General features: G+C 42.1%; 93 protein-coding genes and 1 other annotated feature (2 of these 94 running past the window's edge). Of the genes, 77 read left to right on the plus strand and 16 right to left on the minus strand.

Annotation, left to right across the window (positions count from 1 at the left end):
- Positions 1-1,145: the 3' portion of an ABC transporter ATP-binding protein gene (locus tag ACTVAI_RS02835; RefSeq protein ID WP_443472538.1), read on the plus strand. It extends 628 nt beyond the left edge of the window; 1,145 of the gene's 1,773 nt are visible here — the last part of the coding sequence; its start codon lies beyond the left edge, outside the window; its stop codon occupies positions 1,143-1,145.
- A gap of 151 nt (positions 1,146-1,296) precedes the next feature.
- Here ACTVAI_RS02835 and ACTVAI_RS02840 read toward each other — a convergent pair whose 3' ends face one another.
- Positions 1,297-2,298, minus strand: a complete 1,002-nt coding sequence (locus ACTVAI_RS02840; RefSeq protein WP_443472537.1) for a nucleoid-associated protein — start codon at positions 2,296-2,298, stop codon at positions 1,297-1,299.
- A 129-nt stretch (positions 2,299-2,427) separates the two neighbouring features.
- Between ACTVAI_RS02840 and ACTVAI_RS02845 the strand changes: the two genes are divergently transcribed.
- The 4 genes from ACTVAI_RS02845 (at position 2,428) to ACTVAI_RS02860 (ending at position 5,727) form a co-directional block, all read left to right on the plus strand.
- Complete coding sequence (locus tag ACTVAI_RS02845; protein ID WP_443472536.1) at positions 2,428-3,207, plus strand: IclR family transcriptional regulator; 780 nt, start codon at positions 2,428-2,430, stop codon at positions 3,205-3,207.
- Between the two features lie 152 nt (positions 3,208-3,359).
- Positions 3,360-4,364, plus strand: a complete 1,005-nt coding sequence (locus ACTVAI_RS02850) for a PfkB family carbohydrate kinase (protein WP_443472535.1) — start codon at positions 3,360-3,362, stop codon at positions 4,362-4,364.
- A 233-nt stretch (positions 4,365-4,597) separates the two neighbouring features.
- Positions 4,598-5,116 (plus strand): hypothetical protein, encoded by a 519-nt coding sequence (locus ACTVAI_RS02855; protein WP_443485832.1) that lies wholly within the window; start codon positions 4,598-4,600, stop codon positions 5,114-5,116.
- Complete coding sequence (locus ACTVAI_RS02860; protein ID WP_443485833.1) at positions 5,113-5,727, plus strand: CadD family cadmium resistance transporter; 615 nt, start codon at positions 5,113-5,115, stop codon at positions 5,725-5,727. Before ACTVAI_RS02855 ends, ACTVAI_RS02860 begins: the two co-directional genes overlap by 4 nt.
- A 42-nt stretch (positions 5,728-5,769) precedes the next feature.
- Here ACTVAI_RS02860 and ACTVAI_RS02865 read toward each other — a convergent pair whose 3' ends face one another.
- The 5 genes from ACTVAI_RS02865 to ACTVAI_RS02885 all read right to left on the minus strand — a co-directional run bounded on the left by ACTVAI_RS02865 (position 5,770) and on the right by ACTVAI_RS02885 (position 10,783).
- Positions 5,770-6,660, minus strand: coding sequence for a serine hydrolase (locus ACTVAI_RS02865; RefSeq protein ID WP_443485834.1), 891 nt, complete (start codon positions 6,658-6,660; stop codon positions 5,770-5,772).
- A gap of 98 nt (positions 6,661-6,758) precedes the next feature.
- Positions 6,759-7,073, minus strand: coding sequence for a hypothetical protein (locus ACTVAI_RS02870; RefSeq protein ID WP_443485835.1), 315 nt, complete (start codon positions 7,071-7,073; stop codon positions 6,759-6,761).
- A 77-nt stretch (positions 7,074-7,150) separates the two neighbouring features.
- Complete coding sequence (locus ACTVAI_RS02875) at positions 7,151-7,738, minus strand: acetate uptake transporter (protein ID WP_443472530.1); 588 nt, start codon at positions 7,736-7,738, stop codon at positions 7,151-7,153.
- Positions 7,739-7,853: 115 nt separating this feature from the next.
- Positions 7,854-9,821, minus strand: a complete 1,968-nt coding sequence (locus ACTVAI_RS02880; protein WP_443485836.1) for a S9 family peptidase — start codon at positions 9,819-9,821, stop codon at positions 7,854-7,856.
- Positions 9,822-9,883: 62 nt separating this feature from the next.
- Positions 9,884-10,783, minus strand: coding sequence for an Rgg family transcriptional regulator (locus ACTVAI_RS02885; RefSeq protein WP_443485837.1), 900 nt, complete (start codon positions 10,781-10,783; stop codon positions 9,884-9,886).
- Positions 10,784-10,884: 101 nt separating this feature from the next.
- Here ACTVAI_RS02885 and ACTVAI_RS02890 point away from each other — a divergent pair, with 101 nt between their 5' ends.
- The 18 genes from ACTVAI_RS02890 (at position 10,885) to ACTVAI_RS02975 (ending at position 33,864) form a co-directional block, all read left to right on the plus strand.
- Positions 10,885-12,483, plus strand: coding sequence for an ABC transporter ATP-binding protein (locus tag ACTVAI_RS02890; protein WP_443485838.1), 1,599 nt, complete (start codon positions 10,885-10,887; stop codon positions 12,481-12,483).
- A 204-nt stretch (positions 12,484-12,687) separates the two neighbouring features.
- On the plus strand, positions 12,688-14,490 hold the full coding sequence (locus ACTVAI_RS02895; protein WP_443485839.1) for a heme NO-binding domain-containing protein: 1,803 nt from the start codon (positions 12,688-12,690) through the stop codon (positions 14,488-14,490).
- Positions 14,491-14,561: 71 nt separating this feature from the next.
- Complete coding sequence (locus ACTVAI_RS02900; protein ID WP_443472525.1) at positions 14,562-14,993, plus strand: DUF1801 domain-containing protein; 432 nt, start codon at positions 14,562-14,564, stop codon at positions 14,991-14,993.
- Positions 14,994-15,122: 129 nt separating this feature from the next.
- Positions 15,123-15,395, plus strand: coding sequence for a hypothetical protein (locus tag ACTVAI_RS02905; RefSeq protein WP_443472524.1), 273 nt, complete (start codon positions 15,123-15,125; stop codon positions 15,393-15,395).
- Between the two features lie 177 nt (positions 15,396-15,572).
- Positions 15,573-16,802: an ABC transporter substrate-binding protein gene (locus tag ACTVAI_RS02910; RefSeq protein ID WP_443472523.1), complete on the plus strand. Its 1,230-nt coding sequence runs from the start codon at positions 15,573-15,575 to the stop codon at positions 16,800-16,802.
- A gap of 70 nt (positions 16,803-16,872) precedes the next feature.
- On the plus strand, positions 16,873-17,805 hold the full coding sequence (locus tag ACTVAI_RS02915) for a carbohydrate ABC transporter permease (protein WP_443472522.1): 933 nt from the start codon (positions 16,873-16,875) through the stop codon (positions 17,803-17,805).
- A 1-nt stretch (position 17,806) separates the two neighbouring features.
- Positions 17,807-18,637 (plus strand): carbohydrate ABC transporter permease, encoded by an 831-nt coding sequence (locus ACTVAI_RS02920; protein WP_443472521.1) that lies wholly within the window; start codon positions 17,807-17,809, stop codon positions 18,635-18,637.
- A 16-nt stretch (positions 18,638-18,653) separates the two neighbouring features.
- Positions 18,654-21,569 (plus strand): glycoside hydrolase family 2 TIM barrel-domain containing protein, encoded by a 2,916-nt coding sequence (locus ACTVAI_RS02925; protein WP_443472520.1) that lies wholly within the window; start codon positions 18,654-18,656, stop codon positions 21,567-21,569.
- A 13-nt stretch (positions 21,570-21,582) separates the two neighbouring features.
- Complete coding sequence (locus ACTVAI_RS02930; RefSeq protein ID WP_443485840.1) at positions 21,583-23,238, plus strand: amylo-alpha-1,6-glucosidase; 1,656 nt, start codon at positions 21,583-21,585, stop codon at positions 23,236-23,238.
- Positions 23,239-23,242: 4 nt separating this feature from the next.
- The gene (locus ACTVAI_RS02935; RefSeq protein WP_443472518.1) at positions 23,243-24,148 is read left to right on the plus strand and encodes a DMT family transporter; all 906 of its coding nucleotides are present in this window, start codon (positions 23,243-23,245) and stop codon (positions 24,146-24,148) included.
- A complete protein-coding gene (locus ACTVAI_RS02940) occupies positions 24,123-25,136 on the plus strand; it encodes a LacI family DNA-binding transcriptional regulator (protein WP_443485841.1) in 1,014 nt (337 codons plus the stop codon). Before ACTVAI_RS02935 ends, ACTVAI_RS02940 begins: the two co-directional genes overlap by 26 nt.
- Positions 25,137-25,765: 629 nt before the next feature.
- Complete coding sequence (locus ACTVAI_RS02945) at positions 25,766-27,430, plus strand: peptide ABC transporter substrate-binding protein (RefSeq protein ID WP_443485842.1); 1,665 nt, start codon at positions 25,766-25,768, stop codon at positions 27,428-27,430.
- Positions 27,431-27,542: 112 nt separating this feature from the next.
- Entirely contained in the window at positions 27,543-28,484 is a 942-nt protein-coding gene (locus ACTVAI_RS02950) for an ABC transporter permease (RefSeq protein WP_443485843.1), read from the plus strand.
- Positions 28,477-29,523, plus strand: a complete 1,047-nt coding sequence (locus tag ACTVAI_RS02955) for an ABC transporter permease (protein WP_443485844.1) — start codon at positions 28,477-28,479, stop codon at positions 29,521-29,523. Before ACTVAI_RS02950 ends, ACTVAI_RS02955 begins: the two co-directional genes overlap by 8 nt.
- 3 nt (positions 29,524-29,526) lie before the next feature.
- Positions 29,527-30,612 (plus strand): ABC transporter ATP-binding protein, encoded by a 1,086-nt coding sequence (locus ACTVAI_RS02960; protein WP_443472513.1) that lies wholly within the window; start codon positions 29,527-29,529, stop codon positions 30,610-30,612.
- Positions 30,596-31,531 (plus strand): ABC transporter ATP-binding protein, encoded by a 936-nt coding sequence (locus ACTVAI_RS02965; RefSeq protein WP_443485845.1) that lies wholly within the window; start codon positions 30,596-30,598, stop codon positions 31,529-31,531. The genes ACTVAI_RS02960 and ACTVAI_RS02965 overlap by 17 nt, the downstream gene beginning before the upstream one ends.
- 483 nt (positions 31,532-32,014) lie before the next feature.
- Positions 32,015-33,082: an ureidoglycolate dehydrogenase gene (gene allD, locus ACTVAI_RS02970; RefSeq protein WP_443485846.1), complete on the plus strand. Its 1,068-nt coding sequence runs from the start codon at positions 32,015-32,017 to the stop codon at positions 33,080-33,082.
- Between the two features lie 23 nt (positions 33,083-33,105).
- Complete coding sequence (locus tag ACTVAI_RS02975) at positions 33,106-33,864, plus strand: SDR family NAD(P)-dependent oxidoreductase (protein ID WP_443472510.1); 759 nt, start codon at positions 33,106-33,108, stop codon at positions 33,862-33,864.
- Between the two features lie 324 nt (positions 33,865-34,188).
- Here the strand turns inward: ACTVAI_RS02975 and lexA are convergent, their stop codons facing one another.
- Positions 34,189-36,621 (minus strand): transcriptional repressor LexA, encoded by a 2,433-nt coding sequence (gene lexA / locus ACTVAI_RS02980; RefSeq protein ID WP_443485847.1) that lies wholly within the window; start codon positions 36,619-36,621, stop codon positions 34,189-34,191.
- Between the two features lie 250 nt (positions 36,622-36,871).
- Here lexA and ACTVAI_RS02985 point away from each other — a divergent pair, with 250 nt between their 5' ends.
- The 5 genes from ACTVAI_RS02985 to ACTVAI_RS03005 all read left to right on the plus strand — a co-directional run bounded on the left by ACTVAI_RS02985 (position 36,872) and on the right by ACTVAI_RS03005 (position 42,585).
- Positions 36,872-37,270 carry a (deoxy)nucleoside triphosphate pyrophosphohydrolase gene (locus ACTVAI_RS02985; protein WP_443485848.1) on the plus strand — a complete coding sequence of 133 codons (399 nt, stop codon included), beginning with the start codon at positions 36,872-36,874 and terminating at the stop codon, positions 37,268-37,270.
- An 18-nt stretch (positions 37,271-37,288) separates the two neighbouring features.
- Complete coding sequence (locus ACTVAI_RS02990; protein WP_443485849.1) at positions 37,289-40,156, plus strand: DEAD/DEAH box helicase; 2,868 nt, start codon at positions 37,289-37,291, stop codon at positions 40,154-40,156.
- A gap of 18 nt (positions 40,157-40,174) precedes the next feature.
- A complete protein-coding gene (locus tag ACTVAI_RS02995) occupies positions 40,175-41,344 on the plus strand; it encodes a GNAT family N-acetyltransferase (RefSeq protein WP_443485850.1) in 1,170 nt (389 codons plus the stop codon).
- 18 nt (positions 41,345-41,362) lie between these two features.
- Complete coding sequence (locus ACTVAI_RS03000) at positions 41,363-42,253, plus strand: diacylglycerol/lipid kinase family protein (protein WP_443485851.1); 891 nt, start codon at positions 41,363-41,365, stop codon at positions 42,251-42,253.
- 209 nt (positions 42,254-42,462) lie between these two features.
- Positions 42,463-42,585, plus strand: coding sequence for a hypothetical protein (locus tag ACTVAI_RS03005; protein ID WP_443472497.1), 123 nt, complete (start codon positions 42,463-42,465; stop codon positions 42,583-42,585).
- A 142-nt stretch (positions 42,586-42,727) separates the two neighbouring features.
- On the opposite strand, the gene ACTVAI_RS03010 is transcribed toward ACTVAI_RS03005, so the two are convergent.
- The gene (locus tag ACTVAI_RS03010) at positions 42,728-43,978 is read right to left on the minus strand and encodes a dicarboxylate/amino acid:cation symporter (RefSeq protein WP_443485852.1); all 1,251 of its coding nucleotides are present in this window, start codon (positions 43,976-43,978) and stop codon (positions 42,728-42,730) included.
- A 520-nt stretch (positions 43,979-44,498) separates the two neighbouring features.
- Between ACTVAI_RS03010 and ACTVAI_RS03015 the strand changes: the two genes are divergently transcribed.
- The 9 genes from ACTVAI_RS03015 (at position 44,499) to ACTVAI_RS03055 (ending at position 53,922) form a co-directional block, all read left to right on the plus strand.
- Positions 44,499-45,512 carry a LacI family DNA-binding transcriptional regulator gene (locus tag ACTVAI_RS03015; RefSeq protein WP_443485853.1) on the plus strand — a complete coding sequence of 338 codons (1,014 nt, stop codon included), beginning with the start codon at positions 44,499-44,501 and terminating at the stop codon, positions 45,510-45,512.
- Positions 45,513-45,756: 244 nt separating this feature from the next.
- Positions 45,757-47,049, plus strand: coding sequence for a gluconate:proton symporter (locus ACTVAI_RS03020; RefSeq protein ID WP_443485854.1), 1,293 nt, complete (start codon positions 45,757-45,759; stop codon positions 47,047-47,049).
- 18 nt (positions 47,050-47,067) lie between these two features.
- Positions 47,068-49,203, plus strand: a complete 2,136-nt coding sequence (locus ACTVAI_RS03025; RefSeq protein WP_443485855.1) for a hydantoinase/oxoprolinase family protein — start codon at positions 47,068-47,070, stop codon at positions 49,201-49,203.
- Positions 49,200-49,856, plus strand: coding sequence for a hypothetical protein (locus tag ACTVAI_RS03030; RefSeq protein WP_443485856.1), 657 nt, complete (start codon positions 49,200-49,202; stop codon positions 49,854-49,856). Before ACTVAI_RS03025 ends, ACTVAI_RS03030 begins: the two co-directional genes overlap by 4 nt.
- A 10-nt stretch (positions 49,857-49,866) precedes the next feature.
- On the plus strand, positions 49,867-50,481 hold the full coding sequence (locus ACTVAI_RS03035; RefSeq protein WP_443485857.1) for an orotidine 5'-phosphate decarboxylase / HUMPS family protein: 615 nt from the start codon (positions 49,867-49,869) through the stop codon (positions 50,479-50,481).
- Positions 50,478-51,017, plus strand: a complete 540-nt coding sequence (gene hxlB, locus ACTVAI_RS03040; protein ID WP_443485858.1) for a 6-phospho-3-hexuloisomerase — start codon at positions 50,478-50,480, stop codon at positions 51,015-51,017. The genes ACTVAI_RS03035 and hxlB overlap by 4 nt, the downstream gene beginning before the upstream one ends.
- Positions 51,018-51,042: 25 nt before the next feature.
- Positions 51,043-52,002, plus strand: coding sequence for a sugar kinase (locus ACTVAI_RS03045; RefSeq protein ID WP_443485859.1), 960 nt, complete (start codon positions 51,043-51,045; stop codon positions 52,000-52,002).
- Positions 52,003-52,155: 153 nt separating this feature from the next.
- Complete coding sequence (locus ACTVAI_RS03050; RefSeq protein WP_443485860.1) at positions 52,156-53,241, plus strand: ABC transporter permease; 1,086 nt, start codon at positions 52,156-52,158, stop codon at positions 53,239-53,241.
- 9 nt (positions 53,242-53,250) lie between these two features.
- Positions 53,251-53,922 carry an ABC transporter ATP-binding protein gene (locus ACTVAI_RS03055; protein WP_443485861.1) on the plus strand — a complete coding sequence of 224 codons (672 nt, stop codon included), beginning with the start codon at positions 53,251-53,253 and terminating at the stop codon, positions 53,920-53,922.
- Positions 53,923-53,985: 63 nt separating this feature from the next.
- On the opposite strand, the gene ACTVAI_RS03060 is transcribed toward ACTVAI_RS03055, so the two are convergent.
- Positions 53,986-54,771 (minus strand): IclR family transcriptional regulator, encoded by a 786-nt coding sequence (locus ACTVAI_RS03060; protein ID WP_443472493.1) that lies wholly within the window; start codon positions 54,769-54,771, stop codon positions 53,986-53,988.
- 209 nt (positions 54,772-54,980) lie between these two features.
- Between ACTVAI_RS03060 and ACTVAI_RS03065 the strand changes: the two genes are divergently transcribed.
- The 9 genes from ACTVAI_RS03065 to allD (ACTVAI_RS03105) all read left to right on the plus strand — a co-directional run bounded on the left by ACTVAI_RS03065 (position 54,981) and on the right by allD (ACTVAI_RS03105) (position 64,254).
- Positions 54,981-55,757 (plus strand): 2-keto-4-pentenoate hydratase, encoded by a 777-nt coding sequence (locus ACTVAI_RS03065; RefSeq protein WP_443472492.1) that lies wholly within the window; start codon positions 54,981-54,983, stop codon positions 55,755-55,757.
- Positions 55,758-55,778: 21 nt separating this feature from the next.
- A complete protein-coding gene (locus tag ACTVAI_RS03070; protein ID WP_443472491.1) occupies positions 55,779-56,657 on the plus strand; it encodes an acetaldehyde dehydrogenase (acetylating) in 879 nt (292 codons plus the stop codon).
- A 13-nt stretch (positions 56,658-56,670) separates the two neighbouring features.
- Complete coding sequence (gene dmpG / locus ACTVAI_RS03075; protein ID WP_443472490.1) at positions 56,671-57,696, plus strand: 4-hydroxy-2-oxovalerate aldolase; 1,026 nt, start codon at positions 56,671-56,673, stop codon at positions 57,694-57,696.
- Positions 57,697-57,705: 9 nt separating this feature from the next.
- Positions 57,706-58,491 (plus strand): 2-keto-4-pentenoate hydratase, encoded by a 786-nt coding sequence (locus tag ACTVAI_RS03080; RefSeq protein ID WP_443485862.1) that lies wholly within the window; start codon positions 57,706-57,708, stop codon positions 58,489-58,491.
- 160 nt (positions 58,492-58,651) lie between these two features.
- On the plus strand, positions 58,652-59,764 hold the full coding sequence (locus tag ACTVAI_RS03085) for a VOC family protein (protein ID WP_443472488.1): 1,113 nt from the start codon (positions 58,652-58,654) through the stop codon (positions 59,762-59,764).
- A 65-nt stretch (positions 59,765-59,829) separates the two neighbouring features.
- Positions 59,830-60,663, plus strand: coding sequence for an alpha/beta fold hydrolase (locus ACTVAI_RS03090; RefSeq protein ID WP_443472487.1), 834 nt, complete (start codon positions 59,830-59,832; stop codon positions 60,661-60,663).
- Positions 60,664-61,114: 451 nt separating this feature from the next.
- Positions 61,115-62,341, plus strand: a complete 1,227-nt coding sequence (gene allC / locus ACTVAI_RS03095) for an allantoate deiminase (RefSeq protein ID WP_443472486.1) — start codon at positions 61,115-61,117, stop codon at positions 62,339-62,341.
- 30 nt (positions 62,342-62,371) lie between these two features.
- Positions 62,372-63,160, plus strand: coding sequence for a (S)-ureidoglycine aminohydrolase (allE, locus tag ACTVAI_RS03100; protein ID WP_443472485.1), 789 nt, complete (start codon positions 62,372-62,374; stop codon positions 63,158-63,160).
- Positions 63,161-63,180: 20 nt separating this feature from the next.
- Positions 63,181-64,254: an ureidoglycolate dehydrogenase gene (allD, locus tag ACTVAI_RS03105; RefSeq protein ID WP_443472484.1), complete on the plus strand. Its 1,074-nt coding sequence runs from the start codon at positions 63,181-63,183 to the stop codon at positions 64,252-64,254.
- Between the two features lie 43 nt (positions 64,255-64,297).
- On the opposite strand, the gene ACTVAI_RS03110 is transcribed toward allD (ACTVAI_RS03105), so the two are convergent.
- Positions 64,298-65,926, minus strand: coding sequence for a PucR family transcriptional regulator (locus tag ACTVAI_RS03110; RefSeq protein ID WP_443472483.1), 1,629 nt, complete (start codon positions 65,924-65,926; stop codon positions 64,298-64,300).
- 169 nt (positions 65,927-66,095) lie between these two features.
- On the opposite strand from ACTVAI_RS03110, the gene ACTVAI_RS03115 reads away from it, so the two are divergent.
- The 6 genes from ACTVAI_RS03115 (at position 66,096) to ACTVAI_RS03140 (ending at position 74,829) form a co-directional block, all read left to right on the plus strand.
- Positions 66,096-67,307, plus strand: coding sequence for a pyridoxal-phosphate-dependent aminotransferase family protein (locus ACTVAI_RS03115; RefSeq protein ID WP_443485863.1), 1,212 nt, complete (start codon positions 66,096-66,098; stop codon positions 67,305-67,307).
- Positions 67,308-67,694: 387 nt separating this feature from the next.
- Positions 67,695-69,179: an allantoin permease gene (gene allW / locus ACTVAI_RS03120; protein WP_443485864.1), complete on the plus strand. Its 1,485-nt coding sequence runs from the start codon at positions 67,695-67,697 to the stop codon at positions 69,177-69,179.
- 56 nt (positions 69,180-69,235) lie between these two features.
- The gene (allB, locus tag ACTVAI_RS03125) at positions 69,236-70,609 is read left to right on the plus strand and encodes an allantoinase AllB (RefSeq protein ID WP_443472480.1); all 1,374 of its coding nucleotides are present in this window, start codon (positions 69,236-69,238) and stop codon (positions 70,607-70,609) included.
- Positions 70,610-70,783: 174 nt separating this feature from the next.
- Positions 70,784-72,034: an MFS transporter gene (locus ACTVAI_RS03130; RefSeq protein ID WP_443472479.1), complete on the plus strand. Its 1,251-nt coding sequence runs from the start codon at positions 70,784-70,786 to the stop codon at positions 72,032-72,034.
- 191 nt (positions 72,035-72,225) lie between these two features.
- On the plus strand, positions 72,226-73,584 hold the full coding sequence (locus tag ACTVAI_RS03135; protein WP_443485865.1) for a citrate transporter: 1,359 nt from the start codon (positions 72,226-72,228) through the stop codon (positions 73,582-73,584).
- Positions 73,585-73,599: 15 nt separating this feature from the next.
- Complete coding sequence (locus ACTVAI_RS03140; RefSeq protein ID WP_443472477.1) at positions 73,600-74,829, plus strand: amidohydrolase family protein; 1,230 nt, start codon at positions 73,600-73,602, stop codon at positions 74,827-74,829.
- A gap of 51 nt (positions 74,830-74,880) precedes the next feature.
- Here the strand turns inward: ACTVAI_RS03140 and ACTVAI_RS03145 are convergent, their stop codons facing one another.
- Complete coding sequence (locus tag ACTVAI_RS03145; protein WP_443485866.1) at positions 74,881-75,735, minus strand: alpha/beta hydrolase; 855 nt, start codon at positions 75,733-75,735, stop codon at positions 74,881-74,883.
- Complete coding sequence (locus ACTVAI_RS03150; RefSeq protein ID WP_443485867.1) at positions 75,704-77,353, minus strand: PucR family transcriptional regulator; 1,650 nt, start codon at positions 77,351-77,353, stop codon at positions 75,704-75,706. The genes ACTVAI_RS03145 and ACTVAI_RS03150 overlap by 32 nt, the downstream gene beginning before the upstream one ends.
- 157 nt (positions 77,354-77,510) lie before the next feature.
- On the opposite strand from ACTVAI_RS03150, the gene fdrA reads away from it, so the two are divergent.
- The 3 genes from fdrA to arcC are packed head-to-tail and all read left to right on the plus strand — an operon-like array spanning position 77,511 to position 82,286.
- Positions 77,511-80,513 (plus strand): acyl-CoA synthetase FdrA, encoded by a 3,003-nt coding sequence (fdrA, locus tag ACTVAI_RS03155; protein WP_443472474.1) that lies wholly within the window; start codon positions 77,511-77,513, stop codon positions 80,511-80,513.
- Position 80,514: 1 nt separating this feature from the next.
- Positions 80,515-81,345, plus strand: coding sequence for a DUF2877 domain-containing protein (locus ACTVAI_RS03160; RefSeq protein WP_443472473.1), 831 nt, complete (start codon positions 80,515-80,517; stop codon positions 81,343-81,345).
- The gene (gene arcC / locus ACTVAI_RS03165; RefSeq protein ID WP_443472472.1) at positions 81,345-82,286 is read left to right on the plus strand and encodes a carbamate kinase; all 942 of its coding nucleotides are present in this window, start codon (positions 81,345-81,347) and stop codon (positions 82,284-82,286) included. Before ACTVAI_RS03160 ends, arcC begins: the two co-directional genes overlap by 1 nt.
- 89 nt (positions 82,287-82,375) lie before the next feature.
- On the opposite strand, the gene ACTVAI_RS03170 is transcribed toward arcC, so the two are convergent.
- Positions 82,376-83,653, minus strand: coding sequence for an O-acetylhomoserine aminocarboxypropyltransferase/cysteine synthase family protein (locus ACTVAI_RS03170; RefSeq protein WP_443485868.1), 1,278 nt, complete (start codon positions 83,651-83,653; stop codon positions 82,376-82,378).
- 74 nt (positions 83,654-83,727) lie between these two features.
- Positions 83,728-83,957, minus strand: a binding site (T-box leader).
- A gap of 285 nt (positions 83,958-84,242) precedes the next feature.
- Between ACTVAI_RS03170 and ACTVAI_RS03175 the strand changes: the two genes are divergently transcribed.
- The 9 genes from ACTVAI_RS03175 (at position 84,243) to ACTVAI_RS03215 (ending at position 97,346) form a co-directional block, all read left to right on the plus strand.
- Positions 84,243-86,003 (plus strand): glycoside hydrolase family 3 protein, encoded by a 1,761-nt coding sequence (locus ACTVAI_RS03175; RefSeq protein WP_443485869.1) that lies wholly within the window; start codon positions 84,243-84,245, stop codon positions 86,001-86,003.
- 301 nt (positions 86,004-86,304) lie between these two features.
- Positions 86,305-89,265, plus strand: coding sequence for a sugar-binding domain-containing protein (locus tag ACTVAI_RS03180; protein WP_443485870.1), 2,961 nt, complete (start codon positions 86,305-86,307; stop codon positions 89,263-89,265).
- Positions 89,266-89,453: 188 nt separating this feature from the next.
- Positions 89,454-90,893: an MFS transporter gene (locus tag ACTVAI_RS03185; protein WP_443472468.1), complete on the plus strand. Its 1,440-nt coding sequence runs from the start codon at positions 89,454-89,456 to the stop codon at positions 90,891-90,893.
- Between the two features lie 16 nt (positions 90,894-90,909).
- A complete protein-coding gene (locus tag ACTVAI_RS03190; RefSeq protein WP_443485871.1) occupies positions 90,910-91,779 on the plus strand; it encodes an AraC family transcriptional regulator in 870 nt (289 codons plus the stop codon).
- Between the two features lie 310 nt (positions 91,780-92,089).
- Positions 92,090-92,584 carry an Lrp/AsnC family transcriptional regulator gene (locus ACTVAI_RS03195; protein WP_443472466.1) on the plus strand — a complete coding sequence of 165 codons (495 nt, stop codon included), beginning with the start codon at positions 92,090-92,092 and terminating at the stop codon, positions 92,582-92,584.
- Complete coding sequence (locus ACTVAI_RS03200) at positions 92,581-93,747, plus strand: aminotransferase class I/II-fold pyridoxal phosphate-dependent enzyme (RefSeq protein WP_443485872.1); 1,167 nt, start codon at positions 92,581-92,583, stop codon at positions 93,745-93,747. The genes ACTVAI_RS03195 and ACTVAI_RS03200 overlap by 4 nt, the downstream gene beginning before the upstream one ends.
- Before the next feature lie 132 nt (positions 93,748-93,879).
- Positions 93,880-95,574 (plus strand): Na/Pi cotransporter family protein, encoded by a 1,695-nt coding sequence (locus ACTVAI_RS03205; RefSeq protein WP_443485873.1) that lies wholly within the window; start codon positions 93,880-93,882, stop codon positions 95,572-95,574.
- Between the two features lie 71 nt (positions 95,575-95,645).
- Positions 95,646-95,957 carry a membrane protein insertion efficiency factor YidD gene (yidD, locus tag ACTVAI_RS03210; protein WP_443472463.1) on the plus strand — a complete coding sequence of 104 codons (312 nt, stop codon included), beginning with the start codon at positions 95,646-95,648 and terminating at the stop codon, positions 95,955-95,957.
- A gap of 150 nt (positions 95,958-96,107) precedes the next feature.
- Positions 96,108-97,346, plus strand: a complete 1,239-nt coding sequence (locus ACTVAI_RS03215) for a dicarboxylate/amino acid:cation symporter (RefSeq protein WP_443472462.1) — start codon at positions 96,108-96,110, stop codon at positions 97,344-97,346.
- 65 nt (positions 97,347-97,411) lie between these two features.
- Here the strand turns inward: ACTVAI_RS03215 and ACTVAI_RS03220 are convergent, their stop codons facing one another.
- On the minus strand, positions 97,412-98,671 hold the full coding sequence (locus ACTVAI_RS03220; RefSeq protein ID WP_443472461.1) for an ABC transporter permease: 1,260 nt from the start codon (positions 98,669-98,671) through the stop codon (positions 97,412-97,414).
- The gene (locus ACTVAI_RS03225) at positions 98,664-99,563 is read right to left on the minus strand and encodes an ABC transporter ATP-binding protein (RefSeq protein WP_443472460.1); all 900 of its coding nucleotides are present in this window, start codon (positions 99,561-99,563) and stop codon (positions 98,664-98,666) included. The genes ACTVAI_RS03220 and ACTVAI_RS03225 overlap by 8 nt, the downstream gene beginning before the upstream one ends.
- A 171-nt stretch (positions 99,564-99,734) precedes the next feature.
- Here ACTVAI_RS03225 and pgsA point away from each other — a divergent pair, with 171 nt between their 5' ends.
- Positions 99,735-100,265, plus strand: coding sequence for a CDP-diacylglycerol--glycerol-3-phosphate 3-phosphatidyltransferase (gene pgsA / locus ACTVAI_RS03230; RefSeq protein ID WP_443472459.1), 531 nt, complete (start codon positions 99,735-99,737; stop codon positions 100,263-100,265).
- A 403-nt stretch (positions 100,266-100,668) separates the two neighbouring features.
- Here pgsA and ACTVAI_RS03235 read toward each other — a convergent pair whose 3' ends face one another.
- Complete coding sequence (locus tag ACTVAI_RS03235) at positions 100,669-101,841, minus strand: pyridoxal phosphate-dependent aminotransferase (protein WP_443472458.1); 1,173 nt, start codon at positions 101,839-101,841, stop codon at positions 100,669-100,671.
- A 343-nt stretch (positions 101,842-102,184) separates the two neighbouring features.
- Between ACTVAI_RS03235 and ACTVAI_RS03240 the strand changes: the two genes are divergently transcribed.
- The 12 genes from ACTVAI_RS03240 to ACTVAI_RS03295 all read left to right on the plus strand — a co-directional run.
- Positions 102,185-103,927 carry an ABC transporter ATP-binding protein gene (locus ACTVAI_RS03240; protein ID WP_443485874.1) on the plus strand — a complete coding sequence of 581 codons (1,743 nt, stop codon included), beginning with the start codon at positions 102,185-102,187 and terminating at the stop codon, positions 103,925-103,927.
- On the plus strand, positions 103,924-105,681 hold the full coding sequence (locus ACTVAI_RS03245) for an ABC transporter ATP-binding protein (RefSeq protein WP_443485875.1): 1,758 nt from the start codon (positions 103,924-103,926) through the stop codon (positions 105,679-105,681). The genes ACTVAI_RS03240 and ACTVAI_RS03245 overlap by 4 nt, the downstream gene beginning before the upstream one ends.
- 267 nt (positions 105,682-105,948) lie before the next feature.
- Complete coding sequence (locus tag ACTVAI_RS03250; protein WP_443472455.1) at positions 105,949-106,743, plus strand: AraC family transcriptional regulator; 795 nt, start codon at positions 105,949-105,951, stop codon at positions 106,741-106,743.
- 34 nt (positions 106,744-106,777) lie between these two features.
- The gene (locus ACTVAI_RS03255; RefSeq protein ID WP_443472811.1) at positions 106,778-107,827 is read left to right on the plus strand and encodes a Gfo/Idh/MocA family protein; all 1,050 of its coding nucleotides are present in this window, start codon (positions 106,778-106,780) and stop codon (positions 107,825-107,827) included.
- 29 nt (positions 107,828-107,856) lie between these two features.
- Positions 107,857-108,933, plus strand: coding sequence for a Gfo/Idh/MocA family protein (locus ACTVAI_RS03260; RefSeq protein ID WP_443472454.1), 1,077 nt, complete (start codon positions 107,857-107,859; stop codon positions 108,931-108,933).
- A gap of 274 nt (positions 108,934-109,207) precedes the next feature.
- Positions 109,208-109,978: an IclR family transcriptional regulator gene (locus ACTVAI_RS03265; RefSeq protein ID WP_443472453.1), complete on the plus strand. Its 771-nt coding sequence runs from the start codon at positions 109,208-109,210 to the stop codon at positions 109,976-109,978.
- Between the two features lie 116 nt (positions 109,979-110,094).
- Entirely contained in the window at positions 110,095-110,742 is a 648-nt protein-coding gene (locus tag ACTVAI_RS03270) for a bifunctional 2-keto-4-hydroxyglutarate aldolase/2-keto-3-deoxy-6-phosphogluconate aldolase (protein ID WP_443472452.1), read from the plus strand.
- A 30-nt stretch (positions 110,743-110,772) separates the two neighbouring features.
- Complete coding sequence (uxaC, locus tag ACTVAI_RS03275; RefSeq protein ID WP_443472451.1) at positions 110,773-112,185, plus strand: glucuronate isomerase; 1,413 nt, start codon at positions 110,773-110,775, stop codon at positions 112,183-112,185.
- Positions 112,186-112,213: 28 nt separating this feature from the next.
- Complete coding sequence (uxuA, locus tag ACTVAI_RS03280) at positions 112,214-113,263, plus strand: mannonate dehydratase (RefSeq protein ID WP_443472450.1); 1,050 nt, start codon at positions 112,214-112,216, stop codon at positions 113,261-113,263.
- 21 nt (positions 113,264-113,284) lie between these two features.
- Entirely contained in the window at positions 113,285-114,133 is an 849-nt protein-coding gene (locus tag ACTVAI_RS03285; protein ID WP_443472449.1) for an SDR family oxidoreductase, read from the plus strand.
- Positions 114,134-114,227: 94 nt separating this feature from the next.
- On the plus strand, positions 114,228-115,064 hold the full coding sequence (locus ACTVAI_RS03290; RefSeq protein ID WP_443472448.1) for an HAD family hydrolase: 837 nt from the start codon (positions 114,228-114,230) through the stop codon (positions 115,062-115,064).
- 25 nt (positions 115,065-115,089) lie between these two features.
- Positions 115,090-115,343, plus strand: the 5' portion of a protein-coding gene (locus tag ACTVAI_RS03295) for a glycoside hydrolase family 3 protein (protein WP_443472447.1). The gene runs 1,468 nt beyond the window's last position; 254 of the gene's 1,722 nt are visible here — the first part of the coding sequence; the start codon lies at positions 115,090-115,092; the stop codon falls past the right edge of the window.

A 115,343-nucleotide genomic window follows, 5' to 3' on the forward strand; every position in this document is an offset into this window, starting at 1 on the left:
CTTACATTCATGAGTCGATTGAAGGGATAAAGACAACGCAATCTTACACCCGTGAGGGCATGAACTTTGATATCTTTGCGGATGTCAGTAATCAACAAAGTGTGGCCTGGATGAGGGCTGTCAAAGTTCAGTTTATCTTGGGGCCGATGGTACAAATTATTTCTAGTGTGACCATTGCCTTCATTTATTTCGCCGGTATTCGTGGACTGGGTGTGGAAGTTTCCACCGGGGTATTGATTGCTTTTGTTGCCTATGTGACGAACTTCTGGAACCCAATCATCAACCTGGGTAACTTCTATAATTCCCTGGTTTCCGGTACGGTTTATCTGGAGCGTGTGTTCGAGATGATGGATTTGGAGCCGTTGATAAAAGACGCACCGGACGCATTCGATATGCCGCCGGTCAAAGGGGAAGTTGTTTTCGAAAATGTGACTTTCGGCTACAAAGAAGGTCAAAATATTTTTGAGGATCTTTCTTTCAAAGTAAATCCCGGTGAAACGATTGCCTTGGTTGGTCCAACGGGGGCCGGTAAATCTACCATCACCAACTTGATCCCGCGTTTCTATGATGTTCAAAAGGGGAAAGTGATGGTGGATGGCATTGATATCCGCGATGTGACGATGAAATCCCTGCGGAGCGAAGTGGGTGTCATGTTGCAAGATACGTTTATTTTTTCCGGAACGATTATGGATAATATTCGTTATGGGAAGCTGGATGCCACCGAAGAAGAAATCATTGCCGCAGCTAAAGTCGTGCGTGCACATGATTTCATCAAAGATCTGAAAGGTGGGTACAACACCTATGTTCAGGAGCGGGGAAGTACGTTGTCAGCAGGTCAGCGCCAACTGATTTCCTTTGCCCGGACCTTGTTGTCGGATCCGAAAGTATTGATTTTGGATGAAGCGACGTCCAGTATCGATACGCAAACGGAAGTGTTGTTGCAAGAGGGACTCGACCGGTTGCTGGAGGGGCGGACCGCATTCGTTGTGGCCCACCGTCTGTCCACAATCCGCAACAGTGATCGCATCTTCTTCATTGGTGACCGCAGGATTCTCGAATCCGGTACCCATCAAGAGTTGTTGCAACAACGCGGTCGTTACTACCACTTGTACAAGACACAATCTGAATTGTTGAAGAGACTATAGTAAGGAAAAAACGGACATAACTTTGGGAACCCCCATGAGTTATGTCCGTTTATATTTTTTTTGGACATAACTTTGGGACCACCTATAAGTTATGTCCGTTTATTTTTATTTTCGGACATAACTTTCCGTGGCAGATAGCGTTATGTCCTGTTTAAAATAAATTCTTTATTTTTTCAATATTTTTAAGCATGACCGAAATCGTCCCATCCGGATTATTGATGAACTCCACAACCTCAGCGTCCTGGTATAAGTCCATCGGGATGCTGATTTCAATGCCATTATTCAAACGCAACTTCTGCTTGGAAAACTTCGGTCCCGCCACCGCAACTTCAGCCGGTGCCCGGTCCACATACCCCAGCTCCTCGACTTCCTGGAAGAACTTCTCTTTCTTCGCGTAATTGTCACCAAACAACTGATCTGCAATCACATGATTATCAATCACATTTTCTTCTTCCATACTATGTACAATCGCCTGTTTCGTTTCCGCCAGCGCCACAAACTCCTCATCATTAAACGCCTTGCTCGTCTTCTGAACCGCCTTTTTAATCATCGAAATATTTTCCTTCAGACTCGGTTTCGGCTGATCCTCGAGAAACATTTCCGTGAAATAAAACTTCTTCTCCGCCAATTCCGTAATCATATGCTTCTTCTCGAGTACATGGTATTGCATCGTCTCCAGATTCAAAACCATACCCTCCTGAATCGCCTGCCGCGCACTCGGCAAAATCGCGCGATTCACCACCAACTGATTCGTCAGCGTGTCCGCCTCTTGCGATACGTGGTGTGTAATACTATCCGAGTAGTTTAGTTTAAATAACCCCAAACAGGCAACTTCGTCCAAGGTAAATTTAGCAAACAGCAAGTCTGCAGCCGGAATTTCGTAATTCACTTTGGTGATATTATAGAATTTGTCCGTCAATGCACGCGTTGCCCCGATGAAATCATCGGCTACATTTTCCAATAACCCCACAGTCGGATTGTCCGCCAGCAATGTGCCTTCTTTCATATTATCGGAATCTTCTACTTTTTCGATCATGGCATGGATATAGTCAATTGTGAACTTTTCCGAAATATCCAATCCAGCTAATGAATAAATCGGTTCATTTGTATTTAAGTCAAGTATATGCAAAACTGCTTCTTGAATATAGATCATTATGTCCCTCCATTTTGAAATCACAAGTACCAGTATCTCACAAAATATGACCCCGCAAAAGAACAAACCTTTACTTAATTTCGAAAATCACTTATATTTTAAACAACAGTAAGAGAATGGAGAAGGAAAATGACGCAACCACAACCGTACGGCACGGTACTGATAAAAGCTGATAAAATACTGAATTTCTTGGCATCGGTCAACGTTTCGCAACCCCTGCATGCCATCGCCAAAGCGACGGATATGACCAATCCGACTGCTTTGAAAATCCTGGGAACGCTGGAATTGATCGGGTATGTCAGAAAAAATGATGGCGACAAAACATATGGTTTGGGAAGCGGCTTAGTCCGTTATGCCAATCAATATTTGGCGGATCTGGACATTTCAAAAATAGCCTATCCCTATTTAAAAGAACTCCATGAAAAATTGGACGAAACCGTTCATCTTTCCATCCGCGAAGGCGACGAGATTCTGTACGTAAACAAACTGGAATCAATGCGCCCGATTGTCGTGACGACATCCCGAATTGGCTTCTCAAAACCGATGTATGCATCCGCCATGGGAAAAGCCATGCTCGCGGAATTATTGGAGGAAGAATTGGATGCTTATTTATCCCGAGTGGAGTTGAAGCCTTTTACCCAACATACATTGGTCACTGAGGCGGCCATCAAAAATGAACTCACTGAGATTCGTGAACAGGGAATTGCGTTCGACAACAGCGAGGAGCAGATTGAAGTGTTTTGCATGGGTACGACCTTGTCCGTTAACGGCAAAAATTACGGCGCGTTTAGTGTCAGTATGCCGACATACCGCCGGACACCAGAAAAAGAGGCGACAGTTGCCGCTGCAATCAAGGCTGCCCGCAATGGTATTTTAAAAGAACTGGAAAATGTTTACATGTATATCTAAGAGAGGAAAATCTTTTTCTATGAATTCATAGAAAACGGTTGCTCTCTTTTTTTTTCTGTCATATAATGAGTAAGAAGTTTCTTATATGAATATCTAATTTCCTATTTGGAAATGTAATCGTAATCATAAACCATGAAAAAGAGGGATGTTTGATGAAACAAAATATTTTATGTGTAGGGGAAACGTTGATGCGTTTTTCAACTCAGGTCGGAACGCATTTTTATGATACAACGCAATTGAGTTTACATTACGGTGGAGCAGAGGCGAATGTTGCCATCAACTTGAGCTCGCTTGGCCATAGAACGACGTATTTTACCAAAGTACCTGATAACCAATTGGGTCAATCCGCAATCCGTCATACGCAAAAGTACGGCGTAGATGCGAGTGAAGTGATCTACGGCGGCGACCGTTTAGGTGCTTACTATCTGGAGTCTGGGGCAGGCCCGCGTGCGTCCAAAGTCATTTACGATCGCGCTCATTCTGCGATTGCGGAAATGAAAATTTCTGAAGTGGATGTGGATGAACTTTTAAAAGGAAAAACCATGCTTCACATCACGGGTGTAACAGCAGCACTTTCTGAAGATAGCCGTAAAGTAACGAAAGAGTTGATGAAGAAAGCTCACAAAAAAGGCGTGACTGTCAACTTTGATGTGAACTACCGTTCCAAACTATGGTCCATTGAAGAGTGTACAGCATTCTTGAAAGAAGTCCTGCCATATGTGGATTACCTATCCGCTGGCAAACGTGACGCCATCACATTCTTTGGCGTTCCGGAAATTTCCGAGCAAGAATTTGAATTGGATTATTACTATGGAAAAATGAATGAATTGTATCCGAATATCAAAATTTTCTACTCAACTTTACGTAACGTCATTTCTGCAACGCATAACACTTTGCAAGGAACATTTTGGAAAGACGGCGTAACTTACTACTCAACCGTACAGAATATGGACCATATTATCGATCGCGTTGGGGGCGGGGATGCATTCGCTGCCGGTGTTCTTCATGGCATTCTAGAAGAAAAAGACCCAGAGTATATCATCAACTTTGCGACAGCATTCTCTTCCTTGAAACATACCGTAAACGGAGACGTGAGTCCATTCTCTGTTGAGGAAACTGAAAAAACAATGACCGCTGACGCTTCAGTAGAGCGTTAATATAATTTAAAGTGACTTAGTCCCGAAATTTGGAGACTAAGTCACTTTATTTTTATTTAAAATGATTTAGTGGCGCGAAAATGGCAGTAAGTCATTTTGTTTTTATTTAAAATGACTTAGTCCTCCAAAACTGTCGGTAAGTCACTTTAAATAGCCTAACTTGTTGATTGTATAGGCTTGAAGTAAAATATAGATTCTTGGTAAAAGCGAAATCACAGCAAGGAGGAAAGCACTTGGGATTAATAAAGGGGTCCGTCGAAATTGGTGGGTTTACACCAACACAACTCATGAGTAGGTTAGAACAAAAAGGTATTATGATGAATGAGTACGCAGAACAGCTATTGATGGATGAACGATTTACCACTGCAAAAAAGAAGAATACCGTCCACACGGTTGAACTTACAGTTAAAGACTTGGGTTTCCCAGAGGGTGCAACGATGCCACTTATTTTAAAACAAATTAGCACGATAGGATTGACGTTGTGCCCGATTGAACTAGGGCCGCATTTGCGGTTAGCTTATTTCAATCAGCCGGAAGGGGTTAAGGACAACCCCGTTCAAAAACGTCAAGCACCATCAGGATCCATCACTGTAGCATCAGAACGGATCAGCCTCGATGATGAATTCCCGAAAGGTTTCTATTTGAGAAATATAGAAGGTAATTTATGGCTGCGTGGTTATGTGGCTGATGACTTACATGTTTGGAATCCAAACGACCATTTTATATTCATGATTGCGGAGGATTTTACATGATGCAAAGTATCTTATCAGCACTGGCAGTTTTTATTTCCACAAATATCGATAACTTATTCATTCTGATGATTATTTTTTCTCAAGCCGATAGCAAAAAGAGCGTTTCTCACGTTTACCTAGGCCAATACCTCGGGACAGGTATATTAGTAGCAGTCAGCCTGTTCACCGCCGATGTCCTTCACTACATTCCCCAGGACTGGATGATTGGTCTGCTGGGATTTATTCCAATCTATTTGGGAATCCGGATGGCGATGCAAGGGGAAGATGAGACTGAAGAAGAGGAGGTAATTGAAAAATTGGAATCGCGTGGAGGCAGCCATCTTGTTCGCACGGTTGCCTTGATTACCGTTGCTGCCGGTGGTGATAATTTAGGAATCTACATTCCTTTTTTCACTTCTATCAACATAACTGCAATCTTCATGACTCTCATCGTTTTCGCAATAGCTATTCCTGTTCTTTGCTATACGAGTCACCATCTAGCCAAGCTATCCTTTATTTCGGAAACCTTGGAAAAATATGAGCGCATCATTGTTCCGATAGTTTTTATAGGGCTCGGGATTTATATTTTATTTGAGAATAGCACCATCCAAGCTTTTTTTGATTTAATTTGATAAGAAACAAAAACAGCACCCGGACAATATTCCAGGTGCTGCTTACATTTTATGCAAATAAAAATTCAAAATGCCCATAAATTCATCGGCTTCCAGAACATCCTCCGTCATAACCACGATGGCGTAAATCGGAACACCATCCTCATAGTAAATTCCCATATCATGATTCCACTGCTCACTACTGCCATATTTCGCAGCCATACCAACAGAAACAAGTTCTTTCAAACGAAAGCCCTCTTGCGCCTCCATCATTGTTTCAATAATAAATGTGTAAGCATCATTATTTGCAACATGAATCAACGTTTGTTCCAACATCCGAGCAGTTGCATAGTTTTCCGTATAAACAATATCGGGAAGGTATTCCAGTCCGCTCAGTCCCGCAATCGCTTGACGGTATTTTTCAAAATCACCACTGAAATTTTCAATGTAATAAAAAGCCAGCACATTCGTAGCCGTATTGTCAGAATGGACCAACATCTCCAGCATCAACTCGTCAACTGGATAAGCATCTACCTTTTCTGCGTTCGTAACAGCACCCTCGCCGGATTCATAATAAGAATCGTAATAGGGCAATTTTGAATCCCAATCCATTATTCTATTCTCAATCAAGTCCGCATACAGTGCCGCAATCGCTACTTTCGTTGTACTCGCCGCGTACATCGCTTGATCCGCATTTAAATAGTAATGCTCGCCATCCACAAAATCATAATAAGCAATCGCAATCTGATTCTCATCCACATCAAAATACACCATAACATCATTTATTGTTTCCGCAACCGTCGCACCCAGTTCGATATCGTATTCATTTTCCATCGAGATTGCGATACTCTCCACAACTGAATGTTCATCGTCCTTAAAAAGAGTAACCCAGCCCAAAATCACCAAAAATGTTACCAACAGCAAAATTAGTGAAATTTGAATTTTTTTATTCATAATCCGCCTCGATTATCTTTTTAACAACATATTAACATGTTGCAAGCAAAATAACTATACAAAAAAGACCATTTCGTTCGAAATAGCCTTTCCACTCATTAATAATCCAACTGCCTTAAATACAATATCAAATTATTATCGGCATCCACTTTGGCATTATACTGACGAATAGCCGCTTCCAAATCTTTTTGCATCACCGAATCCTTGCTAAACCGGCTGATTACCCAGTACACAATCTCGGCCACGATACCACCCGTGCCAGCAGACCCCAATTCGAAACCCATCAACTCTTCATCCGATAACTTCGTCTTCAGCAAATCACGTACCTTTTGCCGCAACTCACCCTTAACCACCAAAGTCTCCTCACGTCGTTCCAAACCTGCCAGCAACTCTTTCTCGTTTTGAACTTCCACTCGCGTCATCTCCATTCTTTCCTTTATTATACGAAAAAAGGGAGCCCGGTACAAAAGATACCAGACTCCCTGTTTAATTATTTTACTTCGCCAATCGGTAATACAGTTTTGCCGTATAATTCATTCAACACTTGTGCCATTGCCGCATAAATTGCCGTGAATCCACAAATGATTCCTTCATAACCAGCAATTGTCAGAATCAATTCTGAACCAGTAAAGTTAGCCAATGCCAACAAGAAGAATAGAATTGTTAAGGAACCAAATACAACTTGAAGTGATTTTGTGATGCGCAATGTTCCGATGAACATGAAGAATGTGAACAATCCCCACATAAACAAGTAAGCGGCCATCGACAATGAATCCGCAGCCTCACCATAACCCATCAACGGTAAAATATTTAATGCAACCAATGATAACCAAAAGAAACCGTATGATGTAAAAGCTGTTGTTCCGAATGTGTTGTTCTTTTTGAATTCCATGATTCCAGCGATTACTTGTGCCATGCCACCATAGAAAATACCCATAGCCAAAATCATTGCGTTCAATGAGAAGAAACCTGCATTATGAATGTTCAACAAAATCGTTGTCATCCCAAAGCCCATCAAACCTAACGGTGCCGGATTTGCCGTCACTTCTTTATATAAAACTGTCTTTTCCTTTTCCAATTCTGATAACTCCTTAAGATATACTTGTGCTCCACACACTAAATTGAATTATAGCTAGTATGAGTGCACAAAGTCAATATCCCGAAAGAATTTAAAGTGTTCTTTCAACAGTATGCTAGTGTTTCTCCAGCCAATCAAATATCGCATCCGCACGCTTCACCCGCAAATTAGGCAATCCATTCCGCGACAAGCCATGATTCGATTCCGGGAACGTAATCAATTTCGTCTCCACTCCATGTTTCTTCATCGCTACATAGAACTGCTCCGCCTGTTCCATCGGGCAACGTAAATCCTGCTCACTGTGCATCAACAAAATCGGTGTCTTCGCATTCGCCGCATGCGCCAACGGGGACATCCGCCACAACCCATCCACATCCCACAAATCGCGTTGCAATTGAAATTCCACAAAGAACGCACCAATGTCACTCGTTCCATAGAAACTGATCCAGTTCGAAATCGACCGTTGCGAAATCGCCGCCCGGAATCGATCCGTATGACCCACAATCCAGTTCGTCATGAAGCCGCCGTAGCTGCCCCCCATCACATAAACACGGTCTTTATCAATTTCCGGATGCTGTTCTAACACATAGTCGGTTCCCAACATCAAATCCTCAAAATCCTTATGACCATAATCGCCCAAAATGGATGCCACGAACTCCTGACCGTAGCCATTACCACCACGCGGATTTAACATGATCACACCGTACCCACGCGCAGCCAACACTTGCATCTCATGGAAGTACGATTCCCCATAACACACCTGTGGTCCACCATGAATATACAAAATCGCCGGGTGATTCACTTTTTCCCCAACCGGCGCCAAGTACCAACCCTGGATGTCCCAACCATCCGCACCCTTGAACCAGAACATTTCCGGTTCTACAACGGCATGCTTTTGGAAAAAGGCAGCATTTGGCTGATACAATACTTCCAACTCGCCACTCACCAAGTCGAGAACTGCCAGCTCCGACGTTTTTGTCAAAGCGGAATACGTTACCGCAATTTCTTCGCTTCCAGCAATGATGTGTCCATCCGTCACATGCATCCGTTGATCAAATACCAGCGTTGCTTCTCCGGCGCGATTGCCTTTATACAACTGGGTTTTACCATGCTTGGTAGCAGGGAAGAGGAACTCATTTTCATTCAACCATTCCACGGGCATCCCATAGACATTTTGCTGGAAATCCGCGACCATCACGTCACTGATTTCCACATCCAAATCTTCTGTTAAACACACCAATTCATGGGTCTTCATGTCGTAACCGTAAATGCGGCTCAATGTCACAAAAGCATATTCAAAATCATTTCCGTTCAATAATAAATAATCTTCGTTTTCCGACATCGCCGCAAATGAGAAACTGCCTTTGGGAACGGAAGTCGTCAACGAGCGTTTTTCTTTCGTCGCCACATCATAATAATAAACTGTGCCGCCATAATTCCACTCATCAGCGCTGTCCAATTCACCGGCCACCAATAAATAGCTCTCATCATTGGCAACGTAGTTCAGGCCAACGCGTTCCTGATCTTCAAGGATCGTCGCCACATCACGCGATGCCACACCGATTTTCTTGATTTGATACGTCAAATCTTTCGGCAAGACACCGGCACCGTCCAACTTGTAAGTCAACTTGTCGATTTCAGTTGTATTGGGCATTTTCTTTTCTTTTGGTTCGTCAGCTTTTTCATCCGTATTTTTTTTGGTTGTTTGGTAATAAACGGAAGCACCATTTTTTGTCCAATGATAATTTGAGACGCCTTCTTTTTCTTCCGTTAAAGCAAAGGCGCTCCCACCGTCAAGCGGCATAACCATGACTTGCGGTTTTTTGTCTTTGGTCGCATTTCCGATATATGATAAATATTTTCCGTTCGGTGAAATTTCCAATTGGGATTGGCTCGTACCTGCATCTCCCCAACGGCGACGTTCCTTTGTTGTGCGATCAATACTGTAAATATAAGAATGATAGCCATTCTCATCTTTATTTGGTGTTGTTTCGCTATAAAAAATACGATTGCCAAAAGCAATCGGCTGGCCCAGACTCTTTAGTTCGAACAAACTATCTATTGTTAGTGCTTCTTTACCCAAAATATCGCCTCCATTTTATACTTCTTTCATTTTAAACAAACGCTTGAATAATTGTAAAGCCTTTACTCAATTACCCCAATGTTGATTGCCAATTCGCGGAATTCCGGATCCTTGTAGCCATGGCGCCAGTTTTGATAGCGCCAGTTGTAGCGCTTTTCACGCCAATGTTGTCGGAACAACTGACACAATTCAACCACGCGCTCGCAATCCCTGATGCCATCTGCTTCTCTTCCTTGGCAAAACGCAAGGATTCCTTGATTAAACAGAAAATCGAGATGCGGTTCGAGCAATTCGACCCGTTCGGTTAATTGCTCTTCGAAAATCGCTAAAGTTGCTTGAGCATAATCATAGCGTTTATGGAAAACGAATGTCGAAAAATTATTCGACAAAATCGAAAATAGCAACTTGGCATCCTGGGGAAGGGCCATGTATTTTTGACTTTTTTTGACAGCGGTCTTCATCAAAAGGTAAGTTGTTTCGACATCAAACACAAACCCGAACAACGCATAAATCCGGAGTTCCATTTCGCCCCAGTCCGCAACTTGCATCAAGTAAGTCAAGACTTCCGGTTGGTTCTGTGGTTCCCCTCCGTCAGTCAAGACCAACAAGCTCTCAATGAACAAAAAGACAAATCGTTTCCAGCTATAGGGGGCAGGGTTTTGTTTCCTCAAAATGTCACGTAATTCCCTCACCTTGTCATACTGATGTTCTGCCATAAAGGATTCGATATTTTCAAAAATTTTCTGCATCTCCTTATGGTCATCATCACCAAAAAGGAATAAAAACTCCTGTGGGGTGGTATTGATGTTTTTCAACGTCTCAAGAAAAGAGTCAACGGGAATTATTGAGCGGCCGTTCTCAAAACGGGAAAGTTGTGAGGTAGAGAGGGTATCACTTGCCGCTTCCTTGAGCTTCATCCCTTTACTGGTCCTGATCTGCCGGAGTAGTTCACCATAATCCATGTTTTCACACCCTTATTTTTTGCAGATATGCAATTATAATCTTCCTTTTAGTATAACCGAGATAAAATTTAGTTACAAATAACAGCAAAGGTGTGAAGAATATGAAAACTTATATCAAACGATTCTGGAAGGAAAATACGTTGGTTTTCTTTTTATTGACAGTAACGAATGTCATCCAAACCATTGTCAGCGTGCGGATGGCGGTTACCTTGGATACGTTGGTGAACCTGGACTTTGAGAGTTTTTTCAAGGTGTTGGCGGAAGTGATGGGGCTATTCTTGGTATTCCTTTTTGTCCTGAATGTTCAAATCAACAAGACAAGTGAAACAAAACAAAAAATGGCGACCGCCATCCGGACCGACATTACCAAACGAATGGAGCAGTCCAGCTATACCAGCTTCCATAAGAAACAAGTCGGGACCTATACATCATGGCTGAGCAATGACTTGAATACGATTGAAACGAATGGATTTGACCTATTTTATCAAATTTGGGGCGGCATCATTGCCACAGTATCATCGGTCGTAGCTCTGTTCGCTTTCCATTGGAGCATTGTGGTCATGACGGTTGCGCTCACTGCCTTGACACTGGGTTTGCCGAAATTGTACGAAAAGAAATTGAAGGCGGCTTCCTTGTTCACGACTGAAGAAAACGAACGCTTCATCAGCAAAGTTACCGACACATTGAACGGATTTGATACCTTCTTTTCCTTCAATTTACTGCAAAAAATATCGAAGAATACGCAAGAAGCATCGCTCGCGTTGGCGGATGCTAAAAATAACCAAACCAGAGTGACCGCGAAAGTTGCCATACTGGGTGCCTTCGGGAATATTTTAGGGCAGTTGTCTGTCACCGGTCTGACCGGCTATCTTGTATTCCGTTCATTGGTTCCAATTGGAGCCATGATGGCGACCAGTGGCTTGGCAGCGGTGATTTTCAATACGGTCGGTAACTTGAGTCAACAATTGGCAGCAATGCGAGCAGTGGATCCGATTTTTACTAAATTCGAGGCACTCGAGACTTCTTTTGAAAGACCTGGCGGAAAAATTCAAAATGTCGTTTCCGGCATCCAACTGCAACAGGTCAGTTATGCCTATGGGAACAAACAGGTCTTAAAGGAACTGGATGCCTCTTTCAACCTGGGTAAAAAATACGCCATAGTCGGTGCGAGTGGAAGCGGGAAAACCACACTACTCAATATCCTGAACGGTAAGTTGACGGATTACAGTGGCTCGGTGCGTTTTTCCGGGAATGAATTAAATCAATTATCCGGACAGGAGCTGCGTCATCACATTTTATACATGGATCAGATTCCTTATTTGTTCCAAGGAACAGTGCGAGAAAACATTACATTGGGAGAAACATACTCTGATGAAGAATTGGCTAAAGCACTGAAGGCGAGTAGTTTGGAAGGTGTGGTGGCAAGTTTGCCGCTCGGCCTGGACACAGACATCGGGGAGGCGGGTCGTTTACTTTCAGGTGGGCAACGTCAAAGAGTCGCATTGGCTCGTGGTTTCTTGCGCGGCAAGAAAATCATTTTGCTGGATGAAGGCACTTCAAGTTTGGATGAGGAGAGTGCACTGGAGATTGAACAGCAGTTATTGGAAAATGAAGAACTGACCGTACTCATGATTACGCATCAACTGCGTGATTCTATCCGGGATAAATTGGACCGGGTTGTAGTGCTTGGCAATGCCTAAATAAAAAAGCTCACTCAACTTTGCGAGTGAGCTTTTTTTCCGGATTTAGCTCACTCAGATTAAAAATTCCAGTTGAGTGAGCTTTTTTCGGGTTATACCATGAAATGCACAATTAATGTGCCAATTTATTACATGAAAACCCGCTTTATTTTTCAAAAGTGTGTCCGATAGATAGAGTAAATTCGAATATCTAGGGGGAAATGTATGAAAGGCACGATTGTATCTGCATGGATGAATACTTGTAAGGAATTGTATGGAAAAGAAATAGTCAGTGAAGTCATGACAAGCTATGGGCTCAAAGCCAACAAGATATTCACGCCAACTGAAGAGGTGGCTGATCGTATTGCTTTAGGGATGGTTGAAGCAATCGGAAAAAGGGTCGACAAATCACCCGATGTTATGTGGCGGACAATGGCACATCAAAATGTGAAAACTTACTCCAAAATTTATCCGGCCTTCTTTAAATATGATAATCTCTATTCTTTTTTGCAAGCCATGTATGATATTCATGTGATTGTGACGCAAAAGTTTAGAGGAGCTAAACCGCCAATCCTTCATATCGAAGCAGTGGACACCTATAACGCGCATATGACCTATAAATCGCCGCGCGGCATGTTTTCCTATTTCCTTGGCATGCTGGAAGGCGCGAGTTTTCATTTTAAGGAGAATGTAACTGTGGAAACACTGGAAAGGACAGATGACTTTCTGAAAATTGCCATACGATTTCAACAGCCCATTACGCTTCAGAAGAATTTTCACTTCAATAAATTACTTACATTTGGAATCGTCAAAAAATTAGAAGCGAAACTGGCGCTTGCGACACTATTTCTCGTAGGGATTCCTGCGGCGCTGTTGGCGAGTTACTCACCAAACAACATTGCCGTCCCTGGTATCCTTGCTTTATCGCTAATTATGCCATTTTTTACAGGTAAGCAATTATTTAAACCAATCATTTATATCAACCGTTATTTGGATAAACTGAAGGAAAAAGATTTTTCGATCGCCCATCAAATTTCAACGGATGATATTTTTGAGGAATTGAATGATAAACTGGTAGCTTTGATTGCAGGAATCAAGACTGATTTTGTCGGATACAAAAGTACAACGGATGAATTGAATGTCTTTGCTGATAGTTTTTCCGATATCTCAAACAATATCCGCGAAACTTCGCGGGATATTGCGACCATTGTCGATCAAGTGGCTGAAGGAGCCGTCAGCCAAACTTTTGAAACGCACCAGGTATCTTCCCAACTTCACGATTCTATCGCTTCACTAAATGGCGTCGTTGAAAAAGAGAACCAAGGGAAAGTCGCTCTAGAGAAATCTGTTGAAGTAATCAGGGGCGGGTTCGAGGAAATGAAATTGACTTCCCATAATCTGAATAATATTTTAGAGCAGTTCACAACGTTTAAGCGAAAAGGGGAAGCGTTACAGCGAAATGTTCAAGAAGTTCGAAAAATTGTGGAAGTGGTGGAAGGCATTGCCAGTCAGACGAACCTCCTGGCGTTGAATGCTGCGATCGAGGCTGAGCGCGTTGGTGAACAAGGTAAGGGCTTTGCAGTGGTAGCTACTGAAATCAGGAAACTTTCTCAAGGATCTCGGACTGCTGTTCTTTCCATTAATAGTCAATTAGAACATTTTATCGCTAATATCGAGATATTCATGAACGGATTAGCCTCCCAATTTTCAGTGATAGAAACAGAAAATAATAAATTGAATGCCATCACGATGGAGAATGCAGACTCCATTGAATCGGTGGTGGCTGTTTCAAACCTCATTGTGGAATTGATTGATAACTTGATTACAGAAACAAAACACTTCAATGCTATATCGGAAACAATCACCTCACTGGCCGCCATAGCCGAGGAGAATTCTGCTTCCACTGAAGAAGTTTCGGCGAGTGTCTTGACCTATACAGAAGAAATTGCGTCCATGAGCACCCATATCCACGAATTTAAACGAGTCAGTACAGCGTTCAGTGAGGATTTGGAGAAATATAAAATATAGTAGTAAAACTTTGGTGACCCACTCACTTCACGTATAATAAAGAAAAAGCATTATTTTGAGGAGGAACCGACTTGGCCAATGAAGCAAAGCTGAAACCAACCGAAAAAAGTGTCATTGCATTCATCGAGGAAATTGCGTCAAAAAACAAAAAAGCCGATGCCTATCGTTTATTGGAAATGTACAACGAAGTGACAGGTATGAATCCCGTGATGTGGGGACCATCTATTATTGGTTATGGAAAATACGCATACAAATACGCGTCTGGCCATTCAGGAGAAGCGAACTGGGTCGGATTTTCACCACGGAAATCGGCGCATACCATTTATTTTGCATTGGAAGAAGACCGTAAAGAAGAACTGTTGGCGAAATTAGGTAAACATCGTGCCAGTAAAGCCTGTCTCTATATAAACAAGCTTGCCGATATCAATGAAGAAGTTTTGAAACAAATCATCAAAGAATCGCTGGATTACGTGGAAAAACGCTACCTGACCACAAGGACATAAAGATGATGATAAACCTTTCTTTTGAGCGTTGGTGGTATAATAAAGTCAAAAGATAGAAGTGCGGGACTCAGGTATTTGGCGACTTATGAACCAGTCATTCAAGCGCAGAAGTAAGGGGAGGCAATCATTATGAATGTGCATTTTTTATCCAAGTCAACCGTTGGGAAATGGGCAACAGGCTTAATGGCGGCTTTTGTCGTGTTATTGGCCCTTAAAATGACAAGTATAGGGAGACTTCCGCTACCGACACTAGTCATCGCTGTAATCGGAATAATAGGCTTCATCTTAGGTGTGGTTGCTTTTTTGAAATATAAAGACAGAGCAATCATGACTATTATCACCCTTGTACTCGGCTTGTTGTTAACAATATGGGTACTCGCTGAAATTATGTTTCCGCATTGAATAACCAAATGTTTGGAAAGACCAAGCCCCATAAAACAGGGTTTGGTCTTTTTTAGTTTAAAACACGATAATTTTTATTGACACACCGTCTAATATTACTAAATTTTAATAAAACCGTTTACATTTACTAAATAATAGACTATACTCGTGTCATCAAATGAAGCGGAGGATTATCGAATGAAGAAACTATATTTGGGCTTGGCATCTGTTTTAGTTTTATCAGCATGTGGAAATGGTGGGACAGCTGAATCCGGAGATACAGCGGACTCTGGAGAAAAAGTTCAGATCAGATTTTCTACTTGGGATAGTGAAGCAAGTCTAGATGCCCAACAAACATTGGTAGACAAGTTTAATGAATCGCAAGATGGCGTTGAAGTTCTATTGGAAGGTTATGGCGGGGAGTATGATACGAAAATCACTGCCGGAATGGGAGCAGGGGATGCTCCGGATGTTATGTACATGTGGAATTATCCTGCTTACTCTGGTGGATTGGAGCCGCTAGATTCATATATTGAGTCGGAAGGAGCAGAGTACAAGGAAAATTTCTATGAGACAACTTGGAACTATAACTCTATCGATGACACGGTTTACGGAATCCCAGTTGGTTTCACGACACATGCTTTGTACTATAATAAAGATCTTTTTGATGCAGCGGGTGTTGACTACCCAACAGATGATTGGACTTGGGACGATGTAAGAGCAGCTTCAGAGAAAATCTCCGACCCAGAAAAAAATGTCTTTGGTTATATTATGCCTGGAAAACCAGATCCGTACGATTTTGAAATGTACCTTTGGAGCAATGGCACAGCTTATGCAAGTGAAGATGGTTCTGTAACGGATGGCTATGTGAATTCACCAGAAGCTGTTGAAGTTTTGCAAACATTCCAAGATTTGATGAATGATGATTTAGCAGTAGCTTCAGAAGGATGGGGAACAGATGAGTTCGCATCTCAAACAGCTGCTATGGTTGTTTCGGGAGCATGGGATATCGGAAGTTTTACTGATGCAGGGGTAAACTTCGGTACTGCACCTATTCCGAGCTTTGAAGGGCAAGAAAGTAAATCTGTCTTGAGTTCTTCCGGTTTGGCAATCTCTGCTGACTCTGAACACAAAGATGCAGCGTGGGAATTCGTTAAATTCTGGACAAACGAAGAAGCCAATATTGAACGGATTGATTATGAATTATCCGTACTGAAAAGTGTCGTAGAATCAGAAGGTTTGGAAGATGATGAGTATAAGAGCGTCTTCTATGAAATGTTGGAGCGCAGTACTGAATATGGACCAAGTTCATTCAAAATTGAAAATTGGAGCGATTTTGCAGACCAATTGGAAATGGCGTTCGAGCAAGTGTTCAATCCTACAACAAGATTGGCACCACAAGAAGCTTTGGATTCGGTCGTAAAATAATAAAAAGCGAGCTTTTCTTTTATTGTTAAAGAAAAGCTCCATTTTATTCCCAGAAAGGACTGGAAAATGGATGGCAGCACCGTTAAGTAAAAAAAGTAAAGTTATTGAAAAAATAACGCCCTATTTATTTATATCACCCTGGTTAATTGGCTTTTTGGCATTTACCGCAGGACCACTTGTTCTATCTCTTGTCATGAGTTTCTATGACTGGCCGGTTATTGGAGAAAGTAGCTTTATCGGTTTAGGAAATTATATCCGTATGTTTACCGAAGACCCACAGTTTTGGGACTCATTAGGATTAACACTCAAATTTGCTTTGATATTTGTTCCATTAAATATGATTATCGCACTCGTTTTAGCGATGTTGATTGCAACGAACGTAAAAGGAGTCAATTTGTTCAGAGTTATTTTCTATATCCCTTCAGTTGTTTCGGGGGTAGCAGTAGCAATCATTTGGGGATGGATTCTTGATTCTAATAACGGAATTTTGAACTACATCCTTAGCTTAATCGGGATTGATGGCCCTTTGTGGTTGCAGGATCCAAAATGGGCAATTGTAGCCATTGTTGTTGCCAGTGCTTGGGGTGTGGGGAATATGATGCTTATTTTCTATACCGACATTAAGAGTATCCCGAGCAGTTATTATGAAGCAGCAGTAATCGATGGTGCAACACCCATCCAACAGTTTTTCAAGATAACGATTCCGATCATAACACCGACTATTTTGTTCAACTTGGTAACATCTACCATCTCCGCCCTGCAACAGTTAACATTGGTTATCCTTTTGACTGGTGGAGGACCAATGAAGTCCACTTATTTCTATGGTTTGTTTGTTTATGAGAATGCATTTAAGCATCACCGACTCGGCTATGCAAGTGCGAACGCATGGGTCATGTTCTTCATTATTATGGCAATGACCGCTGTTATCTTCAAGTCTTCATCAGCATGGGTGTTCTATGAAAATGAAGTAAAGAAAACAAAAAAAGTAAAGAGAGGAAAATAAAATGGGTAATATAGGGCAGTTAAAACGTACAAAAGTTGTGATATATGCTGGATTAATTTTATTCTCTCTTTATTTTATCGGTCCCTTTCTTTGGGTTATTTTGACCGCTTTTAAAACACAAGCAGAGGTCAACATGTATCCGCCGCAGGTTCTGCCATCCGAATGGCGTTGGTCGAATTTCAGTGATGCCTGGAATTCCCAGCCGTTTACGACGTATTTACTTAACTCTGTTTTGATTACAGTATTTACGACGATTGGGCAGGTCATCTCGAGTTCCTTGGTTGCGTATGGTTTTGCACGGTACGATTTTAAATTCAAGAATATTTTATTCATGATGCTTTTGAGCTCCATGATGTTGCCTTGGGACGTAACCATGATTCCACAATATATGTTGTTTAATGAAATTGGCTGGATCAATACACTTAAACCACTTATCATTCCTGGGATGTTGGGATCGGCGTATTATGTCTTCTTGCTACGCCAATTCTTGATGAACTTCCCGGATGATATTGCGAATGCTGCCAAAATTGACGGGGCAAATGATTTCCAGATTTATTCAAAAATCTTTTTGCCGATCATGAGAGCACCACTTATCTTGATTGCGATTTTGAATATTTTAACAGTATGGAATGACTACTTGGGTCCATTAATTTTCTTGCAGGACCGTTCGAAATATACTTTGGCACTTGGTCTGGCATCATTCCAAGGGGTCCATGGAAATAACACAATCGGAATAATGGCTATTACGATTCTGATGATGATTCCACCCATTCTGATATTCTTGTTTGCACAGAAATATATTATTGAAGGGTTGGAAGGTTCGATAAAATAACAAAGGGTGATTGTTTGTGAATTTATGGGAAAATAATAAAGAAATCGGGTTAAACCGCTTAAAGCCACGCGCTTCTTTTCATCGTTATCAAACGTTGAAGGATGCGTTGGATAAAAACGACAATATCAATGGTTTTCAGACTTTGAATGGGGAGTGGCAGTTCGACTTGTTCTCCTCTCCGTTTGAAGCAGAGGAATATATTTCAAAACGTCATTTCGAAAAATTCAAACCAACGGAAGTACCTTCTTGCTGGCAGATGAATGGGTATGATGCCATGCATTATGCGGATTTACTCTATCCATTCCCGATCAATCCGCCGTATGTTCCGACAGAGAACCCAACTGGCGTCTATATCAGAACGTTTGAAGCGAAGCACAATGCAGATGAAAAAATCATTCTGCGTTTCCATGGCGTCTCTTCCTTCTTCCGGGTATGGATCAATCAAACGGAGATAGGGTGGAGTAAAGGAAGTCGTCTTGAATCCGAATTTGATATTACGGACGCACTGCAGGACGGTGAGAACGAAATAATCGTGGAGGTTGTTAAATGGTCGGATGGCATTTATTTAGAAGACCAAGACATGTGGTGGTTATCAGGAATCATCCGTGATGTCGAAATCTATACCGAGCACAAAGACTCACCAACTGACATTAAAGTTCAAACGTTGCCGGATGAGGAACGAAAAGACTTTAGACTCGTCGTTGAAGTAGAAGGCCAAGCAGATACAGCGGCTCTTTATTATGAAGGTGCGTTACTAAAAGAATTCGAAATTAAAAATGGAAAAGTGGACGAATGGATTGCGGCTCCGAAAACATGGACGGCAGAAACACCGCATTTATATGATTTGATTGTTACGTCCAAGGCGTCGTTTGTTCCAATCAGGGTAGGCTTCCGTCATGTCGAAATCAAAGACGGCCTGATTCTTCTGAATGGAAAGAATATTTTCTTCAATGGCGTCAACCGCCATGACTTCAATCCAAAGACGGGTGTTACTGTCACGAAAGAACAAATGGAAGCAGATATTATTTTGATGAAACAAAACAATATCAACGCAGTCCGTACGGCGCATTATCCAAACCATCCCTATCTCTATGACTTGTGTGATGAATACGGATTATATGTCATCGACGAAACGGATTTGGAATGTCATGGTTTCGAAAACACGGGAGATTATAATTGGATCAGTGACAACCGAGATTGGTCCGCTGCGTATGTTGACCGCATGGTACGGATGGTGGAGCGTGACAAAAACCACCCATCTGTTTTGCTTTGGTCTTTAGGGAACGAATCCGGAGCAGGTCAAAACTTCATGGATATGTACAATGCAGCAAAAGCGATTGATCCAACGCGCTTGGTTCATTACGAAGGAGATCGTAACGCTGCTTACTCCGATGTTTATACGACGATGTACTCATACCTTGAGCGGTTGGAAAATATTGGAAAAGATACGAATGGTAAAAAGCCGCATATCCACTGTGAGTATGGCCATGCGATGGGGAATGGACCGGGAGCGCTTGAAGAGCACCAGGAAGTAATGCGGAAATATCCGCGTCTCCACGGTGGCTTCTTGTGGGAATGGTACGATCATGGAATCGCAGTTGAACGTAATGGCGAAACAACGTATTTCTACGGCGGTGATTTTGGCGATACGCCGAACAACAGCAACTTCTGTATTGATGGACTGTTAAAACCAAACCGGGAACCTTCCACATCATTGTTGGAATACAAACAAGTTATCGCGCCGGTTAGGTTTAGCTATCAAGACGGCGCTTTGACGGTCGAGAACCGTTATGACTTCCGTAACTTGGAAGGATTGACCATTCGTTATTCGCTTCATCAACAAGATCAAAAGGTTGAAAGCAATGAAATTGTTTTACCTTGCATACCAGCACGTTCCAACAAAGAGATAGCATTGCCACTTGAATTCGATGCAAACAAACGTTACTTCCTGGATGCCGAATTGATTGATGGGCCAAAACCATACTTAAATGAAAGTCATGTTATTTACTTTACACAATTCACACTCGGCAAGGAAAATGAATTATATCGTCCAGAAAAAGAAACAGGGACAGCTGTAGCACACGTTTCTTCTGAGCAAAACGATTACCGCACGGTGACGATTTCCAATGCGTCTACTGCAATGGTGTTTGACATTGTAACCGGAAGTTTGAAAACTGTTTCCAGAAATGGAAAAGACATCATTTCCCAAGGACCGGTTGTGACGCTGTGGCGTGCACCGATTGACAATGACATGTATCAATTGAAGGACTGGCAAGAAACATATTTCCTGCATCAAGGTTCGGAAACCATGTACGACTGGAAGGTCGAAGATGGTAAAATGACGTTCCATAAATACTTTGGAACAACGAACCAAGGTTGGGGATTCGATTTGGAATATGTATATGAATTGCTGGAAGATGGCAAGGTAAGAGTAGCAGTCGACGGCAAACCGCGCATGAGTGGAACCGAATTGCCAACCATGTTGCCGCGGATAGGAATTGAATTCACGATGCCGAAATCATTTGAAAATGTAAAATGGTTTGGTTATGGTCCGGGCGAAAGTTACTGGGACAGCCATGCTTCAGTTAAAAAAGGTTTGTATGAAAACACAGTAAAAGGGATGCATACAGAATATATCTTCCCGCAAGAAAATGGGGCGCGCTCTGAAACGGAATGGGTACAATTCGAAGATGGCAATCAAAAAGTCAGCCTGGAATTAGCGAGTCCATACACGGTAACCGTGCACGATTATACGAAAGAACAATTGGAGGCTGCGAAACATATCGATGAACTTCAATATGCAGACTACAATGTCGTCAATATTGATTACAAACAAACGGGATTGGGAAGTAATAGTTGTGGGCAAGATCAACTGGCTCAGTATCGCACAAAATTAGAGCCGTTTTCAATTTCATTTGTCATTTCAGAGTGAGAGGAGCAAGAGGATGAAGATTGCTATTAGCAAAATTCCTTTTTCAAGGTATGGATCTTATTTTGTTATTTCTTATTTTGAAGGGGAGTTATTGTTAAGAGACGTTCACGGCGGCGACGAGTCGCCGAGTGAACTGTTTCGTTTATCATTCAACGAAGAAGTAGCGTTTGAATGCAATGAAACAAAGTTTACGGTATTTAGTAAGAATAATGCCGAAAATAAAATAGAGTTTATTTATCCAACCGATAAAACAGTGCATATCCGGACTACAAGGATGGCATTGAAACTTGAAGCGATCAAAGTTCGCTATGATTCTTTCAATCAGATGGGTAGCAATAGCTATGAATATATTTCTTATAAAAAAGAAACCAAGTACCACCTGGAGGTGTTATCAGGAAACCTTTCAGTCGATGCACCATGGAAGACAGTCGGTAACGAACATATTAGGCTGGAACTCGCTAATGATAGTGAATTATACCTGACAAATTACCGAGTCATTCATGAATCAGTAACGCCGCAATCTTTTGAAGATGCACACGTAGCGGTTCAAAAGGAATATCAAGAATGGCTCAATAATATGCCCACCACTGATCCACAATATCAGTTGCCGCATGACCTAGCTTCTTATTTACTTTGGACGAATACGGTACGAGTGGATGGTTTCTTGAATCTTCCCATTACTTATATGTCGAAGAACTGGATGCAAAATATTTGGAGCTGGGATAATTGTTTTAACGCCATTTTGATGGCGGAAAATTATCCCGAATTGGCTTATAACCAGTTGAAAATTTTTAATAACTACCAAGATGATTCAGGCGCTTATCCGGATTTCATCAACGATAAATATGTTTCTTATAACTGCATTAAACCCCCGATTCATGCCTGGGCTTATCAGAAAATGATGGAAGTGAATCCAAAATTTTCCGAGGATAAATTTTTATCTGAAATGTATGATAGTTTTTCTCGTAATACCAATTTTTGGTTAAATCATCGCACGCATGATGGCTTACCGTATTATACCCATGGTAATGATTCAGGATGGGACAATGCCTCCATCTTCCATGAAGGTTTCCCCGTTACTGCGCCAGATTTAACTGCCTATTTAATCAGGCAAATGGATATCCTTGGTGATTTCGCCGATAAATTGGGCAAGCAGAAAGAAGCGCATGACTGGCGGGAAAAAGCCGATCTTCTCTATGATAAATTTTTGCCGGCATTTTTTGATGGCAAACAATTACGCGCTTTTCATACTTTTTCTGGTGAAAAAATCAAGAGTACGACGAGTGCCATCTTATTCTTGCCGATTGTCCTTGCTTACCGCTTCAATGACGCTGACAAAGAACAACTGATTTCCGAACTTCTAAATCGTTTTGAATGCAAGTATGGTATTGCAACAGAAGAACCAACCAGCTCGCTCTTTACCGGAGATGGTTACTGGTTAGGGCCGGTCTGGGCACCGGAGACGTATATTTTTGTGGATGCTTTATACGAAGCTGGCTACCATGATGATGCGCTGCGGATTGCGAAGAAATTCTGCGATGCAACATTAGTCGGGGGATTAGCTGAAAACTTCAACGCACATACAGGTGAGGGGAATGATGATTTAGCCTTCTCGTGGACTTCCAGTGTGTTTCTGCTTTTAAATCAAATGAATTTGGAGGAGGACTAGTTTCATGGGTGAACGTATCAAAGGCCAGATAGGATTGTTTATCGTGGCAATAATTTGGGGATCTGGTTTTGTGATGAGTTCTATCGCATTAGAGTCTTTTTCTCCAATCCATATCCTGGCACTGCGCTTTACGACTGCTTTTCTGTCGATGCTGATTCTTTTTTATAACCAGTTAAAACATATAACCAAAGCGACATTGATCAAGGGTGGCATTCTGGGGATAATTTTATATCTCGCTTTTTTCTTCCAAACTGTAGGGCTTGTGTATACGACCCCTTCAAAAAATGCTTTTTTGACCGCATTTAATGTTGTGTTAGTACCGGTGATTGGGGTTGTTTTCTTAAAGAAAAAAATGTCCCGGATGACCATAATCGGATCCATCTTTGCTATAATTGGTATTGCTGTAATGTCCCTCAATGATTTTAATAGTGTTAATGTCGGTGACATCCTGACCTTGATTTGTGCGATATTCTTTGCCTTGCAGATTATTTATACCAGTACTTATGTAGCTGGAGAAAATGCTTTTGCCTTGAATACTGTTCAAATGGGCACAGCAGCTATCTTGGCAATGAGCGTGGCAATGATACAGAATAAGCCAATGGATTTTTCAAGCTTGTCCGGTAACCTATCCATCCTGTATTTAGGGATCTTTAGTACGATGTTGTCGTTCTTATTGCAAACAGGCTCGCAACAATATACAAAAGAGACTGAAACAGCCATTATCCTTTCAACAGAATCTGTTTTTGGAATGTTATTTTCAGCAATTCTCTTGAACGAATTTATTTCTGGCCGCATGCTGGTTGGAGCCCTATTGATTCTGATGGGAGTTATTCTTGTGCAATTAAAACCGAAACCAAAAGTACATAAGAAGACGGTGGCCCTTTATGAAGAAAAAAAGAGTGACTATTAAAGATATAGCGACAGTAGCAGGAGTCTCTCCCGCTACTGTTTCGCGTGTTCTCAATTATGACGAAGATTTGCAAGTAACGATTGAAACAAAGAAAAAAGTTTTTGAAGTGGCTGAGAAATTGTCTTATGAACCGGTCAAAAAAAATAATACTGTAAAAAAAATTATCGGCTTGTATTTTGGGATTGATACGAATGTCGAAGTAGAGGATACCTACTATTTAAGTCTTCGCGTGGAGATTGAGAGTTTACTTAAGGTGAAGGGGCATTCGATGCCCATCATAACTTTCAATGATACCCGTTCTTCGGTCCGACATGTTGATGGCATTATCTGTGTCGGTTTGTTTTCCAAGGACCACATCAATTGGTTGGAATCACTTCAGAAGCCATTGGTGTTTGCGGATACCAGTCCCAACCCTGACAAGTTTAGTTCGGTTAATTTCAATCTTGGTCGGGCAACCAGAAAGGCCTTAAACTATCTTTTAGAACTCGGTCACAAAGAGATAGGTTTTATCGGTGGTAGGGACGACTTAGATCAAGTAGATGATCCCTATTTTATTGGCGATGAAAGACAAGATACGTTTATACAATATCTTTCACAAAGAGGGCTCTTTAATCCAGATTTTCTGAAACTAGGTACTTATTCACCGAGAACCGGTTATGAGATGTTTCTTGAGTTAATGGGAGAGAGTAACAGACCTTCGGCAGTCATGATAGCAAATGATTCGATGGCAAGCGGCTGTTATAAGGCGGCGCATGAATTGGGGGTACGAATACCTCAAGATGTAAGTTTAATAGGTTTTAACGACTTAGCCAATGCGCAATACATGATTCCACCTCTAACGACGATACGCCTGGATATCAATTATCTTTCGGAACTGGTTATCGATTTGATAGAAAAAACGATCAATAAAGAAATACCGTTGCCGATTCAAATTGTTGTTCCGAGTACTTTGATAGTAAGAAAAAGTGCACAATTCTATAAAGAATAATAATTGGGTTCTAGGTTATTGGATGTTGGTGAAGGAAATGCCCTCCGGTCTGCGTGGTTGCTTGTGTACTGCCGTGGGACCGCCCGGAGCCTGTAGTCTCCGGGCTTGCAAGCCTCAAAGGGAGCGTAGACGCTGAAGCGCCAACGTTCCCTACTTTCGCATTGCATCCTTGACACGGCCACAAGCAACCCCACCGACCTACGGGATTTCCGACAGGAATACCTACCCGAACCATAAATGATAGTTCCTGATTTTGTTAGTAATCGCAAATACTGTTGGAGACATCCTCTCCAGCAGTATTTTTTTCGCAAAAGTTCCAACTCAAACTTCTGAGCTGGAACTTTTTGTAAAATAATCCAACTCAACACAAAAAAACAGAGTGAGCCGGAACATTTCAGGAAAAGTTCTGACTCACTCACTAAAATCATACTTGAGTTGGAACTGTAGGCCATCGCATTCTCATAATTCTTGCCTCAAAACCATCACTTAATTGACATGTTTGACTGAAAAATGAGATTATAGTTAAAAAAGATTTGACTATGCATGACAAACAAGGTTATAATCTCGTTAGTTAAAAATTAAAAGATTCTAATCTATTTATTGTGGGTTGGTAATTTGGAGGGTTGACGATGGTAAAGAAGGCAAAATTAAAACTATACGCGACAAGTTTAGCTGCAACGGCGTTGTTGGCAGCATGTGGCGGGGCATCTACAGGTACAACTGAAAGTACCGCAGATACATCTTCAAATACAGAAGCGACAGGGGACAAATTACTTGATGTCCAATTTGATGTTGAGGTAGCTTCACTGGACCCGCAAATTGCAACTGACGGGGCTTCATTCCAAGTCATTGCCAGTTTGATGGAAGGTCTATACCAACTAGATTCATCCGGAAATGCAGTGGCAGGTTTGGCTGAGAACACAGAAGTCAGTGAAGATGGTCTAACCTATACATTCACTATTAGAGACGCAAAATGGTCCAATGGTGATGCAGTCACAGCGAATGACTTTGTTTACGGATGGCAACGTTTGGTTGACCCGGAAGTGGCGAGCGAGTATGCGTACATCATGGATATTGCCGGCGTCGAAAATGCTGCTGCAATCATGGATGGCTCCGAAACGCCTGATAAACTAGGTGTAACAGCTAAAGACGATAAAACATTAGAAGTGAAATTAACACATCCCGTTCCTTTCTTCGAAAGTTTGATGGCATTCCCATCCTTCTTCCCGATGAATGAAAAATTCATGACCGAAGTCGGAGCTAATTACGGAACGTCACCAGAAACAACAATCGCAAACGGTGCATTCACATTGGAATCCTATGAACCTTTAGCAACAAGTATCAAATTAGCAAAAAATGCTGATTACTATGATGCCGCTAACGTTGCAATCGAAGGCTTGAATTTCCAAGTCATCAAGGATTCTCAACAAGCCATGCTGTCTTACCAAAATGGCGATTTGGATGTAGTAACGTTGGCCGGTGAACAAGTTGACTTGTTCAAGGATGATCCAGAATTCACAAACATACAAGATGGTTACCTCTGGTATGTTTCAGTAAATACGCAAGTTGAAGGATTGGGCAACAACAAACTAAGAGAAGCCGTTGCAAAATCGATTGACAAAGAAGCAATTGTCAACACTGCTTTGAAAGACGGTTCAGTCCCAGCTGACTTCGCGATTCCAAATGGTTTGGCTAACGGACCAGATGGTAAAGATTTCCGGGAAACAGCCGATACTTACTTAACGCACGATTTAGACGCTGCAGCAGCATTGTTTGAAGAAGCGAAAGAAGAATTAGGTGCGGAAGAATTCACATTCAGCTTACTGGTTGAAGATACTGAAAGTGCCATCAACGTTTCACAAATGATTAAATCACAAGTTGAAGCGAACCTTGAAGGCCTAACCGTTGAAATCGAACAAATGCCTAAGAAAACACGTTTGGAACGTATGCAACAAAAAGATTATGACATGGGTCTGACACGTTGGGGACCTGACTACGCGGATCCGATGACATACTTGGATCTATGGGTTACGGATGCGTCTAACAACAATGGTAGCTGGTCTAATGAAAAATACGACGAACTCGTGGAATCTTCTAAAACAGGAGACCTGGCTAACGATGAAGAAGCGCGTTGGGAAGCTCTAAAAGAAGCTGAAAGCATCTTATTGAATGATGCAGCAATCCTGCCTGTTTACCAAAAAGGTAGTGCAGTAATGGTGAAGAGCAATGTTAAGGGAGTAGACTCCCATGCCGTTGGAGTACCAAAAGTTTATAAAAACGCAACAATCGATTAATAATAGTTTCTGAAAATGGAAAAGGCACGGGTGTGAAAGGACAAGATGCGGCTGCGTCCGTAACAAATCCAACGCGCTCGTCTTTTTCATTTTGAAAGAAAGGACCAATCAAATGAAAAAATATATTGGAAAACGTCTCGTTATGTCCATTGCCACATTATTTGTTATTGTTCTCGTTTTATTTATCCTAATGCAGTGGATGCCTGGTTCCCCGTTCAACGACGAGAAACTATCCATCGAGCAACAAATGGTGCTTAGAGAGAAATACGGATTAAACGATTCCGTTGTGGTTCAGTTTTTCCGCTACGTCAAGAACATGTTAACGGGTGATTTTGGCGATTCTTACACGATTTCCAAAAATACACCTGTATCGTTTCTCTTAAAAAACCGTCTCCCTATTTCATTGATGCTGGGAGCTATCTCCATCGTATTAGGAACGATTTCCGGTTTGGCTTTGGGAATCTTGGCAGCTTTGAAACATAACACTTTTATCGATACAGCCGCAACTTTCTTTTCAGTTATTGGGGTTTCAATTCCATCTTATGTGTTCGCTTTGGGTCTTTCGTATTATTTAGGCTTTCAATTGGGGTTATTCCCGATGCTGTTCAATCAAGATCAAGGTTTAATTGCGTATGTTCTGCCAGCCATGGCGTTAAGCATGACGGTAACGGCAACAGTCGCGCGTTTTACCCGGACAGAGATGATTGAAGTATTGAACTCGGATTATGTGCAACTGGTTGAGAGTAAGGGTGTTTCCGGTGTGCAATTAATCTTCAAGCACGCATTGCGAAATGCATCCATCTCCATCATCACTATCTTGGGGCCGTTGGTTGTTAGCTTGATGACCGGTAGTCTCGTGGTTGAGAAAATTTTCTCGGTACCTGGAATCGGTCAATTGATGATTCAGGCGATTCAATCCAATGACTATAATGTTATTTTGACATTAGCATTCGTTTATAGTGCCATGTATGTGGCCATCATGCTGGTGGTGGATATTTTATACGGTGTCCTTGACCCACGGATTCGCTTGGCAAAGGAGAATGTAAATGGATAATACAATTCACAACATAAACCAACTTCCAAAAGAACTGACCTTTGTTGAAGATAAAGATGTCTTATTGGAAGAAAGTATTTATACCGAAGATCCTCAATGGAAACAAATGCTGAAACGTGTTGCCCGCAACAAAGGTTCTGTATTTGGGTTCATCATGATTGTCTTGATTTCCTCGTTGGCCATTTTTGGTCCCATGATTTCCGGATACGAGTACGATCAACAAATCACCGGTCATGAGAGTATGGCGCCACGTATTCCCGTGCTTGAAAACCTGGGTATCTTTGACGGATCCGAAACGTTGAAGACCTCCACGGGAGAAGTCGTCGTAAACAAATACGAAACCTTGACGGGTGGCGAAGATGTCTACCACTGGTTCGGCACCGATGTTTTGGGGCGTGATTTATTTACCCGGACCTGGATGGGGACTCGAATTTCCCTTTATATCGCACTGATTGCGGTAATCGTGGATGTATTGATCGGGATGTCTTACGGGATGGTTTCCGGTTATTATGGTGGTGCAATCGACAATATCATGCAACGGACCCTGGAAATCATTAATGGTATCCCGAGTTTGGTTGTTGTAACGCTATTGATTATCATTTTGAAACCGGGTCTGTTGAGTATCACCTTGGCAATTGCTTTGACCGGATGGATCGGTATGAGCCGGATTGCCCGTGCTTCGATGTTGAAGTTGAAGGGCAGTGAGTATGTATTGGCGGCCCGCACAATGGGAGCCAATGACCTGCAAATCATGTTCAAGGAAGTCTTGCCCAACATCTTCTCGCAACTCTTGATCATGTCGATGTTCTCAATCCCAAGTGCGATTTTCACGGAAGCTTTTCTGGCGTTTGTGGGAATCGGGATTCCCGTTCCGATGGCCTCGTTGGGATCATTGATTTCCGAAAACTTTAAATCATTAACAACACATTTTTATATGATTATTCCACCAGTATTGGTATTGGGACTATTGATGTTGAGCTTCAACTTGCTCGCAGACGGGTTACGTGATGCGTTAGACCCAACGTTGAAAGAGGTGTAACACATGACACGAGAAAAAGTATTGGAAATAAGGGATTTAGCCATCAGTTTCAAGACACATGGCGGCAAACTGAAAGCGGTCCGTGGCATTGACCTCGATTTATACCGCGGTGAAACAGTTGCGATTGTGGGGGAATCCGGAAGCGGGAAGTCCGTGACGGTAAAAGCCATCATGGGGATTTTAAGCAAAAACGGAACCATTGAAAGTGGCGAAATTAATTACACCTATGAAGATAAAGAAACAGAAGTGACCAAGAACATTTTGGAATTTTCCAAAAAACAAATGCGTAACACGATTAATGGTAAACGCATTGCGATGATTTTCCAGGATCCAATGACTTCATTGGACCCAACCATGAGCATCGGTAACCAAATCATGGAAGGTATGCGCACGCATTACAAGACGCCGAAAAAAGAAGCATACGAAAAAGCGGTACGCTTGTTGGAACTGGTTGGTATCACCAATCCGGAAGAACGCATGAAGAGCTATCCACATCATTTGTCCGGTGGAATGCGTCAACGGATTGTCATTGCCATTGCTTTGGCCTGTGATCCCGATGTTCTGATTTGTGATGAACCGACCACGGCATTGGATGTAACCATCCAAGCCAAAATTTTGGAACTGATCAAAGACATTCAAAAGAAAACCGGTATTTCCGTTATTTACATCACTCATGATTTGGGCGTGGTAGCGAAAGTTGCGGACTACGTCAATGTGATGTATGCAGGGAAAATCGTTGAGAAAGGTACAACCGACGAGATTTTCTACAATCCGCAACACCCGTATACATGGGGCTTGCTGCTTGCTATGCCTGATTTGAATACGAACACGGATAAATTGTATTCCATTCCCGGTAATCCACCAAACATGGCCAGGGAAATCGTTGGTGATCCCTTCTATCCAAGAAATGCGTATGCTCTGCATATTGATAAAGAAAAAGAACCACATCTCATGAAAGTGACGGATACACATTTTGCGGCAACCTGGTTGTTGAGTGAAAATGGTCCAGAATATACGTTACCAGAAGAATTGGTGGAACGTATCGAACGGATGAAGAAGGAGGAAGAAACGTATGGCGTTGCAAAGTGAACCACTATTAGCAGTCAAAGATTTAAAACAATACTTTAAGGTAAATCGCAACTATACAGTGAAAGCTGTCGACGGCATATCCTTCGATATTTATCCGGGTGAAACATATGGTTTGGTAGGGGAATCCGGAAGCGGAAAATCCACGATTGGCCGCTCGGTTATCCGTCTTCATGACATTACCGACGGCTCGATCAATTTCAACGGTCAGGATATTTCCGGCAAGTTAAAAAAAGAAACCAACAGTATGCTGCGGACGAAAATGCAAATGATCTTCCAGGATCCGATGGCAAGTTTGAATCCACGCAAAAACGTCATGGATATTGTTGCCCATGGACTTGATATTCAAGGTACTGCCGGCACAAGAAATGAACGAGCTGAAAAGGTCATGGCTATCTTGGAACGGGTCGGTTTGTCCCGCGATTTCGCTGGACGTTTCCCGAGTCAGTTTTCCGGTGGACAACGGCAACGTCTGGGGATTGCCCGGGCGTTGATCATGAATCCTGATTTAATCATTGCGGACGAAGCAATCAGTGCACTGGATGTTTCCATCCAGGCGCAAATTGTTAACTTGATGAAAGAAATCCAGGAAGAAACCAATATCGCCTATTTGTTCATCGCCCATGACTTATCGATGGTTCGTTACATTTCCGACCGCATCGGTGTGCTTCATTTGGGACATATGATTGAAACCGGCACAACCGATGAAATCTTCAACAATCCGATTCACCCCTATACGAAATCATTGATTTCCGCAATCCCGCATGCGAATCCGGTCGTTGAACGTAAACGTGTTGCGTTAGCATACGATTATGAAACGAGTGGATTGGATTATACCAAAGGCACACAGCATCTGATTGATGGCACCCATTATGTTCTGGGAACTGATGAAGATGTGACTGGGTGGTTGCAAGAAGGGTAAGTTCAGATTCAACTTCAAAGAGAAGTACCTCATTCGAATAGAGTGGGGTATTTTTTTGTTCTGGGTTATTGGTAAAGGAAATGCCCTCCGGACTGCGTGTTGCTTGTGTGTTGCCGTGGGACCGCTCGAAGCCTAAAGTCTCCGGGCTTGCAAGCCTCAAAGGGATATGGGTGCTGTCGTAAATATAAAAACAAACATTTTCGTTAATTGATAAAAAATTCACAATGAATAAGTGTATATTTGTGCATTTTGTCATATAGGTCTATTTTTAAAAAAAGATACTAAAAAAGCTTTTAAATGGACTCTTGAAGAGTTTTGATTCAAACGTTTTATATATATTAACTAAAAAATAACGTTTTTTTGTTTGTTTTGGCTAAGTCGCACACTCTAACATTGTGATAATATGAACTTATCAACAAAGAGGGAACAAAAACACCCCTCCTTGGAAAAGTCACTACTCTAATAAAAGGAGCGTTATATATAATGTCTGAAGAAAAAATGATCAAGGTTACTCCTAATGAACTACATGAATTAATTCAAAATAAACTTGAAGCAGCCGGTTTGCCAAAAGAGCAAGCAGTAGAAACAGCAAACCACTTGGTTTATGCCGATTTATGCGGTGTGCACTCACACGGTGCGGTCCGCGTTGAATATTATTCCGAACGTATCAACAAAGGTGGCATCACTCGTGAACCAGAAATCGTATTTGAAAAAACGGGGGAAAGTTCCGGCGTATTCCATGGTGACAATGCCCAAGGACAATACGTGGCAAACCTGGCGCTTGAGCCAGCCATCGAAATGGCGAAAAAATCAGGTGTGGCAGTAATCGGTGTTTCTAAATGTGGGCATACCGGTACACTTTCATACTACTTGCGTAAAATTGCTGAGGCTGGATTAGTAGGTATGGCCATGACCCAATCCGATCCGATGGCGGTTCCTTTCGGCGGAGCAGAACCTTACTATGGTACGAACCCACTTGGCTTCGGTGCTCCAAGTTCAATGGACACACCACTGATTTTTGATATGGCAACAACCGTTCAGGCATGGGGAAAAATCCTGGATGCGCGTTCGAAAGGTCGTTCAATTCCATCTGACTGGGCTGTTGACAGCGATGGTCAACCAACCACAGATCCAAATGCAGTTAATGGTTTGATGCCAATTGCAGGACCAAAAGGGTATGGCTTAATGATGATGGTGGATATCTTCTCTGGTATTTTGATGAACTTGCCATTTGGTAAGCACGTCAGCTCCATGTACCATGACCTTCATGCAGGTCGTAACTTGGGCCAACTATACATCGTCATCGATCCAGCACGCTTTGGCAATGCTGATACATTCAAGGAAAACATCACCCAGACAATGGCAGAATTGAACAGCGTTAAACCGGCTACCGGCAATACAAGCGTTCGTTACCCTGGTCAGGGATCCAACCAACGTTATGAGAAAAACAGAACAGAAGGCGTGGAAATTCCGGAATCAATCATTAACTACTTGAAATCAGATGTTATTCACAGTGATAATTACGAAGGTTTAGGCGCCTTCGCTAACTAATATTTTATTTGGAGGAAGAAAAAATGTTTAATTATGAAGGTAAAGTTGTCGCAATTACTGGTGCATCAAGTGGTTTGGGAGTCCAAATGGCAAGAGGTTTTGCGAAACAAGGCGCAACAGTTGTCTTGATGGCACGTCGCGTCGACCGCTTGGAAGAAATCGCTGAAGAAATTAAGGCAGCAGGTGGAAAAGCATTAGCTATCCGCTTGGACGTAACAAATGACGAAAGTATCCAAAATTCACTAGATAAAATTTTAGCAACATACGGTAAAGTGGATGTATTGGTAAACAATGCTGGCGCGAGTGAAGGCGGTGCTATCACTGAAATGACCAACGAAGCTTGGGACTTCACGATGGAGCTGGACTTGACAAGTGTCTTCAAAATGACGCGTTGCTATTCAAAAGCGATGAAAGAAGCGAACTACGGCCGGATTATTAACATCTCTTCCATGTATGGGTTGATGGGTACGAATCAACTGCAGTCAGCTTATCACGCTTCTAAAGCCGGTGTCGTGAACTTCTCACGTGCTGTTGCGGGTGAGTTGGCCGAACATAACATCACTGTAAACACTATTTGTCCTGGTTACTTTGAAACGGAATTGACCACGGACACTCTGAATACAGATGCATTCCAAGGTTATATGGATATCACTGTCCCAATGAAACGCTACGGTTGTGCAGGTGAATTGAACGCTGCAGCCATCTTCCTGGGATCAAAAGAAGCCTCTTATGTAACAGCTGTTACTATGCCCGTTGATGGCGGCTGGAGTGCTTGTAAATAATTTTTTTTGAAATACCTCCTTCAGTAAAACACCCTCAAAATTATTTTGAGGGTGTTTTCCTTTCGTACTTTATATTTTAGATAAAATTCAAAAAAAGTACTTTTCTTTTTTGGAGTAAAGTACTTCTTTGTGTTTCTCTGGAGACTCCCTTCCGAAATGCGTGATTGCTTGTGGTCCGCCATGGGACCGCCTGGAGCCAAGGTCTCCAGGCTTGAAAGCCTCAAAAGCCCCGTAACCGCTGAAGCGGAACGGGGCCTAATTCGCATTTCATCCTCATTCATGGCTACCCCGCAATCACGATTTCTGCAGGGGGTTCGATCTTACCTATTTCTTTAAGACGCCGATTACTTTTCCGTTAATACGGACATCGTTAGGGTTCATCATAATTGGTTCGTAATTATCATTTTCAGAAATTAGTAATACGGAGCTTCCCATCAACATGAATTTCTTCATGGTTGCTTCTTCTTCGATCAAGACGATTACGATATCACCATTATTGGCGGTTTCTTGCTTGTTAATGATGACTAAGTCTCCTTTTTCAATTCCTGCTCCAATCATACTGTCTCCGGTTACGCGCAGAGCAAAAGTATTTTGCGGACTCATGAGCCAATTTTCCATCAACAATAATGACTCCCCAGCCTCGGGAACAATAGTTGTGGGGATACCGGCTGCTACGTTTCCAACTATGGGAACTTGTACTGAAGGAGTCTGTTCCAATGTTAAGTATGAATCTAAATCCATGATTTCAATATTGGATGTATCTTTTTTATCTTGTAAATAACGATATTTGCGGTTATGACGGAAGTCTATATAACTCTGTTCATATTTGTTGGTTGGTAAGAATTGTGGCTGACATGGTGGTACATCGGAAATGGTTTGCCCACTACGATCGAATAGTAAAACTTCCAAACCGTTTGTTACGATTCCATACCTCACACGCGGTTCTGCCTCCATATAAGACTGTAATTGGATTTTTGCTTCATCAAGAGATTGTCCGAATGCTTTTAGCTCAGCAAATACATAAGGGATTTTCTCGCCATTATGGTTAATGGAGACAACAACATCTACGTAACCTTTTTTGGAAAACTGTTGAACTGAAAATTCAATACTTATTAACTCTAATGGGTAGCCAAAAGTTAAGTTAAGTTCACGTATCAACCATTGACGAATAACTTCTTCTTTTGAATTAATATCTAATATTTCATTTGTCAGTTTATATTCTGGGATTGGGATAGATTCAAAAGGATGGAAGGCTGAATCTTTCATCATGCGAAGTGATTTGAGATTGAGGTCCTTAATAAATTTGGATGGTCGGCGCACAGAAGACATATAAAGCAATTCATTTGCCCGAGTCATTCCAACATAAAGCAATTTCCGTTCTTCTGAATCATAGGAATCATCATCATCCATACGATATCTTTCGTTAGGTATAACACCTTCATCAAGGTTGATTAGAAAAATAACTTTAAACTCTAAACCTTTGATTGAATGCATGGTGGTTAACTTTACTTTATCTTGGTAAAAGTTGGGCTGAGATTCTGTCAAAAGTTCGCATGGGATACCAGCTTTTTCTAAGGAAGTAGCGGCACTCTCCACCAATCTTTTTTCTTTTGCGACAATACATATATCGCGGAAAGGATAGTCAGAATTTAGACTTTTTATTTCCTTAATCAAATAATCTGCTTGATTCTTATCGTTGAGAAAAAAACGATAGATAGGTGCATGACCATGGCGGTCAATCAGTGCCGGTTTTACAAAATCAATATTACCTAGAATTGATTCATCATGCTCAATTAATGAGTAGGCTGCTTTGGAAATTTCAGTTGTTGTTCGATAGTTTTTTGATAAAGAACGAGATTTTCCACTCATATCATAGCCAATAGTTGTATAAGGTCGACCCTTACCCAACCAAGAATGAGAATAAATACTTTGAGTATTGTCCGCCACAAACATGATGGATGCGTAAGTTTTATCGGAATGCAATAATTTCAAAAATTTGATTTGGACAAGAGAAAGATCTTGGCTCTCATCGATAATAATATGGGTGTAAGTAGGATGATCTAAATAAGTAGCTTCTTCAAGGGCAAGTTTATTCATTATTTTAAAATCTACGAATTTTTTATCTAAGATCATCTGTTGGTATAAATCTTTCAATGCAAATATTGCCTCACGGATATCAGAATTCTTATTTAATTTTTGTGGATTATTACCTTGGCCACCACTAGAGCGACCGGTACGATCAATTTCTTGGTAAGTTTCAACATCTGGAATATCACAGGAAAGGATCCAACCAATTTCATCGAGAAGGAAATTACTAAATTTAGGAGAGAGAAGACGCACATTTTCATACTGGTCTTTTAATTGGAGAATGGCATTTTGCAAGGTTTTTCGTTGTATATTATTGTCTGCTATTTCATAACGGCACTTGTGACGCTTTTGATATTTTTCAAAATAGCTAAACATAAGCTTGTCGATATTTTTAATCGCAATTTCACTATTAGCAGTAAAGAGGTTTGAGATGGATTCGTCTTCTGCATTTTCGAGTTGCTCATATTGGTATTTGATGAACTGAAGTAAAGTTTTGTTATAAGTAACAAGGAGAATTGAATCAGCTTCCTCCGGACAATAGTGTTGTTGTAGAAATGTTAAACGATGTATTGCAACAGTGGTCTTACCGGAACCCGCAACGCCTTTTATTAAAGAATGGCCATTTGGTTCCAATTCTATTATTCTACGTTGTTCCAAGTTAAGCTTCATTTGACGAACTCCTCTCCTGCGATTTCCGTAAATTCATTATATTATCATTTAAAATATAGTTATCATTATTATTATAACATTTTATAAAACAAAAGTTAATTTAATTATTAAAAACGTTTTCTTTAAAAGAGAATATACAAAAGTACTAATGATTCTGTGAAACAAACAGGAGGCTACACTATCTTAATTAGTTAAACATTTATTCAATATGCTAATATATAACTATTAGTAAATCGAAAGAGGAATAACGATGAAAAAAGAAATCCGCGTAGTAGGAGCAATTATAAAATCAGACAATAAAATCCTTTGTGCGCAAAGAGGTCCAGGGAAATCATTAGCCTATTTATGGGAGTTTCCTGGTGGCAAGATTGAAGCAGGGGAAACGGAGAAAGAGGCTCTTGAGCGAGAAATCCGTGAAGAATTACTTTGCAAAATTGATGTAAAAGATAAAGTTACAACGACACGTTATGAATATGATTTTGGGTTTGTAAATTTAACAACTTTTGAATGTGATTTGCTGGAAGGGGAGCCTTCGCTCACTGAACATGTTGCGGTTAAGTGGCTTTCAGTTGAGGAACTAATGACATTAGATTGGGCACCGGCTGATATTCCAGCAATAGATATTTTGATGGGGGCAAAGACGATTTAGTGGAGAGAAGGTAGTCATGTGTATACGTTAGTCAATAATACGAGTCAGAAGAATTTATTAGATGAGTTGACCCAATCTTTAGAAGGTTGTCGACGTTTCTATTTTAATGTTGCCTTTGTCAGTTATTCGGGAGTTCAGTTATTACTGGATAGTTTTAAGCTTGCAGAGGATAAGGGCATCACGGGTAAGATAATTACGGGAACTTATTTAAATTTTACCGATCCAAAAGCTGTTCGGAAGTTGAAGACTTTCAATGATTTTGATGTGCGCGTATTTTTAGCTACGGAAACACAAGGGTTTCATCCTAAGGCGTACATTTTTGAATACGATGATTATTACAAAGTAATCGTAGGCTCATCGAACTTAACTAACTACGCTCTTAAAAGTAATATCGAGTGGAATCTCCAGGTTATCGCAAAAACAAATGACTCTAATGAAGAGTTTTTGAATTATTTAAAAGATAGCTTTGACCAAATTTGGGATAGTAGCCTCGAAACGACGGAAGATTTCTTACTCCAGTATGAGAAACATTATCGTGGCGTTCGTTATCAAGATTTGGTGAATTCTCCTGACATTGATACACGTAAAGTGTTTACTTATCCATTAGGACCCCGTCTAACACCGAATAGCATGCAAAAGAGTGCCATGGAAGAACTTGCGTTGTTACGTGAAACAGGGAGCCAACGGGCATTAGCTGTTGCGGCAACGGGGACTGGTAAAACCTTTATGGCAGCGTTCGATGTTCAACAAGTGAAGCCGAAGAAAATGCTCTTTTTAGTTCATCGAGAAATGATTCTGGAAAAGGCCATGGAATCTTTTGCGAAAGTTGTAAATGTCCCTAAGAATAAAATGGGCCTTTTGACGGGAAATAAAAAGAGTTATGATGCGGATTATTTATTTGCGACGATTCAAACAATGGGAAGGGAGTTCTACAGTTATCGCCCAGATGAATTTGAGTACATCGTCGTGGATGAAGCACATCATGCTACGAGTCCTTCTTATCAAAAAGTATTAGAGCATTTCAAACCGAAATTTTTATTAGGAATGACGGCCACACCAGAACGCTCTGATCAAGGAAATGTTTTCGATCTTTTTGATAACAACTTGGCGATTGATATTCGTCTTCGTCAAGCGCTTGAAGAGAACTTACTGGTTCCTTTCCATTATTATGGTATTACGGATCAAACCAATGTTGACTTGAGCAATGATAAATTAACACCAGACCAAATTGCGGAAAAATTAAACGTAACGAGTCGTGTTGATTACATCATCGAGAAAATGAACTTCTATGGCCATGACGGTCCAAAGAGAAAGGCGCTTGGTTTTTGTATCACGAAAAAACATGCGGAATTTATGGCTGAAGAATTTAATAAACGTGGTATTCCGAGTGCTTATTTAACAGGAGAACATTCTGAAGCGGAACGGATGCGCCAAATTAAACTACTGGAAAGTGACACGGATAAATTAAATATCATCTTTACAGTGGATATTTTTAATGAAGGAATTGATATTCCAAGCGTTAATACCGTGCTGATGCTACGTCCGACTGAATCCGCAATTGTTTTTACACAACAACTGGGACGTGGTTTGCGCAAGGCTGAACAGAAAGAATTCTTAACTGTTCTGGATTTTATTGGCAATTATAGTAAATCATTTTTAATAGCGATTGCACTTTATGGATCCCGTTCGGTGACAAAGAAAGAAATTACACATGCTGTTCGCAAAGGCTTTAGAAATATTCCTGGTCCAACTAATATTCGTATGGATGAAATTGCTCAGAATCAAATTTTAGAGCAGCTAGAAAATGAGAACTTTTATGCATTGAAGTATTTAATAGAAGACTATCAAGCCTTTAAGAGTGCTTTGGCGGGAAAAATACCTTTCCGTCTGCAAGATTATTTGACCTTGGAAGGGGCACCAGATCCCGTTCTGTTCTTTAGTAAATCAGTTTTGAATAACAAGTCAGATAACTACATTGAATTTTTACAAAAGGTCGAAAAGAATAATGACTTGGTTCAAAAATTAGCCTCTAATAAAGGATTTATGGAAGTCTATACAAAACTGTTGAGTTACTTTCCTTTAAAACGCCCGCATGAGTTTGCAATTTTAGAACTGTGCTTTAGCCAGGATCACTTTACTTTAGATGAAGCATTACAACAAGTTAATCGTTACGTTGAAGGAGAACAAAGCGATGCAACGAAACATGCTTTGGAGACTTTTAACCTCAATTACGCGGATATAAATGAAATCCACGGCATCAAAATTGTTGAAGAAGTTGCCGACAATCAGTATGCTTTCAATAAGGACTTATTAAAGTGTTTGAAGGATGAAGAAGCAGGACCGTTTATAAGTGATGCTATTCATTATGGCCTGATGCGCTATAGAAATGAGTTTGGTCATGAGAATTTGGGTTATCCATTCTTACGTTTATACAGTGAATATTCACAACGCGAAGTTGGAATGATGGCGAACTACCGTAATACCCATTCTTCTTTTAGAGGAAGTACCTTACAAAATAAATTAGGTGGCAATCATTATTTCCTATTTATTGACTTGCATAAAGAAGTAAATATTGACGAAAGTATTAATTACAAAGATAAATTTATTACGCAAAAACAATTTCAATGGGAAAGTCCGAATGCTACACGTGCAAATTCAGAACGTGGGAAAGATCTGACTGAAAATCACTCCCGAGGAAAAACGATCCATCTCTTCGTGCGTAAATTTAAAACGGTGAATAATGTCACTCAACGTTTCACTTATATCGGCCAAGCAAATGCGATTTCTCATCAAAATGAGAAACCGATTGAAATTCAGTACCAATTAGAAGATAAAATGCCAATTGAACTCTACCAAGAATTTGAACCTGAGAAAGCAGTGTTTTAATCCCGAAAGGAGTCTTCCATGCATTATAAAATCATTCCGACCTCAGAACTTAAACAAGTAGTAGATTTAAGACAGTATTGTTTTGAACCGCCGCACGCGAATACGCCGGAAGAGGATATGTTACCGTGGCTGGAGAAGGGTGTAATTATCGGTGGCTATGACGGGGATAAGTTGGCGACACAACTCGTTGTCTTTCCTTTTGTATCAAATGTTTTTGGTGTGGAAATGAAAATGGGCGGCATCGGTTGGGTATCGACTTATCCGGAGTATCGGACGGGTGGGCATACGTCCCAACTTATGCGTGAATCTCTCGTGATGATGCGGGAAAATGGGCAGGTCTTGTCTACCCTCGCACCTTTTTCGGATGCGTTCTACCGCAAATTCGGTTGGGAAGTGTATTTCGAAAACACGGAATACCGGATCTCGGCAGATGAATTGACATTGCAGGCACCTGAAGCTGGCGAAGTTGTTCGCTTTAGCTATCGGGAAAAAGACGAATGGTTTGAGAAAATGAGAGCCTTTCAGCATCAAGCTGCGAAAACATTGAACGGACACGTCCTCCGCGATGAAACGTGGTGGGAGCGTCTGGAAAGTCGGGCACCTGAAGATCATTTTGCGGCCAGTCTGGATGCGGAAGGCAAGATTGAAGGTTATATCCGTTATAACATCAAAAATGAAAAATTTACGGTGAAAGATTTCTATACGCTCAATTATCATGCGGAAAAAGTACTGTGGGGCTATATTCGTTCGCATAGTTCGCAGGTGGATGAGGTTGTTGGCACTGCGCCTGCCAAGGATTCTTTTCCGGTCCTTTTCAAGGAACCGAATATCAAACGGAAAATTTATTTCGATAAGATGATCCGGATTGTGGATGTGGAAGCTTTCTTGAAACAGTATCCGTTTGTGATGCTGGAAGAAACTTTGTTCGTGAAAGTAAATGATTCACAGGCGGAGTGGAACGACGCCTTTTTCCGAATTGCTGTTGATGGTTCGGTGGAAAGGGTGTTGGAGGCGCCGGAAGATAAAGTATTGCGGATGGATATTGGGCCGTTTTCTACGCTGATGGCTGGGTTCCACGGGATTGATTGGTATGTGCGGAATAGGACAGCGGTTGTGGATGCTGCCATGGTACCTATGTGGCGTAAGGCGTTGCCGACTGGATTCCCGAGTATGAACGAGAACTTTTAGGAGAGGGTAGTGGATGTTATGGGAAAAGCACTATTGGTCGTGAATCCTTCGTCGGGTCATGAAGTTGGGAAAGAATATGCAGAAGCAGTCGAACAGAAGATGCAGAAAAAGTATGATGAAGTCGTCGTAAAGTATACGGAAAAAGCGGGCGATGCGACTGCATTTGCGAAGCAGGCTGCTCGGGATCGTTTTGAGGCTGTATTCGTTATGGGCGGCGATGGAACTGTGAACGAAGGTGTCAATGGACTGGCGGAAGAGGAATTTCGTCCGAAGTTTAGTTTTATTCCGCTCGGGACAGTGAATGATCTGGGTCGTTCTTTAGGGATTTCTATGGACCCGGACGAGGCTGTAGCGCAACTGGATTATTTGGTAGAGAAGAAACTGGATGTTGGTAAAATTAATGATAAATATTTTATCGATGTGGTGGCAATTGGGACGATTCCTGAAGCTGTCCAGGCTGTTGAACCAGAACAGAAAACTAAATTGGGGGCATTCGCCTATATTCTAGAAGGTTTGAAGGCTGTTCGGGATAATAAAAGTTATCATTTTTCCTTGGACATTGATGGTGAGCGTATTGAACAAGAATCAATGGCTGTTTTGGTGGCATTGACGAATTCGGTTGGAGGTATGGAAACGTTGATTCCGGAGGCGTCCTATGATGATGGCAAGCTGCACTTGATCGTTTTGAAGGGTGATAATTTAGCGGATAAGCTCGGACTGCTGCCAAAGGTTTTCTCTGGCAAGGCACTTGATGACGAGAATGTTATATATCGCTCGTTTGAAAAAGGGCGCTTTGCAGTTGAAGGTGCGGTTGATTTGATTACAAATGTGGATGGTGATCCTGGTGATCCATTGCCATTGGAGATTTCTGTACTGCCACAACATTTGACAGTGTTGGTTCCGAAGTAGGACTAGGTGGTTGAAGAGAGCTTGTTGGCCTTTTAGGGCTGATAGGCTCTTTTTTTGCAAAAAAACGCGAAAGATTGGTCTTTGGGACGAGAGGGGAGTATGCTTACAGTGATAAGAGTATATTTATTGAAGTTTTGATAAATGACCTTTTCAAAGCCTGGAGATTAGCAAAAACTTTAGGGTAGAATCATTATGAGGAGGGGATTCAAATGGAAAAGACTTACCTTCTAATTACTTCTTTTATAATCATCAGCCTTTTAGCTTATTTCAAAGTCCAAAACCTAGCAAACCTGGTCCTGGTTCGTATCGCCCCCGATAATGAAGACCATTAACGGAATCAGTCTCATGAACAAGTTGATGCGGTGAGAAGTAGTGGCTTCGCTGTTTGCCAGTATGTATGTTGTGTATGATGGTTAATTAAGAAACGCCCCTGCTTCCTGATGTTAGGAAGCAGGGGCGTTCGATTGTCAATTCCTATGAAGCCTCTGTTACGGTATCGCTGTTGGCTGCTTTGATGCGTTCATGGTCTAGTTCGCCTTCGCCGTAAGCAAGGATCATGGCGATGGTTGCGTCAGCATCCACATTAAGGATGGTCCGGAACATGCCGGAGAACCAGTCGATACCTGCCAACAAACCGATACTCTCTGGTGGCAAGCCAAGTGCCGGGATAACAATTGTCAGTGCTACAAGACCACCGCCAGGAACAGCTACGGTTCCCAAAGTGGCTAGCGTTGACAGGGTAACGGTTTGAACTGCGTTTGCCAGGGTGAAGTCCAGGCCGTAAAACTGCGCCAATGTGATAGCGGCAATGGCAAGGAAAAGCGATAAGCCGTTACTGTTCATTGCCATGCCCAAAGGTCCAACCAATTGAGAGATGCGACGGCTGACACCAAGTTTATTTTCTTGGTCTTCCATTTTGACCGGCAATGTAATCGCGGACGAAGTTGTCGTAAAGGCCATGATGGTCATGCGCGATAGGCCTTTTGCGATATGGACCGGATTCACCTTCGTAATTGCGGCTGTAAGGAAGGTCCAAAGTACCAAGAAAATGGCTGAACCGATTGCCATCGCCAAGAGGAACTTGGCCAGTGGTAAAATAACACTCAGACCGATAACGCCGGTTACATTGGCCAATAAAGCGAAAATACCCAGAGGTGCCAATTTCATAACGGTCGTAACCAATTGCAGGATTACCTCATTGAATTGGGAAATCGCTGTTTTCAAGATAGTCAGGTCTCGACGTGTACTCAAGATGCTGATGGATAAACCAAATAGTAAGGAAAAGATAATAACTTGAATCATGTTACCGGTGCTCATGGACTGGATAACATTGGATGGGAAAAACGCTAAAATGACGTCCGTCAAACTGCTTGTCATAGTTGTTACTTCGGCAGTGGTATCGATTTGCATGTCAACTCCGGCTCCCGGTTGAATAAGATAACCAAGCGCCAAGCCCAATGTCGCTGCAATTGCAGTTCCGCCCAGGAACCAAGCAGCCATTTTACCACCGAGTTTACCCAATATTTGTGGATCTAGCGTCCCGACTGCCTCGATTACTGCCCCCATGATCATGACCACTACAGCCATTTGAATCAAGCGAAGAAAGATTTGTCCAATCACTTCAATTGGTGCAATCGCTGGTCCGAAAATCAATCCGGCGACAATCCCCAATATCATTGCTATCATAATTTGATTGGTCATGCTGATATTTTTTAAACGTTTCATCTAAATTCCTCCTTGTAAAAGAAATGATAAATTAGTTCAACGATAAAATTAAAAACAATCAATAATAATGACTAACCCCCCTCGACCACGCGTGTGATTTTACTGAATGCGTTATCATTTTCGTGCAGTTCCACCGACCTCCTTCATTAATATTCAAACCTATAAATTCCCCCTTTTTACATTTGGCTTAAATATACAGCGCTTTCAATAAAGGTTGTATGACGTTTTATACAAATGTGAGGGTATGATTTGTTCGAAATGGACAAAAGGTAGGGTCGTAATGCTTCCCATTATGGAACTTATTTTCTATATTTGAGTCTTTTGTTCACAACTTATTAGGTTTGGGCCGGAGTTATGCAGACCGTTGAGGGAGCACTGCTTAACTATGATGGGAAATTACGAAAGTTATGCATTAAATAAAAAAACGGTTGCATTTGTATAAAAATAAGAGTATGTTATTAACATAGTTATAGAAAACGGTTTCGTTTATCGATTTCTAAGATGGGAGTTGCGGTAACAGATGGTACAGAAAAGGGCGACAATCAAGGATATTGCCGAACAAGCTGGTGTCAGTGGAACAACTGTTTCTCGCTACTTAAACGGTAAGTTTAACTACATGTCTGAAGAAACCAAAAAAAGAATCGAGATCGTCATCGACGAAGTAGGTTATCGGCCGAGTAATATTGCACGAACTTTGAAATCCAACAAAAGTAAATTAGTGGGAGCTGTTATTGCTGATATTGAGAATCCTTTTTCAAATAAAATTATTAAAGGATTAACCGATAAAGCAAATGAATTAGGCTACTCTTTAATGATATCGGTTTCAAATAACAGTGTCGAAAAAGAAAACGAAAGTATCGCCCGCTTCCTGGATAACCAAGTGGATGGATTAATCATTAACACAGTGGGGGAAAATGAGCCGACATTAAAAAAAATTCAAAAACAAATCCCATTGGTGTTGATTGATAGGGATGTAACGAGTTTTAAAGCAGACGTTGTTACTTCCAATAATTACGAACTCGGCATTGAATTAATGCAACACCTTCTTGAAAATGGATTTAAATCGATTAGCTTCTTCACGGAACACATAGGAAATAATACGGTAAGGGAACTCCGATATAGAACATTCGCTGATACGATGAAAAATAATCCGCAGATAAACGGAAAAACTTATAGTTTTGATCGGGAGGATATCGATAGGGTTGCCGAAATGTTAGAAGAATTCTCCGCTTCACCCGAACCTCGCGTGATTTTTGCAAGTAATGGATTGGTTCAATTGAGTGTTTTAAAGGCAATGCGGAAAAAGGGTTTAAAATTCAAGGATTTCAGTTTATGCGGCTATGATGATTGGGACTGGACACCGTTAATCGGTCGTGAAGGCATAACTGCTCTTGCTCAAGATTCGTACGGATTGGGAACAACGTCCATGGATTTATTGATTAAGAGACTCGAACAAAATAGCAAAACCAAAAAACCTATAAAAATAAAAGTACCAGGTGGACTGGTGATTCGTGGCTCTACCAAACCAAAGTAAAGTAAATATTTTTTTGTTCCTTTGTTTATCGATAAACAAAGGAACAATATAACATTACACCTCTGTTGAATTGGTAGGAGAATATTTTTAGTCCCTTATGTTTATCGATAAACAAAAAAGCATTAAAGGAGGCGATGCTTATTCGCGACAGATATTTCAAGAAGAATACCCATATCAGTAACGGCATTATTAATTATTGGATTCAATAACAAAAACAATCTATTTTTAAAGGAGCGAAATGAGTATGGAAATAATAATCGGAATAATCCTGTTGATTACCTACTTTGGTTTGATTTACTTTGCAGCCAAAGGTGGAAACTTAATGATTGGCTTTGCTTTTATGGCTGTGATTTGGGTCGCGCTAAGTATCTTTGGTGGACAACTGACATGGAACGATGCAATGGTAAATATTTTCCAAGGTGGACCGGAAAGTTGGGGGCCGACAGCTGTAATTGTTATCTTTGGTAGTTGGTTTGGACGTATATTGATTGAAACGGATATCGCATCCACGTTGATCAAGAAAACAACGGAACTTGGTGGAGATAATCCAATTTGGACAACCATCCTTTTGACAATTGTTACAGGTATTATTTTTACTTCTACGTTTGGTGCCGGAGCGGTTGTCGCAATCGGTGTGATTATCTTACCTATCTTGATGTCATTGGGAGTGCCAAAAGTGTTAGCGGTTACTTCCTATCTGATGAGTGTCGGGTCAGGGATGTACGTTAATATCGTCCTCTTCAAACAAATGCAAGCTATCTTTAATGGTTTCGAATATGACTGGACCTATCTACGTTTTGGTTTCAGTGCTATGGCAATTCAATTGGCGGTTATTATCTTGATGTTAGTAGTACGAATGAGAAAAGGGGCAACACATGCCTGGGCCGCTCGTGCGGATTCATTGGTTGTCGAGAAGAAGAGGGATGAGGTTCCAGGGATTGCATTGATTACCCCGTTAATTCCTGTTGCGTTGGCAATTTTCTTGGGCTGGCAACCAATTCCAGCGTTCATTGTTGCTTCAGTTTTTGGTTTAGCTGTGACAGGAAAATTACCAAACTATGCAGCGGGTTCTCGCTTGATCACGCGTACCTTTTACGATGGCGTAGTTGACGTTGCTTCTTTACTTGGCTTCCTGTTTATCTTGCCTATGTTCAATAAAGTGGCGGGTGTAGCAGCGCCATTCTTTGAAGCTATTATCGGGGGTGCTATTCCACAAAGTACGTTGGGCTTAGCATTGATGTTCATGATCGCAGCACCATTGGGTTACTTCCGTGGTCCTTTGACTGTATTCGGTGCAGGTGCAGCAACAATTGGTGTTATTAACAGCATCGGTAGCTTTAGTCCGCAGTTGCTCTTCCCGTTGATGTATATTCCAACAATCACAATGAACCTATCAACAGGTCCAACGCAATCTTGGAACTTATGGGCTTTGAACTACTCGAAAGTTAGCGTTAAGGACTTCTTGAAGAGTGGTGTTCCTTGGGCATGGTTAATCGCCGTACTCAATATCGCTGTAGCGTACTTTATGTTTGGATAATCAAGGGAGGATAAGAGAATGGCAAATTCTAGAAAAGTTAGGGTCGGAATAGATGTTGGCGGTACGCATACAAAAGCGGTCGCAGTTGATAATGAAACACATGAAATTGTAGGAATTGGTTCAGTTAAAACAACGCATGATGATGAATTAGGGGTATCTGCTGGTGTCATTGAAGCATTTCGTAAATGCTTGAATGAGAATAGTATTTCCCCAGATGATGTTATTTTTATTGCTCACAGTACAACACAAGCTACCAACGCATTGTTGGAAGGGGATGTAGCTGAGACCGGTATTATCGGAATGGGTAAAGGCGGTTTTGAAGGGTTCTTGGCGAAAAGACAAAGTAACATCCCGGATATCGTTCTGGATGATAGCGGTGTACATAAAATCAAGACCCATCATCGTTATATTAAATTGAAAGACTACAGCCAGGAAATGGTAGAAAAAACGTTGGATGACTTACAAGCAGCTGGAGCACAAGTAATGGTTGCTTCCGAAGTATTCGGGGTTGACGACAATCGCGAAGAGCAAGAAGTAAAAAAATTAGCTAAAGCACGTGGCATCGAGGTTTCGGCAGCAAGTGATATCAGTAAAATGTATGGACTGACACGTCGAACCAGAACCGCAACCATTAATGCCTCTATTTTGCCAAAGATGTTTGAAACGGCTGACAGCACAGAGAAAAGTGTTCGCAACGCTGGTATCAATGTTCCTTTAATGATTATGCGCGGTGATGGTGGGGTTATGGATATCGATGAAATGCGGAAAAGACCTGTTATGACAATGCTTTCTGGTCCAGCAGCTTCCACGACTGGAGCTTTGATGTATTTGAAAGCTTCCAATGCCATTTTCTTTGAAGTGGGTGGAACAAGTACCGATATTGGTGTAATCAAAAATGGCCGTCCGATGGTAGATTATTCTGTCGTAGGTGGGCATAAAACCTTAATTAGTTCTCTGGACGTTCATGTATCTGGAGTTGCTGGAGGAAGTATGGTTCGGGCTGACAAGAAACAAATCGTCAATGTCGGACCGCGTTCGGCACATATCGCCAAACTACCATATGCTGCATTTACACCTGTAGAAGAAATCATCAATCCAAAAGTGGTAAGGGTTCAACCACTTGCAGGTGATCCAGGAGACTACATTGCCATTGAATCGGAGAATGGTAAACGCATAGCAATTACCGTAACATGCGCGGCCAATGCATTGAAATTGGTTGGTCCGGAAGACTATTCTTACGGAAACTATGAATCTTGTGTTAAAGCCATTGAACCATTGGCAAAAGAACTCGGTAAAACGATTGAGGAAGTTGCGACTGATATTTTAGAAAAAGCTTCCGATATCGTTATCAAGGTTATTGAAAATCTGGCTGCCAAACATAAAGTTGAACGTGATCAAATCCAACTTGTCGGTGGTGGGGGTGGAGCGACTTCATTGCTACCATTCACTGCCAAGAAAATGAATTTGAATTATCAAATTGCAGACCATGCAGAAGTTATTTCTTCTATTGGTGTCGCTTTAGCCATGGTTCGGGATGTGGTTGAACGTGTTGTCCCAAATCCAACCGCTGAAGATATCGCTCAAATCAGAGCGGAAGCCGTCGACAGTGCTGTGAAATCAGGAGCTTCCCCTGACACAATTGAGGTCCAAATCGAGATTGATTCACAAACCAATCAAATTCGAGCAATTGCTATGGGATCGACAGAAATGCAAACAACTGATTTAACTAAGGAAGTGGATGAACAAGAAGCGCGTGAAATTGCCGCGGAATCATTGAAGGCAAACCCATTCCAAGTGAACTTATTGACCAAGAACGAATCCTTCTTTGTATTCCAAATGGAAAAAGATGGTCAAAATCAGATTCGATTGGTTGATAAAAAAGGATTCATCAAGGTGCAACGTAGTGATGGTACAGCTGTCAAGACGACAACAGCCGGGTCACGTAATGTTGCGGACAAGCTATGGGAAGAACTTTCTGTTTATAAATCAGATATTAAATTGACCCCAGATATTTACTTGTGTATCGGTGGTAAGGTGATGGACTACAACGGAATGATGGACTTAAATCAACTGCACATGGTCATGGATACTGAACTCATGGTTCGTTCAAGTGCAGATGAAGTCATAGTTATTGGAGCGAAGAACAACTTATGATCAAGGAAAAAATTCAGACGCTGATGCAGTTGCCGCTTGAAGTATTTGGTAGGTATCTTTTCACACAAGATCCATTGGATGGTAAATTGAGCAACGAACAAAAAGATGACATCTTTCGTGAGGCATCCCAGTGTGGTGTGTCTCTCAGCCAAGAATTGAAAAGTAAGTACGGAAACTGTTCAATAGATGAATACATCAAGGAATTGGAGATTCAATTAACTTATAAGGATTCTCATAATGGTCTGGAATACATTTATTTTGGAACGTATCAAAAGCCAAATAAAATGACGATTTATAAAGAAAATATCCAAAAAGGTCAAGATTTAGTGGAGCAAGAAGAAATTATGGCACTGCAAGGACTGAACCTTGAGGATATCGTCAAGGCGCATGAACTATTCCATCATTTTGAAGAACAACGCAAAGATTTGTATGTCAATATGCATAAGATTACATTGTGGCGGTTGGGGAAATATGAATATAAATCCAAATTAATTGCCCAAGCCGAAATAGCTAGTATGGCGTTCGCTCAAGATCTCCTGGGACTGCCTTTTTCCCCTAATGTCTTGGATGTGTTGTTATTATATCCACATAATAAGGAACAAGCGCAAAAAGTATATGACAGTATCATGAGTCAACAGCAAACTGTACAGTAAGGAGATTGAGATGAAGATACAACTAGCGATTGATCGGGTAACAATTGAAGAAGCAAAGCGTATCATCCATGAAGCAGAGCCGTATGTAGATATCATTGAGATTGGGACGTCATTTTTCAAGGATTATGGTTTGGAAGCTTTAAGGGAACTCCGGAAGACCACTTGTAAACCGATACTTGCCGATATCAAAACCATTGATGAGGCGGAGTATGAATTCCGCCAGATATATAAGCATGGTGCCGATATTGCGACGGTAATGGGTGCAAGTGCCTTAGAAAGTATTCGGATTTGCCAAAAAGTAGCCAAGGAATATGAAAAAGAATATCTCATTGATACACTGGAAATTAATGATGACAAGATGGTTCAATTACAGGAATTCGATGATGCGATTATCGGCCTTCACTTGGCCAAAGACAAAGCGGGTAATCTGCAAAGCTATCTACAATCTTTTTTTGAAAAACATAAATTCACTAACTGTATTGCAGTTGCTGGCGGCGTCACGTTGGAAGATTTACCGTTATTAAAACAAGCTGGAATTGCTACTGTCATTGTCGGTAGCAGCATTACTAAGAGCGAGGATATAAGAAAGAGTGCAAAACAATTTTGGGAGTCGGTGAATAAATGAGTGATTACTTGATGCAAATTGTTGAGGAAGTCGGAACGGTATTGGAAAAAGTGGACCGCGTGTCAATCGAGAAGACAGTGGACCTTATCCAAAAAGACGGTCGCATTTTTGTGGATGGAGAAGGGCGTTCAGGATACGTTGGGAAATGTTTTGCCATGCGCTTGATGCATTTGGGATTCGAAGTTTATGTAATGGGTGAAACAAATACACCGAGTTTCCGGGATGGTGATGTGTTGTTCTGTATCTCGGGATCGGGAAATACAGGTTCGGTATTATTGAACGCTGAAAAAGCGCAAAAAGTGGGAGCGGAAATTGTTACAGTGACCAATAATGAACAATCATCCCTAGGGATGGTGGCTGACCATATTATTAAATTAGATGCCACTGTCAGAGGCGACCAAGAGAACCGGAAATCGATTCAGTTGCTTGGGTCGTTATTCGATCAAGCGGTTCATCTTTTATTGGATAATATTTGTCTATTAGTGAGTGAGCGTGACCGAATATCAAATGAAGCAGCGACTCAATTGCATGTTTGATTAATATAAGAGAGGAGGCGGAAATGTGAAAGAAGTATTGTTGGTAGGCGAACCTATGGGATTGTTCATCGCCGAAGATTACGGCGATTTAAAAGAAATCACGCGCTTCACCAAAGGAATTGCTGGAGCGGAAGTGAATGTCGGGATTGGATTGGCCCGTTTGGGATTACCGGTTAATTATGTTTCCAAGTTGGGTAATGATCCATTTGGCCAGTACATTTCTGAATGTTTGGAACAAGAAAAAATCGGGACAGAATATATTTTATTTGATGAGCTTTACAAGACAGGTCTCCAAATTAAAAATAAAGTAAAAGATTGTGATCCAGATGTTGCCTACTATCGTAAAGGGAGTGCATTCTCCACGTTGACGAAGGCTGAGGTGGATGCCATTGATTTCACTAAAGTGGAAGTTTTCCACATGACAGGGATTCCACCGGCTATCAGTCATTCTACCCGTGAGGCAATGTTCTACCTTGCTGAGAAAGCGAAGGCACATCAATGCTTAATTACCTTTGATCCTAATCTGCGTCCTTCACTATGGGAAGACGAGGGAACGATGGTCCAGGTTTTGAATGAATTGGCTAGCTTTGCAGATGTCATTTTACCAGGAATTTCTGAAGGGAAAATCCTTACTGGTAAAAGTCATCCTGAGGAAATTGCTGCCTTTTATCATCAACTAGGTGTTAAAGTAGTCGTTATCAAAAATGGTAGCCATGGCGCGCTGGTTCAAGAAGTTAATAAATCGATGCAAGTAGTTGCAGGTTACAAAGTAGAAAAAGTTATTGATACAGTAGGCGCAGGAGATGGTTTTGCGGTTGGAATCATTTCGGGTTATTTAGACGGATTGCCGCTAGAAGAAGCAGCAAAACGTGCTAATGCAATTGGTTCATTGCAAGTGCAAAATATTGGTGATAACGAAGGTTTACCAACCCGGGATGAACTGCAAGCATACATGGAAGAAAGATTATTATCAGGCGTTTTGTGAGTGAAACTATCAGATAGGTATGATCCTTTTTAAGAGGGTCATACTTTTTTTTATACAATATGGTGTCTTTTGTCGGGAAGAGAGGCTTGTCGTTATTGGATTTTATTATCGTTTGATAAAATAAATGGAAGTTAATACAGGAGGGGTGATTGGATGTTTTTGGCTTGGAATGAGATTAAGCATGCGAAATTGCGTTTTGCCTTGATTATCGGGGTTATGACTTTGGTTTCTTATCTGGTGTTCTTCTTGGTGGGGTTGGCTTATGGGCTGGCGATGGACAACCGGACAAGTGTTGATAAATGGGATGCTTCGGGAATCGTTTTGACAGACGAATCGAATGCTAATATAAATATGTCCATGATGCCACGAAGCTTGGCGGACGATGTGGATGCAGATGAGGTCGCTGTTTTGGGACAGACAGCAAGTGTGGTTCGTAAAGAAGGCGAGACTGGTGAGGATGCCAAAATAAACGTGACGTTCTTCGGGATTGAAAAAGAGCAATTCATCATGCCGGAGGTTATTGAAGGGGGAGCGTTTGAAGAGGATTATCAGGTCGTAGCGGATATTAGTTTGCAGGAAGAGTTCGGTATTGGTTTGGGCGACACGCTCAAGATGGCTGGCTCGGACTTGGAAGTTGAAGTAGTCGGATTCACGGAAAATGCAAAATTTAATGTCGCACCTGTTTTATATACAACCGTGAATACGTATCAAGATGTGCGCTTTGGTCAGGTGGATGATTCTGAGGAAGGACGCATTAGTGCACTGGTCGTTAGGGACGATGCGCTGTCTGAATTCGATTTGGAAAATGATGATCTGCGCTTTTATTCGATTAAGGAATATATTGAAGAGATTCCTGGCTATATGGCGCAAGTGTTAACGTTTGGCTTAATGATCGGGTTTTTGATTGTCATTGCGGCAGTTGTGATTGGTATTTTCATGTATGTGCTGACGGTGCAAAAGTCCAGTATGTTTGGTGTAATGAAAGCACAGGGGATTTCGACTGGGTATATCGCTAAGTCGGTCGTTGCACAGACGTTTATATTAGCGGCGGTCGGTGTCAGCATTGGTTTACTTTTAACAGTTGGAACATCGTTGGTATTGCCAACCGCGGTCCCGTACTCGACAAATGTACTTTTCTTGGCGGCGATAACGGTGCTATTGGTATTGTTTGCGGTACTGGGGGCATTCTTCTCGGTACGTGCGATTGTCAAAATAGATCCGCTGGAAGCGATCGGTTAGGGGGCACTTATGAAATTAATTGAAGCGGTGGATGTTTCGAAAAAATTTAATGATGGTGGTAACGAAATCGAAGCACTGAAGGCAACTGATTTTTCGGTATCGGCGGGTGAATTCGTGGCGATTATCGGACCGAGTGGCTCAGGTAAGAGTACGCTCTTGACAATACTTGGTGGCTTGCAGACTCCTACGACGGGTAAGGTTGAGATTCAGGAAAAAGCGTTTAGTGAGGTCAGTGACAAGGAGCGCAGTAAGCTGCGGTTTGAGGAGATTGGTTTTATTTTACAGGCTTCGAATTTGGTTCCTTTTTTGACAGTTAAAAACCAGTTACGCTTGGTTAATAAAGTGAATCGTTCGAAGCTGGATCGTGAGAAGATTGAGGAATTGTTGAAGAGTTTGGATATTCAGGAGCTGGCTGGGAAGTATCCGAGTGATTTGTCGGGTGGGCAGCGCCAACGAGTTGCGATTGCGCGAGCGTTGTATCATGATCCCGCGGTGATTTTGGCGGATGAGCCCACTGCGAGTTTGGATACGGAAAAAGCTTTTGAAGTGGTGGAGATTCTGGCTCGGGAAACGAAGGATAAGCAAAAAGCCACGATCATGGTTACGCATGATGAACGCCTGATTTCATATTGTGACAAGGTTTACGTCATGAAAGATGGCGTATTGAGTGAGCGTAAGTAGAAACAGTGCACAAATAGCAACAAATAAACCAGGAAGGGCTGATCCCTTCCTGGTTTATTGCGTTTATAAGTAGCGTTGGTCATAACCGAGTCTTTCGGAGGCGTCGGCTGCCGCATTTTTGACGATAGCCGCGAATTCGGTGCGTTTGTATGGCTTCATTCGTTTGGCGGATCCGACAACCGACAGTGCAGCGACAACTTTCCCGGTATAGTCAAATATTGGAGCCGCGATGGAAATCGTGCCTTTGGTGAATTCTTCGCGGGCAGTCGCATAACCGTTATTTTTGATGTTGGCCAACACGGTCCGCAATTGCTCGGCGTTGATGATTGTTTTTTCAGTATAAGGGGTTAATCCCTTGGCGATAATTCTTTCGGTTAATTCCGGATCGCTGAAAGCCATCAAGACTTTTCCGGAGCTCGTACAATAGGAAGGGTTGCGTCTACCGAGATGGGTTTTGATCCGGGTTGGGTGGGTCGCTTCTTCTTTATGGATATAAATCGTATCGAGTCCATCCATGATAGCAAGATGGGCGGTTTCGCCTGTTTGTTGGACAACCTGGTTCAAAACAGGTGCGGCTTCTTTATGGATATCCATATTGTTAATAAGGACGCCGGCCATTGTCAAAACGTTTGAACCCAGATGGTATTCTTGTGTTTCTGGATCTTTCGTCACCAAACCTTCTTCTGCTAAGGTGGCCAACAGACGGCTCACCGTACTTTTGCCTAAATCCAAGTCCAGAGCAATATCACTCACTCGTTGTGTCGGATTATCGGCGGTGAAACTATTTAATATACGCGCGGCATTTCGAACAGAGCTTAAAGTATCGCTACGCTTGGCTACTTTTTCCATAGTCATCCCCCTAATCGTGTAACCGTTTTCTTCATTTAATATCAGTATACACGATTTTTATCAAAAAAGTTTAAATCTTTCGTTTTTGTTGCATATAGCGGAACAACACCCTGTTTTTTAAAAAAGAAAACCCTTACAATAAAGTCAGTTAAGAAATAAACGAATAATATTTATCCAACATCACGATAAAGTTGTAGGGGGAAAGCCAAATGGATATCAAAGATTTAGCGGATCATCTTGCAAGTGCCCATGAAAAAGGTACAGGGGTCCAACCAATAATTTCCATCAAACCTGATATTACAATTGATGAAGCATACCATGTGCAACTGGAGACGATTGACCGCGAAGTTAAAAACGGAGCAAAAATCACCGGTAAGAAAATTGGCCTAACTTCAGTAGCTGTTCAACAAGCGCTTGGCGTGGACGAACCGGATTACGGTCATCTGCTGGATAACATGGTAATCGAAAACGGTGGAACGGTTCCAAGGTCAGCGTTGCTGCAAGCGAAGGTTGAAGGTGAGATTGCTTTTATCCTGAAAGATGAACTGAAAGGACCAAACGTTACCCCAATGGAGGTTCTCCAAGCTACGGATTATGTTTTACCGGCTCTGGAAATTGTTGACAGCCGCGTGGCAGACTGGAAAATCACCTTGGCGGATACGGTAGCGGACAATGCTTCCAGTGGGCTTTATGTCCTGGGTGGCAAACCAGTCAAAATAACGGATGTCGATTTGAAAATGGTTGGCATGAATCTTTATAAAAACGGCCATTTGGAAAACACGGGAGTCGGAACAGCGACCTTGGGAGATCCAGCAATCTGTGTTGCATGGCTGGCCAATAAGTTGAGCCAGTATGACATTACCTTGAAACCAGGCGAAGTGATTTTATCCGGAGCATTATCTGCGATGGTAGTGGCTGAACCAGGTGACTATTTCCAGGCTAAGTTCTCGGATTTAGGTGAAGTAAGTGTGCATTTTGAAAAGTAGAAGATAGAAGGAGGATACATCGTGACGAATAAATTAAAAGCAGGCATTATCGGTTCCGGAAATATCGGCTCCGACTTGATGATGAAACTGTTCAAATCGGATTTGATTGAACCGGTCGCAATGATCGGGATTGATGCAAAATCGCGTGGAATGGTTCAAGCGAAAGAATTGGGTCTTGACGTTTATGCAGGAGGAATTGATGAGTGGGCTGAGAAATCAGGGGAACTAGACATCCTCTTCGATGCTACTTCAGCAAAAGCTCATGAGTACAATGACAAGGTTGCAGAAAAACATGGCGTCCTCATGATTGACTTAACCCCAGCGGCAATCGGGCCTTTCGTATCGCCTACAGTTAACTTGAAAGAACACTTGGATGCCAGAAACGTAAACATGGTAACGTGTGGTGGCCAAGCGACAACGCCGATTATTCAAGCGATCAACGAAGTGGCACCGGTTGAATATGCTGAAATCGTTGCTACGATTTCCAGTAAAAGTGCTGGACCAGGAACACGGGCAAACATTGACGAATTTACCGAAACAACGTCAAAAGCGATTGAAGATTTGGGCGGAGCTAAAAAAGGTAAAGCAATCATTGTCCTGAATCCAGCAGATCCGCCAATCTTGATGCGTGACACCGTCTTCGTATTAGTTGAAGAAGATGCGCTGAACGAAGAAGTCATCACTGAAGCAATCAACAAACGGGTTGCGGAAGTACAACAATACGTACCTGGTTATCGCATTCGTTCGAAACCAATTTTTGATAACAATAAAGTAACCGTTTTCGTCGAGGTTGAAGGTGCGGGCGATTTCTTGCCTAAATATTCCGGAAACCTGGATATCATGACTGCATCTGCAGTTCGTGTTGCAGAAGAATTTGCCAGAGTAAAAGTATTGGTGTGAGGGGGTGGATAAATTGACAAGAAAACCAGATGTGATTGTTACAGAAGTGGCTTTGCGTGACGGAAGTCATGCGGTGGCCCATCAGTACACAGTTGAGCAGGTAGTTGACGTTACAAAAGCATTGAACGATGCAAAAGTTCCTTATATCGAAGTGACGCATGGCGATGGACTGGGTGGATCATCCTTACAGTTCGGAATGTCGAAAGTTCGCGATATCGATTTAATCCGCGCGGCAGCAGAGGTAGCCGATTTTTCGAAAATCAGTGTTCTTTTGTTACCGGGTGTTGGGACAGTAGAGGATTTGAAAGAAGCGGTGGAGGCAGGAGCGAAAATGGTACGGGTGGCGACACACGTAACGGAAGCGGATGTTTCCCGGGAACATATTGAAGTTGCGAAAAGCATGGGGCTGGAAGTCGTCGGATTCTTGATGATGGCACACATGGCTCCACCTGAAGTGATTGTTGAACAAGCGAAGTTGATGGAAAGTTACGGAGCGGATGTTGTTTACGTGACGGACTCTGCAGGTGCGATGGTACCGGATCAAGTACGTGAACGTGTGGCAGCTCTTAAGGAAAACCTTTCGATTCCAATTGGCTTCCATGCCCATAATAACTTGGGACTGGCGGTTGGGAACTCATTAGTAGCGATTGAAGCCGGCGCAACGTATATCGATGGTAGTATTCGTGCATTGGGTGGCGGGGCTGGTAACACACAAACAGAAGTATTGATTGCGGTTCTTGAAAAAATGGGCATCGAAACAGGTGTTGATTTGTACAAGATTATGGATGCTGCGGAAGATATTGTAGCACCGTTATTACCGAAACCGCAGGAAATTACGCGTGATAGTTTGACATTAGGCTATGCCGGTGTTTACTCCGCATTCCTGTTGCATGCGCAGCGTGCAGCACGTCAATTCAATTTAGAACCACGTGACATCTTGATTAAACTAGGCGAAATAAAAGTAGTCGGTGGTCAAGAAGACATGATTTACGATATGGCCGCCAAGATGGCCGAAGAAAAGGAAAAAGTGACAGTATAGGAGGACACCATGGGAACAGATAGAATTAAAGCTTTGGCTGATTTTCTACACGGGGCAGAAAAAAAGCGCACGGAAGTTTTGCGACCAAGTGCCGATCAAGCCCCGGACCTGACCCTGGAAGAAGGCTATCTGATTCAAGAAGAAATCATCCGCCAGAAATTGGCGGAGGGACATAAAATTCTGGGTCCGAAAATGGGATTGACCAGTGATGCAAAAATGAAGCAAATGAATGTGACGGACCCCATATACGGTTATACCTTTGATTATATGGTAGAAAACCATGGGTCGACAGTCATGATCGACCGCTTTATTCATCCAAAGGTTGAACCGGAAATCGGTTTTATCCTGAAACAGGACTTACAAGGCCCCGGTATTACCAGAGCCCAAGTCTTGGCGAATACAGCCTTTGTTTTCCCGGCTATCGAAATTATCGACAGTCGCTACGAAAACTTTAATTTCACCCTCCCGGACGTAGTTGCGGACAATACATCCGCCGCAGGTCTGGTAATGGGAACAACGATCAAAACTCCTGAAAATCTGGAACTGGATGCCTTAGGTGCCGTCCTCACCATCAATGGTGAAGTGAAAGCCCTCGGAACAGGGGCAGCAGTGCTGGGTCACCCGGCTAACGCTGTGGCACGATTGGCGAATATGCTCGCTCTAAAAGGCGAAAAAGTTCCAGCTGGTCAACCGATTTTGACTGGCGGTATGACAGAAGCAGTCCGGATTGAACGTGGCGACTTTGTCTCCGTTAAAATCGATGGCTTGGGAGAAGTATCCTTCATTATGGCATAAAAAATTAAAAACAATCCAGCGTAGAGGGGGACGACTTATCGCATTGGAAAAGCAGCATGTGATCATCCAATACAAGGTTTTGAAGCAAGGTTAAATTATGCAAGAATTGTAAGCGATTCCTAAAAACTAAAAAAACAAACAACAAGGGAGAGAATTAATCATGACTGAAACTTACAAAGAATTATTATTCGATACGCATCAATTGGCTCACTGTGAATTGTACACACCGGTATTGGAAGAATCAGAAGCATTCTTTACAAAAATTTTGGGAATGACTGTTGTCCATGAAGAGGGAGACTCCATTTACCTACGTGCTTATGAAGATACATATGTGTATTCCTTGATTTTGACTAAAGGTGAAGATGCAGGGATGAAACATACGGCTTTCCGTACAAGTTCTCCGCAAGCATTGGAGCGTCGTGTTGCAGCATTGGAAGAAGCAGGCGTTAAAGGTGAATGGATCGAAGAGAGTTATGGTCACGGCCGTGCTTACCAATTTGATGATTTAGATGGTCACCGTTTGGAATTATTCTGGGATGTTGAGCGCTATGTTGCTCCAGAGGATAAAAAATCACAACTATTGAACCGTGCACAACGTAAACCATTACATGGTGTTCCGGTACGTCGTATCGACCACGTTAACTTCATGACTAATCCAGAAGTTGTACCTGCTAATGCTGAGTTCTACCGTGATTTATTAGGATTCCGAATTCGTGAAGGCGTTAAGAATCCAGATGGTTCATACTTTGCAACTTGGTTATCCGTTTCACCACTTGTTCATGAGGTTGCACTGATGGGAGATACATTAGGTGGACATGGCCGTCTTCACCATTTGGCATTCTGGTATGGCGCTCCGCAACATTTGGACGATCTATCTGAAGCATGTAAAGAGTGGAATATTCCAATCGAAGCGGGTCCACTGAAACATGGTGTATCCCAAGCACGTTGTATGTATATCATCGAGCCAGGCGGAAACCGTATCGAACTATTTGGAGATACTGGCTACCTAATCCTGGATCCAGATTTCCCAACGGTTGAATGGGAAGCGAAAGATACTGAATTGGCTATTATCTGGTACGGTGGGGAATTACCAAGTACTTACTTCCGTTATGGTACACCAGCAATTCAAGATGAAGATGAGGCTTCAAACATCTACTACAACCCAATAGAGAATAAACTGAAAGAAGAAAGAAATATTCAAAGCAGACTTGAACCTAAATTCAAGGAAGCCATCGAAGAAAAACGCCCAGAAGCTGAGCATATTAGAGGATAATTGTTGATGCTGAAAGTCCGGGGCTTTGTTTCCCGGACTTTTAATTAATGAGGAGGAATGTAGACATGAGTAGACCAGAAGTAGGAAAAAGTGTAAAAACAGGAAACTTTACAACGAATTATTTAGAAGTAGGCGAAAAGAACGGCGGAACACCGCTATTGTTCATCCATGGATCAGGTCCAGGGGTTTCAGCTTATGCTAACTGGCGTTTAGTATTGCCATTATTGGAAGATGTGGCGCATGTGTATGCGATGGATATGGTTGGATTTGGTTTCTCTGATAAACCAACCGGAGACCAAGTGAACTACGGAAAAGATTTATGGACGACACAAATTATTGATTTCCTGGATGCATTGGATATTGAAAAAGTTATTCTAGTGGGTAACTCGTTCGGTGGTTCATTGGCATTCTCGACAGCGCTTGAAGTTCCCGACCGTGTTGAAAAAATCATCACGATGGGTGCTATGGGTACTGAAGGAGATATTCCTTACGGCCTGGATCAAGTTTGGGGTTACAAAGGTACAAAGGAAAACATGGCAGAATTGATTGACTTGTTCACTTTCAACAAGAAATTCGCTTCTGAAGATTTGATTCAAATGCGCTACGAAGCATCAATGGAAGAAGGCTTCCATGAAGCGTTCAGCTCCATGTTCCCGCATCCACGTCAAGCGTCTGTTGACGACTTGTCATTCCCGGATGAAACCTTCAAGACAATTGCGCATAAAACGTTATTGGTACACGGTCGCGAAGACAAAGTTGTTCCAGTTGAGAACTCAGAGCGCTTGATTCATCTATTGCCAAACGCGGAACTACACATCTTCGGCGGTTGCGGACACTGGACGCAAATCGAGAAGTCACAAGAATTTGCGAATTTGGTTCGAAACTTTATTGCACAATAATATGAATATGAGAAAAACCAGGACCTTGCGCCTGGTTTTTTTAGTTCTATTATTTATGGTGTTGGTAGGTATTCTTCTCGGAAATCCCGAAGGACGGTGGGGTTGCTTGTGGCCGTGTCAAGGATGCAATGCGAAAGTAGGGAGCGTTGATGCTTCAGCGTCTACGGTCCCTTTGAGGCTTGCAAGCCCGGAGACTACAGGCTCAGGGCGGTCCCACGGCAGTACACAAGCAAACACGCAGGCCGAAGGGCATTTCCTTCGCCAACACCAGATAACCAAGAACCGTTTTTTTGTATTGCTAAAGCAGATGGACATAGTGCTTAACTTCACAATCTTTTTTATCTAAATTGAACAAAGTGATTAGATAATTTGTCATTAGAGTCAGTGCAATAGAGGAAAGAAACGCTTACAATATAAGATAGATATCGAAGCATACTTAGGAGGCATTATCATGGATTTAACAAAATTAGTTAAAGAGAACATTGCATTCTTCGCGGGAATCGGAAGCGATCCAACAGGTGGTATGACGCGTCTTCTCTATACAGAATCTTGGGTAAAAGCGCAAGAGGCAGTAAAAATGAAAATGGAAGAAATTGGTATGACAGTCAAATATGATGCAGTCGGAAACCTATACGGCCGGATTGAAGGTTCTGAATTACCAAACGAAACCATCATGACTGGATCCCATGTCGATACTGTTGTCAACGGTGGAACATTGGACGGCCAATACGGCATTACAGCAGGTTATCTGGCAGTTCAGTATTTATTAGAGAAATATGGCCAACCTAAGCGTTCTTTGGAAGTCATTTCTATGGCTGAAGAAGAAGGTAGTCGTTTTCCAACCGTATTCTGGGGAAGCAAAAACTTTGTCAATGAAGAAAGCCGTGAAGCAGTTGAAGAGATTGCGGATGCAAAAGGCGTGAAATTCGTGGATGCCATGCGCGAATCCGGTTTTGATTTCAAGCAAGAAGAAGACCGTGTCCGCCGCGATGATATCAAGGCTTTTGTGGAAGTGCATATTGAACAAGGAAACGTCTTGGAAATGCAGGACCTCCAAATTGGGGTAGTCAATAATATTGCCGGTCAAAGACGCTACACGATTACGCTTAAGGGTGAATCAAACCATGCGGGTACAACACCGATGGGCTACCGTAAAGACACCATTTATTGCTTCAGTAAAATAGCTTCTGAAGCAATTGACCGTGCCAAAAAAATGGGCGACCCACTTGTATTGACATTTGGTCGTGTTGAACCGAAACCAAACACTGTCAACGTAGTACCGGGTGAAACAATTTTCTCAATCGATTGCCGCCATACAGACGCTGAAGTGCTGAAATCATTCACTGAGGAATTGGAAACATTGATGAAAGATACTGCAGCGGCCATGGAGATCGGCATTGACATCAACCGCTGGATGGATGAAGCGCCGGTTCCAATGGATGAAAAAATCGTTGCGACAATTGAGAGTGTTGTAAAAGAACAAGGCATGAAGTACCGCGTGATGCACAGTGGAGCAGGCCATGATTCACAAATCATCGCACCACACTATCCTACCGCCATGATTTTCGTACCAAGTATTAATGGTATCAGCCATAATCCAGCTGAAGAAACAAAGCTAGAGGATTTAACGGAAGGTGTTAAAGCATTAGCGGAATCACTTCATAAATTAGCTTATTAAAATATATTAAAGAAAGAGTGAGTGTTTAAAATGGGATACAAAAATAATAAAACGGGCTACAGAGATGGACTTTTGGAGTCTCGTGCCGTCATCAAACATGGTAACTTTGCTTTGATTCCCCATGATGGAATTGTCCGTAACTCTGTTCCGGGTTTTGAAAATGTGTCAATGTCAATTTTGGGTTCTCCTAAATTGGGAGCATCCTTCGTTGATTACATCATTACTTTCCACGAAGGTGGTCAAAACAAACGTGGATTTGGTGAAGAAGGTGTCCAAACATTCATCTATGTGATTGAAGGGAAATTGAAAGTCAGTGATGGTACAGAAACCCATGAACTGACTGCAGGCGGCTACGTATATTTACCGGCGGGTGTGAAAATGTACATGGAAAACGGCCAAACTGAAGACACAGAAGCATTTTTGTATAAACGCCGTTATGAGCCACTTGAAGGCTTTGAACCACATAAAGTTGTCGGCAATAAAAATGATATTGAACCGATCGAATATGAAGGCATGAAAGATGTCCTATTATGGGATTTGTTGCCAACCACTGATTTAGGGTTCGACATGAACATGCATATCCTTTCGTTTGAACCAGGTGCGAGCCATGGCTATATCGAGACCCACTACCAAGAGCATGGCGCTTACATCATCTCCGGACAAGGTATGTACAACCTGGACAACAACTGGATGGCGGTTGAAAAAGGCGATTATATCTTCATGGGCTCTTATTCGCAACAAGCAGCTTACGCAGTTGGACGCGACGAACCATTGGCTTACGTTTATTCCAAAGACAGCAACCGCGATCCAAAAATTTAATTTAGACAGGTGATAAAATAATGACTAATATAGTTAAAGTGATGCCCGAGAAGCTGCATCACTTAATGAAGACGAAATTACAAAAGGCAGGCTTGAAAGAAGAGCAGGCTGAAGAAGTAGCGAAACATTTGGTTTATGCCGATGCCAATGGCGTGCACTCCCATGGGGCAGTTCGCGTTGACTACTATGCAGAACGCATCGTAAAAGGCGGAGTCACCATAGAACCAAAAGTCCGTTTCGAAAAAACCGGTCCAAGTTCCGCTATCTTCCACGGTGATAACGGACAAGGTCATTATGTTGCAAACCTGGCACTTGGTGAAGCTATTTCCTTGGCCAAAGAATCTGGTGTGGCTGTTGTTGGTGTCTCCAAAATGAGTCACAGCGGCATGCTCTCCTATTACGTTGAAAAAGCGGCCCAACAAGATTTACTTGCCATTGCGATGTGTCAATCCGACCCAATGGTGGTACCATTCGGTGGGGCGGAAACTTATTATGGAACCAATCCGATTGCTTTCGGGATTCCACGCGAAGCAAAAATACCTCTGATTTTTGATATGGCTACTACAGTGCAGGCATGGGGGAAAATTTTGGATGCTCGCTCGAAAAATAATCCGATTCCAGATACATGGGCGGTGGATAAGAACGGAGTAGCGACAACCGATCCACATGCAGTGGCAGGACTCTTGCCCATTGCCGGTCCAAAGGGTTATGGCTTAATGATGATGATTGATATCCTTTCCGGTGTCCTTTTGGGCTTGCCGTTTGGGAAACATGTTTCTTCCATGTATGACAAAATGGAGGAAGGGCGTGATTTGGGTCAGCTCTTTATCTTAATCGATCCAAAACGCTTCACCTCACTGGAAGGATTCAAAGCCAATATTGAGCAAACCATTGAAGAATTGCACAATACCCGCCCTGCGGTTGGCTTCGATCAAGTTTATGTTCCGGGTGAGCTGGGACAAATTCGCTATAAAAATTACATGGCCGAAGGTATTCCAGTTGAAAAAAACATTTATGAATACCTGGAAAGTGACACAATCCATTTCGATAAATACGGCGGCTTGAATGCATTTGCCGAAAAAATAGAAGAATAAACCAAATAAGCAGGTTCCCGCATCTGGGAACCTGCTTATTTGGTTATTCTATTTGTATCAATTCCAAAGCCAACCGGACATTCAGGCTCACAGTCGGGTCACTCAATTTTTTTCCCAGTATTTCTTCACAGCGTTCGATCCGGTATTTGACCGTATTGCGGTGGATAAAAAGGACTTCTGCCGTTTTGGTGATTTGGGATTGATTATCCAGGTAGCTTTTTAATGTTTTTTGTAACTCGATTTGAGAATCATCTGTTGGATAAGCCAAGTCCTTCAAGACCGAGGTGGCAAAGTAATAGATGGCGTCTTTGTCGTCCGGCGTGAAAAGCTGCTTCAATCCTTGGGGCCGGAAATAATTCATACGCGCGACTTCCTTCATTTGTTTTGTAGTGGATTGGGCAATTTCTGCTTCAATAAAGGAATCTGAGATTTTTTCCAAAGATTCGTAAACACCACCCAAGAAGAAGGTGATTTTGATAGGGAAGACGGACTCCAACTCCTCGGCCATTTTATTTAACTTTTCTTCAGTACCAATTTGGTTCGTTTGAAGTAAAAAGATGATATTATTATTGTTAGTAGGATACATGATGGGAGCGTGATCCAAAATTTCAGCTAAACGATTCTTGAACCATTGCAGAATCAGTTGTTTTTTCTCTTCATCATATTTAAGTCTCGGTCCCGTCTCCTCATTATCGGCATGATGGATCAAAATGATTTGGTTATGCCGGCTGTCGATTAAACGCAAAGGTGTTCCCAACTCAAGCAGTTTGGCATTGGCTTGGGTCAAGGCTGCAGAATTGTTTTCCACAAATTTTTGCAAAATGCTGGTTTGGAGACTTTGTTCGGATTCTTTTACTTTTCTGTTCTTGAAAAGGACAAAAGAGAGCACCAGTGCTGCCTGTTCAATCGCAAACGAAGAAATTGGAAAAGGTATTTTTTCTGGGGAGACAATAACCAAATAATGCGGGAAATAAGTAAAGACTTTTATCGGATACACTGCGACGTGAACATCTTCGTTTGTTGTCGATTTGATCAAGAAATTATCTTTTTCCAATTGAATCCGGTGGTAATGGCTCCATATTTCGTTAGAAAGATGGGATTCGGAGTAGCGCGAATGTTGGAAATGTTTTGAATGAGCTATGGGCTTGAAGAACGGGTCCAATAACAAAACCGGTGTCTTGATGATTTTTCCGAGTTCATTAGTAAAGTGGGCCAAGTTCGCATCCCCGATTAAGAGGCTCGAAAATGTCTTCTGGATATCCATCGCGTAATTTATTTCTTCTTCCTTGGTATCCCAAAGGAAATTTTGGATTTGATGCAGTAACGATCCCAAAGGAGATACCCCTGGGATGGCGATCAAGGCGAAGTTTCTTTTGTTGGCATACGCGAGAACATCCGCATCAATTTCATTTAAGAAGCGCGACAGTTTGATGCCGAGGCCGACAGCTTTTGCTTGGATGAGTGAATCTATGAAGGGAATCAAATCTTCCTGGTTGTCTTTAAAAATCATACCGGTTGAAAGAATCAACACATTTTTGGGTATATAGAGAGCAACGTCTGGTGTTTCCGTAATCTCAATAGAGGTCACTTCCACATCCAGATTGGCCTCACTGTTCAATAATTTTAAATCAGAAAAACGAGGTACTTGCAAAAGTTCTTTTAATGTAGTCACGATATTCACTCCTTCAGAACAATTGTAACCGAAAAAGGACTGATTAACCAGATTCTTTTGTTCATTTTGAACATAACGATCAGCATTTTTAGCCGTTTTGCGGATACTTGTGCCGTTAGGCTAGATGTAGAATGAAACATGAGATATTGTCGAAAAGAGGGGAAACGATTTGTATAATGAATTACAAGTACCACCACGCACCATAATGACACCAGGCCCAGTTGAGGTTTATCCATTGGTTTTAAGGGCGATGGCGACACCGATACTTGGGCAGTTCGATCCGGCCTTTTTAAGAATAATGGATGAAACAAAAGAAATGATCAAGATGCCTTTCGGAACGAAAAACAAGCAAGCTTTCGCAATTGACGGAACTTCCCGCTCGGGATTGGAAGCAGCTCTAATAGCCTTGATTGAGCCGGGGGATAGAGTATTAATTCCGGCATATGGCCGTTTTGCGTATTTACTAGGCGAAATTTGCGAACGGGCAAAGGCGGATGTCACTTATCAGGAGAAGGATTGGGAAAGTGTCTTTGATCCGCAAGATATCATCCGTAAAATTGATGAAGTCAATCCAAAAATAGTGACCATGGTTCATGGTGAAACCGCAAACGGACAAATGCAGCCGTTGGAAGAAATCGGAAGACATTGTCGGGAAAAAGGAATTTTCTTTGTTGTGGATACTGTGGCGACTTATGGTGGAGTCCAGATTGAAGTGGACAAATGGAACATCGATATCGCAATTGCAGGGACCCAAAAATGTGTCAGTGTCCCTTCGGGATTGTCCTTGATTACCTATAACGACCGCATTGAAGAAGTATTGAATGCCCGTTACCAAAAAGAGTTGGGACTTGGCGATGATGAACGAAACGATAACTTTATTTCCAGCAACTATTTGGACTTGAGTCAATTGCAACGTTACTGGGGGCCAGAACGCATCAATCACCATACCGAGGCAACGAGCATGATTTATGCCCTGCATGAAGGTTTACGTATTTTGCTCGCAGGTGGTCTTGAAGCGAGTTTTGAACGCCACCTGTTGAATGATCGCGCCATCCAGGCAGGGGTAAAAGCGATGGGACTGAAAATATTCGGTGATGTAAGCACGAAAATGCCAACTGTCACACCCGTTTACTTCCCTGAAGGCATGACTGATGGTGAACCAATCAGACAAACCATGTTGAACGATTTCGGTGTGGAAATAGCTTCATCTTTCGGCGACTTAAAAAGTAAAATTTGGCGTATCGGAAATATGGGTTACAGCAGTCGCAAAGACAATGTCCTGCATGTCCTAAGTGCACTAGAAGGTGCTTTGGTTTATCATGGGGCTAAAATCAATGTGGGTGAAGCAATACCCGCTGCCTTGGCCGAATATCACAAATAATTAACGAAGGGGAGTGGGACAAAAGGCGGTTAGCCCCGAACCACTGGAGCGAATAAGCGCAAGATGGTCGCAGGCCATCTGAGCATTATTCGTGAAGTGGACGTCGGGGCTGCCTTTTGTCGCACGTTTAGAATACAGATATTCGTATACAGGAAGGAGGGTGAGACTTTTGTCTCACCCTCCTATTTTTCAAGGAAAAAAATCCATTTGAACAATCTGCTCAAATGTCATTGTTAATTTTGAACAAACGGTATTTCAATACTGCCAAATCCTACAATTGTATCCGTATACATTTCTGGTTACAATAAGTTTGTAAGTGAAAGCGCTGAAACGAACGGGATAAGAACGCTTTCGCAAATTTGTTCACTATATTTAGGGGGGAAGAAGTTGGTAATAGATTCGCAAACAGAGCAACAATTTGAAGGTGATGTTTTTGTAAGCGAAAACACAGCGAGTGTTTTCAAAGACAGAGGCTACAACGATGATATGTTGCCTAAAACAGAAGATAAAAGAAATATGAACAAGAAAAACTATTTTACTTTATGGATGGGGTCCGTTCATAATGTGCCGAACTATACAGCAGTTGGTGGTTTCTTGTTTCTCGGATTATCACCATTAAATGTCATGTTGGCGATTGTCGTAAGTGCTTTGGCTGTTGCCGCATTCATGGTAATCAATGGTAGGGCAGGTTCAAAATATGGGATACCATTTGCCATGCATTTGCGCTCCGTTTATGGAGAACTGGGTGCCAAACTCCCAGGATTCCTACGTGGTATTATTGCTGCTATTGCTTGGTTCGGTTTGCAGAACTATACTGGATCATTGGCTTTACTTATTTTAGTAGGAAAATTCTGGCCAGGATTTTTGGAATTGGGTGGTGACTTCAGTTTCTTCGGAATTGGTTTACCGGGACTGCTTGCCTTCACATTCTTCTGGGCCATTAATGTCATGATTGGTTTCGGAGGCGGGAATGTTTTGAACAAATTTACCGCTATCTTGAATCCGTTGATTTACGTTGTGTTTGGTGGGATGACCGTATGGGCGATTTGGGCTGCTGGCGGCATCGGAAATATTCTTACCTATGAGTTGAGTGGTGTGCAATCAAACCCACCGCTACTGGTTTACTTGATTATCATCAACTCGGTTATTGCTGTTTGGGCTGCGCCTGGTGCCAGTGTTTCCGACTTCACTCAAAATGCGACTTCAACTAAGGACCAAAAAATTGGTCAAACGGCAAGTTTATTGGTTGCTTACTTGATTTTTGCTGTTTCATCCGTATCGATTTTGATCGGTGGCTCTATTTACTACAATATCCAAGAGTGGAATGTCTTGAACATCATCGACAGATGGGATAGCATGCCAGCTGTCATACTAGCATTGGTGGTTCTGTTGATGACAACAATTTCCACAAATGCAACAGGTAACATCATTCCGGCAGGATACCAGCTATCAGCATTGTTCCCTAAGAAAATCAACTACCGTCGCGGGGTTCTGATTGCCGGTGTTATCAGTTACTTGATCATGCCTTGGAAAATGATGGAAAACTCAGACAGTATTTTCGCTTTCTTGAATATTATCGGTGGTGTTTTAGGACCGGTTGCGGGGGTCATGTTGGCTGATTTCTACTTAATCAAGAAACAAAATATCAATCTTGATGCCTTGTACTTTGATAAACAAAAAACTGATCCAAGTAATCCTTACCGGGGCGTGAACAAAGAGGGGTATATTGCGACAATCGTTGCTTTATTAGTATCCATCAGTGGCCAATTCTTCCCGGCGCTACAATTCATCTCCAACCTATCTTGGTTGATAGGTGCGGGCTTGGCTTTCGGACTCTATTACGTCTTGAAAAAAGGTAAAGCGGCTGCTTAATCATTCTTGGTTCTGGAAATAAATTAATTTAGAATTATAAAATAGGAGGAATTTAAATGGCTTTTGATTTAATCATTAAAAATGGCTTGGTTATCCTAGACAACGGTGAAGTTGAAACAGACGTAGCGGTAAAAGACGGCAAAATTGTTGAAATTGGTTCCGATTTGGGCGAAGCAACAGAAACAATCGATGCAAAAGGATTGATTGTCAGCCCAGGTATGGTGGACGCCCACGTGCATATCACTGAGCCAGGTGGCGGTTACCGTGACGGCTGGGAAGGTTACGAAACCGGTACAAGAGCATGTGCTAAAGGTGGGGTAACTTCCTTCATGGAAATGCCATTGAACCAAGTTCCAGCTACAGTTGGTAAAGAATCTTTGGAAGTGAAATTCGCTGCTGGAGAAAATAAATTGACTGCTGACGTTGCTTCTTTCGGGGGCCTTGTTCCTTTCAATTTGGGCGGCGGCATCCAAGAGTTGGATGAAGGTGGGGTTCACGCTTATAAAGCCTTCATGGCAACATGTGGCGACCGCACCATCGATGGCGACTTCGAGAACGTCGATGACTATGCATTATACGAAGGTATGAAACAAATTGCTAAAACTGGTAAAGTATTGGCAATCCATGCTGAAAATGCTGCAATTACAGACCGTTTAGGTGAAATTGCTTACAAGAACGGCGAAACAACTTTGAAAGCTTATGTTGAAACCCGTCCGGTATTTACAGAAGTTGAACCAATCAGACGTGCCATCTTGTTCGCTAAAGAAACAGGCTGCCGTATCCATATTTGTCATGTTGCTTGTCCTGAAGGTGTTGAAGAAGTAACGAAAGCACGTAATGAAGGTGTTGACGTAACGTGTGAAACTTGTACGCACTACCTATACTTTGAAACAGATGAATTGGATGCAATCGGACCGGTTGTGAAATGTTCACCACCAATCCGTGATAAAGAAAACCAAAACGGTATGTGGGAAAAATTATTGGCAGGTGAAATCGACTTCGTGACTTCCGACCACTCACCATGTACACCAGACTTGAAAGACAAAGAAAATGCTTTCGAAGCATGGGGCGGAATTTCCGGCGTACAAAACAACGTAGATGTTTTGTTTGACGAAGGTGTTCAAAAACGTGGCATGTCCTTGACACAATTTGCGAAAGTGATTGCTGGAAATCCTGCAGATCGTTTTGCTATTGAAGGTAAAGGTCACATCGCCGTTGGTAAGGATGCAGACTTTGTCTTCATCAAGCCAGACTCAGCTTACACGTTGAAAGCGGAAGATTTGGAATACAGAAACAAAATCAGTCCATACATCGGACGTGAAATTGGTGCACAAGTTGCACGGACTATTTTACGCGGGGAAACTGTTTACAGCTTGGAAGACGGCGTGGCTGATACACATAACGGTGAATTCCTTTTAACAAATAAATAAAGCTTAGAGGGGAGAGAGGATCGGGCATGAGGCCTGTCCTCCTTCTTTTTTGTTTTAGGAACAAAATGAACAAATTGGCATTTTAAATGTGCAAATAGCATAAAGCATTCACCTTCCTTATGCTATATAATGAAAAAAGGAAGCGTTATTTTATTCGGTAAAGGAGAATGGAAGTTGGAGGCTACAAATAAAGTAAATAAAAATGCAGGACATCCTTATTGGAAAACAATCATTTATGTCCTGACCGCAGGATGGATAGCCATTTGGGTATATCGGACCGCTCTTGCACCTATTTATCCTCAAATCAGTGAATACTTCGGGGGTATTTCAGATTCGCAAATCGGTTCAATTTCAAGTTTGTATTTCCTGGGTTATGTGTTGATGCAGATACCGTCAGGGATTTTAGTTGATAAGTTCGGACAAAAAATCGTCTTGATTCCTGGCTTCATCTTATTCGGTCTCGGAACGTTGATTGTAGCGTTAGCAGGCAGCATCACGGTAGTGTATGTCGGTAGTGTATTGGCTGGTGTTGGTTGTGGGACCTATTATGGGGTTGCTTACTCCTTGACCGGGAAACATGTCCCAAGTTCAAGAAAAAGTTTGTCGACAGCTATTGTTAATAGCGGGACGGCTGTAGGTAGTGGTTTAGGAATGGTTTCCTCCAGTTACTTCGTAGCGCAATTGGGTTTCCCATGGCAAAGTATGATGTTCTTCGCACTTGCTTTGATTGTCATCATGATTTTCATCTTCATGCGTTTCATCAAAGGTAACGAAGTAGAAGAAGAGGAAGAAGTAGAAATTGCAACAGTTGCGCAAACGCCAAGCGGAAGCAAAGGCTCTCATTTATTTAAACCGCGCATGATTGGTGCTTATATTCTTTATTTCGCAACATGTTATGCTTATTACTTGACGGATACATGGCTGCCGAACTTCTTGGCGACAGAACGCGGTTTTGAAGGGGCATCCATCGGGGTAGCCACATCTTTAGTATTCTTCGCTGCCATTCCGGGTGCTTTGATTTTCAGTCGGATTGCCGACAAGTTCTACCATAAAAAAATTGCCTTGATCATGTTCCTTGAATTTGTTGCAGGTGCAATGATGTTGTTAGCAGTCATCGCACCGAATGCAGGCATGATGATGACTGGCTTGATTGCATATGGATTCTTTGGGAAATTGGCAGTTGAACCGATTATTTTATCCTGGTTAGTGGAAAATGTTCCGAAAACGGGATTGGGTACAACACTTGGCTTCTTCAACTTCTTCGGGATGACCGCATCCGTCATCGTGCCATCCTTAACGGGAGTCATTTCTGATGCAACGGGATCGAAAGTTTATGCCTTTTATTTATCAGTCTTGATTATCGTTGTCGGAGCGACACTATTCTATGTGCTTAATAAAGTTCAGGAAAGAAAAGATAACTTATAGTATGACAGGCCGAGAGCGATTCTCGGCTTTTTTTTTATCTATGCGGGATAAAAAAACAACAGATACTTAGCCATCATATGAGTTGTATGCGCATACATTTTTAATTACAATAAGGGCGAGCGTGGTCAGGAGGCATTGCTCTTGAAGAGGTAACCGTTTTTTTTAGACTACCAAGGAAAGAAGGAATAATCATGAAACGTATTGTCATTATTTTGTTGGGGATGCTAGCAACCGCTTTTCTATTGCCGACAGTCACCTTCGCTTCCGGTCAGGATATCACTACGATTCCCGCACCTGAGGGGATTATGGCCCTTATTAGTGTCATACCAATCATTGTAATATTGGTGCTTTTATTCTTAAAAGTCGATATGTTGGTTGCCGGCTTGGCAGGCGGGATATTGGCGATGGTTATTGGGGGTATCTCCCTTACCCGTGCTAATGAACTGTTGCTGTCATCGATTCCTGCCATGCTTTCGATAACGGTTCCGATTATCAACTCCGCCATTGCCACGGCCGTATTTAAATCAGGTGGTTATGCATCTGCACTCGCGCTTGTACGTCGCGGTATTGGCGGAAGGGTGGAATATTTCGCTGCCTTCATTGTGCTCTTGATGGCGGCTGCAACCTATATGTCCGGTATCGGGGGCGGAACAGCCATGGTGTTGGCTCCGTTAGCGTTCGCCGCCGTGGGTGCTGTCCCGGAATTGATTGCCGCTATGTGTTTGGCAGCTGCGGTTTCCTTCACCACTTCTCCTGCCTCCCTGGAAACGAGTATTGTGTCCCAGTTGAGCGGCGCTAATGTGGGTGATTATGTGGTGACGATGCGGCCTTATTGGATGTTGTTCACAGCCATCGCGATTTTGATTGGTTTTATAGGAACCAAGATGCGAGGCGCAGCCTTCGTTGGTGAAGAGTCCGAGGAAATCAAGGCTAAATCGAACAGAGAACTGTTCATTAACACAATTCCGGCCATCTTTTTACTGTTTGCGGTTATCGTGGGGCCCTATATAAACCAAGCGGTAGGAATGCCGATTTTAGGACCGTTAATGTATCTGGTAATCACGATAGGTTTGATTGCCCTTTGTACAAACTTTAATGTCAAGGAATCCTCGACAGCCTTGGTTGACGGCTCACAATACATCTTGACCCGTTTATTCCAAGTGGGTATCTTCATCACTTTCATCAATATTATTGGTGAGACGGGTGCGTTCACTGCTATCGTCGATGTGGCTAAGTCAGCACCGGCAACGATATTGGTTCCTGCTTTGATTATTGCTGGTTATGCAATCGGGGTTCCGGCAGGGGCGTATGTCGCGACTATTCTTTCCTTGATTTTGCCGATTGCGATTTCACTTGATTTGCCGCTATTGGCTATCGGGTTGATTACGATGGGTGTTGGTTTGGGAAGTCAGATGAGTTTCGTTAATATCACGATGCAAGCCCAATCTTCAGGATTTGATATCCCCATCCTGCAAGTTGTTAAAGGTAACACCAAATATATCTTGGGTTCATTGGTTATACTCGTTGTTATCGGTTTAGTCATGCTATAAAAAAGGAGTGCTAAAATGGATATTTTAATCAAAAATGTCATCCTGGATGAATCGAATGAGTTGGTTGATATCGCAGTTAAAAATGGTGTCTTTGAAAAAATAGGAAAAAAACTGGAAGTAGAAGCCAGTCGTGTTATCGATGGCGAAGGTCGGGTCGTCATTCCGGGGTTGGTCGAGTCGCATATTCACCTCGATAAGGCTTTGATAGCGGACCGTCTTCCGAATAAGTCAGGTACCCTGCAGGAAGCGTTGAAAGTGACGGCCGAATTGAAATCGACTTTCACGCGCGAAGATGTACAAGAGCGTGCGGAGCAAGCTTTACAGATGATCATTAAGCGGGGGACAACCCATATCCGGACGCATGCGGAATTTGATCCGGTAGGTGGTTTCCACGGCTTTGAAGTCATCATGGAACTAAAAGAAAAATATAAAGAGTTTGTGGACATGCAGGTCGTTGCTTTCCCGCAAGAAGGAATCATCAAATCCCCCGGGACGGAAGAGTTAATGTATAAGGCTATGGACATGGGCGCCGATGTCGTTGGTGGAATTCCTTATAACGATACCGATGCCAAGGAACATTTGGATATTGTATTTGAAATCGCCAAGAAATATGACAAGGATATCGACTTGCACCAAGATTTCAAGGATGACTATGATGGTCAAACAATTGAAATGGTGGCGCAACGTGCTATTGACGAAGGGTATATTGGACGTGTGTCAGTCGGACACTTAACCAGTTTGGGCGCGATGCCGGATGCTGAATTGCAAGCGGTGATAGAGTTGATGGCGAAAGCGCAGATTAATGTCATGAGCTTGCCGATGACGGACCTTCATTTGGGCGGACGCCATGACGAATACAATGTTCGTCGTGCAGTAACGCCGATTCGCAAGTTACGGGATGGCGGGGTGAATGTCGTCCTGGCAACCAACAATATCCGGAATCCTTTCACGCCATATGGTAATGGCGACTTGATGCAAGTGGCCATGCTGGCAGTTCCGGTGGGACATTTAGGCGGAGCGGATGATTTGCATACTGTATTGCCAATGATTACCACTGGTCCAGCGAAAGCGTTGAAATTTGATGATTACGGTATCGAAGAAGGGAAAGCAGCAACGTTGGTATTGTTGGATTCGACCCGCTATCAAGAAGCAGTTATCGACATCCCCGATCGTCTTTTGGTCTTGAAGCGTGGAAAAGTGACGGTTGAACTGGATAAGTCATTGCGAGTGGAATGGCCTAAATAATACGAAAATAGGCTATCTCAAGAAAAATGAGATAGCCTATTTATTGTCATATTAGAGACGTTCCGCCAACCAACTCAAAGCTTTGGCATAGACCGCTTTTCCGATGGTTTCGGTTGTCGTGCGATCGAAGTCGTGTTCGTCGGATTCAATCGTCTCCAGTAGCGCATCTGGGATGGCAGCGGCCATCGTTTTAGAGAGGCGATAAGGAACGTCCGGGTCATTTGTGCTGGCAGCCAAGAAAGTGGGCGGCAAGGTCTCGAGGTCTGCTTTCGTCAGTGAATAAGTAATCGGCTTGTTGCCAGCAGGGACAAGGTCGGCAATCCATTTTCCGGTTTGGCGGTAATGGATGTAAAGTGCATAACGTGTTTCTTTGGGACCGTCAGCAAGTGGGTGCGACTTGATGAGTTGCTTGACTAGGCGTTCATCCACTCGCGGAAACTGGAGGTAATGTCGACTTGGGACCTGAAATGTGGCTTCCCGTAAGGTGTGGTACCCGTAGAATAACCACAAGGCTTGCGGTTTTTGATCCGTCCTCAAAGCGGCATTTACCGCCAAGTATGCACCGGCTGACCGACCGAAGAGGATGTAGTCTGAATGGTCCAATCCCAATTTGATTGTGGCATTGGCTGCAAACCAGTGTATTCCTGATTTGACAGAGGTAAAGATTGTATCCAACTTGACTTCGGGAGCGAGCGGATATTCAAGGGCCAGGAAGTTATAGCCGGCAGCGGTAATTTGTTCGATATAACTAGCTGGCATATCGCGGGCGGAACCATAAACGAGGCCGCCGCCGTGCAAGTAAAGCACGTTACCTTTCGTTTCGGACAAAGAGCTTCGGTAAAGATAAAGATGCAAATCCGTGTTTTCTATTGTATCAATTATGTATGTTTCGTAAGTGGGCATCATGTCTGTCATCTCCAATAAAATTTAACAAGCGGAATCCTATGCTATAGCGTAATATTTCTTCGGGACTTCCCAGGTCGATGTGGTAGACCTCCTTCAAACGGTCGATACGATAACGAACCGTTTTGGGGTGGATATATAATCTTTGAGCAGTTTCTGTATAGTTTTGGTTCAGATCAATAAATGTATGTAACGTTTTCAGCAGTTCCGGATTTTCTTTTTGCAACCGAAATATATTTTCAGGAATGAAGCGTTGCAAAGAGTCAAAGTTACCCGTCTCGACAAATATTTGATAAATACCCATATCTTGATAGGAGGAAACAACTTGTTGGCTACCCGTCAATTGCAGGACTTTTTGAGCGTCGACTGCTTGTCGGTAACCGATGGATAATTCGGATAAGGTCACGTCGTTGCTGATGGTGGTATAAAGGTTGAAATGATTGTACATCTCCAGTTTCAGCAAATCTTTCGTTGCAAGCCTGATTTTTTGTTTTGTCTCTTCGATTGAAACTTTATCGCTTGGAGCAATCAGAATGACCTTGTTTTTACGTGTTACATAGACGCGGTCCGGGAAAGCAACCCGGGAATGCGTGATAATCGCATCCGAGAAACGGGCGGCCAGTGTATTTTCTTCCTGCGTATTTTCAACCTCGGAATCAAAATTGATCAAGATGACGCGATACTTTCTGGCGTAGTCAAGCCCCAATTGGAAAATGGTATCATCGATATCCTCCTGTTTGCTCAGGCGGCCGTGTAATAAATCTGATGCCATTTCATTCAATCGCGACTGATTATTTTGTCGGATGGTATAACGGGTCAGTAATTCAATCTGCAGGGCTGTTACGGCGTTTTCGATGGCCATCAAATCAACGTCGTCACTGCTCTGGTTTCGTTCATGGATAATCAGGTAGAATTTTTCATAACTTAAGTTAGGTATTTGAACGACGAGTTGTTTGTAAATATGATTGGGATCGCTCGCGTAGCGGACCGTGTTCTGTGTGAAGGACAGGTTCAGGTGTTTTTTGGCGTTTTGGACTTCTGTGTCCAGGATCTCAAAATCATCATATATAGAATCCGTCCCAATCATGCGGTTGCGTGGTAGCTCCAACAGAGATACAGGTTTTTTAAGAAGTTGCTTCAACGTTTGCAAAATTTCCGGTATCTCGGGTTGACGCATCATCAAGCGCGTAAACTGTTTGTGGACATCGTAAAAGTTTTGCAGGACATAGGCATTGCGATTAATGATGGTCTCCAAGACCTCAGTAATGATTTTTTCATAGGTTGTCGATTTATCTATTTGGAATAGGGGGATTTGATATTTCCCGCAAGAATCGATAAAAACTTCGGGAATTTCGTTCACTAACCGGTCGATTTTCACAACGATTGCACTGATGCCAATTTTTTTTGCATGCTCGAAGAAAAGGGCAATCCTTTCCCTGGAGACATCTTCCATGGCGAAATAACTGGTGAGGATCATCAATCCCTCGCGACCCCATGATTCGATATCCGGAGCTTCCATGACCATGACGCCATTTACTTCGTTGCCTAGACCCATTTCGCCCGTTATCAATTTTGCTTTTTCAAAACTGCGATAACTCATGATTTCCTTAACCGATGTCATTAAATTTCTCCTTTTCAATGAATAACTAGTACCTATCTTGCCTTAAAATTCTCTTTTTGTCCATATTGGATAAAAAGCGGGGGTAAGTTTAGTTGTTTTTGCAATGTATGCGAAACCATTACTCATCTATAATGATAGTATCAAAAGGAGGTTCAACATGTTATATACAGTTATTAAAGCAAATTCATATCAAGATTCAATCAACTTAATGTTGCTTACAAATGAAGTAAGCGCAATTGAAGGCGTTATCCAAAGTCAGGTGATGATGGGAACCGACGCTAATAAAGATATTTTCAAAACAGCTAACTTGTACACAGATAAAGTTGAAAGCGCAACCCCGAACGATATGGTTATCGTTGTTGAAACAGAGGATGAATCTGTAGTGGATACCGTTCTTGAAAAGTCTGAACAATTCTTAAACGATCTTTCTGTTAAGAAAGAATCTGGTGGTACAAAATCGGTAAAAAATTGGGATGATGCACTGGAAGTTTTACCTGATGCAAACATGGCACTTTTCTCAATTCCAGGAATCTATGCTGCAAGTGAAATTGAAAAGGCTTTAGATCGTGGGTTACACGTATTCTCATTTAGTGATAACGTGTCTTTGGAAGACGAAGTTCGTTTGAAAAAGAAAGCTCATGAAAAAGGTCTTCTATTGATGGGTCCTGACTGTGGAACGGGAATTATCTCAAGTATTCCGATGGCATTTACAAACGTTGTAAATCCAGGAAACATCGGTATTGTAGGAGCTTCTGGTACAGGTATTCAAGAAGTGACAACTATTATCGAACGTTTAGGTGGCGGAGTTGTTCATGCTATCGGTACAGGTGGACGTGACTTGCACGAAGATGTAGGCGGAATTACGATGAAAGATGCAATCATCGGATTGGAGCACCATGATCCAACAGAAGTTATCGTAGTAATCTCCAAGCCACCTGCTAAAAAAGTACGGGATGAAGTAATGGAATTATTGCAAGCCGTTTCTAAACCAGTGGTAGCTATTTTCCTTGGCGAAAATCCAGAAAACCATGAGGGCTCTGTTTACTTAGCTCATACATTAGAAGAAACAGCACAAATTGCAATCGATTTGGCTAATGGAAACGAAGTGAAAAAACAATACTTAGAGCCATTGGCGAATAAAGTAACGGATACATTGCCAGAGGGAACAACCGTTAAAGGTTTATACTCAGGCGGAACATTGGCTAACGAAGCAGCGATGTTGATTTCAGAAACGCTACAGTTAGGTAAAACTGAAAAATCTGAAGGTTATATTTTAAATGCGAATGGTTTCGAAGTGATGGATTTGGGAGACGATATGTATACCCAAGGTAAACCTCACCCAATGATCGATCCAGATGTTCGTGTGAAGAAAATTAAAGAAGCAGTTGCTGATGAAACAACCGGCGTTATTTTATTGGATGTTGTTCTTGGTTATGGTGCTCACCCGGATATGGCTACAGCATTGAAACCAGCTATTGAAGAAGCACTGGCTAACGCCAAAGCAGCAAACCGTGAATTCCATATTATCGCTACTGTTGTCGGAACAAAATATGATCCGCAAGATTACGATAAATCCGTTCAAGTTCTTAAAGACATGGGTGTATTGGTTGAAGAGAGCAATGCACGTGCCATTCGTTTGGCATTGGAATTCATGGGCCATACCTTTACGGAAAATGAAAAAGCAGTTGTTGCTAAAGAGAGCACATTGAAAGAGTTACCAGAGTTAAGCAAGGGTGTAGACCAATTGTTGAATTCACAACCTGCTGTTGTGAACGTTGGATTGGAAAGTTTCACTGAGCCTATCAATACTTATGGCGGTAAATCAGTTCAATACGACTGGAGACCAGTTGCTGGTGGAAACCAAAAACTGATCAGAATCTTGAACGAATTGGAAAAACATGCTGAAGCAATCGATGCATCCAACCAAAAAGTAATTGGACGTTTGCGCGATTCACAACCATTCTTGACGGATGTTGTTCCAGCAGGTTCTGTTATTCCTGAACTTAATGGCAAAGTACTCTTGCATGCTGGTCCACCAATCAAGTATGAAAACATGACAGGCCCAATGCAAGGTTCTTGTGTGGGAGCGATGTTATTTGAAGGTTGGGCAACAGACGAAGATGATGCACGTCGTCAACTTGAAGGCGGAGAAATTACCTTCATTCCTTGTCACCATGTAAATGCCGTAGGACCAATGGGTGGTATCACTTCCGCAAACATGCCAGTACTTGTTGTTGAAAATAAGGCAGACGGTACGACAGCGTATTGCCAAATGAACGAAGGTATCGGTAAAGTTCTACGTTTCGGTGCATTCTCCGAAGAAGTAGTCGATCGTTTAACTTGGATGAAAGACGTTTTAGGACCAGTTCTAGGAAAAGCATTGCGTAAAATGGACGGTGGCTTGAACGTAAACGTTATTGTTGCAAAAGCAATTACAATGGGAGATGAGTTCCACCAACGTAATATTGCTGCTTCATTAATTTTCTTGAAAGACATGACTCCAACAATCATTAATTTAGATATTTCTGAAAAAGAAAAAACAGAAGTAATTGAATTCTTGGCTAAAACAGATCAATTCTTCTTGAACGTTATGATGGCAACAGGTAAAGCATTGGTTGACTATGCACGTAAAATTAAAGAAGGTACCGTTGTAACGACAATGACCCGTAATGGTGAAAACTTCGGCGTTCGTATTGCGGCTATGGGAGATCAATGGTTTACTGCACCAGTTAACACACCACGTGGTTTGTACTTCACTGGTTACTCTGAAGAAGATGGTAACAAGGATATCGGGGACAGTGCCATTACAGAAACAATCGGTGTCGGTGGTATGGCCATGATTGCTGCTCCGGGTGTAACACGTTTCGTTGGAGCTGGTGGTTTCCAAGACGCGTTGGACGTGTCCAACGAGATGGCTGAAATTTGTATCGATCACAATCCGACCTGGACTATTCCTACATGGGACTTCAAGGGAAGTGTATTGGGTATTGATGTGCGTAAAGTTGTCGAAACAGGGATTACGCCATTGATCAACACTGGTATTGCCCATAAGGTAGCTGGAATGGGACAAGTTGGGGCTGGTACAGTTCGTGCACCACTTGCTTGTTTCGAGAAAGCGCTAGTTGCCTATGCAGAGTCACTAGGCATCAAGGTAGATTAATATGGAACCGAAGAACAAACATGGGATAAAAAGTAACTTTTTATCCCATGTTCTTTCGGATAGTGCGATTGGAACCGTTCATTCCATCTTCAAAAACAGTTTCAATCTCATATTTCAGGGACAGTTGGTTCATGTCGGAAAGGAACGGGAAGGCATCTCGGCTTTCGGCCTGGTGCTTCCGGATACGAAGGTAGATGCTTTGATAGCGGTCCTGGAAGTCGGGAATAGGGTGATTTGGCGGGATGAGGTTTTTTCTTTTTATACCCGTCAAGAGGTTATTCAAATCGATACGAAGTTGTTCATCGCGTTTGATTGTCGTATCCCTTCGCTTGGATCCATACCAGATCAGGTGGTAGACAGATTCAAAAAGTTGCCGATTATAGAAAAAACGGATTTTTTCACAAGTGAATGCAATCGGGTATTGATAGATATGTTCATTGATTCCAGTTTGGCTGATTCAAATTTCCAGGAAGTTTTCATCCAACATTTCCTTGGTCGGGGTCAAGGACTGACGCCGAGCGGGGATGATATGTTGATGGGTATTCTGATTGGCGAAAAAGCTGTAGGGGGCCATGATATCTGGATTTCAGCTCTGGAGGAACGATTGACAGGCAACAATACGACTGCGGTCAGTCATGCCTACTATGATGCTTTGATTAAGGGTTATACGAGTTCGCATTTTGTTGACCTGCTTCAGGCAATTAAACGCGGAGAGTGGGAAAAATGGGACACCTTGATTGAGAAAATTTCTAAATATGGCCATACATCAGGTTGGGACACGCTGTTCGGGCTGTCCCTACACCTAGCAAATCTAAAAGGAGTTAAAATTTAATGACAAAGAAAATCGTTGTCGCTTTAGGTGGAAATGCCATTTTAACGGACGTTCCAACGGCAGAAGCGCAAAAAGAAGCTGTACGTAAAACAGCGGAATATTTAGTAAGTTTTGTAAAAGACGGACACCAATTGATTATCACGCATGGTAATGGACCACAAGTGGGAAACCTGTTACTGCAACATGTAGCAGCTGATTCAGAAAAAAATCCGGCATTTGAAATGGATTCATTGGTTGCGATGACACAAGGAAGCATCGGCTACTGGTTGCAAAATGCCATGCGTGAAGCGATGATCGCACACGGTGTCGAGAAACAAGTCGTTTCCTTGGTGACGCAAGTTCAAGTAGACGAAAACGATCCAGCATTCAAGAATCCTACAAAACCAATCGGTCCTTTCTTGAGCGAAGAAGACGCAAAAGAAGAAATGGAAAAAGGGAACGGAACATTTATCGAAGATGCGGGCCGTGGCTGGAGAAAAGTTGTTCCTTCACCACAACCACAAAGTATTGTGGAATATCCGGTCGTTGAATCATTGATTAATAATGATGTCGTGACAATTTCTGCTGGTGGTGGCGGTATCCCAGTCATTGCCTCAGAAGAAGGTTACAAAGGTATTGAAGCTGTTATCGATAAAGACTTTGCGGCTGCCAAGCTGGCTGAGTTGGTGGATGCGGATTATTTAATCATCTTGACAGGTGTTAACAATGTCTTCGTAAACTGGGGTAAACCAGATCAAACAAAACTGGAAGATGTCACTGTTGACCAATTGAAAGCCTATATTGCTGAAGAACAGTTTGCACCAGGCAGCATGTTGCCGAAAGTTGAAGCCGCGATTCAATTCGTGGAAAAAGCTGCAAACGGAAAAGCCATCATCACTTCTTTGGAAAATGCGAACAAGCTTTTCTCCGGAACTGGTGAAGTAACGACAGTAATCAAATAAAAAAAGCCCTCTGGGGCTTTTTTTATTTGGAGAAGAGGAAGGAGGCGGACATAACTTTCGAACGCACACATAATTATGTCCGCTCGCGTTTAAATAGCGGCAAAAGCTTGCTCCAAGTCATGGATAATATCGGCGCTATTTTCAATCCCGATTGACAAACGGATTTGATCGGGTGTCACTCCGGCTGCCAGTAATTGTTCTTCTGACAATTGAGCATGGGTTGTGCTGGCCGGATGAATCACCAATGACTTGGCATCGCCGACGTTTGCCAATAAGGAGAATAGTTTCAGGTTATCAATGAAAACTGTTCCCGCTTCGCGGCCACCTTTAATACCAAATGTGAAAATAGAGCCAACGCCTTTAGGGAAATATTTATCCGCTAATGGTTTATAAGGGCTGTCATCCAGTTCAGGATAATTGATCCAGGCTACTTTTGGGTGGCTCTTCAAAAACGCAATGACTTTGCGCGTGTTTTCCACGTGACGTTCCATCCGTAAAGAGAGTGTCTCGATTCCTTGTAATAATAGGAAGGAATTAAAAGGACTGATGGCTGCACCAGTATCACGCAAAATTTGGGCACGGATTTTGGTTGTAAAGGCGCCGGGTCCTAAGTCGCCGAACACTAATCCGTTATAGGTATGATCGGACTCTGTAAATCCAGGGTAACGGTTGCTTGCTTTATAATCAAATTTTCCGGATTCGACGATTACGCCACCCATGGATGTTCCATGTCCGCCCAAAAATTTAGTAGCGGAGTGGACAACCACGTCAGCACCATGTTCGATGGGACGGAAAAGGTAAGGGGAAGCAAAGGTATTGTCGACAATCACGATAATGCCATGTCGGTGGGCAATTTCAGCGACTGCCTCGAAGTCAATGATGTTTATGCCCGGGTTCCCCACTGATTCGATAAAGATGGCCTTGGTTTTGTCGGTGATGGCTGCCTCGAAGCTCTCAGGATTGTCCGGATCAACGAAGGTCGTATGGATGCCGATTTTTTTCAAAGTATTGCTGAAAAGGGTGTGTGTTCCACCATATAGCGTGTTGGCCGCCACGATTTCGTCGCCGCTGTTTGCAACGTTCAAAATAGCGTAGGTGATAGCTGCTTGGCCGGATGAAACGGTAAGACCGGCTGTACCACCCTCAAGAGCAGCAACGCGGGCATCCACCACGCCGGTCGTCGGGTTCGTCAAACGTGTGTAGATGTTTCCGGCATCGGCTAATGCAAAACGATTTGCTGCATGCTCGGCGTTATCGAAAACATAAGCCGTTGTTTGGTAAATGGGAACGGCACGAGATCCTGTTGGGTCTACGTGATGGCCTTCGTGGATTTGCAGGGTTTCAAATTGATAGTTATGTTCAGTCATTTGAGTCGCTCCTTTGTTTTTGGATGAAATCGAGGCATAAAAAAAGCCCTCGTCCCCGCATATCAGATTTGATATGCAGGGACGAAGGTTTTTCGTGTTACCACCCTGGTTCATATGAATCTCACGATTCATATCTTAAAAAGTACGGACATACTCCTGTTGGATATCGGTGACAAACCGGGAACCATTATTCGTGATTCCTGCTCCAAGACCATCTTCGCTTTTTCCCTCTATGCTTCTTCACACCAACCGAAGCTCTCTTTTGATAGATATCCAAAGTTACTCTTCTCTTCAACGCTTTTATTATAATTTAATTAAATATAACACCGAATTTTAATGTTGTCAACGAAGTTATTTTCGTAAATTATAACAATGTTGCAGAATCAGTTTTGCCAACTTATTTGGGGAGCATAACATTTAGCTTGTGAATTTTGGTAAACGTTTAAATAGCCGTGGTTATAAATTGTACTAAACTTGCGATTTTGACCTAAAAGTGCAAAAGGAAAGGTTATTGACCAAAATGGCTTTGACTTTAAAGGGTTTTCCGTTACAATTTATTTATAACCAATCGAAGGGAGCACTAAATATAATGAGAGTAGACTTAACAGCAAAACCTTATAACTTGGCTGCTGAAGACATCAAATGGGTAGAGCAGACAATTGCTGGTATGACAGATGAAGAAAAAATTGGTCAATTATTCATCAACATGGGAGCTGAGCGTACTGAAGAGTACTTGACAGGCGTCCTAAATAATTACCATATCGGAGGTGTTCGTTACAACCCAGGTAAAGCTGAGGAAGTATACGAACAAAACAAGATTCTTCAAGAGAACAGTAAAATCCCTATGCTGATTGCTGCTAACACAGAATCAGGCGGTAACGGTGCATGTACAGACGGAACTTACGTTGGTCATGAAATCAAAATCGCTGCTACAAACGACAAGAAATATGCTTACGAACTAGGCCGTATTTCAGGTGTTGAAGCTGCTGCTATCGGATGTAACTGGAGTTTCGCTCCAATCGTTGACTTGTTACGTAACTGGCGTAACCCAATCATCTCCACTCGTACTTGGAGTGCTGATGTAGACCAAACAATCGAATTGTCTTTGGAATACATGCGTGGAATCCAAGAAAGTGGTATTGCACCAGCTGCAAAACACTTCCCTGGAGATGGAATCGACGAGCGTGACCAACATTTATCTGCTGCTCCTAACCACTACAGTGTAGAAGAATGGGACGAATCATTTGGCCGTGTTTACGGTTCATTGTTTGAAGCAGGTTTGCCATCAATCATGGCTGGACACATTGCTTTACCTTCATATGTACGTAAATTCAAACCAGATGCAACACTTCAAGAAGCTAACATGCCTGCTACATTAAGCAAAGAAATCCTAACAGATTTGTTGCGCGAGCAAATGGGCTTCAACGGCGTTGTTGTTACAGATGCTAGCCACATGGTTGCATTGACATCTGTTATGAAACGTAAAGATATGCTTCCACAAGCTATCGCTGCTGGTTCTGACTTGTTCTTGTTCTTCAATGATCCAGACGAAGATTTCCAATGGATGCTAGAAGGATACAAAAACGGCGTAATCACAGAAGATCGTTTGACAGAAGCTTTGACACGTATCTTGGGTATGAAAGCTATGCTTGGCTTGCACAAAAAAGCTAAAACAGAAATTCTTCCTTCTAAAGAAGAAGCTATGGCTAAAATCGGCTTGCCAGAAAACGTTAAAATTTCTGAAGAAGTTGCTGACAAAGCAATCACTTTGGTTAAAAACAACGAAGAAATCTTCCCACTTTCAGTTGAGAAACAAAAACGTGTGCTATTGGTAGACGTTGCTGGAACTAAAGGTGGATTCGGAGCGATGATCGGTAACAACGAAAAACCATCTGCTAAGATGAAAGAAGTTCTTGAAGCAGAAGGATTCGAAGTTACAATTTGGGAATCTGCAGAAGAGCGTATCAATAGAATGCCAGCAGAAGAGCGTCAAGCAGCATTGCGTAACGTATATGCTCAAAAACGTCCAATCGCTGAATTGACTGATAACTATGACTTGATCATTAACTTGGCAGTCGTTAACCCTAACACTGACCAACGTATCCAATGGCCAGCTTCAAAAGGAACTCCGGACATTCCGTTCTACGTTCACGAAGTACCAACAATCTTCGTTTCCTTACAAGCACCATTCCACTTGGCAGATGTGCCTCAAGTACAAACTTACATCAACGCTTACGACAGTAAAGAATTTACTTTGAAAGCATTGGTTGACAAATTCTTGGGCCGTTCAGAATTTACAGGCGTATCTCCAGTAGATGCATTCTGTGGATTTGAAGATACTAAATTCTAAGATAATCTAACTTTCCAACACGGAGTCCTTGTGACTCCGTGTTTTTTTATGTGCTCACTCGCATGTCACGAGTGAGCTTTTATTGTTGAAATAGCTCACTCGGAACGAAAAAACGATCTGAGTGAGCTATTTTTCTAGAAAAATAGTCGCCTCATTATTGCTGTGCATGATGATTGTGGTGTTTAAAAAGCCATTTGAGCAAAGAATTCCAAGAGGATGGGTGATTTGAGCTATGGGAACGTTTTCTAAAGTTGGTAAAATTAACACAAGAAATTCGAAATAGAAAACGGAGGCGGCCATTGTGTCACTGACATACAACTTAAATATGGATTGGAAATTTATCAAAGCAGATGTTCCTGAGGCTAAAGCAGTCTCGTTTGACGACAGCAGTTGGAGCAACGTGAGTTTGCCTCACACGTATAACGATGTCGATACGTTTGACAACTTTATGGAAGGCGGCCATAACGGTGAACGCAGCATGTTCACTGGGAAAACGTGGTACCGCAAGTTTTTCAAGCTCGCTGAAAATCAGAAAGACAAGAAAATATACATTGAATTCGAGGGCGTGCGACAAGCCGCTGAAGTCTATATCAATGGTACAAAATTAGCCGGTAAAAACGAGAGTGGCTTCATCGCTTTTGGCTATGATTTAACCGATTATGTTCACTTCGGAAACGAAGAGAATATTCTGGCAGTCATGGTGGACAACTCTTTTCCCTATTATGCGGAAGGAACCGACGCTATCTTAAGTTGGCATGATTCGCATTGGCACCCGACACATGGCGGTATATACCGTAACGTTAAATTGCATGTAAAAAATAAACTCCACACGACTTTGCCGCTTTATAGCTATTTGGAAACACAGGGAGTCTATGTTTATAACGAAAACATTGAAGAATCAACTGCTGACATCGTTGTGGAAGCAGAAGTCGCGAATGACTTCGACCAGGCTAAAACCACAGAAATCGTTGTAACTGTAAAAGACCAGTCAGACAACGTTGTCCTGACCTTTGCTGAGGTGGCATCGTTCGAAGCCGTCACAAAACAAGTGGTTAGGCTTTCGGGCAATCTACAAAACGCTAAACGTTGGTCGCCTGACTATCCATATTTGTATGAAGTAGAAGTGGCGGTAAAACACCAAGGTGAAATTGTGGATACCCAAACAGTGGAACATGGTATTCGCACCTATGAATTCACAGCCAATCAGGGCTTCTTCATGAACGGTCGTCCCATGAAATTAACCGGTTGGGGACAACGCCCAACGAATGAGTGGGCAGGAGTAGGGGCAGCGTTTCCGGACTGGATGCATACCCATATTCATGAATTGATGAAAGAAGCCGGTGGAAACTTTATCCGTTGGGGACATTCCGCGGGAGCGCCCGCTGACATCCGTGCTTCCGATCGACTGGGTTTAATTGCGGTTCAACCGGGCGTCGATGGTGAGGGAAGTACTATCGGTGGCGTTTATAGCGAAGAATCCTATCAAATCCGAATCAAGGCATTCCGTGACCTGATTATTTATTTCCGGAACAGTCCTTCAATTTTCGTATGGGAAGCAGGCAACCAGAGTGTGCCCGAAAATGAAGCCATTGCTTTTCAAGAACTGCATCGGCAGTGGGATCCGCATGGGAAACGCCCGTTAGCCTACCGTCGAATGGGAGCGGAAACCGCCCCGTACGCCGATCTTTCGATCGGGACGGAAGGTAGCTGGGAAATGCGTAGTAAAGGATTCGCAATTATCGAAGGCGAGTATAACCGTGAAGAAGGCGCAAGGCGTGTGTGGGATCGTTACACCGAAGGATATGAGGATTACCATACCACACCGGGTTCAGCTTATGACCTGACGTCTGAGGACTTGGCAAAAAACCAGGCAAAACATTATAAAAAAATCAGCAATCCTGCCCATTGTGGCGGTGCAAACTGGATTTTTTCTGACTCAACCAGTCATGGTCGGGTGTATTCAGAAGTATCCCGCGTCAGTGGTCAAGTTGACGGGGTAATGTTACCGAAAGAGTCTTATTATGCTACACGTGCTATTTTCCGCCAGGATCCACAACTCCATATCATCGGTCACTGGAATTATCCCCAAGGAACAGTGAAAGATGTGTATGTCATGGCGAACTGTGAGTCAGTGGAACTGTATATCAATGACAAATTGGTTGGTGAAGGCGAGCGTAGTGACAGTTATTTGTTTATTTTCAAAAAAATAAACTTTGTAGAAGGAATGATAAGGGCAGTGGGTTACGACGCAGACGGTCAGGTCGTTATTTCGCAGAAAAAAGAAACAACGGGCGAAGCCCATCATCTGGTATTGACGCCTATGCATGGTGCAGAAGGGTTGAAAGCGGATGGGGCTGATTACCTCCATATTGATGTGGAAGCGGTCGATATAAAAGGCAGACGCGTGCCGACGTTTGAAGGGAAAGTGGTGTTTACATTGGATGGCCCGGCGATATGGCGGGGTGGCTACAATAGTGGTAGCGAGGGAACCATCAACAAACACGAACTGTATCTGGAAGCGGGAATTAACCGTGTGGCTATTCGATCGACTTTGGAAGCAGGCGACATTCGCTTGTTTGTGAAGTCGGCAGAGATTGGTAGAGCAGAAATAACTGTCACAAGTAAAACAGTATCGATTGAAAATGGATTAAGTCAGGACTTCTCGGTTAAAGAGCAGGTTCCATTGGGTGAATACCCCGGATTGGGCGAAGGTCCGGTTTCGGATCAAGATTTAGTGGCAATGGAAGATGAGAGTGCGTTTTATTTCACTGATTTCTCTTACTCGGGTATCCACGAAGTCGGCCCTACAACGCGTAATTTGATTAATGGGGATTTGGCTTTTGCTGATGAAGAGGCGGAATTTCGTTTCTTGCCCGAATTTTTGATTGAAGGTGAGGCGTTGTGTCTGCCGAATGCTGACCGTAATTACAAGGCACTCGATTTAATTCATGTAACGATTAATAAAGATGCGGATGTGTTTGTGGCGCATGATATTAATCTGGAAAAACCAGAATGGTTGCTGGAGGAATTCGAGCCAACGAATCATAAAATGATTATCAACAATTGGGGGCATGCTCTCTATAAAAAAACGGTTAAAGCGGGGACGACATTGACCCTGGGTGGGAATCTGGATGAAGCAAGTACCGAAACCGGCAACATGTATCTCGTTTTTGCGACAGAAGTGGATGCTGACCAGGACGACGATGGTTCGTTCTGGGAACGTAAAAACATTGATTGGTCACAGCCGTTTGTGCTCGGATAAAAAAGAAGCAGTGACTGGGTTTCGGCCCAGTCAACTCCTTCAATTTAACAAAGCCATTTGAGTCAATTTTATCCATCGAATAGCCAGATGAGCTATTCAATGAGAGATATGAAAACGGTTAAAATTAAGCCAAGTTAAAAAATGGTAACGGTTTATTGAAAAGCCGTAAACAGAAAAGGAGAATGATTATGGCATCATATGAAGGTACAGATGTTGCAGTTGCGGAAAAACGCCCGTTTGGGAAAAGAGATGTAGTGGGTTACTTTTTCGGGGATTTAGGTTGTAACTTTAGTTTTGACTTAGTCACTATGTACATGTTTCTTTATTTCACCCAACACGTTGGTATTCGTCTAGAGCACTATTCACTTATTATTCTGATTTCGAAAATATTGGATGGGATTAATGATCCGATTATCGGGGCGATTATTGACCGAGCCAAACCAAAAGAAACAGGTCTCTTCCCTGGCAAATTCAAGCCCTGGATTTTACGTTTTACACCATTCTTGGCATTCGTTGCCGGGGTTATGTTCTTTGATACAGCAGGCATGAGTTATACTGCCAAGATTCTTTTCTGTGGTGGGGGTTACATTCTTTGGGACTTGTTCTACTCTTTTGTAAACGTTCCCTATGGTTCCTTGAGCTCTGTTATGACTACCAAACAATCCGAACGGACCACATTATCCACGGCGCGTAGTATTGGTGGATTCGTTCCGAATATCGTTTATGGAATTTTTATTCCACAATTGATTTACCGTTCAAAAACAGTTGATGGGGTAGCACAAAGTATTTTCCAAGGGGAATACCTATTCCCAATCGCTATGATTACTGGCGTATTTGCGCTGATTTCCATCTTCATTATGTTGTATAATGTAGAGGAACGTGTGCAACAGAAAGAAAAAACTGCAGAACAAATTGAAAATTATAGTTTCTTCCAAACTTTAAAAGAGACATTGAAAAATCGCGCGATGCTTGGTCTAGTTTTGACAGCGCTTGCTCAAATCATTTTCGTTAATGGCTCATCCCAATTGACAAGCTTGACTTACCAATTGTACTTTGGTGATGGTAGTCTGAACTCGTTAAGTATTTTTGCAACAATGGTTCCGATGGTTATCGGTGCTACTGTGGGGAGTAAGTTAGTTCGACGCTTTGGGACACGCGAAATCAGTAGTTATCCCTTGGTTATTGCAATGGCAGCATTTGTATTCTTGCGCTTTGCACCGATATCAAATCCATATGTATGGTGGGGCGTATTGATGTTCGGTAATATCTTTGCCTTTGGTCTATCCATCTACACTTGGGCTATGGTATCAGACGTTATTGACTACCAAGAATATCAAACGGGTGAAAGAAATGAAGCAACCGTTTATTCCATCTTTTCCATGATCAGAAAAATCGGTCAAGGCGTTGGTCAAGCCTTGGTTCCGCTAATTATCGCTTTTGCAATTCCTGGTATCGACTTGAGTGATGCGGGTACTTGGACAGCGGAGCGCGTTGTTGAAATTAAAAACCTATCTGTTACAATGCCTTTGGTAGGAATGGTATTAATCTTGTTGGCTATGCATTTTGTATACCCATTAAGTAAGAAGAAAATTGAAGAAGTTCAAGTAGCGTTAGGCAGAACAGAATAAAAGGAGCTAGACTGGCATGACCACTCGTCCAAATGAATATGATATTTTCGGGATTACCCATCAAACGGGTTTGACTGGAAAGGTTGTTTTCCACACCCACATACAATACGAAATCTTCGTTCTGCATAGTGGTAATGTTAAGTATTTCCTGGGAAACCGCATTGCTGAATTGGAACCAGGTGACATTATTGTAATGGACGGGACGGTCATGCACAGGCCTTTTATCGAAGGTGATGCGCGTGCTTATGATCGCAGCATTGTTCAGTTTTCAAAACACTGGCTTTTACCCGCTTTGAAGGCAATGAAACTGGAGAAGTTACTGCTTCCATTTGAAGAGGAACATTTCCAGGTGATTCGGACCGAGAGTAATGAGGTATTGGCTGATATCATGGGACACATCGAAAGTATCGCGGTCCTTTTCCAAAGTGCTAAAGAGACTTATGCAGAGGAAAGAATGATGCTTCACGTGATGCAATTGCTATTGACTTTGTCACAGTTGAAAACAAAAGAAGCCATCTCATTCAGTGATGAGGTGGATGAGCGGTATGAATATGTCCAACAGACAATCCGTTTTGTGGAAAACCATTACCAAGAGAAGCTGACTTTGGCTGATGTTGCCGACGAGCTTAACATGAGTAAGTCCTACTTGGTGCATCTGTTCAAAAATCTGACGGGCAGTACTATTATGGAATACATCATGAACTACCGTTTGAAGCAAGCCATGCATCAACTCCAGCTTTTTCCCGAGTTGACTAATCAGGAAGTGGGTTCCCGCTGCGGCTTTGAAAATGCCTCTCACTTTAGTCGTTTTTTCAAACAGACAACAGGCGTGACACCGCGCGATTTCAGAAAACTAAATACAATGAAGACTTCAGAACAGGACTAATTCTTGTTCTGATTTTTTTATTTCGCGGATATGGTGGTGCTCGGAAGAAGATAGTGCTATATTGCCGACTTTTTTCAAAACTCGGAAGAAGAAATATATTTGGCGATTATAGTGCCGAGTTCTAAAAAAAGTCGGCACTATATCAAAAATAAAGTCGTTTTAATGCCGAGTTTTGTTATATAACAGAATAGGATGTGTCATTTCTGTTTTAAGACAAATTTTATTGCGCTGTCCATTGCTTATGAGGTCGCGCGGTGCTAAAATTAAGACAATTTTTCAATTCTATCCAAAGGGGAAAGGGATTATAAAAATGACAAGAGATATCAGAGAAAAAATTCTAAAAATGATTGAAAAAAATAGTCGTTTGACAAACGTTGATATTGCTGTGATGCTGGATTTGGATCCAACTGAAGTAGCGACAACGTTAAAAGAAATGGAAGAAGAGAAAGTAATTTGCGGGTACCATACTTTAGTGAATTGGGATAAAGCGGGCGATGATGAAGTTTCAGCTGTGATAGAACTGAAAGTGAATCCGCAACGCGGAGCAGGTTTTGATAAAATTGCGGAACGCGTGTATCAGTATCCGGAAGTGGATGCGGTTTACTTGATGTCAGGTGCGTATGATTTACTCGTAGAAATGCGTAAAGCGCCAATGAAGGAAATCGCTGGATTTGTCGCTAATCGTCTTTCTACGATTGATGAAGTCCAATCGACTGCAACACACTTTATTTTAAAACGTTATAAAGATCACGGGACGTTATTTGTTTCGGAAGATCGTGATAAACGGATGGTGGTTTCCCCATGAGAAACCCCTTGAACAAAAAAGTACAGGACATCAAACCTTCGGGTATCCGCCGTTTTTTTGAAATAGCTAATGAAATCCCAGGGGTAATTTCTTTGGGGGTTGGGGAGCCGGACTTTGACACGCCATGGTTAGTGCGTGAAGAAGGGATGTATACGTTGCAAAAAGGCTTTACCTTTTATACGGCAAATGCCGGTTTGATGGAATTACGTGAAGAAATCAGTAATTATTTATACCGTAAATATGATTTATCCTATGGTGCCAAAGATGAAGTATTGGTGACAGTAGGGGGTAGTGAGGCCATTGATCTGGCTTTGCGGGCGATGCTGGATCCGGGTGATGAAGTTATTGTTCCCGAACCAAGTTATGTTTCCTATGTTCCGTGTGTGGCTTTGGCGGATGGTGTACCCGTAACGATTGATTTACAAGAAGCAAATCAGTTCCGTTTGATGCCGGAAGAATTGGAAGCAGCGATTACCCCGAAAACTAAGGTTATCGTTTTGTCTTATCCAAACAATCCGACAGGTGCCATCATGGAAAAAGCAGACCTGGATGCAATCGCGAAAGTTATTATTGAGCATGATTTATTTGTCATTAGTGATGAAATCTATAGTGAATTGTCTTATCATGAAGAACACGTCAGTATTGCATCCTTACCAGGCATGCGCGAACGCACAATTGTAATTAATGGTTTTTCCAAGGCTTTTGCAATGACCGGGTGGCGGCTTGGTTACGCAGCTGGTCCAAGATTGATTTTGCAGGAAATGACTAAAATCCATCAATTCGCGATTATGGCTGCGCCGACTTCCAGTCAATATGCTGGTATTGTGGCTTTGCGTGATTGTGAACGTGAAGTAGGAGAAATGCGTGAAAGTTACAATCAACGCCGCCGTTATTTGATGAATGCGTTGAAGGAACTGAATTTACCATGCTTTGAGCCGTACGGTGCCTTTTATATTTTCCCGAATATTTCTGAATTTGGGATGACTTCGGAAGAATTTGCGACACAACTGGTTCTGGAAGAAAAAGTTGCGGTTGTACCTGGTAGCGCGTTTGGTGCTCCCGGTGAAGGTTTCATCCGTATTTCTTATGCTTATTCGATTGAAGAATTGCGAGAAGCTTTTTTACGACTAGGGAAATTTATTGAAAGACTCCGTAATAAATAAAAAAAAGAGAATGTGATGAGAAAAGACTTATAAATCATCACATTCTCTTTTTTTTTTTCTTAATAGGGACTAAAATAGATAAGAGTGTAAACTATGACTTTGGGAAGTCAATTGATAATGGAGGTTAATAGTGTGAATCTTCAAGAAATACTGTTTCAATTCTTGGGTGGTTTGGGGATTTTTTTGTTTGGGCTAAACTTTATGGGTGACGGATTACAGAAATCAGCGGGTGATAATTTACGTGCAATTTTAAATTCATTTACTTCCACACCCTTTCGTTCTATTTTAGCTGGTATTGTCGTTACGGTTTTAATTCAAAGTAGCTCGGCAACGACTGTGCTGACAGTTGGTTTAGTAAGTGCGGGCTTTATGTCTTTAAAACAAGCAATTGGTGTTGTGATGGGCGCAAATATAGGGACTACAATTACAGCCTTTATTATTGGAGTGGATATTGGAGCCTACGCGTTACCGATTATTGCAATTGGATCATTTTTGATATTCTTCTCCAAAAAACATATGGTTAAAAATATCGGGGAAGTTATTTTTGGTTTTGGTGCACTATTTTTAGGCCTTGAATTAATGGGTACTGGTTTGGCACCTTTAGAGGATCTTGATCAGTTTAGAGAATTAATGATAAAATTGTCTGTCAATCCATCCCTGGGTGTAATCGTTGGAACAGCTTTTACTTTGATCGTTCAGAGTTCAAGTGCATTGATCGGGATTCTGCAAGAAATGTACTCTCATGGATCAATGTCCCTATCCGCAGCTTTGCCAATCTTATTTGGTTCAAATATCGGAACGACGATTACCGCGATTTTGGCTGCGATTGGAGCGAGCCTTTCAGCGCGAAGAACTGCTGCGGCGCATGTCATATTTAATGTTATTGGGACACTTATCGTGATGCTATTCTTTAATCCATTCCTCGCTGTTATTGAAATGATGACGATGAGACTTGATTTAAATCCTGCAATGCAAATCGCATTCTCACATGGTCTATTTAATATCGCAAATGTCTTGATTCAAATGTGGTTTATAAGTCAAATTGCTGCAATCGTGAAACGTATAGTACCGGGTAAAGAGATAATTATTGGTTATGATGCCTCACGTCTTGACCACTCATTGGTACAGTCTTCACCAAATATGGCTTTGAATCAGACTAAGGTTGAAATAGGAGAAATGGGAAATGTTGTCCTAGAAGAGTATGGTACAGTTTTTGATTATTTCAAAAATAGAGATGAGAAATCCTATGAAAAAGCCTTACAACTGGAAGAAGTAGTCAATGATATTGATATGAAATTGACCGAGTATTTGATGCTAATAGTTGCGGAAGAATTATCCCCAGCGGAATCTAATGAGCATGCCATAATGGTGGATGTGACCAAATATCTGGAGCGAATTGGGGACCATGGAGAAAGTATTTTAGATAATATCAAAGAAGGTAACCAATTAGCGAAAAAATCGCGTCCTAATAATGACAAAAATGCTTTCCTGTACGATGAAGATTTGGTAGAAATGTTTGCTTTGGTAGAGAAAAATATTGCAGAGGCAGTTGAGTCCTTTACCTCAAATAGTTATCGACTAGCTGGTAGTGTCATTAAACGAGAAAAAGAAATAAATTCACTCGAGGCACATTTGCGTGGTAAATATTTAGATCTTTTGAACCAAGGGGTAGGACGCCCAAGTGATGGTGTCATGTTCGTGGATATCGTTTCAAATCTCGAACGTATGAGTGACCATGCAGTCAAAATTGCGAAGCATGCACTCGGTTTTCGGTATCCGTTCTTAAATGTTACAGGTTCTAAAATAGGCACATCGATTGAAAAATAAATTTGATTGATTCAGAGTATTTTTGTTTGTTCTTATGATGGCGTATAATAGTAGCAGAAAGGACGGTTGCAATGAAAAAAGTATTGATCACAGGTGTAAGAGGGTACCAGAAACATATATCCCCCTTATTTCCTCCAAGCTGCCGCTATTATCCGACCTGCTCAACTTATATGATTCAAGCAATTGAAAAACATGGTGCCGCCAAAGGAACCTTGATGGGAACGGCCCGAATCTTAAGGTGCCAACCCATGGCAAAAGGTGGCTTTGATCCAGTTCCCAAAAAGTTTACCTTGCGAAGAAATCCTGATTCTGACGAACAGTTACAAGCCATGCGCGAAGAGTTACAGACACGAGTTAATGGCGATTTAAATAAGATGTCTTGAATGGACTAGAGGAGGTCTGCTAGACCTCCTCTAGTTTTTTTATACCATAATGGCTAAATTCAAAGTGAGGATTTATCCCTTGCGTGCAATGTAAACGCTTTAAAGTGAAGGTATAATGAATATATCAGAGACAGAATGGAGGTTTTATAAGTGAGGAAAATGAACTTATTAACTCAGATTGTTATCATGACAATTTTGGGTGTTGTGGTTGGATCATTATTTGGGGAACAGGTTGGATTCCTGAGCATCATTGGTACTTTGTTTTTGCGCTTAATTCAGATGTCCATTGTCCTTTTAGTGATGGGCCAAATTATTGAGGCCGTTGGGGAGCTGAATCCTAAAACGCTGGGAACAATGGGGATAAAGACTTTTACCGTCTTTCTCTTGTCGTCCGTTCTTGCCGGGGCAATGGGGGTCATGTTTGGAGTCCTTTTCCAGCCCGGAGCCGGAATCGACAGTGCATCCATATCTGGTGAAGGTGTTGAAGTTGTTGAGGTGGCTGCTTTATCCCTTGGCGAAACAATATTAAACTTTTTCCCAACAAATATCATGCAAGCCTTATCAGAAGGAAACGTCGTTCACGTTATTGTGTTCTCGGTTCTGTTTGGATTGGCTCTGAGCTATGTCAGAGTGGAGGATGGAGATAATAACATTCTTGATATTGTCAAACACTTCAATAGTATAATCTTACGCTTGGTTGGAATGGTCATGATTATAGCACCGATTGGTATTTTTGCCCTTATCGCATCTACCATTGCCAATATGGGCTTGCAAGTCATCATGCCTTTATTGAAATACTTGGGTGTTTACGCCTTGGGAACGCTAATATACTTAATTATCTGGTTATTATTGACAGCCGTTTTCTGTCGCGTCAACTTTATCCGATTGGTTATCAACTTATCACAAATCGCAATCATGGCATTAGTAACCACATCATCAGCAGTTACATTACCAACGGCCCTGAAAGATGCACGTGAAAAATTGGGTATCGAAGAGCGCGTTTCGAAACTTGTTTTACCGCTGGGTATGACGTTGAACAGTAACGGTTCTGCGATGCACATGGCTATCACTGTTGTAACCATTTCACAAATTTATGGGGTTGAGTATAGTTTAACGAATTATATTTACATCGCATTTTTGGCAGCCCTGGCTTCTTTAGCCAATGCGGTTGTTCCCGGAGCGGGATTGGTGTCATTGGCAATCGTTGTGCCACAAATGAACTTGCCAATTGAGAGTATTGCACTTTTCGCTGGGGTGGAATGGTTTGTAGGAATGTTACGGACAATCCTGAACGTTACTGCGGATACGACTACTGCCTTACTAGTAGCGAAAACAGAGGATGCCATTGATTATAATATTTTCAATCATGGTGTGCAGGAAGTGGGTTAATAATTATAGCATATTTGAAACGAACAGAAGAGGGTTGGACAGTTGTCCCGCCCTCTTCTGTTCGTTTATTTTTTTGCTGCTGCGCGGTCATTGCGGATGTTTCGTATTGAGGTTTGAATCGTTTTGAACATACCTGCATCAGAGTAGATTAATACATTCGACCGGTACAGCATCAATGATATGAAAGTTATCAAAATAGTGAACGCCAGCATGGCTACGACGGATATCCAAATTTCGGAAATCGAAACCGTGTCGGCCGCAATTCTGAATGGCATGATAAACGGTGTAAAGGGCGGAATGTGTGAACCGATTTTGATAATGGGATGAGTTGTGTTTACAAAAGCGAACATGCCACCGTAGAAGCCAATCAGGGCAATGAAAACAATGGGTGTGACGGCTTTGGAAACGTCTTCGATTTTCGAAACCAAGGAACCTAGGAAAGCGGCGATAACAGCATACAAGAAAATCCCCATAATGAAATAGTACATGGAGACGCCGATGATGGCGCTGAGCGTTTCAAAAATGTTGATTCCTTCAGGTAACAAATCGGTCACAATGTCGAACTGTAATGCAATCACAATCATAACCGCATAAAAGGCAACTTGAGTGAGGCAGATTAGGAAAATTGCCGTTAATTTACCAAAGAAGTGCGTGGTTGAATTGACGCTAGACAAGATGACTTCCATGATACGCGTACCTTTTTCGGAAGCAATTTCCTCCGCAATGATGCTGGAGTAAGTCATAATAAACGTAAAAATGGCAATACTGATTGCGTAAGCAGCACCTATTTTCACATTTTGTTCCGTTTGATCGCCATAGGTTGCTTGTCCATCATCGAAAGAAATGGTATTGGTTTCAATGATAGGTGGCGTGGATAGAGCGTTTATTTCTTGCGGTGATAAACCTAGTTCTTCAGCTTGTAAATTAATCTGCAAGTTTGACAAAAGGGCACCAAGATAATTAAGGTCAAACGATTGGCTATCGGCCAAATGAACGTAAGAAGCATTAAAAGTCTTATTTTCTTGCGAGACTGTTAAATAACCATCCAAACCGTCCAGCTCCATCAGCTTTTCAGCATCTTCCACGGACTTCACTCCTGCTTCTACCGTGAAACTTTCTTCCTCTTGTTGCAGGATTTCAACGACTGCTTGAGAATCCGAAAACACAGCGATATTTGGAATGGCTGTTTCGATATTTTCTATGTACTTGAAAATGCCGGCGATAATTGCCAAAAGAACAATGGGGCTAAGCATCATCGTAACAAACCCAAGTGATTTCACATTTTTACGATAGACTTGGGAAACAATCACCCAAAATTTACTCATGTATTTCACCTGCTTTCAAACGGAAAATTTCATCCAGTGTTGGTGGTTGTTGGCTGAAAGTCGAGATATAGCCATCTTTCGTAACCTCAGTAAAAATAGCCTGCCCGAAGGAGGCATTTTGTAAGTCGAGTACCTGGAACCCTTCTGAATCGACGGTAACTTTCTCGACGCCCGGCAAGGCTAAGAGTTGGGCTTCGTTCAAATGTGTTTCTAAAAAAAGTTTCGTCCGGCCAAACTGTTCCCGTATCTCAGAGACGACCCCGTTCAAGACGACCGCGCCATCGCGCAACATCACTAAATGATCACAGATATCTTCAACGTTATTCATATTATGGCTGGAAAAAATAACACAAGAGCCCTGGCTGCGTAATTCCTTGATGCCTTCTTGTAACAAACTGGCATTAACCGGATCGAGTCCACTGAACGGCTCGTCCAAGATAACCAGTTTAGGTTCATGTAATAAGGTAGAAATGAGTTGGACTTTTTGCTGGTTTCCTTTAGACAACGTTTTGACTTTGTCGGTTTTTTTGCCTTTGACCTGGAATTTATTCATCCAAAAATCAATTTTACCTTTGGCATCGCTTTTTGACATCCCCCGTAATTGCGCAAAATAGACTAATTGCTCCTCAATGGATACGCGTGGGTATAGACCTCGTTCTTCCGGTAAATAACCGATAACGTTATAGTCATCTTTGGTCAAGGGTTTCCCGTTCCACAACACTTCGCCACTATCGGGTGTCAGGAAATCCAGGATTAATCGGAACGTCGTTGTTTTTCCAGCCCCGTTCTGTCCGATCATGCCCATGATTTCACCATCATGGATGGTAAATGAAACATCGTCCACAGCTTTTAGACTGCCAAATGACTTGTATAGCTGTTTGACCTCTAACATGTATACTCCTCCTTGCTTCTATCATTTCGTGCTACTATCATTATACGATTAATAAGTCTGATAAAAAAATAAAATCCTATACTTCATGTTGAATAAGATTTAATTTTGATGTAAACGTTCTACATTATGAGTAGGCTCTTGTGGTATTATAAATAAAAAGGGGGGACCGTTATGAAACACATACCGAATTTATTGACCTTATTGCGATTATTCATGATTCCTTTTTATTTGCTGGTATTTTATATGGATCACAAAAATGCCATGATGTACGCCTTGTATATCTTTATCGCTGCTAGTTTAACTGATGTATTGGATGGTTATTTAGCACGGAAATACAATGTCGTATCCAAATTCGGGATTGTTGCTGACCCCTTTGCGGACAAAATGATGCAAGTAACGGTCCTCTATACATTGTATGATTACGGATATTTAGAAAGATGGTTCTTCTGGATCATCCTGGTGAAAGAAGTTTTTCAAATTTTATTGGGATTATGGATGGTCAGCCTCAAACCACGCATCATCGTGCCCGCCAATATTTTTGGCAAGACCACAACCGTACTGGTATTCGCAACGATTATTCTGGCAGTATTCCAGTTCCCGGGCATCTATTGGCTTCAAGTCATTGTCGCAGTCCTGGCGACTATTACATTCGTGCAGTATGCTTATCGATTTTACGGAAAATACCAACAAAGAGCAAAATGAAAAACAGGAGAGTGTGAAAAAAGACGTTTAGCCCCGAACCACTGGAACGAATAAGTTAGGATGGTCACAGACCATCTGAGTATTATTCGTTCCAGTGGCGTCGGGGCTGCCTTTTTGAGCACGTTTGCGATAAAGTATTCGTAAATAGATAAAGGGCTGGGAGTTATTTCCCAACTCCCTGTTTTAGTGTGATTGACGGTAGGTGCGGCGTTTAGAAAATAAAAAGTGCAAGAACGCCGCATTTCTGTAAAAAAAGCGGCGTTCAGAAATATAATACTTCCTTAACGCCGCCTTTACGAGCTAAATGCGGCGATGAGCACAACACAGTATCAATGAACGCCGCACTTTTGCAAAAAATGCGGCGTTCTACACCGGCTGATCAGCTAAACGCCGCACAAACCATTTATTTGATTTCCGGATAAGCTTCCGCTACATATTTTGCAATTCGGGAAATAGCTTCTTCCAAATCTTCATTCGACTGCGCGAATGAAATCCGTAAGTATCCTTCGCCCATCGAGCCAAATGCTGAACCTGGTGTGATAGCTACATGCGTGTTTTCCAATAGTTCCATCGCAAATGCTTCGGAAGAGCGACCGAATGCCTGAATATTAGGAAAGGCATAAAAGGCACCTTCTGTTTTGAGGCAATGGAAACCAGGGATGGCATTCAAACCATCGACCACAATGTGGCGACGCTCATCATAAGCCTTTAGATAGTCGCGCACAGTTTGTTGATCAGATTTCAAGGCTTCAACCGCCGCATCTTGGGTGAATGGCGCAACCGCAAAACCAATCCCTTCACGGAATTCAGCCATCACATTAATGGCGTGCTTATTGCCGACCACGTAACCCGCACGCCAACCCGTCATCGCATAAGTTTTTGAAAAACTGTTCACGACAAAATGATTTTCACTCGCACCTGGGATTTGGAACAAGCTAAAATGTTTCTTGCCATCATAAATAATGCTCTCATAAACTTCATCCGATAAAATCGTGATTTTGTGTTTATCCGCCACTGCCAGAATTTCTTCCAGATCTTCTTTTTCCAAAACAGAACCCAGGGGATTATTTGGTGAGTTGATAATCAATAATTTCGTTTTGTCAGTAATAACTGCTTCGATATCGGCAGCCTGCATTTTAAATTTATTTTTTTCATAAACGGGGACATCAACCGCTTTGGCACCAACTGTCATGATTTGTCCCAGGTAATTCGGGTAGTGGGGGTTGGAAACCAACACCTCATCGCCCTCGTTCAAGACGCTCATCATGACCAGTAAAATACCTTCTGTCGCACCAAATGAAGCCATCACATTTTCTGCTTCAAAAGTGAATCCAGTCATGTTTGTATATTTTTCAGCCACGGCTTCCTGAAAATTAGTTTCTCCAACATTCGGGCCGTAGTGCGTACGGTTTTGATTAATTCCCTCGATTGCTGCTTTTTTAATAAACTCTGGCGTTTCGAAGTTCGGTTCGCCCATTGTTAACATAATCGGATTGCCTATTTCACGCGCGCGTTTCGCCATTTTTCGGATACTGGAAGCAGGATAATTCTGGGATAGTGTCGACCATTGATGCATTTATTGTGCCACCTCATATTTCTCATTATTTTCTAACTATCATAACAGGTTATGTGATATGAAGAAAGATTATTTTTTTAACTCTGTGTTCATATTTTACTTGTCCTCTTATGTGCAAACGGTTAAAATAGAACTAGACTATGAAAAGGAGGGTAAGACAATGATTAACATTGTTGCAATGTGCGTTCTAATTGAATACGAAACTACCTCCTTCCACAAAACGATTTGATTGCATCATTTTAAATAAAAATGGGCGTAATCTGTTCTCGGACGGATTACGCTCTTTTTGTGCTTATTTTTAATAAGCTAAATCGTTGGAAGGCAGAAAAGAGGGAAAGCCAGAATGTTTAGTGTCATGTTTAAGTTGAAAGACTTTTTCAAGCAAAATAAGAAAGACTATATTATTTCATTTTTTACGATGATAGGCAGTAATTTGTTTAGTGTATTTATCCCTTATTTAATCGGTCAAATCATCGACAGCATCATCAAAGAGGAGCTTACGGCATCCTTGCTGACTAAATTCGGCGGGGCTTTCTTATTCAGCCTTGTCGCCGCATACTTGCTTGAATTCACCTGGTCCTACTTTCTCTTCACGGGATCAGCCAAATTACAGCGTGATATGCGCAAAAATATCATGGCGCACTTCTTGCGTATGCGCGCTTCCTTTTACGAGAAATTCCGCGTAGGGGACTTGATGGCGCGGGCGACCCAGGATATCCGTGCCATTTCCGATACAGCCGGGTATGGGATGATGGTCTTGATGAATGCGACTTTGTTCCTGGTTACCATCATAACCATGATGGGCGCGACCGTTTCTTGGCGTTTGGCGATTTTCAGCCTGATGCCACTTTTATTCCTGGCTTACGCTTTTGGAAAAGTGGGAAACATCGTGGAGAAACGGTACACCATCGCCCAAGATGCATTTTCTTCCTTAAATAACGACGTGCTTGAAGTCATCGATGGCATCCGCGTCATTCGGGCATACGTGAAAGAAGAAGATTATGTCGAGACGTTTCGTCAAGAAACCGAGAGTATGTTGGCAAAAAACAATAAGGTTGCCGAAGCGAACGCCTTGTTTTCGCCGATGGTTAAATTTTTCATCACCTTCAGTAATATCATTGGTTTCGGTTATGGTGCCTACCTCGTCAGTGACAACGTGCTGACGGTCGGCGACATGGTTGCCTTTCAAATGTATCTGGGCATGATTGTATGGCCCATTATTTCCATTGGTGAGTTGACCAACGTGCTGCGACAAGGTAGCGCCTCAATGATCCGGGTCGAGGAAGTTATGAATGCGGAAGATAATATGGAAGAAAATGGCGTTAAAATTATCGAAACCGCCGATGATATTATCATGCATGGGCTGGATTTCCAATATCCATCCAGTACCGATAAAAACTTGAAGAAGATTGATGTCGTTATCCCGAAAGGGAAAATGCTGGGAATCGTCGGTAAAACAGGTGCCGGGAAGACAACGTTCTTGCGCCAACTCTTGCGTCAGTATCCACTTGGCGAGGGAGAATTCCGTTACGGGGAGAATGACGTCCTCGACTACCAAGGCCGTTATTTCCAAAAACTCATTGGCTACGTTCCGCAAGACCATATTCTTTTCTCGCGTAGCGTCCGGGACAACATTGCCTTTGGAAAAGGGGCAGCAACAGATGAAGAGGTTATGGAGAGCATCCGTATTGCCGCTTTCGAGGATGATTTACTGAAAATGGAAAAAGGACTCGACACGATGATCGGGGAAAAAGGCGTATCCATCTCCGGAGGTCAAAAACAACGGGTCTCGATTGCCCGCGCATTGATCAAGGATCCGGAAATCTTGATTCTAGATGATTCACTGTCCGCTGTTGATGCGAAAACGGAACAAAAAATTATAGCAAATATTCAAAACGTTAGAAAAGGGAAGACGACCATCATTTCAACGCACCGCCTTTCTGCGGTTAAACAAGCCGATGAAATCATTGTTCTGGAGGATGGTGTCATCACTGAAAGAGGCACACATGAATCCTTGATAGAACAAGGTGGCTGGTATTATACCCAATTTCTTCGTCAAGAATTGAAAGAAGGTGACGAAGAATGAAAACCGTCAAACGTCTGTTGTCTTATATGAAATTCGATAAACTGAAGTTCTTGATCGGCTTCACACTCTTGATTGTGGCTGTTGTTTCCGACTTGTCAGCACCGTTGATCGCCCAGCGTGTCATCGATGATGTCATCACCCCGGCAGCAGCGGAAGGTACTTTTTTAACCGACGTCTTACTGCGTTTATTGGTAATTTATGCAGGCTTGATGCTGTTGACGGCGTTGTTGCGGTATATTAGTTTTTTGATTTTGACGAAAGCTGCGAATGGCATTGTGAAACGCATCCGTGATGAAGCGTATCGTCACTTGCAAACCTTGCCGATTCGCTACTTTGACAATTTGCCAGCCGGAAAAGTCGTGTCACGAATTACTAATGATACAGAAGTGCTACGCCAACAGTTTTACGTGGCGACGATCAGCAATGTGTTATTGAACGTTGCTTATGTCGTGGGAACGTACTTTGCAATTGCACGTTTGCACCAAGGGTTGGGAATTGCGCTTCTGGTATTGATCCCTTTGATGTTTACATGGCATAAATTCTACAGTAAATATGCTGGTGCGCTTAGCCGCAAGGAACGGGAATTAAACAGTGACATCAACGGGAAAATTAACGAATCTGTGCAAGGGATGTCTATTATTCAGGCATTTCAGCAAGAAGATCAAATTGCGGAGGAATTTCAGGAAATAAATAAGGAATGGTTTGAAACAGAGCGCAAGTACGTCATTCTTGATTCGGCAGCGCAATTCACACTAGGCGGGTTGTTACGTCATATCGCCTTATTATTGATGATGGTCTATTTCTCAACGCGTTATTTGGATGGGGTTTTGGGGATCTCCATCGGGACATTGTATGTATTCGGGGATTATATCACGCGCTTGTTTGATCCGATTCAGGGGATTATCCAGCAAATGGCATTCGTCCAGCAAGCAATTGCAGCCGGAGAGCGGGTATTCGAACTTGTTGATACCGCTGGCGAAGTGGAAAATGATGCGCAGCTTCCGATAGCGGAAGGCGAGGTTGTTTTTGACCATGTCAGTTTTGGTTATAATGAAGATAAAAAAGTTTTGAAAGATATCCACTTTACAGCGAATCCAGGCGAAACGGTGGCCTTGGTCGGTCATACGGGGTCTGGAAAGAGTTCCATTATGAACCTTTTGTTCCGTTTCTATGATCCTCAAGAAGGTCAAATCAAGGTTGATGGCCATCACACAATGGCTTATTCACGGCAAAGTGTCCGCAAGTCGATGGGTATCGTCCTTCAGGATCCATTCCTGTTTACAGGTACCTTGGAGTCGAATATAACGTTAGGTGATCCAAACATCAGTACTGAAACCGCGCGGCGAGCCCTTGAAGAAGTTGGCGGAGGCCCTATGTTAGCGCATTTCCAAAAAGGCATGCAAGAGCCTGTTGTTGAAAAAGGGGCAACATTGAGCTCTGGACAACGTCAGTTGATTTCCTTTGCCCGTGCACTTGCTTTTGATCCAAAAATCTTGATTCTGGATGAAGCGACTTCCTCCATTGATACCGAAACCGAACAGATTATCCAGCATGCCATGGATGTTTTGAAAGAGGGGCGTACGACCTTTATCATTGCGCATCGTCTGTCAACTATCCAGCATGCCGATCAAATCCTGGTTTTGGATAGCGGTGAAATTGTGGAACGCGGCGGACATCGGGAGTTACTGCAAAAAAACGGCGTTTACGCTCAAATGTACCGCATGCAAAAAGAAGGCTCTTTTGAAACAACCTAATGAGAGAACAGCTTCCGTTTGGAGGCTGTTCTTTTTGCGTTAGAACTTCCTTGACCTGGGTTCTTTTCACCATCCTTACCATCAGTGAGGAAACCAACATAAGTGAAGGAGTAAACAAGAAAGCATTCTTAGTCAATAAAATAAAATTGTAAGCAGTTGCAGTCATTGTTAAAAAGAAAGCGTTTCAGCTATAATTAAATCAAACTTCTGGAAGGGGGAAGAAACATTCCGATTAAATTAAAAGCGGCTTATCGAAAAAAAGGCAAAGTGACACATCTGGATTTCCATGACCAAAAACAATACGAAATGTTTCTTTTCCACTCCGGAAAATGTCGGTATTTAGTAGGGAATCGGATTTATGAACTTCAACCAGGAGACTTGTTGTTGATGGATGGGGGAACCATCCAGCGTGCGCATGTAATCGATGAGAGCAAAAACTATGAAAGAAGTATTATTCATTTTGATTCTGAATGGATTATGCCCTTATTAAAAGATTTGAAGATTGATTATTTACTAAATATGTTCACCGAAAATCGAAATGGCTTGATTCGTATTTTTGAAAAAAATGACGTTGAAAAAATTGAACAGTCATTTTTTATGATTGACCAGATGAACGATTCGAAACATACTTATAAAAACGAAGCCATGCGAAAACTGGTATTAGCAGAGCTTCTATTAAGGATAGAAACGAGTACTTTAAAAGTCGTGGATAAAGATAAGGTATACAAGGAAGAAAAAAGCAAGATTGCTGAAGACGTCCTGACTTTTATTTTCCGCTATTACCGTGATGCCATAAGCATTGAGGACATCGCAAAGGGTCTGGATTTGAGTAAATCTTATATTTCCCATGTCTTTAAGGAAATTACAGGCTACTCAATCATGAATTACTTGATGCGCTATCGCTTAACTGCTTCCACGGATGCTTTGTTGACTGAGCATTCGAAGTCCATCAAGGCAATCGCTTTTGAAAATGGTTTTGAGAGCGATGCCCACTTCAGTCGGTTTTTCAAGAAGAATTTTGGCCAAACACCCAATCGGTATCGTAAAAGTTTCTCGTGCTAACAATGGATAAAAAAAAGAAAGAGATGTGAAGTTGATGCTAAGATCAGCTATTATCGGTTTAGGAACCGTTTCTTCGGTACATGAACAAGCTATTAAAGAAACGCATAACGGCCAACTTGTAGCAGTTTGTGATGTTGATGAAAATATGAAAGAAAATTATCCGGATATTCCCTTTTACACGGATGTAGAAATGATGTTGGCATCAGAGGAGTTGGATATCGTCCATATTTGCTTGCCGCATTACCTTCATTATCCGGTAACTAAAATTTGTGCGGAGTATGGCGTAAATGTCCTTCAGGAAAAACCACTGGCTCTGGACTACCAGGAAGGCCTGTTAACGGCTGAATTGGCAAAAAATGTACCAGGGAAAATCGGGATTTGTTTCCAAAATCGTTATAATGCGACGTTTCAGGCATTGGTACGTTTATTAAAAGAAGAGGATCATGGAAAAGTTAAGGCAGTCAAGGGAATCGTTGCATGGAATCGAGCAGGAACGTATTACAGCGAGAAACCTTGGCGTGGCAAATGGGCCACTGCTGGTGGTGGCACCATCATTAACCAAGCAATCCATACCCTGGATCTGTTGCAACTGCTCGGTGGCGAGTTATTGAAATGCAAGGCTAGCCTGTCCAATATCACCGACTACGATGTGGAAGTTGAAGATACCGCTGTAGCTAATTTCACGTTTGACAACGATGTGACTGGGTTTTATATGTCCACTAATGCTTACGCAACAAACTCAAGTGTGGAGATTGAAGTGGTTACTGAAAAATGTACGTATGTAATAAAAAATAATCAACTATTTGGCATGGATATGGAAGGAAACTTGGTCTCTTTAGCTAAAGATGAGCAAAAACCAGACACAAAATCCTATTACGGACCAAGCCATTCCATCTTGATTCAGCATTTCTACGATGCAGTAGAACAAGATACAGAAGATTATGTTACTGTAGAAGAGGCATTACCATCCATGTTGATGATTGATGCCATGAAGCACTCTACAAAAGTGGGCAGAACCATTGATATGGATGAATTAAAAAAGGATACACCCAGCCACCTCGAAACGAGCATAGGCGTTAACTAAAAAAATAAACAATTGGAAGGGGTCATATTTTGGCATCTAAAGACGGAATGAATTACGCACCTAAAGGAAAAGAAAATAAAGTCGTTAAACCAGGAGAATTTGTAGTTGGGGTAACAGCATTGGATCATGGACATATAAATGGGATGACAAATGGTTTATTGGAAGCTGGTGCTACCATTAAATACGTATACGATCCAGATGCAGAAAAAGTAAAAGCTTATCAAGAACAATTCCCGGATATTCCAGCAGCAGAATCCTTGGAGCAAATCCTGGAAGACCCTGAAGTACAATTAGTGGCAGCGGCGGCAGTTCCGAACTTGCGTAGTGAATTAGGAAACCGTGTTTTACGGGCTGGAAAAGACTACTTCACAGATAAAACAGGTTTTACAACAACGGCACAATTAGAAGAAACAAAACGTGTCGTTAAAGAAACAGGCCGCAAATACTGGGTTTACTTCAGTGAACGTCTGCACGTCGAAGGAGCAGTATTGGCTGGTCAACTGATTGATGAGGGAAAAATCGGACGTGTCATTCAAGTGACTGGCTTTGGTCCGCACCGATTGGACAAAGAAAAACGTCCAGAATGGTTCTTCAAGAAAGAACAGTATGGTGGCATTTTAGCAGATATTGGTAGTCACCAAATTGAACAATTCCTTTATTACACTGGAAACAAAGATGCAAAAGTGTTGCACAGTAAAGTGGGGAACTACAATAACCCGGACACGCCAGAACTTGAAGACTATGGTGATGCAACTGTTTTAGGCGAAAACGGCGCAAGCTTCATCTTCAAAGTGGACTGGTTCACGCCAGATGGATTGGGTACATGGGGAGACGGTCGGACGTTCATTACGGGTACAGAAGGAACGATTGAAATCCGTAAGTACATCAACGTTGCGACAGAGGCAACCGGTGACCACGTGTTCTTGGTAACCAAAGAGGGCGAGGAACATTTCCAAGTGACCGGTGAAGTTGGTTTCCCATTCTTTGGTGAAATGATCTTGGATATTATCAATGGCACTGAAAATGCGATGACACAAGAGCATATCTTTAAAGCACAAGAACTTTGCTTAAAAGCACAAGAACAAGCAATCAATATAACTAAGTAAATGTGTAGCGGAAAAACCTGGACTCTGGTCCGGGTTTTGTTTTCGCGAAAAGACTTTCCCAATTTCATTACAATTTGACTGAGAGGGCTGTTCTTATTTTTGGACGGAACGGGAAAGGCCTTCTTCAAAGAAAGCGATTACGTTGCCGGAAATATCACGTTTTTACAACTTGAAGTCATTATAGTACATTTGCCAAACGGTATATTTAATTGCTATAATTGTAATGTATAAATCAAGGTACGAGAACACTTCCAAACAGGAGAGTTGTAAGCGCATGTCATCTAAAATGGAACAAAATAGTGGTTCAAAAGTTCAATCTATCGATAGGGCGATAAGCATATTGGAAACACTATCCAATTATCCAAGCTTGAGCCTGAATGATTTGAGTGAACAAGTGGATTTGCATAAAGCTACAACACACCGTCTCGTCCAGTCATTGGTCGAAAATGGTTTTGTCGAGCAACTGGGTGATACGAAGCATTATCGTATCTCGCTGCGGATGTTTGAACTTGGCAACAAGCGTGTTCAAAACATTGACTTTGTAAACGTAGCTAAAAGTAATATCAGGCAATTGTCGCAAGACATTAGCCAAACAGTACATCTTGTTATCGAAGATAACAACGAGGTACTTTATATCGATAAAAATGGTGATGACCAAGAATCAAAAATGCGTTCCAAGATTGGTCAAAAAGCACCATTGTATTGTACTGCAGTGGGGAAGGCGATTTTAGCCACGCGGTCGAACCAAGAGGTGGAAGCGTATTGGCATCAGCTTATCCCGGAAGAAAAGACGAATCGGACTATTACCACACTCGATCATTTATTGATTGAGCTAGCTGAAGTTAGAGAACGCGGCTATGCCTTGGATGATGAAGAGTTCGAATATGGCGTCTTTTGTGTTGGGGCTGCCTTTTCAAGTTACAAAGAACCAGCTGCCGGTGCCTTTAGTATCTCATTGCCAATATCCGAGAAACAGAGGCAGGAATTCTATATTAGTAAGGTTTTAGAATGCTCCAAACGCATCACGCAACTGTTGGGCGGCTAGTGGAAAATGAAAAGAGCGGTTAATTGACAGAGTTTTTGTAACAAACTATAATAAGTTCGGAATGCGATATTGCGTTTCACATTATGAAATGCAAACGATGAAATGGAGGAAAAATAATGAGCTTCAAAAGAGATGTCTTGAATCAAATGCAACAAAACTTTCTATTCGCAGTTGTTCGTGGGAAATCCCAAGAAGAAGGATATGAAATTTCTAAAGCAGTCTATAAAGGTGGAATCAAAAACGTTGAAGTAACGTTTTCCACTCCAAACGCAGAACAAGTTATGCGTCGTTTGGCAGATGAATTTGAAGGAACAGACATGGTTGTAGGTGCTGGTACAGTACTTGACGATGTATCTGCAAGACTTGCAATTCTAAATGGTGCGAAGTTTATTGTTAGCCCGAACTTCAATGAAAAAATCGCTAAAATGTGTAACATCTATACAATTCCTTACCTTCCAGGTTGTGGAACTATCACGGAAGTTTCTCATGCATTGGAAGCAGGCTGTGAAGTTGTTAAATTGTTCCCAGGTGGATTATTAGGACCTGGCTTCATTAAAGATTTGCATGGACCTATTCCTTGGGTAGAAGCTATGCCATCAGGTGGCGTATCTTTGGATAACATGGATAAATGGATTGCAAATGGTGCATGGTCTGTAGGTGTCGGAAGTGCCTTGACTAAAGGAATGGCTGAAGGTGGCGTCGCACAAGTTGAAGCAAATGCTAAAGAATTTGCTGACAAACTTGCATCAATCCAAGGTAAATAATTTTCTTAATTAAAAGGGAGGATTTGGCACATGTCTTTTATTCATGACGATTTTATGTTACAGAGCGAAACAGCAAAACACTTGTATCATGATTTTTCAAAAAATATGCCGATATTTGACTACCACTGTCATCTATCACCACAACAAATTGCTGAAGATCATAAATTTGCGAACGTTACAGAATTATGGTTAGGTGGCGACCACTACAAATGGCGTGGTATGCGTGCAATGGGAATCGATGAGAGATTGATTACTGGTGATGCTTCTCCAGAAGAAAAATTCCAAGCTTGGGCTGAAACAGTTCCGAATACATTGGGCAATCCATTGTTCCACTGGACAGCTTTGGAATTGAAGGCGTACTTCAATGTCGATGAGATTTTGAATGGCGACAACTGGAAAGAAATTTATGACCACTGTAACAAAGTGTTGAAAGAACAAAACTTGACTGCTCGTACTTTGATCAAAAATTCAAACGTTGAATATATCGGTACAACAGACAATCCTTATGACACTCTGGAATATCATCGTGCCATTATGGCTGATGAAACATTCGATGTGAAAGTGGCTCCTAGCTTCCGTCCAGACGAAGCATTTGCTGTAGGCGAACAAAAATTTGTTGATTTCCTACCGAAAATGGAAAAAGCTAACGGCATCGTCATCGATTCATTCGCTAAATTGGTTGAGAGTTTGGAAGATCGTATCAAATTCTTCAAGGAAACTGGTTCAAACATTTCTGACCACGGTTTGGCTAAATTGGTTTATGCCAAATCAACACCAGAAGAAATCGAAGCTATTTTCCAAAAAGCTGCTAAAGGCGAAGAAGTTTCAGCACACGAATATGCCCAATTCCAATCAGCTTTGCTGACTGAACTTGGCAAAATCTACCATGCTGAAGGTTTCGTAATGCAGTTGCACTTTGGTGCAATCCGCAACAACTCCGAACGTTTATTCAATCAATTGGGACCAGACGCTGGTTTGGACTCAATCAATGACCAAGCAAGCGTTGCTGAAGCATTGAATGCAATCTTGAATGCATTGGATAGAACAAATCAACTGCCTAAGACCATCATTTATCCATTGAATCCTGGTTACTTTGATTTGGCCGGTACAACTGCTGCCAACTTCCAAGCTAACGATGAAGGAATCAAGAGCCGTATCCAGTTGGGTTCCGGCTGGTGGTTCAATGATACGAAATACGGTATGTTGAAACAATTTATGGCATTGTCTGAAGCAGGTCTATTGATGAACTTCGTAGGTATGTTAACAGATTCCCGTAGTTTCGTTTCTTATACGCGTCATGAATACTTCCGTCGTCTCTTCTGTGACTACATTGGAGATTTGGTAGAGCGTGGCGAAATTCCTAACGATGATGCATTGTTGGAAAAATTGATTAAGAACGTTAGCTACAACAATGCAGTTGAATACTTTGGATTTAAAAAATAAAAAAATCAAAATAAGGAAGTGCTTATCTATGGAAATGTCATTTAGATGGTATGGTCATGAAGACCCAGTTACTTTGAAAAATATTCGCCAAATCCCTGGCATGAAAGGAATCGTTACTGCAGTTTACGATATTCCAGTTGGACAAGCTTGGCCATTGGAACGTATCGAAAAATTGAAAGCAGACGTTGAAGCAGAAGGTATGCATATCTCTGTTATCGAATCTGTTCCAGTTCACGAATCAATCAAATTAGGTCGTCCAGACCGTGACCAATACATCGCTGCTTACAAGGAAACTTTGCGTAACCTTGGTAAAGCTGGTATTCCAGTTGTATGTTACAACTTCATGCCTATCTTTGACTGGACGCGTTCAAACTTGGCTTATGAATTACCAGATGGTTCAAACGCTTTGATCTTCGACGAAGAAGAAGTAAACAAAATGGACCCACGTACACTTTCACTTCCAGGTTGGGACGAAAGCTACTCTTCTGAAGAAATGAATGCTTTGATGGATGAGTACAAAGAAGTTGACGAAGAAAAACTATGGGAAAACCTAGAATACTTCATCAAAGAAATCATGCCTGTTGCTGAAGAAGCTGGCGTGAAAATGGCTATTCACCCTGATGATCCGCCATACTCAATCTTCGGATTGCCTCGTATCATCACAGGCGGCGAAGCATTGAACCGTTTCATCAACTTGTATGATTCAGAATACAACGGTGTAACACTATGTGTTGGTTCTTACGCATCAGATCCTAAGAACGATGCAGTGGCTATCTTGAAAGATATGCTTGCTAAAAAACGCGTTAACTTTGTTCACGCGCGTAACGTTAAATTGGTTGGCGGACGTTCATTCGAAGAATCTGCTCACCTTTCTGAAATGGGTTCAATCGACATGTATGAAGTTGTTAAAGCATGTGTTGAAGCTGGATTCGAAGGCGCAATCCGTCCAGACCACGGCCGTATGATTTGGGGCGAAACTGGTAAACCAGGTTACGGTTTATACGACCGTGCATTGGGAGCAACTTACCTAACAGGTCTAGAAGAAGCTGTTAAGAAAAACTTGAAAGCTCAAAAATAAGAGAAGAAGAGGTAATTAAATATGTCTAATCCATTCGTACATGATTTTACAGATAAAGTAATTGCAGTTACAGGTGCTGGCGGCGTTTTATGTTCAGATTTCGCTAAAGCATTCGCAAAAGCAGGCGCAAAAGTGGCTCTTCTTGACTTAAACGAAGAAGCAGCACAAGGCTATGCAGACGAAATCGTTGCTGCTGGTGGCGTGGCTAAAGCTTACAAATGTAACGTTTTAGACAAAGAGTCAATCGAAGCTGCTAAAGCAGGTATCGACGCTGACTTAGGTACTGTTGACATTTTAGTTAACGGTGCTGGTGGAAATAACGCACGTGCTACTACAGACAATGAATTCCACGAAGCTAATATGCCTGAAGGAACTAAATCTTTCTTCGACTTAGATCAAAGCGGTGTTGAATTTGTATTTAACTTAAACTTCTTGGGAACATTGTTGCCAACACAAGTTTTTGCTAAAGACATGGTTGGCCGTGAGGGAGCAAACATCATCAACATTTCAAGTATGAATGCTTTCACACCACTAACAAAAATCCCTGCATACTCAGGTGCTAAATCTGCTATCTCTAACTTTACACAATGGTTAGCAGTTCACTTCTCTAAAGCAGGTATCCGTTGTAACGCAATCGCACCAGGTTTCTTGGTTTCAAACCAAAACCGCGACTTGTTGTTCGAATCTGACCACGAAACTTTGAAACCTCGTGGACAAAAAATCATCAACAACACACCAATGGGTCGCTTCGGTGATTCTGAAGAACTATTAGGTGGACTAATGTTCTTGGCTGACGAAAAAGCAGCTAGCTTCGTAAACGGTGTAGTATTACCGATCGACGGTGGATTCAGCGCTTACTCTGGCGTTTAATAAGATTAACTAATCAGGAGAGGGGAAAGGTAGAAAAATACTTCATTCGAAGAGGATTCTATCTACCCCTCTTTTTTTCTGGGAGGAAAAATTAATGACAACTTTTACTAAACAAAAAGATTTCTTGGTTTGTGTGGATTCTGACGGATGTGCAATGGACACGATGAACGTAAAACATGAACGTTTCTTCGGACCTATTTCCGCTGACGTTTTCGGTATCAAAGATCGTGAAACATACTTAAAAGACTGGAACCGTATCAACTTATTCTCAAGCACACGTGGCGTTAACCGTTTCAAAGCGTTGGTAATGACTTTGCAAAACGCTATCGAACGTGGTGAAGAAGTTGGCGACATCGCTAAATTGACTGACTGGGCAGAAACAGCTAGCTCTTTATCAAATGGTTCTTTGGAAGCATTGATTGCTGAAGGAACAAGCGAAGATTTAGAAAAAGCTCTTGACTGGAGTAAAAAAGTTAATCACGGTATTGAAACAGAACTTGCTGGTGACGACCGTCCATTCGATGGCGCTAAAGAAGGTTTGGAACATATCACACAATTAACAGACGTTGCAATCGTAAGTTCTGCTAACAGCGAAGCAATCGATAGCGAATGGAACCGTCATGGTTTGATGGCTTCTGTTGACGTGGTTTACGGACAAGAAAGAGGCAGCAAAGCAGAAGCAATCGCTGACTTGTTAACATACGGCTACGATAAAGAAAACATCCTAATGGTTGGAGATGCTCCTGGGGATGAAGCAGCTGCTGATAAAAACGGCGTATTCTTCTACCCAATCTTATTCGGATCAGAAAAAGCTTCTTGGGATCGTCTAGAGAACGAAGCTCTTCCTAAATTGATGAACGGCGAATTCGCTGGCGAATATCAAGAAATGCTGAAAAAAGAATTCCATGATTTACTAAGTCAATACGACTAAGAAAAGAAAAGGGAGCGATAAAATAGTGGCTAAATTAGTAGACTTAACAAAGAAGCCTTATAACTTGAATTCTGATCAAATCAAATGGGTGGAAGATACGATTGCATCCATGACTGACGAGGAAAAAATAGGGCAACTTTTTGTTAACTTGTTCTTCCCGGGGAAAGACGAGTACAGTGGTAATGCATTGACAAACGAACAAATTGTTCAGAAATATCACATTGGTGGGGCACGTTATAAAGGCCAAGATTCAGAACAAGTACAAAACTTGTTGAACGA

The sequence above is a fragment of the Jeotgalibaca sp. A127 genome (genome assembly GCF_052266745.1).
In the GTDB taxonomy this organism is placed as follows: Bacteria; Bacillota; Bacilli; order Lactobacillales; family Aerococcaceae; genus Jeotgalibaca.

Coding starts and splice junctions, on each gene's coding strand:
- ACTVAI_RS03135 (WP_443485865.1), top strand. CDS start 72,226: ATGAAACGTATTGTCATTATTTTGTTGGGGATGCTAGCAACCGCTTTT.
- ACTVAI_RS03030 (WP_443485856.1), top strand. CDS start 49,200: ATGATCAAGGAAAAAATTCAGACGCTGATGCAGTTGCCGCTTGAAGTA.
- ACTVAI_RS03185 (WP_443472468.1), top strand. CDS start 89,454: ATGGCATCATATGAAGGTACAGATGTTGCAGTTGCGGAAAAACGCCCG.
- ACTVAI_RS02955 (WP_443485844.1), top strand. CDS start 28,477: ATGGATAATACAATTCACAACATAAACCAACTTCCAAAAGAACTGACC.
- ACTVAI_RS02935 (WP_443472518.1), top strand. CDS start 23,243: ATGGGTGAACGTATCAAAGGCCAGATAGGATTGTTTATCGTGGCAATA.
- ACTVAI_RS03195 (WP_443472466.1), top strand. CDS start 92,090: ATGACAAGAGATATCAGAGAAAAAATTCTAAAAATGATTGAAAAAAAT.
- allC (WP_443472486.1), top strand. CDS start 61,115: ATGGATTTAACAAAATTAGTTAAAGAGAACATTGCATTCTTCGCGGGA.
- ACTVAI_RS03025 (WP_443485855.1), top strand. CDS start 47,068: ATGGCAAATTCTAGAAAAGTTAGGGTCGGAATAGATGTTGGCGGTACG.
- ACTVAI_RS02950 (WP_443485843.1), top strand. CDS start 27,543: ATGAAAAAATATATTGGAAAACGTCTCGTTATGTCCATTGCCACATTA.
- ACTVAI_RS03160 (WP_443472473.1), top strand. CDS start 80,515: ATGGAACCGAAGAACAAACATGGGATAAAAAGTAACTTTTTATCCCAT.
- ACTVAI_RS03020 (WP_443485854.1), top strand. CDS start 45,757: ATGGAAATAATAATCGGAATAATCCTGTTGATTACCTACTTTGGTTTG.
- allD (WP_443485846.1), top strand. CDS start 32,015: ATGTCTGAAGAAAAAATGATCAAGGTTACTCCTAATGAACTACATGAA.
- ACTVAI_RS03005 (WP_443472497.1), top strand. CDS start 42,463: ATGGAAAAGACTTACCTTCTAATTACTTCTTTTATAATCATCAGCCTT.
- ACTVAI_RS03270 (WP_443472452.1), top strand. CDS start 110,095: ATGAGCTTCAAAAGAGATGTCTTGAATCAAATGCAACAAAACTTTCTA.
- ACTVAI_RS02985 (WP_443485848.1), top strand. CDS start 36,872: ATGAAAAAAGAAATCCGCGTAGTAGGAGCAATTATAAAATCAGACAAT.
- ACTVAI_RS03245 (WP_443485875.1), top strand. CDS start 103,924: ATGAAAACCGTCAAACGTCTGTTGTCTTATATGAAATTCGATAAACTG.
- ACTVAI_RS02905 (WP_443472524.1), top strand. CDS start 15,123: ATGAATGTGCATTTTTTATCCAAGTCAACCGTTGGGAAATGGGCAACA.
- ACTVAI_RS03060 (WP_443472493.1), bottom strand. CDS start 54,771: ATGGAAAAAGTAGCCAAGCGTAGCGATACTTTAAGCTCTGTTCGAAAT.
- ACTVAI_RS03055 (WP_443485861.1), top strand. CDS start 53,251: ATGAAATTAATTGAAGCGGTGGATGTTTCGAAAAAATTTAATGATGGT.
- ACTVAI_RS02910 (WP_443472523.1), top strand. CDS start 15,573: ATGAAGAAACTATATTTGGGCTTGGCATCTGTTTTAGTTTTATCAGCA.
- yidD (WP_443472463.1), top strand. CDS start 95,646: ATGAAAAAAGTATTGATCACAGGTGTAAGAGGGTACCAGAAACATATA.
- ACTVAI_RS03000 (WP_443485851.1), top strand. CDS start 41,363: ATGGGAAAAGCACTATTGGTCGTGAATCCTTCGTCGGGTCATGAAGTT.
- ACTVAI_RS03225 (WP_443472460.1), bottom strand. CDS start 99,563: ATGTTAGAGGTCAAACAGCTATACAAGTCATTTGGCAGTCTAAAAGCT.
- ACTVAI_RS02945 (WP_443485842.1), top strand. CDS start 25,766: ATGGTAAAGAAGGCAAAATTAAAACTATACGCGACAAGTTTAGCTGCA.
- lexA (WP_443485847.1), bottom strand. CDS start 36,621: ATGAAGCTTAACTTGGAACAACGTAGAATAATAGAATTGGAACCAAAT.
- ACTVAI_RS03150 (WP_443485867.1), bottom strand. CDS start 77,353: ATGACATCGGTTAAGGAAATCATGAGTTATCGCAGTTTTGAAAAAGCA.
- ACTVAI_RS03080 (WP_443485862.1), top strand. CDS start 57,706: ATGGGAACAGATAGAATTAAAGCTTTGGCTGATTTTCTACACGGGGCA.
- ACTVAI_RS02845 (WP_443472536.1), top strand. CDS start 2,428: ATGACGCAACCACAACCGTACGGCACGGTACTGATAAAAGCTGATAAA.
- ACTVAI_RS02850 (WP_443472535.1), top strand. CDS start 3,360: ATGAAACAAAATATTTTATGTGTAGGGGAAACGTTGATGCGTTTTTCA.
- pgsA (WP_443472459.1), top strand. CDS start 99,735: ATGAAACACATACCGAATTTATTGACCTTATTGCGATTATTCATGATT.
- ACTVAI_RS03255 (WP_443472811.1), top strand. CDS start 106,778: ATGCTAAGATCAGCTATTATCGGTTTAGGAACCGTTTCTTCGGTACAT.
- ACTVAI_RS02860 (WP_443485833.1), top strand. CDS start 5,113: ATGATGCAAAGTATCTTATCAGCACTGGCAGTTTTTATTTCCACAAAT.
- ACTVAI_RS02915 (WP_443472522.1), top strand. CDS start 16,873: ATGGCAGCACCGTTAAGTAAAAAAAGTAAAGTTATTGAAAAAATAACG.
- ACTVAI_RS03090 (WP_443472487.1), top strand. CDS start 59,830: ATGAGTAGACCAGAAGTAGGAAAAAGTGTAAAAACAGGAAACTTTACA.
- ACTVAI_RS02930 (WP_443485840.1), top strand. CDS start 21,583: ATGAAGATTGCTATTAGCAAAATTCCTTTTTCAAGGTATGGATCTTAT.
- ACTVAI_RS02940 (WP_443485841.1), top strand. CDS start 24,123: ATGAAGAAAAAAAGAGTGACTATTAAAGATATAGCGACAGTAGCAGGA.
- ACTVAI_RS02840 (WP_443472537.1), bottom strand. CDS start 2,298: ATGATCTATATTCAAGAAGCAGTTTTGCATATACTTGACTTAAATACA.
- ACTVAI_RS03145 (WP_443485866.1), bottom strand. CDS start 75,735: ATGATGCCCACTTACGAAACATACATAATTGATACAATAGAAAACACG.
- ACTVAI_RS03015 (WP_443485853.1), top strand. CDS start 44,499: ATGGTACAGAAAAGGGCGACAATCAAGGATATTGCCGAACAAGCTGGT.
- ACTVAI_RS02890 (WP_443485838.1), top strand. CDS start 10,885: ATGAAAACTTATATCAAACGATTCTGGAAGGAAAATACGTTGGTTTTC.
- ACTVAI_RS03200 (WP_443485872.1), top strand. CDS start 92,581: ATGAGAAACCCCTTGAACAAAAAAGTACAGGACATCAAACCTTCGGGT.
- ACTVAI_RS02975 (WP_443472510.1), top strand. CDS start 33,106: ATGTTTAATTATGAAGGTAAAGTTGTCGCAATTACTGGTGCATCAAGT.
- ACTVAI_RS03140 (WP_443472477.1), top strand. CDS start 73,600: ATGGATATTTTAATCAAAAATGTCATCCTGGATGAATCGAATGAGTTG.
- ACTVAI_RS02885 (WP_443485837.1), bottom strand. CDS start 10,783: ATGGATTATGGTGAACTACTCCGGCAGATCAGGACCAGTAAAGGGATG.
- ACTVAI_RS02895 (WP_443485839.1), top strand. CDS start 12,688: ATGAAAGGCACGATTGTATCTGCATGGATGAATACTTGTAAGGAATTG.
- ACTVAI_RS03175 (WP_443485869.1), top strand. CDS start 84,243: ATGAGAGTAGACTTAACAGCAAAACCTTATAACTTGGCTGCTGAAGAC.
- ACTVAI_RS03290 (WP_443472448.1), top strand. CDS start 114,228: ATGACAACTTTTACTAAACAAAAAGATTTCTTGGTTTGTGTGGATTCT.
- ACTVAI_RS02920 (WP_443472521.1), top strand. CDS start 17,807: ATGGGTAATATAGGGCAGTTAAAACGTACAAAAGTTGTGATATATGCT.
- arcC (WP_443472472.1), top strand. CDS start 81,345: ATGACAAAGAAAATCGTTGTCGCTTTAGGTGGAAATGCCATTTTAACG.
- ACTVAI_RS03265 (WP_443472453.1), top strand. CDS start 109,208: ATGTCATCTAAAATGGAACAAAATAGTGGTTCAAAAGTTCAATCTATC.
- ACTVAI_RS02965 (WP_443485845.1), top strand. CDS start 30,596: ATGGCGTTGCAAAGTGAACCACTATTAGCAGTCAAAGATTTAAAACAA.
- ACTVAI_RS03240 (WP_443485874.1), top strand. CDS start 102,185: ATGTTTAGTGTCATGTTTAAGTTGAAAGACTTTTTCAAGCAAAATAAG.
- uxaC (WP_443472451.1), top strand. CDS start 110,773: ATGTCTTTTATTCATGACGATTTTATGTTACAGAGCGAAACAGCAAAA.
- ACTVAI_RS02865 (WP_443485834.1), bottom strand. CDS start 6,660: ATGAATAAAAAAATTCAAATTTCACTAATTTTGCTGTTGGTAACATTT.
- fdrA (WP_443472474.1), top strand. CDS start 77,511: ATGTTATATACAGTTATTAAAGCAAATTCATATCAAGATTCAATCAAC.
- ACTVAI_RS02995 (WP_443485850.1), top strand. CDS start 40,175: ATGCATTATAAAATCATTCCGACCTCAGAACTTAAACAAGTAGTAGAT.
- ACTVAI_RS03050 (WP_443485860.1), top strand. CDS start 52,156: ATGTTTTTGGCTTGGAATGAGATTAAGCATGCGAAATTGCGTTTTGCC.
- ACTVAI_RS03170 (WP_443485868.1), bottom strand. CDS start 83,653: ATGACTGAACATAACTATCAATTTGAAACCCTGCAAATCCACGAAGGC.
- ACTVAI_RS03035 (WP_443485857.1), top strand. CDS start 49,867: ATGAAGATACAACTAGCGATTGATCGGGTAACAATTGAAGAAGCAAAG.
- ACTVAI_RS03190 (WP_443485871.1), top strand. CDS start 90,910: ATGACCACTCGTCCAAATGAATATGATATTTTCGGGATTACCCATCAA.
- allD (WP_443472484.1), top strand. CDS start 63,181: ATGACTAATATAGTTAAAGTGATGCCCGAGAAGCTGCATCACTTAATG.
- ACTVAI_RS03085 (WP_443472488.1), top strand. CDS start 58,652: ATGACTGAAACTTACAAAGAATTATTATTCGATACGCATCAATTGGCT.
- allE (WP_443472485.1), top strand. CDS start 62,372: ATGGGATACAAAAATAATAAAACGGGCTACAGAGATGGACTTTTGGAG.
- allB (WP_443472480.1), top strand. CDS start 69,236: ATGGCTTTTGATTTAATCATTAAAAATGGCTTGGTTATCCTAGACAAC.
- ACTVAI_RS02960 (WP_443472513.1), top strand. CDS start 29,527: ATGACACGAGAAAAAGTATTGGAAATAAGGGATTTAGCCATCAGTTTC.
- ACTVAI_RS03065 (WP_443472492.1), top strand. CDS start 54,981: ATGGATATCAAAGATTTAGCGGATCATCTTGCAAGTGCCCATGAAAAA.
- ACTVAI_RS03285 (WP_443472449.1), top strand. CDS start 113,285: ATGTCTAATCCATTCGTACATGATTTTACAGATAAAGTAATTGCAGTT.
- hxlB (WP_443485858.1), top strand. CDS start 50,478: ATGAGTGATTACTTGATGCAAATTGTTGAGGAAGTCGGAACGGTATTG.
- ACTVAI_RS03010 (WP_443485852.1), bottom strand. CDS start 43,978: ATGAAACGTTTAAAAAATATCAGCATGACCAATCAAATTATGATAGCA.
- ACTVAI_RS03235 (WP_443472458.1), bottom strand. CDS start 101,841: ATGCATCAATGGTCGACACTATCCCAGAATTATCCTGCTTCCAGTATC.
- uxuA (WP_443472450.1), top strand. CDS start 112,214: ATGGAAATGTCATTTAGATGGTATGGTCATGAAGACCCAGTTACTTTG.
- ACTVAI_RS03220 (WP_443472461.1), bottom strand. CDS start 98,671: ATGAGTAAATTTTGGGTGATTGTTTCCCAAGTCTATCGTAAAAATGTG.